General features: G+C 67.0%; 101 protein-coding genes, 7 tRNA genes, 5 pseudogenes and 1 other annotated feature (2 of these 114 only partly in view). Of the genes and pseudogenes, 47 read left to right on the top strand and 66 right to left on the bottom strand.

What is annotated here, in order from left to right; all coding sequences use genetic code 11:
- Window positions 1–924 carry the start of a DUF4011 domain-containing protein gene (locus C8271_RS11745; RefSeq protein ID WP_106507448.1) on the bottom strand. 3,834 nt of this gene lie to the left of the window's left edge, so 924 of the gene's 4,758 nt are visible here — the first part of the coding sequence; the start codon lies at window positions 922–924; the stop codon falls past the left edge of the window.
- A gap of 50 nt (window positions 925–974) precedes the next feature.
- Entirely contained in the window at window positions 975–1,790 is an 816-nt protein-coding gene (locus C8271_RS11750; RefSeq protein WP_245921120.1) for a DeoR/GlpR family DNA-binding transcription regulator, read from the bottom strand.
- A gap of 230 nt (window positions 1,791–2,020) precedes the next feature.
- Here C8271_RS11750 and C8271_RS11755 point away from each other — a divergent pair, with 230 nt between their 5' ends.
- Window positions 2,021–2,218 carry an antitoxin gene (locus tag C8271_RS11755; protein WP_106507450.1) on the top strand — a complete coding sequence of 66 codons (198 nt, stop codon included), beginning with the start codon at window positions 2,021–2,023 and terminating at the stop codon, window positions 2,216–2,218.
- Window positions 2,219–2,380: 162 nt separating this feature from the next.
- Here the strand turns inward: C8271_RS11755 and C8271_RS11760 are convergent, their stop codons facing one another.
- A complete protein-coding gene (locus tag C8271_RS11760; protein ID WP_106508050.1) occupies window positions 2,381–3,067 on the bottom strand; it encodes a copper resistance CopC family protein in 687 nt (228 codons plus the stop codon).
- 20 nt (window positions 3,068–3,087) lie between these two features.
- A complete protein-coding gene (locus tag C8271_RS11765) occupies window positions 3,088–4,533 on the bottom strand; it encodes a nitrilase-related carbon-nitrogen hydrolase (protein WP_106507451.1) in 1,446 nt (481 codons plus the stop codon).
- A 77-nt stretch (window positions 4,534–4,610) separates the two neighbouring features.
- On the opposite strand from C8271_RS11765, the gene C8271_RS11770 reads away from it, so the two are divergent.
- Window positions 4,611–4,686 (top strand) — tRNA-Arg (locus C8271_RS11770).
- A 218-nt stretch (window positions 4,687–4,904) separates the two neighbouring features.
- Here the strand turns inward: C8271_RS11770 and C8271_RS14225 are convergent.
- Window positions 4,905–5,062: pseudogene (locus C8271_RS14225) on the bottom strand (IS3 family transposase); the annotation flags it as partial.
- Window positions 5,063–5,220: 158 nt separating this feature from the next.
- Here C8271_RS14225 and C8271_RS11775 point away from each other — a divergent pair.
- The 3 genes from C8271_RS11775 (at window position 5,221) to C8271_RS11780 (ending at window position 10,914) form a co-directional block, all read left to right on the top strand.
- Window positions 5,221–7,962, top strand: a complete 2,742-nt coding sequence (locus C8271_RS11775) for a DNA methyltransferase (protein ID WP_106507452.1) — start codon at window positions 5,221–5,223, stop codon at window positions 7,960–7,962.
- Window positions 7,963–8,105: 143 nt separating this feature from the next.
- Entirely contained in the window at window positions 8,106–8,759 is a 654-nt protein-coding gene (locus C8271_RS13730) for a hypothetical protein (protein ID WP_212591346.1), read from the top strand.
- Between the two features lie 121 nt (window positions 8,760–8,880).
- The gene (locus C8271_RS11780; RefSeq protein WP_245921121.1) at window positions 8,881–10,914 is read left to right on the top strand and encodes an alpha/beta fold hydrolase; all 2,034 of its coding nucleotides are present in this window, start codon (window positions 8,881–8,883) and stop codon (window positions 10,912–10,914) included.
- A gap of 89 nt (window positions 10,915–11,003) precedes the next feature.
- Here C8271_RS11780 and C8271_RS13895 read toward each other — a convergent pair whose 3' ends face one another.
- The gene (locus C8271_RS13895) at window positions 11,004–11,144 is read right to left on the bottom strand and encodes a hypothetical protein (RefSeq protein WP_170957881.1); all 141 of its coding nucleotides are present in this window, start codon (window positions 11,142–11,144) and stop codon (window positions 11,004–11,006) included.
- Window positions 11,145–11,281: 137 nt separating this feature from the next.
- Between C8271_RS13895 and C8271_RS11785 the strand changes: the two genes are divergently transcribed.
- The gene (locus C8271_RS11785; protein WP_106507454.1) at window positions 11,282–12,850 is read left to right on the top strand and encodes an IS1634 family transposase; all 1,569 of its coding nucleotides are present in this window, start codon (window positions 11,282–11,284) and stop codon (window positions 12,848–12,850) included.
- Between the two features lie 76 nt (window positions 12,851–12,926).
- Here C8271_RS11785 and C8271_RS11790 read toward each other — a convergent pair whose 3' ends face one another.
- The 5 genes from C8271_RS11790 to C8271_RS11810 all read right to left on the bottom strand — a co-directional run bounded on the left by C8271_RS11790 (window position 12,927) and on the right by C8271_RS11810 (window position 17,686).
- On the bottom strand, window positions 12,927–13,334 hold the full coding sequence (locus C8271_RS11790; protein WP_138774571.1) for a hypothetical protein: 408 nt from the start codon (window positions 13,332–13,334) through the stop codon (window positions 12,927–12,929).
- Between the two features lie 80 nt (window positions 13,335–13,414).
- Entirely contained in the window at window positions 13,415–15,046 is a 1,632-nt protein-coding gene (locus C8271_RS11795; protein ID WP_170957882.1) for a peptide MFS transporter, read from the bottom strand.
- A 301-nt stretch (window positions 15,047–15,347) separates the two neighbouring features.
- Entirely contained in the window at window positions 15,348–16,199 is an 852-nt protein-coding gene (locus C8271_RS11800; protein WP_106507456.1) for a hypothetical protein, read from the bottom strand.
- Window positions 16,200–16,268: 69 nt separating this feature from the next.
- The gene (locus C8271_RS11805) at window positions 16,269–16,625 is read right to left on the bottom strand and encodes a hypothetical protein (RefSeq protein ID WP_170957883.1); all 357 of its coding nucleotides are present in this window, start codon (window positions 16,623–16,625) and stop codon (window positions 16,269–16,271) included.
- Between the two features lie 164 nt (window positions 16,626–16,789).
- Window positions 16,790–17,686, bottom strand: coding sequence for an amidase domain-containing protein (locus C8271_RS11810; RefSeq protein ID WP_170957884.1), 897 nt, complete (start codon window positions 17,684–17,686; stop codon window positions 16,790–16,792).
- A gap of 757 nt (window positions 17,687–18,443) precedes the next feature.
- Here C8271_RS11810 and C8271_RS11815 point away from each other — a divergent pair.
- Window positions 18,444–18,722, top strand: a pseudogene (locus C8271_RS11815) (helix-turn-helix domain-containing protein); the annotation flags it as partial.
- On the opposite strand, the pseudogene C8271_RS14525 reads toward C8271_RS11815, so the two are convergent.
- From C8271_RS14525 to C8271_RS11845, 4 genes and pseudogenes are all read right to left on the bottom strand, one after another.
- Window positions 18,711–20,044, bottom strand: a pseudogene (locus C8271_RS14525) (ISL3 family transposase). The pseudogenes C8271_RS11815 and C8271_RS14525 sit on opposite strands and share 12 nt — an antisense overlap.
- A 154-nt stretch (window positions 20,045–20,198) precedes the next feature.
- The gene (locus C8271_RS11835; RefSeq protein WP_106507461.1) at window positions 20,199–20,756 is read right to left on the bottom strand and encodes a hypothetical protein; all 558 of its coding nucleotides are present in this window, start codon (window positions 20,754–20,756) and stop codon (window positions 20,199–20,201) included.
- A 143-nt stretch (window positions 20,757–20,899) separates the two neighbouring features.
- On the bottom strand, window positions 20,900–21,259 hold the full coding sequence (locus tag C8271_RS11840; protein ID WP_106507462.1) for a hypothetical protein: 360 nt from the start codon (window positions 21,257–21,259) through the stop codon (window positions 20,900–20,902).
- Window positions 21,256–21,786 (bottom strand): hypothetical protein, encoded by a 531-nt coding sequence (locus tag C8271_RS11845; protein ID WP_106507463.1) that lies wholly within the window; start codon window positions 21,784–21,786, stop codon window positions 21,256–21,258. Before C8271_RS11845 ends, C8271_RS11840 begins: the two co-directional genes overlap by 4 nt.
- 131 nt (window positions 21,787–21,917) lie before the next feature.
- Between C8271_RS11845 and yedE the strand changes: the two genes are divergently transcribed.
- The 5 genes from yedE (at window position 21,918) to C8271_RS11870 (ending at window position 25,934) form a co-directional block, all read left to right on the top strand.
- A complete protein-coding gene (yedE, locus tag C8271_RS11850; RefSeq protein ID WP_170957885.1) occupies window positions 21,918–23,204 on the top strand; it encodes a selenium metabolism membrane protein YedE/FdhT in 1,287 nt (428 codons plus the stop codon).
- Window positions 23,201–23,620 (top strand): sulfurtransferase-like selenium metabolism protein YedF, encoded by a 420-nt coding sequence (yedF, locus tag C8271_RS11855; RefSeq protein ID WP_106507465.1) that lies wholly within the window; start codon window positions 23,201–23,203, stop codon window positions 23,618–23,620. Before yedE ends, yedF begins: the two co-directional genes overlap by 4 nt.
- A 205-nt stretch (window positions 23,621–23,825) precedes the next feature.
- The gene (locus tag C8271_RS11860) at window positions 23,826–24,695 is read left to right on the top strand and encodes an SGNH/GDSL hydrolase family protein (RefSeq protein ID WP_106507466.1); all 870 of its coding nucleotides are present in this window, start codon (window positions 23,826–23,828) and stop codon (window positions 24,693–24,695) included.
- Window positions 24,686–25,357 carry an S-layer homology domain-containing protein gene (locus tag C8271_RS11865; RefSeq protein ID WP_106507467.1) on the top strand — a complete coding sequence of 224 codons (672 nt, stop codon included), beginning with the start codon at window positions 24,686–24,688 and terminating at the stop codon, window positions 25,355–25,357. The genes C8271_RS11860 and C8271_RS11865 overlap by 10 nt, the downstream gene beginning before the upstream one ends.
- Before the next feature lie 361 nt (window positions 25,358–25,718).
- Window positions 25,719–25,934, top strand: coding sequence for a hypothetical protein (locus C8271_RS11870; RefSeq protein WP_106507468.1), 216 nt, complete (start codon window positions 25,719–25,721; stop codon window positions 25,932–25,934).
- 149 nt (window positions 25,935–26,083) lie between these two features.
- Here C8271_RS11870 and C8271_RS11875 read toward each other — a convergent pair.
- Both C8271_RS11875 and C8271_RS11880 read right to left on the bottom strand, forming a co-directional pair.
- Window positions 26,084–26,156, bottom strand: a tRNA-Lys gene (locus C8271_RS11875).
- Window positions 26,157–26,346: 190 nt separating this feature from the next.
- Window positions 26,347–31,542: a Rib/alpha-like domain-containing protein gene (locus C8271_RS11880; RefSeq protein ID WP_106507469.1), complete on the bottom strand. Its 5,196-nt coding sequence runs from the start codon at window positions 31,540–31,542 to the stop codon at window positions 26,347–26,349.
- A gap of 535 nt (window positions 31,543–32,077) precedes the next feature.
- On the opposite strand from C8271_RS11880, the gene C8271_RS11885 reads away from it, so the two are divergent.
- Window positions 32,078–32,764 (top strand): IMPACT family protein, encoded by a 687-nt coding sequence (locus C8271_RS11885; RefSeq protein ID WP_106507470.1) that lies wholly within the window; start codon window positions 32,078–32,080, stop codon window positions 32,762–32,764.
- A gap of 170 nt (window positions 32,765–32,934) precedes the next feature.
- Here the strand turns inward: C8271_RS11885 and C8271_RS11890 are convergent, their stop codons facing one another.
- On the bottom strand, window positions 32,935–33,216 hold the full coding sequence (locus C8271_RS11890; RefSeq protein ID WP_106507471.1) for a GlsB/YeaQ/YmgE family stress response membrane protein: 282 nt from the start codon (window positions 33,214–33,216) through the stop codon (window positions 32,935–32,937).
- A gap of 230 nt (window positions 33,217–33,446) precedes the next feature.
- Entirely contained in the window at window positions 33,447–34,415 is a 969-nt protein-coding gene (nrdF, locus tag C8271_RS11895) for a class 1b ribonucleoside-diphosphate reductase subunit beta (protein WP_106507472.1), read from the bottom strand.
- 353 nt (window positions 34,416–34,768) lie between these two features.
- Between nrdF and C8271_RS11900 the strand changes: the two genes are divergently transcribed.
- On the top strand, window positions 34,769–36,001 hold the full coding sequence (locus C8271_RS11900) for a DUF418 domain-containing protein (protein ID WP_245921122.1): 1,233 nt from the start codon (window positions 34,769–34,771) through the stop codon (window positions 35,999–36,001).
- A 111-nt stretch (window positions 36,002–36,112) separates the two neighbouring features.
- Here C8271_RS11900 and C8271_RS11905 read toward each other — a convergent pair whose 3' ends face one another.
- The 3 genes from C8271_RS11905 to C8271_RS11915 are packed head-to-tail and all read right to left on the bottom strand — an operon-like array spanning window position 36,113 to window position 39,631.
- On the bottom strand, window positions 36,113–36,454 hold the full coding sequence (locus C8271_RS11905; RefSeq protein WP_106507473.1) for a P-II family nitrogen regulator: 342 nt from the start codon (window positions 36,452–36,454) through the stop codon (window positions 36,113–36,115).
- Window positions 36,451–38,157, bottom strand: coding sequence for an amidohydrolase (locus C8271_RS11910; RefSeq protein ID WP_106507474.1), 1,707 nt, complete (start codon window positions 38,155–38,157; stop codon window positions 36,451–36,453). The genes C8271_RS11905 and C8271_RS11910 overlap by 4 nt, the downstream gene beginning before the upstream one ends.
- A 13-nt stretch (window positions 38,158–38,170) precedes the next feature.
- Window positions 38,171–39,631 carry a sodium/glutamate symporter gene (locus tag C8271_RS11915; RefSeq protein WP_170957886.1) on the bottom strand — a complete coding sequence of 487 codons (1,461 nt, stop codon included), beginning with the start codon at window positions 39,629–39,631 and terminating at the stop codon, window positions 38,171–38,173.
- Between the two features lie 205 nt (window positions 39,632–39,836).
- Here C8271_RS11915 and C8271_RS11920 point away from each other — a divergent pair, with 205 nt between their 5' ends.
- Both C8271_RS11920 and C8271_RS11925 read left to right on the top strand, forming a co-directional pair.
- Window positions 39,837–40,172: a PadR family transcriptional regulator gene (locus tag C8271_RS11920; protein ID WP_106507476.1), complete on the top strand. Its 336-nt coding sequence runs from the start codon at window positions 39,837–39,839 to the stop codon at window positions 40,170–40,172.
- Window positions 40,169–41,176 carry a permease prefix domain 1-containing protein gene (locus C8271_RS11925; protein ID WP_106507477.1) on the top strand — a complete coding sequence of 336 codons (1,008 nt, stop codon included), beginning with the start codon at window positions 40,169–40,171 and terminating at the stop codon, window positions 41,174–41,176. The genes C8271_RS11920 and C8271_RS11925 overlap by 4 nt, the downstream gene beginning before the upstream one ends.
- 139 nt (window positions 41,177–41,315) lie before the next feature.
- Here the strand turns inward: C8271_RS11925 and C8271_RS11930 are convergent, their stop codons facing one another.
- The gene (locus C8271_RS11930) at window positions 41,316–41,765 is read right to left on the bottom strand and encodes a hypothetical protein (protein ID WP_138774574.1); all 450 of its coding nucleotides are present in this window, start codon (window positions 41,763–41,765) and stop codon (window positions 41,316–41,318) included.
- An 82-nt stretch (window positions 41,766–41,847) separates the two neighbouring features.
- Here C8271_RS11930 and C8271_RS11935 point away from each other — a divergent pair, with 82 nt between their 5' ends.
- The 3 genes from C8271_RS11935 to C8271_RS11945 all read left to right on the top strand — a co-directional run bounded on the left by C8271_RS11935 (window position 41,848) and on the right by C8271_RS11945 (window position 43,971).
- Window positions 41,848–42,720 (top strand): WXG100 family type VII secretion target, encoded by an 873-nt coding sequence (locus C8271_RS11935; protein WP_106507479.1) that lies wholly within the window; start codon window positions 41,848–41,850, stop codon window positions 42,718–42,720.
- Between the two features lie 67 nt (window positions 42,721–42,787).
- On the top strand, window positions 42,788–43,288 hold the full coding sequence (locus tag C8271_RS11940) for a hypothetical protein (protein ID WP_106507480.1): 501 nt from the start codon (window positions 42,788–42,790) through the stop codon (window positions 43,286–43,288).
- Window positions 43,285–43,971 carry a hypothetical protein gene (locus tag C8271_RS11945; RefSeq protein ID WP_106507481.1) on the top strand — a complete coding sequence of 229 codons (687 nt, stop codon included), beginning with the start codon at window positions 43,285–43,287 and terminating at the stop codon, window positions 43,969–43,971. The genes C8271_RS11940 and C8271_RS11945 overlap by 4 nt, the downstream gene beginning before the upstream one ends.
- Here C8271_RS11945 and C8271_RS11950 read toward each other — a convergent pair whose 3' ends face one another.
- Window positions 43,972–44,787, bottom strand: a complete 816-nt coding sequence (locus tag C8271_RS11950; protein WP_106507482.1) for an anaerobic ribonucleoside-triphosphate reductase activating protein — start codon at window positions 44,785–44,787, stop codon at window positions 43,972–43,974.
- Window positions 44,784–46,661 (bottom strand): ribonucleoside triphosphate reductase, encoded by a 1,878-nt coding sequence (locus tag C8271_RS11955; RefSeq protein ID WP_106508053.1) that lies wholly within the window; start codon window positions 46,659–46,661, stop codon window positions 44,784–44,786. The genes C8271_RS11950 and C8271_RS11955 overlap by 4 nt, the downstream gene beginning before the upstream one ends.
- 188 nt (window positions 46,662–46,849) lie before the next feature.
- Between C8271_RS11955 and C8271_RS11960 the strand changes: the two genes are divergently transcribed.
- Complete coding sequence (locus C8271_RS11960; RefSeq protein ID WP_106507483.1) at window positions 46,850–47,389, top strand: nitrous oxide-stimulated promoter family protein; 540 nt, start codon at window positions 46,850–46,852, stop codon at window positions 47,387–47,389.
- 15 nt (window positions 47,390–47,404) lie between these two features.
- On the opposite strand, the gene C8271_RS11965 is transcribed toward C8271_RS11960, so the two are convergent.
- A complete protein-coding gene (locus C8271_RS11965; RefSeq protein WP_170957887.1) occupies window positions 47,405–48,859 on the bottom strand; it encodes a multidrug effflux MFS transporter in 1,455 nt (484 codons plus the stop codon).
- Window positions 48,860–49,021: 162 nt separating this feature from the next.
- Complete coding sequence (locus C8271_RS11970; protein WP_106507484.1) at window positions 49,022–49,801, bottom strand: DeoR/GlpR family DNA-binding transcription regulator; 780 nt, start codon at window positions 49,799–49,801, stop codon at window positions 49,022–49,024.
- 155 nt (window positions 49,802–49,956) lie between these two features.
- Between C8271_RS11970 and C8271_RS11975 the strand changes: the two genes are divergently transcribed.
- From C8271_RS11975 to C8271_RS12010, 8 genes are all read left to right on the top strand, one after another.
- Window positions 49,957–50,991 carry a carbohydrate ABC transporter permease gene (locus tag C8271_RS11975; protein WP_106507485.1) on the top strand — a complete coding sequence of 345 codons (1,035 nt, stop codon included), beginning with the start codon at window positions 49,957–49,959 and terminating at the stop codon, window positions 50,989–50,991.
- A complete protein-coding gene (locus tag C8271_RS11980) occupies window positions 50,988–51,842 on the top strand; it encodes a carbohydrate ABC transporter permease (protein WP_212591347.1) in 855 nt (284 codons plus the stop codon). The genes C8271_RS11975 and C8271_RS11980 overlap by 4 nt, the downstream gene beginning before the upstream one ends.
- Before the next feature lie 110 nt (window positions 51,843–51,952).
- Complete coding sequence (locus tag C8271_RS11985) at window positions 51,953–53,353, top strand: ABC transporter substrate-binding protein (protein WP_212591348.1); 1,401 nt, start codon at window positions 51,953–51,955, stop codon at window positions 53,351–53,353.
- A complete protein-coding gene (locus tag C8271_RS11990) occupies window positions 53,350–54,123 on the top strand; it encodes a glycerophosphodiester phosphodiesterase (protein WP_106507486.1) in 774 nt (257 codons plus the stop codon). Before C8271_RS11985 ends, C8271_RS11990 begins: the two co-directional genes overlap by 4 nt.
- A gap of 128 nt (window positions 54,124–54,251) precedes the next feature.
- Window positions 54,252–54,824, top strand: coding sequence for a DUF418 domain-containing protein (locus tag C8271_RS11995; RefSeq protein WP_106507487.1), 573 nt, complete (start codon window positions 54,252–54,254; stop codon window positions 54,822–54,824).
- Window positions 54,825–54,879: 55 nt separating this feature from the next.
- Window positions 54,880–55,371: a DUF418 domain-containing protein gene (locus C8271_RS12000; protein WP_170957888.1), complete on the top strand. Its 492-nt coding sequence runs from the start codon at window positions 54,880–54,882 to the stop codon at window positions 55,369–55,371.
- 114 nt (window positions 55,372–55,485) lie between these two features.
- Window positions 55,486–55,722: a DUF418 domain-containing protein gene (locus C8271_RS12005; RefSeq protein ID WP_245921125.1), complete on the top strand. Its 237-nt coding sequence runs from the start codon at window positions 55,486–55,488 to the stop codon at window positions 55,720–55,722.
- 187 nt (window positions 55,723–55,909) lie between these two features.
- The gene (locus C8271_RS12010) at window positions 55,910–56,644 is read left to right on the top strand and encodes an SDR family NAD(P)-dependent oxidoreductase (protein ID WP_106508057.1); all 735 of its coding nucleotides are present in this window, start codon (window positions 55,910–55,912) and stop codon (window positions 56,642–56,644) included.
- Window positions 56,645–56,793: 149 nt separating this feature from the next.
- Here C8271_RS12010 and nrdE read toward each other — a convergent pair whose 3' ends face one another.
- The 4 genes from nrdE to C8271_RS12030 all read right to left on the bottom strand — a co-directional run bounded on the left by nrdE (window position 56,794) and on the right by C8271_RS12030 (window position 61,786).
- On the bottom strand, window positions 56,794–58,926 hold the full coding sequence (gene nrdE / locus C8271_RS12015) for a class 1b ribonucleoside-diphosphate reductase subunit alpha (RefSeq protein WP_106508058.1): 2,133 nt from the start codon (window positions 58,924–58,926) through the stop codon (window positions 56,794–56,796).
- 5 nt (window positions 58,927–58,931) lie between these two features.
- Window positions 58,932–59,330, bottom strand: coding sequence for a class Ib ribonucleoside-diphosphate reductase assembly flavoprotein NrdI (nrdI, locus tag C8271_RS12020; RefSeq protein ID WP_106507490.1), 399 nt, complete (start codon window positions 59,328–59,330; stop codon window positions 58,932–58,934).
- A 20-nt stretch (window positions 59,331–59,350) separates the two neighbouring features.
- Entirely contained in the window at window positions 59,351–59,608 is a 258-nt protein-coding gene (gene nrdH, locus C8271_RS12025) for a glutaredoxin-like protein NrdH (RefSeq protein ID WP_170957889.1), read from the bottom strand.
- 519 nt (window positions 59,609–60,127) lie between these two features.
- Entirely contained in the window at window positions 60,128–61,786 is a 1,659-nt protein-coding gene (locus C8271_RS12030; protein WP_106507491.1) for a Gfo/Idh/MocA family oxidoreductase, read from the bottom strand.
- Between the two features lie 223 nt (window positions 61,787–62,009).
- Here C8271_RS12030 and C8271_RS12035 point away from each other — a divergent pair, with 223 nt between their 5' ends.
- Window positions 62,010–62,759, top strand: coding sequence for a lysophospholipid acyltransferase family protein (locus tag C8271_RS12035; RefSeq protein WP_425428195.1), 750 nt, complete (start codon window positions 62,010–62,012; stop codon window positions 62,757–62,759).
- Window positions 62,760–62,829: 70 nt separating this feature from the next.
- Window positions 62,830–63,213, top strand: coding sequence for a universal stress protein (locus tag C8271_RS12040; RefSeq protein WP_106507493.1), 384 nt, complete (start codon window positions 62,830–62,832; stop codon window positions 63,211–63,213).
- A gap of 335 nt (window positions 63,214–63,548) precedes the next feature.
- On the opposite strand, the gene C8271_RS12045 is transcribed toward C8271_RS12040, so the two are convergent.
- The 3 genes from C8271_RS12045 to C8271_RS12055 all read right to left on the bottom strand — a co-directional run bounded on the left by C8271_RS12045 (window position 63,549) and on the right by C8271_RS12055 (window position 66,188).
- Window positions 63,549–65,051 (bottom strand): catalase, encoded by a 1,503-nt coding sequence (locus C8271_RS12045; RefSeq protein WP_106507494.1) that lies wholly within the window; start codon window positions 65,049–65,051, stop codon window positions 63,549–63,551.
- Between the two features lie 76 nt (window positions 65,052–65,127).
- Window positions 65,128–65,586 (bottom strand): Fur family transcriptional regulator, encoded by a 459-nt coding sequence (locus tag C8271_RS12050; RefSeq protein ID WP_106507495.1) that lies wholly within the window; start codon window positions 65,584–65,586, stop codon window positions 65,128–65,130.
- A 302-nt stretch (window positions 65,587–65,888) separates the two neighbouring features.
- Window positions 65,889–66,188 (bottom strand): hypothetical protein, encoded by a 300-nt coding sequence (locus tag C8271_RS12055; protein ID WP_106507496.1) that lies wholly within the window; start codon window positions 66,186–66,188, stop codon window positions 65,889–65,891.
- A gap of 190 nt (window positions 66,189–66,378) precedes the next feature.
- Between C8271_RS12055 and C8271_RS12060 the strand changes: the two genes are divergently transcribed.
- The 4 genes from C8271_RS12060 (at window position 66,379) to C8271_RS12075 (ending at window position 70,422) form a co-directional block, all read left to right on the top strand.
- Window positions 66,379–67,569, top strand: coding sequence for a sensor histidine kinase (locus C8271_RS12060; RefSeq protein ID WP_138774575.1), 1,191 nt, complete (start codon window positions 66,379–66,381; stop codon window positions 67,567–67,569).
- A gap of 17 nt (window positions 67,570–67,586) precedes the next feature.
- Entirely contained in the window at window positions 67,587–68,273 is a 687-nt protein-coding gene (locus tag C8271_RS12065; RefSeq protein ID WP_106507498.1) for a response regulator transcription factor, read from the top strand.
- A 414-nt stretch (window positions 68,274–68,687) separates the two neighbouring features.
- Window positions 68,688–69,944 (top strand): S1 family peptidase, encoded by a 1,257-nt coding sequence (locus tag C8271_RS12070; protein ID WP_106507499.1) that lies wholly within the window; start codon window positions 68,688–68,690, stop codon window positions 69,942–69,944.
- A gap of 202 nt (window positions 69,945–70,146) precedes the next feature.
- Window positions 70,147–70,422, top strand: coding sequence for a family 10 glycosylhydrolase (locus tag C8271_RS12075; RefSeq protein WP_245921126.1), 276 nt, complete (start codon window positions 70,147–70,149; stop codon window positions 70,420–70,422).
- Here C8271_RS12075 and C8271_RS12080 read toward each other — a convergent pair.
- From C8271_RS12080 to C8271_RS13740, 9 genes and pseudogenes are all read right to left on the bottom strand, one after another.
- Window positions 70,356–71,150, bottom strand: a complete 795-nt coding sequence (locus tag C8271_RS12080) for a major capsid protein (protein ID WP_106507501.1) — start codon at window positions 71,148–71,150, stop codon at window positions 70,356–70,358. The two genes, C8271_RS12075 and C8271_RS12080, sit on opposite strands and share 67 nt — an antisense overlap.
- The gene (locus C8271_RS12085; protein WP_106507502.1) at window positions 71,150–71,512 is read right to left on the bottom strand and encodes a hypothetical protein; all 363 of its coding nucleotides are present in this window, start codon (window positions 71,510–71,512) and stop codon (window positions 71,150–71,152) included. The genes C8271_RS12080 and C8271_RS12085 overlap by 1 nt, the downstream gene beginning before the upstream one ends.
- 17 nt (window positions 71,513–71,529) lie before the next feature.
- A complete protein-coding gene (locus C8271_RS12090; protein ID WP_106507503.1) occupies window positions 71,530–72,072 on the bottom strand; it encodes a hypothetical protein in 543 nt (180 codons plus the stop codon).
- Window positions 72,073–72,265: 193 nt separating this feature from the next.
- Window positions 72,266–72,544, bottom strand: coding sequence for a hypothetical protein (locus C8271_RS12095; protein WP_106507504.1), 279 nt, complete (start codon window positions 72,542–72,544; stop codon window positions 72,266–72,268).
- Window positions 72,541–73,179 carry a hypothetical protein gene (locus C8271_RS13735; RefSeq protein ID WP_138774576.1) on the bottom strand — a complete coding sequence of 213 codons (639 nt, stop codon included), beginning with the start codon at window positions 73,177–73,179 and terminating at the stop codon, window positions 72,541–72,543. The genes C8271_RS12095 and C8271_RS13735 overlap by 4 nt, the downstream gene beginning before the upstream one ends.
- Before the next feature lie 90 nt (window positions 73,180–73,269).
- Window positions 73,270–73,944 (bottom strand): annotated as a pseudogene (locus C8271_RS14535) (VG15 protein); the annotation flags it as partial.
- Window positions 73,842–75,087: pseudogene (locus C8271_RS12105) on the bottom strand (IS3 family transposase). The pseudogenes C8271_RS12105 and C8271_RS14535, both read right to left, overlap by 103 nt.
- Window positions 74,717–74,818 (bottom strand) — a sequence feature (AL1L pseudoknot). It overlaps the preceding pseudogene by 102 nt.
- A 280-nt stretch (window positions 75,088–75,367) precedes the next feature.
- Entirely contained in the window at window positions 75,368–75,574 is a 207-nt protein-coding gene (locus tag C8271_RS12110) for a helix-turn-helix transcriptional regulator (protein ID WP_106507506.1), read from the bottom strand.
- Entirely contained in the window at window positions 75,556–75,741 is a 186-nt protein-coding gene (locus C8271_RS13740) for a hypothetical protein (protein WP_138774577.1), read from the bottom strand. Before C8271_RS13740 ends, C8271_RS12110 begins: the two co-directional genes overlap by 19 nt.
- Before the next feature lie 683 nt (window positions 75,742–76,424).
- On the opposite strand from C8271_RS13740, the gene C8271_RS12115 reads away from it, so the two are divergent.
- Window positions 76,425–77,588 (top strand): IS1249 family transposase, encoded by a 1,164-nt coding sequence (locus C8271_RS12115; protein ID WP_106507507.1) that lies wholly within the window; start codon window positions 76,425–76,427, stop codon window positions 77,586–77,588.
- Between the two features lie 144 nt (window positions 77,589–77,732).
- Here C8271_RS12115 and C8271_RS12120 read toward each other — a convergent pair.
- Window positions 77,733–77,808: transfer RNA gene (locus C8271_RS12120), tRNA-Thr, on the bottom strand.
- An 80-nt stretch (window positions 77,809–77,888) separates the two neighbouring features.
- On the bottom strand, window positions 77,889–79,580 hold the full coding sequence (locus C8271_RS12125) for an alpha/beta hydrolase (protein WP_106507508.1): 1,692 nt from the start codon (window positions 79,578–79,580) through the stop codon (window positions 77,889–77,891).
- Between the two features lie 177 nt (window positions 79,581–79,757).
- On the opposite strand from C8271_RS12125, the gene C8271_RS12130 reads away from it, so the two are divergent.
- Both C8271_RS12130 and C8271_RS12135 read left to right on the top strand, forming a co-directional pair.
- Window positions 79,758–80,894, top strand: coding sequence for a sensor histidine kinase (locus C8271_RS12130; protein WP_245921127.1), 1,137 nt, complete (start codon window positions 79,758–79,760; stop codon window positions 80,892–80,894).
- The gene (locus C8271_RS12135) at window positions 80,879–81,559 is read left to right on the top strand and encodes a response regulator (protein ID WP_106507510.1); all 681 of its coding nucleotides are present in this window, start codon (window positions 80,879–80,881) and stop codon (window positions 81,557–81,559) included. The genes C8271_RS12130 and C8271_RS12135 overlap by 16 nt, the downstream gene beginning before the upstream one ends.
- Before the next feature lie 86 nt (window positions 81,560–81,645).
- Here C8271_RS12135 and C8271_RS12140 read toward each other — a convergent pair whose 3' ends face one another.
- Complete coding sequence (locus C8271_RS12140; RefSeq protein ID WP_106507511.1) at window positions 81,646–82,008, bottom strand: metallopeptidase family protein; 363 nt, start codon at window positions 82,006–82,008, stop codon at window positions 81,646–81,648.
- A 207-nt stretch (window positions 82,009–82,215) separates the two neighbouring features.
- On the opposite strand from C8271_RS12140, the gene C8271_RS12145 reads away from it, so the two are divergent.
- From C8271_RS12145 to C8271_RS12155, 3 genes are all read left to right on the top strand, one after another.
- A tRNA-Glu gene (locus tag C8271_RS12145) sits at window positions 82,216–82,288 on the top strand.
- Between the two features lie 681 nt (window positions 82,289–82,969).
- Window positions 82,970–83,043 (top strand) — tRNA-Asp (locus C8271_RS12150).
- A 259-nt stretch (window positions 83,044–83,302) separates the two neighbouring features.
- Window positions 83,303–83,378: transfer RNA gene (locus tag C8271_RS12155), tRNA-Phe, on the top strand.
- 102 nt (window positions 83,379–83,480) lie between these two features.
- On the opposite strand, the gene C8271_RS12160 is transcribed toward C8271_RS12155, so the two are convergent.
- Complete coding sequence (locus tag C8271_RS12160; protein ID WP_106507512.1) at window positions 83,481–84,644, bottom strand: IS1249 family transposase; 1,164 nt, start codon at window positions 84,642–84,644, stop codon at window positions 83,481–83,483.
- 198 nt (window positions 84,645–84,842) lie between these two features.
- Here C8271_RS12160 and C8271_RS12165 point away from each other — a divergent pair, with 198 nt between their 5' ends.
- Window positions 84,843–86,513, top strand: a complete 1,671-nt coding sequence (locus C8271_RS12165) for a formate--tetrahydrofolate ligase (RefSeq protein ID WP_106507513.1) — start codon at window positions 84,843–84,845, stop codon at window positions 86,511–86,513.
- A gap of 101 nt (window positions 86,514–86,614) precedes the next feature.
- Here C8271_RS12165 and C8271_RS12170 read toward each other — a convergent pair whose 3' ends face one another.
- The 7 genes from C8271_RS12170 to C8271_RS12200 form a co-directional block, all read right to left on the bottom strand.
- On the bottom strand, window positions 86,615–87,043 hold the full coding sequence (locus tag C8271_RS12170) for a tetratricopeptide repeat protein (protein WP_106507514.1): 429 nt from the start codon (window positions 87,041–87,043) through the stop codon (window positions 86,615–86,617).
- A gap of 121 nt (window positions 87,044–87,164) precedes the next feature.
- A complete protein-coding gene (gene mnhG / locus C8271_RS12175; RefSeq protein ID WP_106507515.1) occupies window positions 87,165–87,803 on the bottom strand; it encodes a monovalent cation/H(+) antiporter subunit G in 639 nt (212 codons plus the stop codon).
- The gene (locus C8271_RS13745) at window positions 87,800–88,258 is read right to left on the bottom strand and encodes an MrpF/PhaF family protein (RefSeq protein WP_170957890.1); all 459 of its coding nucleotides are present in this window, start codon (window positions 88,256–88,258) and stop codon (window positions 87,800–87,802) included. Before C8271_RS13745 ends, mnhG begins: the two co-directional genes overlap by 4 nt.
- Window positions 88,255–88,791: a Na+/H+ antiporter subunit E gene (locus tag C8271_RS12185; RefSeq protein WP_106507516.1), complete on the bottom strand. Its 537-nt coding sequence runs from the start codon at window positions 88,789–88,791 to the stop codon at window positions 88,255–88,257. The genes C8271_RS13745 and C8271_RS12185 overlap by 4 nt, the downstream gene beginning before the upstream one ends.
- On the bottom strand, window positions 88,788–90,350 hold the full coding sequence (locus tag C8271_RS12190; RefSeq protein ID WP_106507517.1) for a Na+/H+ antiporter subunit D: 1,563 nt from the start codon (window positions 90,348–90,350) through the stop codon (window positions 88,788–88,790). The genes C8271_RS12185 and C8271_RS12190 overlap by 4 nt, the downstream gene beginning before the upstream one ends.
- Window positions 90,347–90,928: a Na(+)/H(+) antiporter subunit C gene (locus tag C8271_RS12195; protein ID WP_106507518.1), complete on the bottom strand. Its 582-nt coding sequence runs from the start codon at window positions 90,926–90,928 to the stop codon at window positions 90,347–90,349. Before C8271_RS12195 ends, C8271_RS12190 begins: the two co-directional genes overlap by 4 nt.
- Window positions 90,918–93,851, bottom strand: a complete 2,934-nt coding sequence (locus C8271_RS12200; protein ID WP_245921128.1) for a Na+/H+ antiporter subunit A — start codon at window positions 93,849–93,851, stop codon at window positions 90,918–90,920. The genes C8271_RS12195 and C8271_RS12200 overlap by 11 nt, the downstream gene beginning before the upstream one ends.
- 123 nt (window positions 93,852–93,974) lie before the next feature.
- Between C8271_RS12200 and C8271_RS12205 the strand changes: the two genes are divergently transcribed.
- A complete protein-coding gene (locus C8271_RS12205) occupies window positions 93,975–95,369 on the top strand; it encodes an MFS transporter (protein ID WP_106507520.1) in 1,395 nt (464 codons plus the stop codon).
- A 22-nt stretch (window positions 95,370–95,391) separates the two neighbouring features.
- Here C8271_RS12205 and C8271_RS12210 read toward each other — a convergent pair whose 3' ends face one another.
- Entirely contained in the window at window positions 95,392–96,258 is an 867-nt protein-coding gene (locus C8271_RS12210) for a hypothetical protein (RefSeq protein WP_106507521.1), read from the bottom strand.
- Window positions 96,258–96,851: a dCTP deaminase gene (gene dcd, locus C8271_RS12215; protein ID WP_106507522.1), complete on the bottom strand. Its 594-nt coding sequence runs from the start codon at window positions 96,849–96,851 to the stop codon at window positions 96,258–96,260. Before dcd ends, C8271_RS12210 begins: the two co-directional genes overlap by 1 nt.
- Window positions 96,852–97,000: 149 nt before the next feature.
- Here dcd and C8271_RS12220 point away from each other — a divergent pair.
- A tRNA-Gly gene (locus C8271_RS12220) sits at window positions 97,001–97,071 on the top strand.
- Between the two features lie 129 nt (window positions 97,072–97,200).
- Here C8271_RS12220 and C8271_RS12225 read toward each other — a convergent pair.
- Entirely contained in the window at window positions 97,201–97,746 is a 546-nt protein-coding gene (locus C8271_RS12225) for a DUF4282 domain-containing protein (RefSeq protein WP_170957891.1), read from the bottom strand.
- 162 nt (window positions 97,747–97,908) lie between these two features.
- On the opposite strand from C8271_RS12225, the gene C8271_RS12230 reads away from it, so the two are divergent.
- Window positions 97,909–98,484: a TetR/AcrR family transcriptional regulator gene (locus C8271_RS12230; RefSeq protein WP_106507524.1), complete on the top strand. Its 576-nt coding sequence runs from the start codon at window positions 97,909–97,911 to the stop codon at window positions 98,482–98,484.
- Window positions 98,485–98,540: 56 nt separating this feature from the next.
- Here the strand turns inward: C8271_RS12230 and C8271_RS12235 are convergent, their stop codons facing one another.
- The 9 genes from C8271_RS12235 to C8271_RS12275 form a co-directional block, all read right to left on the bottom strand.
- On the bottom strand, window positions 98,541–101,081 hold the full coding sequence (locus tag C8271_RS12235) for a sodium/proton-translocating pyrophosphatase (RefSeq protein ID WP_138774578.1): 2,541 nt from the start codon (window positions 101,079–101,081) through the stop codon (window positions 98,541–98,543).
- A gap of 160 nt (window positions 101,082–101,241) precedes the next feature.
- The gene (locus C8271_RS12240) at window positions 101,242–103,161 is read right to left on the bottom strand and encodes a thioredoxin-like domain-containing protein (RefSeq protein ID WP_106507525.1); all 1,920 of its coding nucleotides are present in this window, start codon (window positions 103,159–103,161) and stop codon (window positions 101,242–101,244) included.
- Window positions 103,162–103,263: 102 nt separating this feature from the next.
- Window positions 103,264–103,968 (bottom strand): HAD family hydrolase, encoded by a 705-nt coding sequence (locus C8271_RS12245; protein ID WP_106507526.1) that lies wholly within the window; start codon window positions 103,966–103,968, stop codon window positions 103,264–103,266.
- Window positions 103,965–104,693, bottom strand: coding sequence for an HAD family hydrolase (locus tag C8271_RS12250; RefSeq protein ID WP_106507527.1), 729 nt, complete (start codon window positions 104,691–104,693; stop codon window positions 103,965–103,967). Before C8271_RS12250 ends, C8271_RS12245 begins: the two co-directional genes overlap by 4 nt.
- A gap of 109 nt (window positions 104,694–104,802) precedes the next feature.
- Window positions 104,803–106,086, bottom strand: a complete 1,284-nt coding sequence (locus tag C8271_RS12255; protein WP_106507528.1) for an O-acetylhomoserine aminocarboxypropyltransferase/cysteine synthase family protein — start codon at window positions 106,084–106,086, stop codon at window positions 104,803–104,805.
- Window positions 106,087–106,256: 170 nt separating this feature from the next.
- Window positions 106,257–107,939, bottom strand: coding sequence for an ABC-F family ATP-binding cassette domain-containing protein (locus C8271_RS12260; protein WP_106507529.1), 1,683 nt, complete (start codon window positions 107,937–107,939; stop codon window positions 106,257–106,259).
- 293 nt (window positions 107,940–108,232) lie between these two features.
- Entirely contained in the window at window positions 108,233–109,114 is an 882-nt protein-coding gene (locus C8271_RS12265) for a MurR/RpiR family transcriptional regulator (RefSeq protein ID WP_245921129.1), read from the bottom strand.
- Window positions 109,115–109,174: 60 nt separating this feature from the next.
- Window positions 109,175–110,437 carry an anhydro-N-acetylmuramic acid kinase gene (locus C8271_RS12270; RefSeq protein ID WP_106507530.1) on the bottom strand — a complete coding sequence of 421 codons (1,263 nt, stop codon included), beginning with the start codon at window positions 110,435–110,437 and terminating at the stop codon, window positions 109,175–109,177.
- On the bottom strand, window positions 110,434–111,951 hold the full coding sequence (locus tag C8271_RS12275; protein WP_106507531.1) for a glycoside hydrolase family 3 N-terminal domain-containing protein: 1,518 nt from the start codon (window positions 111,949–111,951) through the stop codon (window positions 110,434–110,436). Before C8271_RS12275 ends, C8271_RS12270 begins: the two co-directional genes overlap by 4 nt.
- Window positions 111,952–112,144: 193 nt before the next feature.
- Here C8271_RS12275 and C8271_RS12280 point away from each other — a divergent pair, with 193 nt between their 5' ends.
- The 3 genes in view from C8271_RS12280 to C8271_RS12290 are tightly spaced (at most 24 nt apart) and all read left to right on the top strand, a layout consistent with a single transcriptional unit that may run on beyond the window.
- Window positions 112,145–113,218, top strand: a complete 1,074-nt coding sequence (locus C8271_RS12280) for an N-acetylglucosamine kinase (RefSeq protein WP_106507532.1) — start codon at window positions 112,145–112,147, stop codon at window positions 113,216–113,218.
- Between the two features lie 20 nt (window positions 113,219–113,238).
- Window positions 113,239–114,063, top strand: coding sequence for a DUF1345 domain-containing protein (locus tag C8271_RS12285; RefSeq protein WP_106507533.1), 825 nt, complete (start codon window positions 113,239–113,241; stop codon window positions 114,061–114,063).
- Window positions 114,064–114,087: 24 nt separating this feature from the next.
- Window positions 114,088–114,844 carry the 5' portion of a flavin-containing monooxygenase gene (locus tag C8271_RS12290; protein ID WP_245921130.1) on the top strand. Its footprint extends 665 nt past the window's final position, so only the first 757 of its 1,422 coding nucleotides appear in the window; the start codon lies at window positions 114,088–114,090; its stop codon lies off the right edge, out of view.

Raw genomic sequence — 114,844 nt, forward strand, 5'->3', positions numbered from 1 at the left:
GAAGCCGGGGAGCGGCTGCCCGAGGGCGCGGAAGGCGTCGAGCACGGGGTTCGGGTCGAAGCCGTGGGCGCTGTCCGTCGTGGCCAGCAGTGCCCGGGCGTCGACGGCCACACCGGCCTCGCGCAGGGCCCGCAGGAGTACGGGGTTGAGCTCTGAGGTGGCGTCGAGGTCGAGGTCGACGTCTTCGCGGGCGTTGCCGCGCAGGCGCAGCGTGATCGGGCGGATCAGTACCGGGGCATGGATCGGCTCCGACCCGTCGTCGGGCTCCCAGATCGCTTCACCGATACCCAGGTGACAGGTGGTCAGACCCACCTCCTCCGCGTACCGTTCGGCGGTTTCGCGGATCGTGCGGGCATGCGCTCGTGCGTCGGCGAGCGCGCCGACCTCGCGCACGAGCGAGGACAGTCGCGTCGGCCCGCGGCCAGCGAGCAGCTGCGCAAGGCCCGAGGGGTGGCAGTGGGTGAGGTCCAGCACGGCCGGGCCGGACCGCATCTGGGTGAGGAACGACGGTGTGCTCGCACCGCCGGTGATGTCGTGTGTCCAGGTGTCCAGGGCGTCGGCGACCACGTCTTCGCGGCTGAGCGGGGTGTGCTCGCGGGGGCGCGCGGGCAGATCGTCTTCGTCTTGGATGGGGGCGATGCCGGCGTCGGTGTCGTCTTCACGCGGTTCGACGGTGTAGTCGACGTCCGTGCTGTGCGGGCTGTGGTGCCGACCGGAGCGGGATATGTCGGTGTTCGGACGCTCGTAGCCTGCCGCGGCGGGGCGGTCAGCTCCGGCGGGGCCATCAGCATCGCGTGACGGGGCGGCGTTGCCGTTGGAGTCGGCTGCTGACGAGGTCTGCGCCGTGCCGATCGGGGCCTCGGGCTGCTGGGTCCCGTGGCTGTCCCGGTTCTCGCGTCGCGCGCGCCGAAAGATGCTCCACATGGTCCGTCACGCTACCGGTCATGCGGGTCGCGACCGGGGAGGCGTGCCGGTCAGACGGTGTGCAGTCGCACCTCATGCTCCCGCAGCACGTCACACAGGGCGGGGTCAGGAGTGCCCGAGAGCACCAGGTCGGTGAGGGCAGCAAGCGGGCAGATCCCGGCGAGCGCGCGCACTCCCACCTTGTCGGCTGTGGCAAGCCCCACCACGCGCCGCGCGTGGCCGATCATGACGCGGGTCACGGCTGCTTCGGCTTCGGAGTGGCAGGTGAGCCCGGCGTCGACGTCCACGCCGATGGTGCCCACGAACATGGTGTCCAGCCACAGGTCGCGCATGGTGGCGGTGGCGAGCGGCCCGGTGAGCTCGAATGAGTAGGGCTCGGCCACGCCCCCGAGCACCACGGTGCGCACGTTCGGTCGCAGCACAGCCTCGGTAGCGATGTTCAGGGCGGCACAGACGACGGTCAGGCCGGCGCGGCCGTCGTCGGTTTCCAGGTCGGCGCGGCCCACGATGCGACGCGCGGTGGAGGTGGTGGTGCGGCCGCCGTTGAAGCCGACGATCTGGCCGGGCGTCACCAAGGCCGCGGCTGCGGTGGCGACGCGTTCCCTATCCGCTGCGGCGGTGTCGGTGGAGCGCGGCACGGTGGCGAGGGAGTAGGCGACGTCGATTGCGACGATCCCGCCGTGGGTGCGGCGGGCGAGCTGCGCGCGCTCCATCTCCACGAAGTCGCGCCGCACCGTGGACTCGCTGATGCCCAGCTGCTGGGCCACGTCATGGACGCTGAGGCGCTTGGTGCTCTGCAAGAGGGTGAGCACGGTGTCCCAGCGGGCGGCCTTGTCGCGATGCTCGGGTGCGGATGTCGGATTCACGCGGCTCAGTATCGCGTAGTCGCGCGCGTACGGTGCACGATATGCGCAACCTTCGTCGCGCGATCATGACCGAATCGAGGCGCTCTATGCGCGATTGCGCGTGAATCGCTGCATGAATCTCGTCAGATTGTTTTCTCGTCGTAACCAGCTTGTGTCCCGCACCACGAGACCTCTACGTTGGTCTCGTACCGCCTCGACCGGGGCGGAGCCGACGACGAAAGGAGATCCTCATGGGTTTCGATGACGCACTGAACAAGGCCAAGGACGCTGCCGGCCAGCACTCGGACCAGGTCAACCAGGGCATCGACCGTGCCGCTGATGAGGCCAAGAACCGCGTGCCGGATCAGCACGACGGCAAGGTCGACCAGGCTGCTGACGCTGCTCGCGACCAGCTCGGCCTGAACAAGGACGACAAGGCCGGCAACTGACGTCCACCCCGACTCGCACGACGCCCCCGACACGCATGTGTCGGGGGCGTCGTTGATGCTGCTGGGTTAACGCTCCCAGGGCTGACGTGGTCAGTCGCGCTGATCCTCTGCGAGCGATCCTCGCACGTGTGAACGTCGGCGCATCCGGGCACTCCGGGCAGTTCAGCGCCGACGGGTCACGAACCACGCACCGCCCGCGGCGAGCACGGCCACGACAGCCACACCGCCGAGCAGAAGCGGCAGCGTGGATCCCTTCTCGGCGTCGTCGTTCGCCTGTTCCTGTGCAGCGGGCTCAGACGGTTCAGCGCAGCCACCGTCGGCGCCACCATCTGAGGATTCCGCTTCATCGGGCCCGCACTGCAGCTCGGGGTGATCGCTGCCGTTGTCGGAGGCATCCTGACCATCCGGCGCTGCGTCTGCCGGCCCGTCGACCCCGCCGTCGGATGCTGCGGCAGCATCTGTTCCCGTGACGGTCACGGTGAAGGTTCCCTCGATCGGGTGGCCGTCAGAGCTGACCACGCGCCACTGCACGGTGTACTCGCCGGCTGCGAGCGGTTCGGTGAGTTCGGCGGTGGCCACGGGCCCGTCGATGCTCGGGGTGATCTCTTGCGCGCTGTCACCGTTCGCATCGGTGATGCGCACGACGGGCGTGACGTCAAGGATGTCTGCGGAGTAGGTCAGAGTGATGGCGTCCGGGGAGCTGTCCAGCTGCGCCCCGTCGGCCGGATCGGAGCTGATCAGTGTGTCGTGGGCGTGCGCTGCGGGCAGCGATGCCAGCACGAGCACAGCAGCGGCGAGGGCGGCGAGCACGGGAAGCAGAGCAGCCCGGTAGCGGGTGAATGTGGGCATGGAGTCAGGGTAGGCCACGCTCAGAGTGCCCGTTGGTGCTCGAGCACCGGCAGGGCTCGTCGCACAGTGCGCACCAGGTCGAGGTCGAGATCGTGGATGAGCAGCCCTGGTGCACGGCCGAGCTCAGCGAGCACGCGGCCATCCGGGGCGATGACGGCGCTGCGGCCCACGCCGCGTGGGCCGTTGCCCGCGTGATCCGGTGGAGGAGCCTGGTCGGCGGCGAGCACGAATACGGTGGCATCCAGGGCGCGGGCCCGCAGCAGCAGGCGCAGTTGTTCCTCTTTGCCGGGGCCGTCGCCCCAGGCCAGGGGCAGCACGATCACGTCGGCACCCCGCTGGGCGAGGCGGATGATCTGGTCGGGGAAGCGTACGTCGTAGCAGGTGGCGATCCCGAGGCGCACACTGTCGACGTCCACATGCACGAGCTGGTCGCCGGGTGCGACGGTGTCGGATTCGCGGGATCCGAAGGCATCGAACAGGTGGATCTTGCGGTAATCCGCGGTTGCTTTTCCGCGCACGTGCACGGTGTTGTGCACGCGGCCATCGACGGCAGGGGTGAAGGATCCTGCGACGATCGTCAGATCGTGACGCTCGGCGAGTTCTTCCAGCAGTGTGATGAACGGACTGCTGTGGTCACGGGCGACTGCGCGCAGGGTGGTGCCGAAGGGGGTGAGGGTCGCTTCGGGCAGGACGAGCAGGCGGGCCCCGGCCGCAGCAGCCTGCTGTGCGGCGTGCTCAACCTCGGCCCGTGCTGCCGCGGTGTCCTCCGGCACGATGATCTGGGCGAGCGCGACGCGCAGCGTTGTGCGGGCCCGGGCGGCGGCGAGGTCGGCCGGGGTGTCAATGTCGAGGGACTCGCCGGGGCCCGCATCGTGCAGCACCGGCTCCGGCGCACACGAATAGAGCCGATACAGCCCCACGCCAGCCACTCCCCCGTGGCTGTCGCGCACGGCATCGAGACCGTCTCGTAGGAGGCTGAGCGGCCACGCGGCGGCGAGATACTGCGTGCGGCCGCCCTCATCGCGCAGTGCATGGATGCAGCCATCCTCAGCGCTGCGTTCCTGCAGGGTGCGCAGCGTTGCCGCGTCCAGGAACGGCATGTCACCGCCGAGCAGCAGCACGGTCGTCGTGGGCGGATGCGCCGGGAGGTCCTGCACGGCGCGTTCGACGGCGGCGAGCGGTCCACCGCCGGGGGGATCCTCCCGCACGAAACGCACTCCTCCATGCGTCGGCGTGGGGTCGTTCTCAGCGTCGGGGCCGACGACGATCCTCTCTCCGGCTGGCGCGGCGTCGAGCACGCGCTGCAGCACAGTGTCGGCACCGACGTGCAGGCGGGTCTTGTCGATCCCGCCCAGTCGCTCGGCCCGCCCACCGGCGAGGATCACAGAGACGACGGGGGCTGGCGCCTCACCTGTGGAATGTGCGTCGTCCCTGCTGCTGTGGTGCTGTGCGCTGTGATCGGCCATGGGCTGATCCTTCCATGGTGCCGTAGGATGGCGCGGTGCTCGACGCGGCCAGCTCACCGGCCCCGTCGCCGCCACCAGCCTTCGTAGCTCAGGGGATAGAGCACCGCTCTCCTAAAGCGGGTGTCGCAGGTTCGAATCCTGCCGGGGGCACCAGTGACGATGCAGGTCAGGACGCTTCGACGACTCCCTGAAGTCCCTTCGGAGCCTCGACACTACGCAGCTACTCCGCAGCGCTCCTGACACGCCCCTCCGCCAACCGGTCTGCAACGAGATCCAGGTCCTTGTCGAACAAGTCCGAGTAGACGTCCAGCGTCGTGCTGGGCTCGTCGGCGGCGTCGGCGGTAGGTCTTCTCGGTCCAGGTGATGATGGCGCCCCTGATCCGGCCGGAAACTACATCCTTGATGACGCACAGGTAGAGCCTGCCCTCGCCAGTCGGGTGCTCCGTGATATCGGTCAGCCAGATTTCGTGACATCGTCAACGGTGAAGGCGCGGTGCACGCGATCGTCATGGACCGCCGGTCCTGGACGCTTTGCGTGCGTGCCGCGTTCTTCCCGCAAGCGGAGAACCGCTGGTTGTCGCGGCAGCCCCTGTGGCTCCCTAGAACTAGGCTGAAGAGCGAGTCCCACGCTGTCAGAGACAGTAGGTCGCAGTCGACACGTTCCACTCACCTTCGAGGAGTTACTCCGTGCCTAAGCCCCTGGTCCTGTCCGACATCCGCGACCGCGCGGGAGCGTTCGTTGCCGACTGGCGCGATGCCGATGGCTACGAGCGCGGTGAGGCGCAGGAGTTCGTACGCGGACTCCTCGCGGTCTTCGGGATCAGTGGTCGCACCGCAGCGGTCTACGAGAAGCGTGCGCAGCGTGCTTCCACCGGCCACCGGGGGTACATCGATGCTCTGATCTCCGGCACCGCTCTTGTTGAGATGAAGTCTGCGGGGGAAGACCTCATCGCAGCGGAGGCGCAGGCTATCGACTACATCGAATCCCTCACGGAGCACGAGAGTCCCGACTTCGTGATCACCAGCGATTTCAAGCGTTTCCGGGTGCTCGACCTCAACGCAGAGCCAGGGCAGGACGGGGTTAACGAGTTTTCCCTGCTGGACCTTCCAGCGCACGTCGAAGACCTCATGTTCCTCGCGGGGTACAGGCAGGCCAAGTTCGGCTCCACTGAGCAAGAACAGGCATCGATCCACGCCGCACAGCTCATGGCAAAGCTCTGGGAGCACCTGGACAGCACGGGCTACGACGACCACCAGGCGTCCGTGTTCCTCATCCGCACCCTGTTCTGTCTCTACGCCGACGACGCAGGTCTCTGGGAGCGCGACCTGTTCTCCCGCTACATCGAGGAGCGTACGAGCGAGGACGGCTCAGACCTCGGTGCTCAGCTCTCGACGCTTTACCAGGCCCTCAACAAGCCCGAGGACAAGCGCTACGGTCGTAACGACGACCTCATCCAGGCCTTCCCCTATGTCAACGGTTCCGTGTTCGGAGAGGCCGTCGAGATCCCCTACTTTGACCGAGCCTCACGCGATCTGCTGCTCCAGGCCGCGTACTTCAACTGGTCCTCGATCTCCCCGGCCATCTTCGGTTCGCTCTTCCAGGCCGTGAAGGATAAGAAGGCCCGTCGAGCCCTGGGCGAGCACTACACGACCGAGACCAACATCCTGAAGCTCATTCGCCCCCTGTTCCTCGACGAACTGGAGGAGCGCTTCACGAAAGCACGATCCAAGAAAGCCGACCTGGAGCGCCTCCTGACGCAACTCGGGGGCCTCCAGTTCCTCGACCCCGCCTGTGGCTGCGGCAACTTCTTGATCATCGCCTACAGGGAGCTCAGGGCACTGGAGCTGCGCATCCACGAACGGCTCCAGGAGCTCGATCCCGCGCGCGCCCAGCTCTCCCTCGACGCGGAGTCCCGCGTCCACGTGAAGCTCTCGCAGTTCCACGGGATCGAGATCGAGGAGTGGCCCGCCACGATCGCACGCACCGCCATGTTCCTCGTCGAGCACCAGGCCAACCAGGCCGTGAACCTCACGCTCGGCCACTCCGTGCCGATGCTCCCTCTCCAGGACTCTGCACGCATCACAGTCGGAAATGCTCTGCGCACTGACTGGAGCGACGTCCTGCCCGCGAGCGCCGACGTCGTCGTGATGGGAAACCCGCCCTTCCTCGGCCACGCCACACGCACGCCGGAACAGGCCCAGGAACTCCGAGACGTCTGGCAGCGAAAGGACATCGGTCGCCTGGACTACGTCACCGGCTGGTACCGAAAGGCGCTCGACTTCTTCGGGGACGCCGCCGGGCGGTTCGCATTCGTCTCCACCAACTCGATCACCCAGGGTGAGCCAGTCCCCGCGCTCTTCGGACCGATCTTCGATGCAGGCTGGCGCATCCGGTTCGCACACCGCACCTTCGCATGGTCGAGCGAGGCACCAGGCGCAGCATCCGTGTACTGCACGATCATCGGCTTCGACAAAGAGAAGAAGCCAGCTCCCCGACTGTTCGCCTACGCCCGACCGAAGACAACACCCTCGGAGGTAGCTACCACCTCGATCAACGGGTACCTCGTCGATGGACCCAACGTGCTGGTCGAGCAACGCCGCGAGGTACTCGGTGATGGCCTTTGCCCGGCGGTCTTCGGGAACATGGCCCGTGATGGTGGGCACCTGATAGTAGAAGCCGACCAGTACGCAGAGGTCGCCGCCGATACCGTTGCATCGAAGTATCTCCGCCCGTTTGTCCAAGCTCGTGAGCTGATCCACAACACGCCCCGATGGTGTCTCTGGCTCGTCGACCTAGACCCTGCCGATATCGCTCGCTCCACGATCCTTAGAAGCCGCCTAGAGGCCGTTCGCGCTTTCCGTGAAGAGTCACGAGCCTCTTCAACCCAAGGCATGGCAACAACTCCGCATCTCTTCGGCCAAAGATCACAGCCTGCCTTGCCCTACGTGTGCATACCGCGACACTTCTCGGAAGAGCGACCTTTCGCCACGGTGGCCAGTTTCGGCCCAGAGGTGATTTGCGGCGATGCCAACTTCAAGGTGGAAGACCCTGAGGGTTTCCTCTTCGCGATCCTCTCAAGCTCGATGTTCATCACCTGGCAGAGGGTTGTAGGAGGTCGCCTCAAGAGTGACCTACGGTTCTCGAACACGCTCGTCTGGAACAACTTCCCCCTTCCCGAGGTCTCTGAGAAGCTCCGGGAACAGGTGATCAGCGGCGGTCGTGAGGTGCTCAAAGCACGTGCACTCCATCCGGAAAGGTCTCTCGCCCAGCACTATGCACCACTCGCTATGACTCCCGCCCTCTTGAAGGCCCACCGCACGCTTGACGCCGCTGTCGACAGGGCCTTCAGCGCAAGGCGGACGTGCACATCAGAGCAGGAGCGTCAGCAGATCCTGTTCGAGCGTTACGCAGAGCTGACCCAAGCATGAGTCCGAGCGCGGAGGACCCGCACGTGCGAGAAGCCGCGCTGAAGCGGCTTAGGCAGGCCGTGAAGCGCTCCGAGGCCGTCCTGAGCACTCGGCTAGCTCAGGACCCGCTCGCGCCCGAACTAGGCACGCTCTGGCACCTCACGATGCAGAAGAACACGACGACCGGGGCGACGAAAGTGGTAGCGCTACGGCGCGAAACGATTGATCGCCCGCTACTTGAACAGGCTGCAACGTACGCTCGAGTATTTACCCTCAAGAACGAGTCGATCTATGGACCTAAGGTCGCGCGAGCAATCACCTACTTCGCCGTCACCGAACAGCAGAAGTTCTTGAGCGAACAGCTCGGACGCATGTGGGAAGAACAGCCCTTCCCACGGACCTACATGATGAAGTCGGCAGGTGGCACACCCTTAACCCCGCCGGGCGGAATCAGCGACAGCAGCATCGGCGACCGGGTGCTGTACTCCGAGATCGTCCATGCGGACGATGCCTCCTCGACCTTGGAGCACGTGAGCGACGAAGACCGGGAGTGGGCACTCTCAAGCCTCGTTGGTGACTGGGTAGCACTCGTCGCACATCAACAGTGGCTGATCAGTTCTGTACGGCCTGACCTATGCCCTGCTCCAACGCCATGGGCAGGCGATCACAAGACGGTCTTCCGGCGACTCGGTGGCAGAGTCGATGAAGAGCACGAACCGACAGCTCCGCCCGAGCGGTCGCTACCTGAGGACGGGACACACCACGAGAGCTCCCAGAACTATCGCAACGGCCAATCCAACCCGGACGTCTGCAACTAGGAGATCGGCTCATGGAAACACTGTCGGTACTCGCCTTCGCCATCTCCATCGTTCCTGTTCCCAGGCCAGACCTCAACACCACGGAGTTCGCTCCCGCCACCCTCGCGGTAGCGTGGAACAGGTGACCACCACTGACACTGACCCCACCACCCCGTCCGCCCATTCCGAGCCGTTCACTGATTTCGCCGATCCGGAGGCGCTGCTGCGTCTGCCGCGCCTGACCTCCGTCACCGCCGCCGGCGAGCGCGTGATCGCCGCGATCCAGGAGGCTGACGAGCACGGCGCGAGAACCCCGTCGGCCCTGTGGGAACTGGACCCCGCTGGTATCGCACCCGCCCGGCGCCTGACCCGCTCGGAGAAGGGAGAGAACGGGCCGCGCCCGAGCCCGGATGGCGCCGTGCTGTTCACCTCATCCCGACCCGATCCTGCCGGCGGGTCCGTCGAAGACAAGACAGCGATCTGGCGCCTGCCCACAAGCGGCGAAGCTGAACTGGTCGCCGCCGCACCCGGCGGTCTTTCGCTGCTGGCCATCGCACAGGACGGCACGATGCTCGCCGCGACCTCGGTGCTGCCCGGCGGCACCCTCGACGACGATGCCGAGCGGCGCAGCGCCCGCAAAGATGCACGGCGCACCGCTATCTGGCACACCGGCATGCCGATCCGGCAGTGGGACCACGAGATCGGTGACGAGGAGCGGCACCTCGTGCTCATCTCCCCGGCCGGTGAACTCACCGACCTCACGCCGGGTGTAGGCACAGTGGCACTGGCCTCCGCGTCGGCCGACCTCTCCCCCGATGCACACATCGTCGCAACCTCTTGGACCCGCCGGGTCAGCGGCGGTGAGACCCGCAGCGACCTGGTAATGCTCGATGTCGCGACCGATGAGCGCACCGTGCTGCTCCGCGCCGACGACGAGGTGCAGTACTCCACCCCGTCCTTCTCCCCCGATGGGCAGCGGCTCGCACTGCTGTGCTCGACGCTGTCCACTCCGAGCGACACCAGCTACACCCGGTTGCAGATCCGCACTCTCGCCAGCGGGGAGATGATCACGGTAGACCTCGGCGACCTCACCCTCAGCGATCTCGAATGGTCAGACCCCACGACCCTGCTGGTGGCCGGGGACCTGCATTCCTCCGGTGCGGTCCTGATCGTCGATGCGGCCACGGGCAGCACCCGCACTCTCGCCTCGAACGGGGTGTTCAGCTCGCTCTCGGCAGCGGGCGATGGCACCGTCCTTGCGCTGCGCAGCGACGTGGGTACCCCGCCGCGACCAGTGCTGATCGGGGCCGACGGAACCATGACGGAGCTACCTGCGCCCGGTGCTATCGGCGCACTTCCAGGCACCCTCGAGTTCGTCAGCGCCGACGTGGACGGGATCGAGGTGGGCGGGTGGCTGTGCGTGCCCTCGGGCGCGAGCGCCACAGAACCTGCCCCGGTGATGCTGTGGATCCATGGTGGTCCGCACGGTTCCTACAACGCCTGGAGCTGGCGCTGGTGCCCGTGGCTGGCGGTCGAGCGCGGCTGGGCGGTGCTGATGCCGGATCCCGCCATGTCCACCGGGTACGGGGATGCGGGGCTGAACCGGGGCTGGCCGCGTCGGCCCGACATTGTCTTCCGCGAGTGCGAGACGCTGCTCGATGCGGTGCTCGAACGGGATGAGCTGGATGGGACGCGTACCGCGATGATGGGGGCGTCCTTCGGCGGGTTCATGGCGAACTGGATCGCTGGGCACACCGACCGTTTCGACGCGATCGTGTCCCATGCCGGGCTGTGGGCACTGCCGCAGCAGCACCGGACCACCGATGCGGCCGCCTCGAAGATGCGGGTGCACCGCCACGAGGACGAGGCCCCGGGCTGGTACCGGGCTTTCTCCCCGCACTACAGCATCACTGAGATCACCACTCCGATGCTCATCACGCACGGCAATCGCGACTATCGCGTCCCGGTCTCCGAAGCGCTGCGACTGTGGTGGGATCTGGTGTCGACCTGGGCGGGTGAGCCCGAGGATATGCCGCACCGCTTCCTCCAGTTGACCAGCGAGAATCACTGGGTGCTGACTCCGGCGAACGCGGTCGTGTGGAATCGGGCCGTGCTTGCCTTTTGCGAGCAGCACGCGCTGGATGGCCCGAGCGCGGACGAGGCGATCAGCTGGTGATGCGCCCGTCACCATGACCTTCACGGTGCCCCCAGCGCCGCGCTCGGGCACCACGTCGGCCGCTCCCCTGCCCGGGATCTCGCGCGCGGTCAGGCCGTCGTGCGCGTAACGAAGAACCAGATCAGCCCGATCATCAACAGCAGGAAGCCGAAGCCACCACCGAAGACGGCGAGCAGCAGGCCGCTCACGCTGGCGAAGACCCCGAGCACGTTGACGGGCGGGCCGATCATGATGGTGTCTCCATCGCAGTCCACCGTCCTGACTTGCACAGGTGAGTGCGGTTCGTGGTAGTTCCCGCGTTGTTGATGCTGGTCAACAGGGTTTCGGTCGTGGGGATGGGTCACTAATGGGGCGGTAGGATCGGGCGATGGCTCCGTTCTTGAGGAAGGTGAAGACTGCCTCCGGGGCGACGGCCGTCCAGATCGTCGCGAAGGAGGGACGTCGTAACCGGGTCCTCGAGCACCTCGGCTCAGCGCATTCCGAGGCGGAGCTGGCGGCTTTGATGCATCTGGGCCGCGAGCGGCTGCACGCAGGACAGCAGACGCTCGATCTCGAGCTGACCAGCGCTGCTGCCCCGAGTGCTGGCGTTTTGACGATGCAGCACCGACGCAGCCGATTCCTTCTGGAAGCTCTCGAGCTCGCCTGGCGCCGTCTCGGTTTCGATGTGGTCGACGACGAGGCGTTCTTCCAGCTCGTCCTGGCGAGATTGATCGAGCCGACGTCGATGAGCGATTCCCGGCGAGTCCTTCGCGAGGTCGGCATCGATCCCGTGCACCGCAATACGTTCCACGCCGCGCTGCGCCGGTGCGCGCAGTGCGACTATCGCGACGAGATCGTGAGGAAGTGTTTCGAGCACGTCTGGACCAGCGGTGATGTCTCGCTGGTGCTCTACGACGTCACCACGCTCTACTTCGAGGCCGAGAACGAAGACGCCCTACGCAAGGTCGGCTACTCCAAGGAACGCCGCGTGGACCCGCAGATCGTGGTCGGCCTGCTCGTGGACCGGGCCGGGTTCCCCCTGGAGATCGGCTGCTACGAGGGCAATCACGCCGAGACCCGCACGATCGTGCCGATGATCAAGCAGTTCCAGGAGCGTCACGGCTTGGCAGACATCGTCGTCGTCGCGGACGCCGGAATGCTCTCGATGGAGAACCTGAACGCGATCGACGAGGCAGGGCTGCGGTTCATCGTCGGCTCGCGGCCCAAGAAAGCGCCCGGTGACCTCGCCAATCATTTCCACTGGAACGGGGACGCGTTCACTGATGGTCAGCTGATCGACACCATCACCCCGCGCCACGGCAACACCAAGCCCGGCACCCAGCGGCGCCGTCGGGAGCCGGTCTGGGCGCGGGAGCAGCATCCCGGGCACTGGCGGGCGATCCGGTCCTACTCCCGCAAGCGCGACCTGCATGCCCAGCCCACCCCCACCCAGCAGGAGAACCGGGCGCGGGCCGTGATCGCGGGCGACGCGAACGTGAAAGGCACCCGGTTCGTGAAGACCACCGCTGCCGGCCGCATCCTCGATGAAACCTCTCTCGCGCAGGCCAGATCACTAGCGGGATTGAAGGGCTACGTCACCAACATCCCCGCACGGATCATGCCCGCCAGTGAGGTGCTCTCTAGCTACCACGACCTCTGGCACGTCGAGCAGTCATTCCGAATGAGCAAGACAGACCTCCAGGCCAGGCCCATGTTCCATCGGCAACGCGACGCGATCGAAGCGCACCTGACGATCGTGTTCACCGCGCTTGCGATCGCTCGCTATCTCCAGGCCAAGACTGGCTTCAGCATCCGCAGGATCATCCGGACCCTGAAGCCGCTGCTCGAAGTCCAGATCAACATCGGTGGACACCTCCATACCGCGGCCGATCCCCTCACCGACGACGCCCGCCACATCCTCCACGCCCTCCAGACCCCAGACGCCACGGGTCACTAAACCTGTGCAAGTCAGGGCTCACGCTGNGAAGTCCAGATCAACATCGGTGGACACCTCCATACCGCGGCCGATCCCCTCACCGACGACGCCCGCCACATCCTCCACGCCCTCCAGACCCCAGACGCCACGGGTCACTAAACCTGTGCAAGTCAGGGCTCACGCTGGCGAAGACCCCGAGCACGTTGACGGGCGGGCCGATCATGATGGTGTCTCCATCGCAGTCCACCGTGTACTCACCCGAAGCGGGGGCGGTGAACCCGTCGAACGACTCCCAGCTGCGGCCGTTCTTGTCGAAGCTGAAACTGCCATCCAGCTCAGGCTCGATGCCGGAGCCGTCCGGAGTGTCCACAGCGCACCGCGGCACCCGCGAGTCCTCTTCGTGGTAGGCAACGATCTGTTCGCCCTTTTCGGCGGTGAAGGCGCCCGTGCCGTAGATCAGCGTGACCTCGTTGAAGATCGATTCGCTCTTGACGAAACCGGTCACCGACATGGTCCCACCGATGCCGACAGCCAGCGCCAAGATGATCCCGTTACCGGAACCCTCGCGGAAAACACCGTGTCCGCTCAGCTGTCGAGTTCCGCAGCGCCGCGCCGTTCGGCCCGCTCGACGTCGTCCATCTTGGACTGGATCCAGGGGGCCAGGACGAACATGATGAGGGCGACCACGACGGTGACAACACCCAGGCCGTAGTAGTAAGTGCCGTCGCCCAGATCCTTGGTGAGGTTGATGACCACCGAGGTCAGGCCCATGCCCACCGCGGGCGCGAGGTACCACAGGGTCATGGTCTGGGAGGCGAAGTGCCGTGGGGCGAGCTTGGTGGTGACCGACAGACCCACCGGGTTCAGGAACAGCTCGGCCACGGTCTGGACGAGAAACACGGCAGCGAGGTACCAGAACGGTGCCCACGCGGATCCCGCGGTGCCGGTCCAGGTGGTGAAGCCGAAGCCCATCATCGCGGCAGACAGAGCGATAATCACCAGGGAGATCGCGAACTTGGTGGCGGTGTTGGGCCACTTTCCGATCCGCCGGGCGAATAGTGCACCGATGATCGGAGCCAGGATCAGCACGAACAGCGGGTTGAAGGACTGGTAGTGGGAGGCGCTCAGCTCGAACATCCCGAAGACGGAGCGGTCGGTGTGGTCAGCGGCGAAGGTTGCCATCTTCCCGGCGGCCTGCTCGAAGATGAGCACGAACAGCACGTTGCCGATCCACAGCGGGCCGAAGGCGGCCAGGTGGCTGCGCTCCTGAGCGGTGACCTTGGGGCTGCGCACCATGGTCAGGAAGTAGCCGGCGGCGGTGATCAGGGCGAACAGGAACAGCGACCAGGCGATCGCGTTGATCCAAGCGTCGTCGGCCGCGTCGCCGGCGAACACGACGTACCGGAAAATGCCGATCAGTGCAGCGGCGAGGGCGACGATACCCAGGCCGAGCAACCCCAGGCGCGCACCCTCACCCTTGGCCAGCGGGTTTGGGATCGTGTACGCGAACTCGCCGAGCTTCTTGCGGCCGTAGACGAAGGAGAACAGGGCCAGCGCCATGCCGACCGCGGCAGCGATGAAGGCGGTGTGGTAACCGAACGTGTCGGCGAGGATTCCAGTCAGCAGCGGCGCGACGAGGGAGCCGACGTTCACCGACATGTAGAAGTACTGGAAGCCCTGGTCACGGCGGGGATCGTCGGCGTCGTAGAGTCCGCCGACGACGGTGGCGAGGTTCGGTTTGATGAAGCCGGTGCCCACGGCGATCAGCACCAGGCCGATCCAGGAGGTGACCACGGCCGGGAGGGCGAGGATGACGTGTCCGGCCATGATGATCGAGCCGCCCACGAGGGTGGAGATCCAGGGGCCGAGGATCCGGTCGGCGAAGATGCCGCCAGGGATGGTCATGAGGAGGACGGCGGCGCCGTAGGCGGAGACGACGACCTGGCCGGTGGTGGTGGCGAGCCCCAGTCCGTCATTGGCGAGGGTGTCGGTGAGGAAGTAGAGGAGGATCGCCCTCATGCCGAACCAGGAGAAGCGCTCCCACATCTCCACCTGGAGCATCCAGGGCAGGCCGCCCGGGTGGCCGATGAAGGAGCGGTCCTCGATGGAGGGCCCGGTGCGCAGTTCCTTCGGGACGTACATGGAACGTTTCGCGTCGGAGGTGACCGTCGGTTCAGAGCCTAGAGCTTCAGCCTCCGGCGGGGTCATGCGAGACATCGGGGTTCCTTCCTGCGTGCGTCATCGGCTGCGGTGCCGAGGGCGTCGGTCCCCCTATCTCCTCACAGGCCGCACCGCGCTGTGGCGCGCGGACGTCCTCTCCGGCCACTAATTGCCCGGGATCTCATACAACAGCCCCAGCGGGACCCCAATGGTCCCGAACCAGCGCACCCCACGCCGAAGCATCGCCCGCCCCCGGACCTAGCGGTCGTCGGCGCCCCGTCACCACCTGTCGGCGTCCGTGCTACTGCTGCGAGCGATCGTTCTTTCGCTCGTCCGAAATCGCGAGCTGCGGCTTCCTTCAACGCTCCTTAAGCTCCTCGGGCATCGAGAAGGCGGCCAGCAGAGGCGGCGGGGAGACGTTCGGCAGGCCCGGCAGCACGCGGGCGAACAGCCAGCGGGAGAGGTGGCGGCGCATCGTCCTGCCCATACCGAGCGCGTCCTGCGGGAGGTCGGTCGACTGGATGAGCCGTCCGCGCCGCGTGTCCTGCCGGTGCGCCGGGGTCCCCTTGATGCGCGCCGACGCATAGGGCTCGCCGAGCCACAGCAGCCACAGGGGTCGCGGACTCAGGCCATGCCATCCGCCCTGCTGACGCAGCGTGCTCAGGGACTGCTCGCTCGCCTCTCTGCCGTACAGCGGGCGGTTCTTCTCGAAGGTGATGCCGCTGATCGGCTGTGCGTCGGCGCAGAACGCTCCGGTGGCGTCGGCGACCTCGGCGAGCAGACGTCGGGCGCGCGCCGGGTCGGCGGCGGCGTCGGTGGCACGCAGCGTGCACCGGGCGTGCCAGAAGCGGTGGGCGGTCACGCTGACCCCGACCTCGAGGCCGCTGGTGCCGACGATCTCGCGGACGATCCGCCGCACCTCTGCGACAGGGGGCTCGCCGCCGCCGGCCTCGAGCAGTCCGTACCAGGAGCAGTCGACGATGATCTCCGTCGCGCCCGGTTCGCCATCTCCCTCGGTCTCGTCGGCCTCCCCGGTGACGTCCTCGCCCAGGCCCTGCAGCGGCTCCTCGCGCCCGTCGGCATGCAGGAGCAGCCCTCCCTCGGGGTCGATGAGCACGCCGTCGTGATCCGCGGCCAGCGTTGCGGCAGCACGGATGATCCGGGTCAGCTCGTCGTCGGTGCCGGCCTCGACCTGGACCGTGGTCTCCACGAGAGCCTGGTCTGCACTGATCCCCTGCGCCGCGAGGTCCCAGGGTGCGGGCGCTGCCGCACCCCGAGTTCAGACGTCGTGCGGCGTCCCGATGTTGAGCGACCGGACGACGGGCGCTGGGTCGGCCGTGGCGCGACGCGTGCCCGCCCAGTCGACCACGTACTTCCCGTCCACGTTCTCGGTGGCGACCACCAGGATGATCTCCCCGGTCGCACCAGAGAAGAACGCGATGGGGTCGTCGATGGCGCTCTGCGACACCTGCGCGACGATGCCCGGAGTCGTCTCGGATGCCGCAGCGACCTTCGCGATAGCCGCCTTCTCGTCGGCGCCGTTCCGATCCCATCCTGAGTCCGAGGCGAGGGCCGCGCAGATCGTCGACTCCTTGTCGATGCGGAGCCCATCGATGAACTGCAGCGCGGCGGCCATCGGCGTCGACTCGCCCGACCCGCACCGCGCTTCGCTCGTGCCAGCGCAGCCCGTCAGCCCGACGGGGAGGAGTACGGCGGCTGTCGCGAGGAGCGCCGACGCGCGTCGCACGAACATGTGTTCGTCTCTCGGTGGTTTCGACGAACGCCAGATCGATGAGCGATTCATGTGAGATGAAACTGCCATTTGAAACCGCTTGCTCCTTCATTGTAGGACTTGCGAAATGCGCTAAACGGCTTGTCTCGAGTGCTCGACGAGTGATAAGTTAAAAGAGGAGTCGTCCCGGACCGGCCAGTGACTATCACCGAATGTACCCAAGTGGTAGTAGGGCGAACCTGCAGCACATTTCCGTTGTATAGTTGGGTGACATGGGACGCCGACTTTGATCGCCCGCTCCGCAAGGCGAATGTCCGGAATTTTCCTACATTAATCCACGGATGAGACTGATTTAATGAATTGTACCACCAGGCTCCGTCCGATTTCCATAATCCTGCGACGTCGGTCCAGCCGCCGGCGCGCATGCACTGCGAGACAAAATTTGTGCAATCGCCACCCACGCCCGAGAAGGTGCGGTAAGCCGTGTTGTAATTTTTCCAGTATTTCAGAGCATAGGCCGCTGCTTTCTTGCGGCCGTCAGAGCCCAGGGCGCGAGTCGCCATGATGCTGCCATCGGCCTCCTCGCGCGACATGTCATCAATGGTGAACTCGGGTACATTGAACTCCTCGGATGGTGCTGATTCGGCATCCAAGCGGGCAAGGTTATCGGTGAATGCGCCCTTCGTTATGTCAGCAACATAATCCCATGAACCAGGCTCCACTCGCAAAACCTTGGCGATGCTTCCATCCTCGGCGACGCGGATGAAGTAGTTAACGGACTCTGCCCAAACGTCCTGAGGGGACAGGATGCGTTCGACAAGATAGGTCAGCAACTGGAAGCGACCGCCATTAACCTCGGCGACATGCTGACACACAAATTTGACGCTTGTTCCCTGAATGGCTGCATCAAGTGTTTGGTCCAGATCTTGAGCAATTTGGGCATCGATCGAGAAAATGTCGGCCATCTCCTCCGATGCAATGTTGCTGAAAGCGACGCCGGAGGCACTAATCTGATGCGGAATACTGCGCATCGAATTTGCGAATCTGGCGCCGTCGGGTCGGTTGTGGAATATTTGCTCGTCCTGTGCGGAGACGAGTGACGTAAAGGCTGACGCTCGCTCCACGTCTGCACCGCTGGGGTCGATTAGAGGTGGCGCGCTCTTCCCGTTTCCCTCTTCCGGATTATCATTCTGATCCTCGGCGAGCGCGGCTGAGGGGTGGAGGATAGCGCTTACGGCCCCAGCTGCACATAACCCGGCCAAGATGTGTCGTCTACGAATCGAGTGGGGCATTTGGGCCTCCGAAAGAGTTGGAGATTTCAAAACTTAGGACATTAATGGGTCCAGCGAACATTAGGGTTCATGCGGAGAGGGTTAGGGTAGCTACGCTGCATTAATGCGAGTTTTCCTCCCCAAAGAGACCTGAAGGAGGTTTTTCGGCTAGTCTTTCGCGGAGCTGACCTGCTGATTCGGGACGCGTAAGGAAACTAGTGCAGAACAGTCCAAGCGGACGTTGAGGCGAACACTAGCTAAGATCACATCGGATGGCAAGGGGTGGATCTGGAGTGGTCGGCTGCTATCGGTCGATACCCGGGTAGGTGCTGGTTAGGTGTTGCGGGTCATGACGTTGTGGTCAGCGGGGTGTGGGGATGAAGGAACGGGTCCCTGACCGGCACGATTGGTGGCGCTGAAGCCGTCCATCTCGCAGGAGGAGACCCGTTCTATGACCCACCGTAATGCCCCGTTGACCGTGCTGGGAAGGCAGCGAGCTGCCGCGCAGGTGATCGAGCGGGGCCGGCCCATCGTGCATGTCGCTGCGGAGTTCCACATCGCCCGCTCGACCTTGTCGAAATGGGTCGGACGCTACCGCGCCAACGGCGAGGCCGGCTTGCAGGACCGCGCCAGCGCGCCAGCGAACCGCCCGACACGGCTCCCAGACTGGGTGGTCGAGCTGATCGAGCACTGGCGACGGACGAGGAAATGGGGCTCTTCAGAGTTGAGTGTGGGGTGAGGCGTCGAGGCCTCCGGTGATCAGGAGCATGCGGAGGCGGTAGTGCTCGACGTTGCGGAACCCGCGGGCGATGCGGCGGCCCAGTTCGATGATCCCGTTGATGGCCTCGGTACCGCCGTTGCTCGCGCCGTCGGTGTCGAAGTAGGCCAGAAACGCAGGCCGCCAGCGCCGCAAGGTCTTCCCGAGCCTGGCGATCTCCGGGATCGGGCAGGACGGCAGCTTCTCGATGAGCTGCTCGGCGAGGCGGCGTCCTGGACGGGCGTGGGCTGGTGGAACACGTCTCGGAGGTCCTGGGCGCAGTGGTAGGCGACCTCGACCGCAACATGATCGGGATGGGCGGCGAACGCGACGTCCAGGCGCGCTCGTTGGCGAGTGGTGAGACGTTCTCAGCCAGCGCGGAGGATATGACGGATGCCGTAGAGAGGGTCGCCCTTGCGGCCTCGGTGGCCGAGGGTCTCCTGCTGGATCCGGCGGCGGACGTCATCGACCGCCGCACCGGCGAGCCCCGCGATATGGAACGCGTCCAGCACGCAGGTGGCGTCCTCGAGCTGGTCATCGATCGCGTTCTTGTATCCCTGGAACGGGTCCAGCGTTGCGATCTCGACCCGCTTGCGGAACTCATCGTCGCGCTCGTCGAGCCAGTTGCGGTAGGCCTTGCCGGATCGGCCGGGGACGAGGTCAAGGAGCCTGGCAGTGGGGTGGAGCCCGCGAGTCAGATCGACCATCCCGATCAGCTCCTTCGGTCCGCGCCGACGCGGATCACGGTGATGGGGAGGCCCGGAGCGTATGTTCGTCCACGCCCAGGACCTGCACGTCCTCGAACCGGGAAGGGGCGTTCGCGGCCTCGATCAGGGCTGGCCGAACCTGGGACCAGAGCGTGTTCCACGTCGTGCCGAGCTGGCGGGCCAGGCCCTGGATCGTCGCCCCCTCGCGCCGGAGTTGGCCGATCGCCCAGCGGATCGCGCGCGTGCTCAGCAGGCCCCTCGGCGCGCAGACCCGGGGTCCTGCTCGACGAAGGTCCTCACCGCACAGACGCCCTCCAGACAGATCCAGCGACGCTTGCACCACCGAATCCGCACCGGACGACCCGCCCACAGAGCATCGATCACCTCGACCACCACCCGGCCATGACCGGTGGCGATGACCCCGCAGCCGGGGCATCCGGCCACTGGATCGCAGGACTCCACCTCGAGCACCAGCCCGGCCCGGACCTTCGAGACTGCCACCAGATGAAGGCCCGGGAAGTCCAGGAGAACGTCGCATCTCTCGCAGCGATCGAGCGCGTTGGGGCATGCGCAACCATGGTTGGGCACCGTCGAGGTCCCTGAGATCAGCGGGGATAGAAGTCCGCTCATCATCAAGGACCTCGACGTCTATCCCCAGCTACCCCGCATCACCGGCGCGCCCACACTCAACTCTGAAGAGCCACCAATGCAGGCGCAGACCGGCAGATGATCGACTTGCTGGTCAGGACTTCTTTCGGCCGACGAAGAACCAGATCAGTCCGATGAGGAACAGCAGCAGACCGAAGCCGCCACCGAAGACGGCGCTCAGGATGCCGCCAACGCCCGCGAGGATGCCGCCCACGCTCACCGGCGGTCCGACGGCGATGGTGTCCCCGGCGCAGTCGAACTGGTACTCGCCCGCGGTTTTTGCAGTGAAGGAGTCGAAGGACTCCCAGGTGCTGCCGTTGTAGGTGATGGAGTAGTTCACGGAGTTGCCCTCCCCCGCGGTACCGCCATCGGGAGGCAGCACCTGACAGGTGGGAACCTCTGCCCCCTCGGGACGGTAGACGACCACCAGCTCGTCGGCCTCAGCGGTGTAGCTGCCGGTGCCATCGACCGTGACCATGTCCTGTGCGGTGCTGCTGGCGCGCACGAGACCGAGCACACCCACGACTGCACCCGCCACAAAGGCGAGCACGGCGATCACGGCGCCGATGATCATGAGGATCTTCGGGCCGCCGCGTTTCCGGGGTGCCGGTGCGGCGGTGGATACGGGCTGGGATGCGCTGGGCGCGGTCATGGGGCCCCCTGGATACGGCTGACACGTTGCGCGCACAGCGTAACGGGCAGGGTCGTCATCCATCCGTCGACCCATGCAATCGCATCAGCGGGCCAGTTCGACCAAGCCGGACGAACGCATTGCCACCCCGCCGTGCGGGAGGATCAGCGGGACTCAAGGACCTCGGGCAGCGACCAAGCTGCCAGCAGAGGTGGCGGCAGGACGTTGGACGCATGGGGCAGCACAAGCGCGAACAGCCAGCGAGACAGGTGCCGACGCATCGGTTTCTTCGTGTGCAGCTCCTCCTGCGGCAGTGCTGTGGACTGCACGAGGCGCCCGCTTCCGGTCTGCTCGATATGGACCGGCTGGCCTTTGATGCGAACGTCCGCGTAGGGCTCCCCAAGCCATAGCAGCCACAGCGGGCGCGGGCTCAGGCCGTGCCACCCGCCGTCCTGGCGCAGCGTGCTCAGTGATTGGGCGGATGCTTCTGGCCCGTACCAGGACGTGGCCTTCTCGATCGTCACCCCGGTGAGGAGCTGCGCATGCGCGGCGAAGACGCGTATGGCGTCGGAGACGGTGCCGAGCAGACGTCGTCGGCGATGTCGCTAGCAGAGTGCTCCTCCCCCAGCTCCGTGAGGACGTGCTCCGTTCCATCAGCATGGATGAGGAGCCCATCTTCGGGGTCGATCAGCACACCGTTATGCTCGCGGGCGAGGTGGGCGGTGGCCCGGATGATCCGGTCGAACTCGTCATCCGTGCCCGTCTCGATCTGCACCGTGGTCTCCACGAGGGAAGCGTCGGTAGCGATACCGTGCGTACTCAGGTCCCAGGGCGAGGGCGCGGCGGGGCTGGGATCGCTGAATAGGGTGACGCAGTGCGGCACAGCACGACGACTCGGGGCATCGATAACCTCTGTCCCGCCAGGCAGACCAGCGCTGACGTTCGCCCCATCAACCCCGGTGATGGCGAGCCCGCCAACCTCCTCGAGCGCTCGGCTCTGGGCGGCACGGTCAATCGACCTCGGTGTGAGGATCGCCAGCTCGCTGCTCATGCGGGTGACGCTAGCAGTGCACGGTGGCGCCGAGGCACAGGCCGACGGGCTCCTCTGATACAGCGCCGAACGTTACGCAGACGAGACAGCAACCGTGCCCACACACCTCTCGCTAGTCGTAATATCGCCTGGTGAGCACCATAAAATCTGCTGAACCGCATCGGCACGTTGACACCCCGTTCCGTACCCGTGTGGGTGTCGCACCCGGCCCCGTCTTTGCCGCCCTTGGGCTGCTGTCGGCGCTCTATGTCGGTATCACCGGCACCGTGTGGGCGGTCACGGGCGAGTTCACGCGTCTGGGCGGTCATGTGGCGGAGGCCTTCGGCGGTGACGTGCAGTCGTGGAAATACTTCGCTGAGGTTGTGCCGCTCAAGGGCAGCCCGATTGACCGCACCGATGGCTGGATCGTCATCGCCATGCTGGCGGGCTCGGCGATCGCCGCGCTCATGGCGGGTGATTTCCGGTGGCGCGTGCCGCGTCTGCGCCGTCGTTTCGCGCAGGCCATCGTGGGCGGCATCGTGGCTGGGTTCGGAGCCCGTCTTGCTTTCGGTTGCAACCTTGCGGCCATGTTCACGGGTATCCCGCAGTTCTCGCTACACGCCTGGCTGTTCACGCTGATGACAGCTGTCGGCACGCTTGTGGGCGTCAAGCTCATTCAGATGCGCTGGTGGCGTGGGCCCACGCGTCTGATGCCGGGTGTCGCCCACCAGGTGACCGACGCGGCTGTGGAGGCGCGACGCCGACGCCGCCACCTCATCATCGCCCTGGTGATCCTCGCCGGGCTTGTTGCCGCTTCGGTGCTGTATGTCGCCACCGGTCGCGCGATGCTGGCTGTCGCGGTCGTGTTCGGCACCGCGTTCGGCGTGCTGATCCAGCGCGGTCAGATCTGTTTCACGGCCGCCTTCCGCGACCTGTGGATCACCGGTCGCACCAAGCTGGCCGACGCCCTTGTGCTCGGCCTGGCTGTCGCCACCGCCTCCACCTTCGTGGTGCTGCTGGTCACCGGGATGGAACCGCTGACGAAGCCCGCCGGCGTGGGCACCCTCATCGGCGGTTTCCTGTTCGGCATCGGCATCGTCATGGCGGGCGCCTGCGAGACCGGCATGATGTACCGCGCGATGGAGGGCCAGGTCGTGGCCTGGTTCGCTTTCGGCGGTAACGTGCTGGGCGCGACGATCCTCGCCTACGGCTGGGATCACTGGAACATTCACGCCACGCTCGTGGCTGACGCCCCGAAGATCAACCTGTTCACGCAGCTCGGGCCCTGGCCGGCGCTGGCGATCTCGCTGGGCCTGCTGGGAATCTGGTACCTCGCGATGGGGTCACGTCGCGGTGGACGCCGCGCTCGCCTCGAAGCTGCGTCCGCACCCGTGATGTTCGATGCGGCCGACGTCGACACCGAAAGGACCACCCGATGAACCAGCCCGATCCCTCCGCAGCCCACAGCACGACGCAGCAGGCGGCCACCCCTGGCGCAGCGACCGATGCTACTGATGCGACGCCCGCTGCCGGAACCGCCGAGTCGCTCCCGCTTATCGACTTCCAGGTCGATCTGCGTGGCGAGTCCTGCCCCTACCCGGTGATTCACACCCTCGAGGCCCTCGCCCAGATGCAGGAGGGGCAGACGGTCGAGATCGTCTCCGACTGCCCGCAGGCGTACCGCAACATCCCCGACGAGGCTGTGACCGTGGGCAGCCGCCTGCTCACCGAGCCGCTGCGCGACGGCGCCCAGATGTCGTTCTTCATCCAGAAGGGCCCGGACTTCGACCCGCGTGCTGCCGTGAAGAGCGCGAAGGCCGCACATAAGGCACGACGCAAGGCCGGAAACGCCTGAGTCCTGGCTGCCGACGAGGCTCGTCGGCTCGACTCAGTGCGAATGGCGAATGACAGGGGCAAGGACGCTTCGTGAGACCCGTTGGATATCGACGTCAAGGACACGTACTAACTTCCCTCCGAGATCAGCGTCCCTGACCTAAGGTGACACAAGGCACGGGATCGGTGCTTCGTTCATGCTCCGTTTCACCCGAGGAGGGTGGCACATGGCCACGGGTACGCCGGGCACTCGTCGGCTTCTGGCTCCCAGCCGCGATTTCCGTGGCCTCGCCACATGGGGAGCGAGCTCCATGACTGGCGAGCAGGGGCACCGCGGCGCTCCCACACCGAACCGCATCATCGATCATCTGGCCGCGACCATCCATCCGCAACCGCTGTACGCCACAGCGATCGGCGGTACCCACTCGACGCACAACCGCGTGCAAGTCGGGGTGGACAAGCCGAGGGTCACCTTCCATGGCGGCGTCTCGAGCGGAAAACGGACACGCTGCTCCGTTGGCCACCCGATGACTCCGTGGGGCTGGTTCCGGTGTCCGGGCACGATTAACGGCGTCAGCGGGGTGCTGAAAGCCGACGGGAAACACTTCTACTGGGAGCCGAAGAACGGGGCACCGACGAAGAACGGCACCTTCGTGTCCGCCCACCAGCGCATTATCGCGGACAAGCGCCACCTGGTCTGGTCTGGGAAGAACAACATCTCCTCGCGTGGCGGGCAGACCGTCATCGATGACGTCAGGGCGATCGTGAACACGCTGGGCGGAGCGAAACGCGTCATTGTGCTCGGGCAGTGGATCACCCCGCGTGACGACTCCACGAAGAAGAAGGCCACGAAGAAGGTGAACGACGCGCAACGCGCCCAGTTCGCACACAACTTTCTGGACGTGCAGGAGCTGCTGACGACATCCTGGGGACTTGGCTCACCGCCGGTGGTGCCCTTCGGTATCCGCCCCGTCGCGCGGACATCCGCGGTGCCCGCCAAGCTCGTGGCACCCGACGGCATCCACCTCAACGGCTGGGGGAATCGCGTGGTGACCTGGGCACTGATCGCCCGTATGCAGGAGCTGAGATGGCTGTGACACCCCCTATCGAGCGTCGGAACGCGCTGCGTGGGGCTGCGGTGGGCGCGACATTCCTGGGCGGACTGGCCTTCGCACCACCCCGACCAGCGTCCGCCACGACGTTCCGCGACATCTCGCGCTCACCTTTTCGCTCAGAGATCGAGTGGATGGCATCGCACGGCATTGCCCGCGGCTGGTCCGACGGCACGTTCCGGCCGCTCGAGCCGATCAAACGCGATGCGATGGCGGCCTTCATTCACCGCTTCGCGGGTGCCCCGGCACTGCCGGGATACCGGCGTGTTTTCACCGATGTGAGCACTCGCGACGTTTTTTGGCCCGAGATCGAGTGGATGAACGCGCAGAACATCGGCTGGGGCTGGGTCGACGGCACATTCCGGCCCTATCACGCGATCCAGCGCGACGCGATGGCTGCGTTCCTCCACCGGCTTCTGGATCAGCGACTGCGCCAACACGGTATGCGGATCGACGTCAACTCGGTACCGCTGTTCCGCGACGTGCCCCGCAACCACGTGTTTGCGCGCGAAATACGGTGGATGCGCGCCGCGGGAATCGCCACCGGCTGGAGCGACGGCACGTACCGGCCTCGGTTCCACGTCAACCGCGAAGGCATGGCAGCATTCCTGCACCGTGCTGCACAGCTCGCGGATCAGGTGCGCTGACCACTCGGAACTGTCGTCGGTTCGTACGGCTCGCTCCTTTCACCCTTCCGGCCACGGTCCGATAGGGCGTAAGAACCCTGTCAGGTCGCACATTGCGAAGAGTGACCACGTGGCATACGAGGAGTAAGCCCCCGAAACTCGCCGCGGTCCTCACCGTCTCTCCACCAACCAGCACCGGCCTGTCCGCCATCGGGTCAGGCACTCCGATGGGAGGCGCGGGATGCCGCTCTGGCGTTCGACGTTCTCCAGGAAGCGGAGGTACTGCAGTTGAAAACGACGCTCGGCCCAAGGCTCGACTCGTCTGTCAGACCCCCTCATCACAATGGCAATCGACGTAGTTGATCCAGAGAGGAGCCGCAAGATGCTTGAGCAGTCCGTCCCGTTCCACCCCGAGGGTCACCCGTTCGCCGGCTATCCCTTCTTCATCGAGGACGACATCGACAAGGAAAGCTGGGACGCACTGACTCAGGATGACCAGACCCGCTTCCTCCGCGCTGTGCCGTACATCCAGGAGAAGTACCCCGACGAGAAGCTCTCCGTCGGCATGATCGGCACGATCCTCGCCGTCGGCGGCTGATCGCCATGCAGACGAGCGTAGCGTGCCGACACATCCGTTACTGTCAGCGCTCGCTGAGCGCAGAACATACAGCCGCGTTGCTGTCAGCGTTGCTGTCAAACGGCGTTCTGACCACTCGTCCAGAACCGACAAACCGGCTCTGACCTGGGTGGGCCCCGTGGGGATCGAACCCACGACCCGCGGATTAAAAGTCCGCTGCTCTGCCAACTGAGCTAGAGGCCCGTGCCCCGATGGGGCCATGCAAGTCTAGCTGAATCCAGGCGGTCGTCGGGTACACGAATCGCTTCCCTGACGGCCACTTCCCCTTCTGTTTCCTCCCGCTGTTGAGTGCTTTGGATCCGCACAGGGAAGCGGCCCCCACCCGGAGGTGGGGGCCGCGCCCTGTCTACCGGTTTTCACCGGTCATGGGAGGTCAGCCCTCATGCTTGCCCTTGCGGCGGCGGGTCACCAGCGCAATACCAGCGGCCAGCAGAGCCGCGGCTGCGGTACCGATACCGGCGGCCTCGGTGCCTGTCCGGGCCAGCGGACCGCGCGACGGGGCGGGATCAGCCGGGGCCGGATCGGCAGGATCAGCCGGAGCCGGATCAGCCGGAGCCGGATCGGCAGGATCAGCCGGTGCCGGATCAGCCGGCGCCTCGGGCTCGACGATCTTCACGACCGCGGTGTCGATGACCTTGCCCTCGGGGTCCTTCACCGTCACAACAATCTCGTCACCCGGTTTAGCCTCGGGGGACGGGGTCACGACGATCGAGCCGTCATCCTGCAGGTCGGCCTTGCCGGGTCCCTCAGTCTCCACGGTGGAGCCCTCAGGAACGTCGCCGCCCGTGTTCGGGATAGTGACGTCCTTACCCGGGGTCGTGGTCGTGTCCTCCCAGTCGGGCTTCTCCGCCGGGGTATCGGTGTCGCTACCCTCGGTGAGCTCGACACTGATGACGTCGATGATGTTCCCCTCGGGGTCCTTCACATCGACACGAATCACGTCACCAGGCTTCGCACCCTCACCCGGAGTGACCGTAATGACACCGGTCTCCGGATCGATGGTCGCCGTACCCGGCCCCTCGGTCTCCACAGTGGAGCCCTCAGGCACCTCGCCACCCTCATTCGGGATCTCGACCGGGGTGTCCACCGGAGTGGTGGTGTTGCTCCAGTCGGGCTTCTCCGCCGGGGTATCGGTGTCGCTACCCTCGGTGAGCTCGACACTGATGACGTCGATGATGCTCCCCTCGGGGTCCTTCACATCGACACGAATCACGTCACCAGGCTTCGCACCCTCACCCGGAGTGACCGTAATGACACCGGTCTCCGGATCGATGGTCGCCGTACCCGGGCCCTCGGTCTCCACAGTGGAGCCCTCAGGCACCTCGCCACCCTCATTCGGGATCTCGACCGGGGTGTCCACCGGAGTGGTGGTGTTGCTCCAGTCGGGCTTCTCCGCCTGCGGCTCCTCGATGGTCACGGTCACCTTGTCGATGACGTTGCCCTCGGGGTCGGTGACGGTCACGACGATCGTGTCGCCAGGCTTGGCGCCCTCACCCGGAGTGACCGTAATGACACCGGTCTCCGGATCGATGGTCGCCGTACCCGGCCCCTCGGTCTCCACAGTGGAGCCCTCAGGCACGTCACCGCCGGTGTTAGGCAGCTCGACGGGCGTGTCGGCTGGCGTGGTCGTGTCGTGCCAGTCGGCCGGTGTCTTCGGATCGGTGACCACGATCTGGAATTCCTCGGTGACGGTCTCGCCATCGGGATTGGTAACCGTGACAACCACGTCGTACGCACCCGGGGTGGTAGGCGTGCCGTCGATGGTGCCGGACTCCGGATCGTAGGTCACGCCCTCGGGCAGACCGTCGACGGTGACATCACCGTTCTCGGCGTCGACCTGGACCGGCGCGATCGGGTCACCGACCACGACGGTCTGGTCGTCGATCGGGCCGACAGTCGGGTCCGGCTGCGTCACGGTCACCGGGACGTCGACGGTATCCGCGGAGCCGTCGGGGTAGGTCACCTCGACCGGGACGTTGATGACGTCACCGGGCTTCGCGTCCTCGGGGATCGTCACCGTGATGGAGCCGTCCTCGTGGATCACGGTGCCCTCGGGAGCACCGTCGCCGGGCTTGAAGGTCGTGCCCTCGGGTGCCGGATCAGACTCGCGCTCCGTGGTCGTCGGGTCATCGAACGTCGGGGCAGGCACCTTGACGTCCGTGCCCGGATCACCGTGGCCGCCGGTGTACACCGGGTCGTTCTCGTCGGTGATGGGCTTGGACGGCTCCTCCGGCTCTTCGTCCGCCGGCGGGTTGTTCGGATCCGTCTTGTCGTCGGTCGCATCCGGATCCGGCACGGTCTTGCCGTCCTCGTCGACGATGGTGTTGGTCTCCTCGCCGTCGGTGACGCCGTCACCATCGGTATCGGGGTTCAGGGGATCAGTGGGATCGCCCTTGCCGTCACCATCGTTGTCGAAGTCGTTGTGGTCACCACCGTTGACCTCGTCACCATCGTTGACGCCGTCACCATCGGTGTCCGGGTTCTTCGGATCAGTACCGTGATCCTTCTCCTCACCGTCGGTCAGACCATCACCATCGGTATCCGGGTTATTCGGATCCGTGCCGTCCTTGATCTCGTCGCCATCGTTGATGCCGTCGCCATCAGAGTCAGGATTCGTCGGATCGGTCGGATCAGGCTTCCCATCACCGTCCCAGTCCTCATTCGTAGACCCATCGACCTCGTCACCATCGTTGACGCCGTCACCATCGGTGTCCGGGTTGTTCGGATCGGTGCCGATCTCCTTCTCCTCGTCGTCGGTCAAGCCGTCGCCATCGGAGTCAGTCGGGATTCCGGGCTCAATCGGAGTGGCCGGGATGGAGCCGGGGTTCTTCGGATCCGAACCCTTCTCCTCCTCGACCGCGTCATCGATGCCGTCACCGTCATCGTCGTTATCAGTCTCATCCGGGGTGCCGTCGCTGTCAGTGTCCAGCAGGAACACAGCGGTGACCTTGTCGTCGGCAGCGGTGCTGCCATCGGGGTAGTTGGCGATCACGGGGATCTCGAGACGCTCAACGTCGGCACCGTTCGGGCCCATCGGAGCCACGGTCACGGAGATCTTGCCGGTGGCAGGGTCGATCTCGACAGTGTAGCCATCGGGAGCGGTCCAGGTCGGGTCGATCTCGAAGACGGTGCCTTCTGGATAGTCGTCGCCGCTGTTGGTCGGGGTGACACTGGTGGTCTTGCCAGCAGGGGCGATGGTCTCGGCATAGGCCGGGACCGGATCGATGACCTTGCGCAGGTTCACGAACATGTTCGCCGTGTTACCTGTGACCTCAACGGTTGCGCCGTCGGACAGTGCCTGACCGGCGTAGGTGCGGGTGTCGATGACGTAACCCTCGAGCGCATCCTCGCCCTGGACGTCCACCGTGTACGTGCCGGCGGGAACATCGGCGAGACCGAAGTTCTGCACCACCGGGTATCCGGAAGTACCGCGCCAGGTGGAGGCGTCACCGGAGGTGAACTTCTCGCCGGTCTCGGTGTTCGTCAGGGTGACGACCACCTTCTCCAGGCCCGGGATGACCTCGGTCAGCTCCGCGCCGCCGTCGGTGTTGTCGCCGTTGGATTCGACGATGGTGCCGTCCACGCGCACACCATGGGTGATCCGCTGGGTGTTACCGGCGGGGGCGTTCGGATCGTCGGCCTCGCCGTCGCCGTCCTCATCCGGATCCGGGAGAGCGCCATCGCCGTCGTCATCAGCAACGACGATGACCTTTGCGATCAGCGTCTCGGTCGAGCCATCCTCGTAGGAGACTGTGACCGGGACGTCAATCTCGTCACCGGGCTGCGCATCCTCGGACACGGGGACGACCAGTGAACCGTCCTCGTTCACAGTGACGCCGTCGGGAGTGTCGGGCGACTTGGAGAACGTGGTTCCCGCCGGAGTGTCGACCTGCTTCCCGGTCTCATCGGTGAAGGTCGGCGGTGCAACCTCGGCATTGGTTCCGGGAAGCGCCTCGGTGGGCTCGTAGGCACCGACGGGCGCGACCTTGACGATCATCGAGTCAGCAGACGTGACGTTGCCACCGGAGACGAGCTGAACGGTCAGGACGTCACCGTCTTTGACGAGGCCCGCATCGAAAAGCGCCTGAACATCGAGAGGCTGCACGTCCTTGAGCGAGGAGATCTCGTAGGTGATCGGGTTGCCGTTCGCATCATTGAGCGGCTTTCCGTTCACGAGCCAGGCGACCTCGTTGTTGAACGGCGGCAGGTACGAGCCGGTCAGCGAGACCTCAGCGGCAGGCTTCGTCGGCTTCCACGGCGATTCAAAAATGTCGTAGTTGGTGATGTCGATAGCAACGTCAGAACGAGGCACGACGGCGAAGTTGACGTTGTACCACATGGGACGGACAACGAGGTTCTGAGCTGGCGCCGTCTGCGGAGTCAGGGATACCTCGTTGTTCGGGCTCTGGAAGAGCTGCGCGGTGTATCCGGAGTAAGCGCTCTGGATCTCACCGTTCGGATCCATGACGAAACCGTAGATGTAGTTGTCGTTCGCGATGGCGCCGTCGGGGAAACGGAGGGTGTACTTGCCATCCTGATCGGTACGGCCGACCACCGTGGCGGAGATGTACTCCGGATGCTGCTCGAGGAGGTCACGCGTGGCAGCAACCTGCTCATCCTCTGGCAGATTGCGCACCTGCTGGTTGACAGCCTGCACACCCTCGGCTGTGAGCGCGGAGAAGACGACCTGGTAGTCAACCGCCTGCGGATCGTTGGCGTTGTCATTCGGGCCAGTGGCGCTGTTTGCGCGGTCACCGGCTCCTGTCTCCAACCAGACCTTACCGCTGATCGTGTTCGAGGCGCTGGTGTCGACGGCGGGGGACTTCAACGGCCCCTTGTCATCGACAATCCACTCCGACTGGGGACGGGTCATGTAGTCCTCGGCGTGTGAGCCAAGGAACAGAGCCGTCTTTTGCATATTGGTGCCGATCAGCGGGAACTGCCCCAGGTTGCTGCCGGTCACAGAATTCACGAAGCTGCCGGGGAAGAAACCGCCCGACTGCCGCAGAGGCTCTACCGTGGCACCGGTCTGCGGATCGACGAAGGGGTCGATCCAGAGGCGGTAGTACTGACCGTCGACTGCCCGGTACGTATGGACCGTGCCGTTCACATCGGTGAACCCCTCGCGCAGGTCGAAGGCATACTCTCCGGCCTTGGCGCCATCACCGTTAACATCCACACTGTCGTGGGTAACCGTCGAGTAGACCGGAGACACGGCACCGTCGGTGTCCATCCACTGCATGTACACAGTCGTCCCGGCAGGCACGCCGCGGTTAGCGTTAGAGAAGGTCGCGGTGGTGCCACCCGAGAGGATGTACGCGGCGCCACTCAGCGTGTTCTTGGCGTTGGTCGCATCCGTGGCACTGCCGATGTAGCCGTTCGCAACAGCATCAGCTTCGATCGGCGCATCAGCAGCCTGCGCTGCCGGCGTATCGAAGCTCATCACGGAAGCTCCGCCGAGAACAGCAGCGGCAAGAGCACCGCTGGCGAGGACGGCACTTCCCTTCTTCCAGAATCGACGTGACGGGCGAGCCCCCTTGTGGAGCCCGCCTCTCGCGGTAGTGGACATGTTTTCTCCTTGTGGGGAACGGACAATGGGGAAGCCGTAAGTACGGATGCCCAACGAAAGACATCAGGGCGAACATACCTCACCCCCCGAGCCGCCAGACGGCCGTTCAGTCGCACTGTGAGCTGGACCATGAGGCGCTCAGACGACTCCCAGGGTACTTTCACACAAAAGTCAACCATCTCCTCTGGTCACCGACGGGTAACCATCCCGGGGTGGCCGATGGTCACAGTTCGGAAACATTTTCTGGGCGGGCCCGAGGAAGCCACTAACCACCGGCGATCCACGACGCATCGGATCCTCATTGCAGGTCCCACGACGCGGTCCGACAGATCTAGAGCACCGGCGGTGAACCACTGTCTCGGTGCGGTGGGTCCTACCGTGCAGCCAGCGAAGAGGGAACACAGTGGCGGGCTTCACGCCCGCGCGCTCGGTGGCACAACACCATCCATTATCCGCTCGGTCCACAACAGACGCAGGCGCTCTTGTCTCGCCCATGCTCACCTCTGAAGAGCCCATGACACCTAGACTCGTCGCCATGCCTGCTCCCCTCACCCTCGCCCACGGTGTCGAGGCAGAGCTCACCGAACGCAAGTCACGCTTCATCACGCGATTGCATCCGATCGCGAGCACGCGGGAGGCCGACGAACTCATTCGCTCCGCCCGTTCTGAGCATCCCGACGCCCGCCATCACTGCACAGCGCTCGTGCTCTCCCCCACCCAGGACACCGGTCCCGTGCACCGTTCCAACGACGATGGCGAACCCTCTGGTACCGCGGGTATGCCCATGCTGCAGGCGATGCTCCACGCCAACCTCACCGAGGCCCTCGCCATCGTCATCCGCTACTTCGGCGGCGTGAAACTGGGCGCCGGCGGCCTCGCCCGCACGTACGGTCGCGCGGTCACCGAGGCCATCGCACACGCCGCAACAGCGGGAGCGCTTCGTCGCCGGGTAACCTTGGAGCGCTCCCGGGTCCGCATTGCGTTTGATCAGCTCGGCCCGGTGGAGAATCAGCTGCGCCTGTGGGCCGACGTCGGCGCCCTGCGTCACGTGCTCGAGACCAGCTATTCCGGATCTCACGCCGAGATGCGGATCGCCCACCCTTCCAAGGACGGCGAGGAGCTCGCCGCGCAGGTGGCTACCGCATCGAGCGGTCGAGCGGACCTCGAGCCGGACGGATCGGTCACGGTCGAGATCGACGCTGAGAGCCCACGCGGCACCTGAGGCCGCACCGCTTCTACCGCACCACCTCATCGGAACATCCGCGGACAACGGCCCACCGGAACATTCGAGCACAGCACAACGCCCCCGGATCCGAGATTCGGGGGCGTTGCGGCGCGGGACATACCCGCGAGCTCAGTGCTGATGCATCACCAGTGCACGCGCACAGCGCTTCAGTCGCGCTTGGCCAGGAAGCCGTACACCACCATCACGATGAGCGCACCAATGACGGCGAGCAGGATGGTGCCGATGCTCCAGGGGTTGTTCATGATGCCTGAGACACCGTCACCACCGAACAAGCCGCCGATGAAACCACCGACGATGGCGCCGACGACGCCGAGGATGATGGTCAGGCCCAAGCTCATGCCCTGCTTACCCGGCATGATGGCGCGGGCGATGAGGCCAATAATCGCGCCGATGATGATCCAGGAAATGATGGCCCAGAGGATTCCCATATGGCGTCTCCTTCACTCATGGATGAGGGCGCGAGCACATCACGCCCTCATCACGACAGACTGTCACACGAGTATTCGATCGGGTCGCTAGGCCGTTTTCAAGTCGTCAACCATCTGGTCCGGGCGGTTGCATGCACGACCCCGTTGTGCTGCGAGCCCGGCTTCACACTGCAGCCACCTCGCGTCATCGAATCACAGGAGGGTCACACCCCCTCAGGGCAGAATGATTCTCAGAAGTCCCAGTCGTCGTCCTCGGTATCCACGGCCTTGCCCATCACGTAGCTGGAGCCCGAGCCGGAGAAGAAGTCGTGGTTCTCGTCGGCGTTCGGCGACAGCGACGCGAGGATCGCCGGGTTCACCTCGGTGCTCTCACCCGGGAACAGGCCCTCGTATCCGAGGTTCATCAGCGCCTTGTTGGCGTTGTACCGCAGGAAGGTCTTGACCTCCTCGGTCCAGCCCACCGGGTCGTACAGATCCTCGGTGTACTCCTCCTCGTTGTCGTACAGCTCCATGAGCAGCGAGAAGGTGTAGTCCTTCAGCTCCTGCTGACGCTCCGGCGAGGCCTTCTCCATGGCCTTCTGGAACTTGTAGCCGATGTAGTAGCCGTGCACGGCCTCGTCGCGGATGATCAGGCGGATGATGTCTGCCGTGTTCGTGAGCTCGCCGTGGCTGGAGTAGTGCATCGGCAGGTAGAAGCCGGAGTAGAACAGGAAGGACTCCAGCAGCGTGGAGGCCACCTTCCGCTTCTCCGGGTCATCACCCTGGTAGTAGCTCATGATGATCTTCGCCTTCTTCTGCAGCGGCTCATTGAACTCGCTCCAGCGGAAGGCTTCGTCGATCTGCTTCGTGCTGCACAGCGTCGAGAAGATCTGGCTGTAAGACTTCGCGTGCACGGACTCCATGAACGCGATGTTGGTGTACACCGCCTCCTCATGCGGCGTGACCGCATCGGGGATCATCGCGACAGCGCCGACGGTGCCCTGCACGGTGTCCAGCAGAGTCAGACCGGTGAACACGCGCATGGTGAGAGTCTGCTCAAGCTCGCTCAGACGGCTCCAGGACTGAATGTCGTTGGACAGCGGCACCTTCTCCGGCAGCCAGAAGTTGCCGGTCAGCCGGTCCCAGACCTCCTGGTCCTTCGGGTCGGGGATGCGGTTCCAGTTGATGGCCTGGACAGTCGTCTTCAGGTGGTCGTTCACGCCTGCCTCGCTGGGGACTCGGGGGTGGATCGGTGCGGCCCAGTGTAGGCATCACCTCTGACGAACTCCCGAAGGCAATCGCGTGATTACAGGCCCATCCGACCACACGGACGCCTGCGCGCGTCATAGGATCGACTCATCCCTCCCCCGTTCCCGGCCCGGCGAGCTCGCTGCGTCGCATCACGCGCCGATACACACTGCGCATAAGAGCACCGGGCACCTGGGCCGACGAGAAGGTCACGATGTCCACCGCAGCACAGCCCACTCGACCGTCTGAGCCCACACCCCCTCGGCGGGTGCCGCGCCGCGGCCGGCGTCCAGCCCCGCTCACGCAGCAGGATGCGCGCGCAGCGATGGAGCGCCTGCACATCCCGGCTCGCTCCCTCGCCCCAGACCTCGCGCGCGGCCTCATGCTGCTGCTCATCTCCTGGGCCAATGTGTCCTGGTTCCTGTGGGGTCGCCCGACAACCGGTGGCCCGCACCTGGTGGCCGGCACCGATCTCGACAAAGCTGTTCGCTTCCTCATGCAGGTCATGGTCGACGGGCGTGCCTTCCCGCTGTACGCCTTTCTGTTCGGCTACGGGATGGTGCAGTTCCACCGCTCGCGCGTGGCCCGCGGCATCCCTGATGTGGACGTGCGGCACATGCTGTGGCGACGCCACTGGGCAATGGTGCTCGTGTTCGGTCTGCCGCATGCCGCCCTGCTGTTCGTCGGCGACATCCTGGCCACCTACGGCCTGGCGGGCCTGGCACTGACCTGGCTGTTCTTCCGCAGGCGCGACCGCACCGTGGCCGTGTGGATCACCGTGATGCTCGCCTTCATGACCGTCATGTCCGTCCTGTCGCTGATCAGCGGGATCATCGTTCTGCAGCAGCCCGCGCCCGAGCAGTCCGAGAACTTCATGGATCTCGCGCGCACCATGATGTACGGCAACGGCGACGGCTACCTGGTCTCCATCATCTGGCGACTCGTCGGCTGGGCGATGACCACGGCCACCAGTCTCTTCACCCTGGTGATACCTGCCTGGGTCATGCTGGGCTGGCTCGCAGCCCGACGCGGCATCCTGGACGATCCGGCCACACACCGAAGCCTGCTGATCAAGGCGGCGGCTATCCTCATCCCGATCGGTTGGCTGGGCGGCTTGCCCTCCGCCCTCGTAGGTATCGGGGCGCTACCGATCCCGGTGGAGAACTCCTGGATGTTCCAAAGCCTGGACCAGCTCACCGGGCTGTTCGGCGGCCTCGGCTATGCCGCGCTGTTCGGCCTGCTCGGTCTGCTGTGGCAAGCGACGCAGCCGACGCTGGTGCGGGCCATCGCCGCTGTCGGTAAGCGGTCACTCACGTTCTACCTGCTGCAGTCCGTGATCCATGCACCCCTGTTCGCCTCGTGGGGGCTCGGTCTGGGTGGCGACGTGAACACGGCAGGCGCCGTCGGTATCGCAACCCTCACCTGGATCGTGTCGGTCGGTATCGCGTGGCCGCTCGAAGCCCGCGGTGTGCGCGGCCCCGCCGAGTTGCTGCTGCGACGCCTCACCTATGGAAAGGCGAGGGTCACCCCTCCCACCGCACCTGACGCGACCGCGTGAAGACATAGAGGGCCCGTCGGCCCACACGAGGACCCAACCCTGCCCCGTCGGCCCATCGAGCTAGGAAGACTCAGCTCTCCATCTCGAAGGGCCCAGCGTGCGTCTCGGTGTTCAGCGCTCGGTGTCGGGCAGGTCCTTGGACTGCGAGGAGATCGTGTACGACTCGTCGATGGTGGTGACGAACACGCGACCGTCGCCAGGGCTTCCGGTCTCGCCGCTGCGCGCTGAGCCGATGATCAGGTCGACCACGTCGTCCTTGTGCTCGTCCTCCACCACCACGTACAGCATCGTCTTGGGGAGCTCCTCGTACACGGTCTCCCCCACACGGATGCCCTGTTGGCGACCACGGCCAATCACATCCCAGCGGGTCATCCCCACATGGCCCGCGTCGGCCAATGCGCTTTGCACATCCTGGACGACCTGCTGGCGAATAACAGCGGTGATCAGCTTCATGGTCTCTCTCCTGTAGTCGAGCTCGTGGCGCCCATCGGCGCGTTCTCGGGTGCCGGCACGTCCGCGCGATACACGGTTCGGCCGTCCTTGATCGTGCGCAGCACAGCGATGTCCGCGAGCTCCTCGGGCTGCACATCCAGCGGGCACCGGTCGAGGATCACCAGGTCGGCGCGCATCCCCGGCGCGATGCGCCCGAGGTTCTCCTGTTCGCCGTACTGCACGGCCGCGTCACGGGTGACGGCGCTGAGCGCCTCGAACACGCTGATCCGCTGTTCCCGGCCGAGCTCATATCCGCTGCGTGTGCGGCGGAGCACCGCGGTGCGCACGGTGCGCAGCATGTCCGGTTCCGTCACTGGTGCGTCCTGGTGCAGTGTCACCGGCACACCCAGATCCAATGCGCTGCGGGCCGGCGAGATACGCGATGCTCGCTCATCCCCCAGGTTCACGCGGTGCACGTCGCCCCACTCCTCCACATGTCCAGGGAAGAAGGACGCCGTCATCCCCAGGCGGGCCATGCGCTGGAGCTGGTCCTCGCGCACAGTCTGGGCGTGGATCATCACCGGGCGGCAGCGCCCCGCACCGGGATCCTCGGTGAGCACCTGGTCGTAGGCATCCAGGTACTGGTCTGCGGCCGCATCGCCATTGCAGTGCACGAGCAGCTGATGCCCGGACGCGGCCACGGCACGTACATGCTCGAGCACGTCCTCCGACGGCATCGCCGGGTACCCGCAGGCACAGGTCTGCTCTCCGGGAATCGGTTCGTACGGCGTGCTCATCCAGGCAGAGCGTCCCTGCGGGGCGCCGTCGAGGATCAGCTTGCAGCCGCCCAGTCGGACCCGCCGCCTCGGATCCAGGCCGACGAGCTGCGGGTGAGCTGCGATCTGGTCGAGCCCCTCACGAGGGGCGAGGGGGTAGACGACGATGTCGAGGTCGAGATCGCCGCGGGCTGCGAGCCGCGCATAGGCAGCCACATCGTCGGGTGTGGCGGCCCCTTCCTGCGCAGTGGTGATACCGCGCGCCAAGTAGGCGGCCTGCGCAGCGAGCACTGCCTGGTCGGCATCCACGCGCGCACCGGGTACGAGGCTCGGCCCCTGCCCCGGGGCGGCAAGGGCCTGCGCGATGAGGGCGATCGCTGGCATCTCCTCGACATACCCGTCGGGATCACCATTCGCCGCGCGACCGAACCTGCCGCCGGTCGGATCGGTCGTGGTCGCATCGATGCCGGCGGCGGCGAGCGCAGCAGAGTTCGCGGCCCCCAGATGCACGGAGCGGTGAAGCACGAACACGGGCGCATCAGTGGAGACCTGGTCGAGTTCCTCGCGCCGCGGGTGGCGCTGCTCAGCCAGCCGGTTGTGGTCGTATCGCACGCCGACGACGGGCGTGTCATCGCCTGCGGGGCGGGAGCGCGCTTCACTGCTGAGCGCGTCGATCATGTCGGAGACGTCGGTGCAGCCCGCGAGGTCCACGAGGGTGGTGAAGACGCCGTAGAGCATGAGGTGGCCGTGCGGGTCGATGAAGGACGGCATGAGGCAGGCACCGGCCAGGTCGATCTGCTCGCACGGCTGGCGCGGATCGATGTCGGTGCGCACCTCGGCATCGGTGCCGACGGCGACGATGCGTCCGTCGCGCAGCAGGACGGCCTGTGCGCGGGCATCCTCATGCTCCATGGTGAGCACGGTGCCGCCGTGGATCAGGGTCTGCATGGCGGTCCTTTCCTCAGGCTGGGTCGGTGTTGAGCTCGCCGGCCAGGCGCGCCTCGGAGTCGTCGTCGCTTGGGCGGTGCTTTGTCATCCAGCGGGTGCTGAAGGACCAGGTGCGTTGGCCGATGCTACGGGTGGCGAGCAGCAGCACGACGTACCCCACGAGCAGACCGCCGAGGGCGGCGAGCGTGAGATCACCGGACAGGCTCCCGGCGAAGAACGCGGAGATGGCGAGCATGGCTGGGATATAGGTCATCTCCGGCAGGTTCATCAGGCCCATCTCCGGCAGCGTGGCGGTGCGCATGCGTGGGTCGAGGATGCGCACCAGGGCCAGTCCGGTGGGGGTGGTGCCCATGGTGGTGCCGTACATGCCGATGGCGCGTTCGAAGTCGTGGTCGCTTCCGTAGCGCTGCCCGATGCCCATGGTGATCAGCAACGTGAGAACCGTGACGGCGAGGAACACGCCGAGGATCGGCACGATCCAGGCGGCCACCACCGCGGCTTGCACGGCCATGAAGGCGGAGACCACCAGGAGGTCGCTGGTGGCTCCTGCGATGTGGCCCTGCAGTTCATTGCTCAGCAGATGATCGAGCTTCAGCAGCCCCAGCGCCCAGCGCACGATGTACGCGCCGTACAGGCCATTGAGGAACATCAGCCCGCTGAGTGTGGTGCCCAGGAAGCCGGGCAACAGTGCGAACACCCAGGCAATGCCGTGGGCGAGCAGGTAGGCGACGCCCATCAGCGCCGCGTGGAAGGCGAGCGTCTCGATGCTGCCGGAGAAGGTGGTCACGCGCCCCATGGATTCGCGCTGCTCATCGCGCGGCAGCACGCCGCGGTGCACCGATTCGCTGAGCGGCACGGCAGCGTGTGCGAGCCCTCGACGAATGCCGAGTTTTGCCAGCGGCACACCCACGAGGAAGGCGGCGATGAACCCGGAGGCGGAGAAGGCAAGGGCCACGGGCACGGCATCAACCCAACCAGCCTTCTCGAAGATCACGCCGAAGGTGGCTGCCTGACCGGGTCCTTGGGCAAAGGCGAAGGCGGCGAGCAGCCCATACATGGGGTCCATGTCAGTGCCCACACCAGCCACTGCGATGGTGCCCACGGCCACGAGCGCCTGAGCGGTGAAGGCGATCGTCCAGGTGATACCCATGGCCCAGGCGCCGCGCAGCAGGCCCGATGACCGGGTCGGCGACTCCTCGTCGGAGTCGTCGGTGGCAGGGCTTTTCGGCGTCTTCGCCAGGCCGATGGAGATGAAGGCCAGGGTGAACAGCTGCGTGGTGATCACCGTGAACATCTCGGCGTCCATGCCGTCCACCAGGTTCTGCAGGCCCAGATTCATGGCCACGGCACCCAGCACCCCGGCGATCACAGTGGCTGGCACCAGGTTGTTGCGCAGCACCGGAATCCAGCGACGCAGAAGCATTCCCACCAGGCAGAAGACGCCGATGGTCGAGAGGGCAAAGAGGGCGGGCACGGTATCTCCAGGGTCGGGAAGCATCACCCTAGCCCAGATCTGTGCCGCCGATCACACTGCTCATCATCGGGCAGCTCCGGCCAGCCTGCACGGGACTCATTCCCCTTGCCGTACTACGGCACGCGTAGTACGTTAAAGGCACTACGGCAGGCAGATCAGCCTTCGCTCGCCCTGCCGCTACCGAACACCCGAAAGGAGGCAGCCCGTGATCAGTGCCGACGCGATCCGAGGTCACATCGACCTCATCGTGCTGTCGATCCTCCGCGAAGCCCCGTCGTACGCCTACGAACTCTCGCGGATCATCACCGCCACCGCCGATGGCGACTACACGATCAAACAGACCACCCTCTACACCGCGCTGAAACGCCTGGAATCCAGTGGCCTGCTCGACTCCTACGACGCCACCAGCGAGACAGGCAAACCCCGCACCTACTACCGCATCACCCCCGCCGGGCAAGAGCACACCGCTGCTCTTCGTACCGAATGGGACGCCACCCGCCGACTCGTCGACCGCTTCACCGAAGGACTGATTCAGCGATGACTGTCATCGACTCCTACCTCGAGACCATGTTCGCCCCCTACCCCGACACCCCGCGCATGCGCGAGGCCAAAGCCGAACTGCGCACCATGATGGAAGACGAGCACGCCGCGCTCACCGCCTCGGGAGTGCCGGAGACCGCCGCCTACGGCCAGGTGATCGCACAGTTCGGCAGCCTCGAAGAAGTCGCCGCCGAACTGGGCATCCAGCGCGAGCTGGGCGATGAAGCTTCCACGCCCGCCGAGAACGCGCCGCCGCCACTGGACCGGGAACGCGCCGAGGCCTACGTACGAAAAGTGAAAGACAAGCAGATCCTCACCGCCGTGTCGACGCCGCTGTTCGTGCTTGCTCCAGCTGCTTTGGTGTTCATACTGTGGATCTCGCAGTCCACCCGTGCGCTGACCGACGAGATCGCCGTCGGTATCGGCTTGGCCGCGCTCCTCGTCATCGTCGTGATCGGTGTTCTGCTCGGTATGCGTCGGGATGCTCTCATGCGCCCCTTCGCGGATATCGAAAGTGGCGAGTTCACCCTGACCGCTCCGGTGCGGCGCCACGCCGAGCAGCTCTGGGACACGCAGCGCACAGGGGCAGGTAAGGGTGCCGCCGTGGCCCTGTTCATCCTCTCGCCGCTGGCCGTCATCCTGCCGGCCCTTCTGAGCGGTGACGGCAACCTCACGCTCCTGGGCACCGTGGGCACGCTGCTGCTCGTCGCCATCGGGCTGTTCTGCTGGATCGCACCGAACGCGACGGAACGCGCAGCCGAGCACCTGCTCCAGGAGCACGAGGACCAGGATGACCTGATCAGCAGCGGCACCCACCCGGTGGTGCGCGTGATCGCCGCCGTGTGGTGGCCGATCACGGTCGCAGCCTTCCTCCTGTGGGGACTCGCCTTCGACGGCTGGCACCAAGCCTGGGTCCTGTTCCCCATCGCCGGCGTTCTCTACGGCGCACTGTGGGCAGTGAACGGGGCGCTCCGCACCGCCGACGACACGGCGCGGAGGGCCTGACCGGCATGTCACTGCGAACCGGGCTCGCCGCTCGCAGTGATCGCACTGCCGACCAGGGGGGAGTTGCCTCCGCCCACTGAGCCCGGTCCTCGCGACAGCGGGACCGGGCTCTATCACCCTGGCAAGCACTACCGGAGCGTCAGGCTCGCCGCGCGGCGCGCAGGCGCTCGCGCTCCGCTCGGCGTGCTGGCCGGAGCCACGAAGGGTAGAGCCAGAGCGGAATGATCCACCGATTCACGATGCTCATGAGAGCGACAATCCACAGCAGAATCTCCAGGCCCAGCGCCGCGAAGAGAACCGCCGAGGCCCACGCCTGGCCCGCGAACGGAATCAGCGGACAGATCGCGCCTGCCATGACCAGGCTCTGAGCAAGCATCGGCAACACCACGAGTACGGCTGGTTCACCCGCGGGATAACTCACGAAACTCTCGATCGGCCGCTGGCGCACCCAGAAGCGTGACGCGCCGGACGCACCCAAGCGCATCCAGAGCGCGAGCAGGCCGCCGATCGTTCCTAACACGACGAGCGCGATCCCGAGCACAAGGGCGATGATCATCTCCGACTCCATCCCACTATCGTTCCACCCCATGGGGACTCCTCCCCATAGCCGCCTTCTCGGGCCTGATCTACGCTCGCTCCATTCACGTTGAGAGACTGAAGGGGGCGACGGCATGTCGGGCTTCATGGGGATGGACACGAGCCAGGTTGACGATTTTGGCAATCTGCTGACCCAACGCCGCGAGACCGTCGACCAGCGCTTCCAGGATCTCAAGGGGACAGTCGACAGCATTGTCGGCTCACAGTGGATCGGACCCGACGCCGATTCTTTCCAGTCGCAATACCAGAGCGAGGTCATCACCAAGGTGACCGCGGCGGTCGATCGGATGCAGCAGCTGTTCGACGAGATCCGTCAGCACATCGAGGAGCAGGACACCACATCCACGGCGGACGACGCCGGCGGGCTGCTCGACGATGTGCTGGATGCCCTCGGTGGTGTCTTCAGTGCCGCTGGAGACTTCCTGAGCGAGGTCTGGAACAACTTCCTGGATCGACTCGGCATCAACGGCGTCGATGCCGCGGGCGGGATCATCTCCACGGTTCACAGCTTCGCGAAGCGATTCGGGGAGTTCGCCTTCGGCAAAGGATCGGTTCCGAAGATCATTCCCGTCGTGGGTGACATCTTCACTGGCGTCATGGCCGGTGTCGACCGCTGGAACAGCGAACCGGACCGACCGTTTTGGGAGCGCCTTGGCCGCGCTGCACTGGACGGCGGCGCAAATTTCGCCGGCTCGCTGCTCGGAAGCTACCTGGGCGGGAGCGCCGGCGCGGCCGCGGGCGGCGCTCTCGGCGGCCTGATCGGCGGTGGAGGTGGCGCTGTAGCTGGCGCGCCGGCTGGCGGCGTAGGCGCCGTTCCTGGTGCGGCCGCCGGTGGAGGTGGCGGCGCCGCCGTCGGCGCGGTCGTCGGAGGGATCGTCGGCGACGTCGCAGGCAGCTACATCTTTTCGACCGCTGCGGATTCCGTTATCGACGCGATCCTCGACTGATGAGCACTCTTCCGCTCCTACCGTGTGTGAGCTTCTGCCCACCTCTCAACCGCTCTAAGCTCCAACCATGACCACCTCCGCACGTCTCGCGCGCGTCGAGGACCCGACCGGCCTCACTCCCCCGATGACGCTCCATGTGCCCGAGAACTGGCAGGCTCCCGACGAGCTGATCCAGCCGGGACTCCTCGCAGTCTTCACCGATGGCCGCTCGCTGAGCCCCGCCGGCGAGACCAACATCGTGCTGATCTCTCAACAGCTTCCCGAAGACTTCGATCTACACACCTGGCAGGTCGAGGCACGAGCACGCCAGCTGGCGTCACTGCCTGACCTGCAAGTCCTCGACGACCGCGCGATTGACGCGGGCGGGGTTGAACGCTGGTATCGAGCGTCCGTGATGACCGATGCGAGCGGCTCAACGGTGCTCACGCGCCAATGGTCGCAGCTCCTAGGTAACCAGGGCGTGACTCTCACCCTGACAACACTTCCCACGATCGACGCGATGCACGCGGAGTTGTTCGACGACATCGCTGCATCCTGGGTTATCGAGGCTGCAGGAGGAGACCGATGACACTGCAGTACGACCCTGCAGATCCAATGGTGCTGCGAACCTCCTCGGAATCGACCGACGATGTCCTCGCCGCGCTGGCAGCCGGACACACCCCCGACGGCGGCGACGACCTCTCTCCCGACTTCTCGGCCGCGGTCCGCGATATCCTCGCGGACCCACGAGGGCAGATGACGCTCGAGGTCAGTGGCAATCCGCTCTACCAGCATCACAGTTTCACCCTGGCCCGAGCCGGTGTGCTGCGGCGCTCCCGAGCGAGCGAACGCACCAACGAGCTCGCGGTCTTCCCAACGACAGTTCTGCCGGGCGTCCTGCTCCGCCTCGCCCCCATGGTCCCGCTCGAACCCCTGGAGCCGAGCGTCCGCCTGACGGTGCCGGCTGACCTTCTCAGTCAGCTCTGGACCTCTGACTGGTCGGAACTGTCGGACGCCTGGAACCGCATACGCGAACTCACTCATGATCTCCCCGCTGCGGCTGACTCGGATGCGGACGCCTTACCGCTGCGTGCGGTCCGGGCCACCCGTGCTCCGAAGGACGGCCAGGGCGATGCGCGAACCTTCGTGGCTCTCGTGCTGCGCGGCCGCTACCTGATCGCAGAGCACAGCGGCCTTGGCACTTCGCTCGTCGGAACAGATCCGACGACCGTGGCTCGCGGATTCTTCTCCCTGCTCGTGTCTCAGCGCTGATCAGCTTCGGGCAGCCACCTCGACGCCGCGCATATCGCCGTGACCTGACGCCGCCTCAACTACGTCGGCGAAAAGGCCATGCCAATCCGCTTCCGCCTCGAGGGCTACGGCGAACTGCGTCTCGGCCCCGTCGGCCCGGGCGCGCTGCAGCACGAGCGCACGCCCGCCTAGCTCGGCCACCAGGTCGATGGCCGACGGCACCTGGTCACGCAATGCGGGCGTGACCGTCATCCGCAGCTCGTGGTCGACCCCGGAGGCGAGCAGCAGACCGAGCGAGGCGCGGGCCTTCTCATACGCTCCGGGGCGACCGGTGAGCGCCTCGTAGCCGGACGGTGCCGCCTTCACATCGAAGCCCACCCAATCGACCAGCGGGGCGGAGACCCGTCGGCCCGAACGATCCATCCCCAGCAGAGTGCGCAGCCGAGCCGGATACGCGCCGCCGGTATGCAGGCCGACGGCGAATCCCATCGCGCGGATGCGGCGCGCCGCGGGCACGATCGCGTGCTGCCCGGTGGCCTCTCCCCCGCTCAGCACCACGCCATCCAGCAGCCCCCGTCGGCGCTCCAGCAGCGCCGTGAGCTCGCCGAAGGGTACGGCGCCCGGTGCCGTGGGGTCGAGGATCGCCTGGTTGTGGCAGTACGTGCAGCGCCACGGGCACCCCTGGCAGAACACAGTGGCGACCAGCATGCCCGGCCAGTCCACGGTGGACAGCGGCACGAGACCGGCGATCGCGAGGCCCTCGGCCTGGACAGCGTGCGCCTCCTGAGCAGGTGATAGGCCGCGCCCGCTCCCGCGCCCGGGCAGCACGTCGGTCATGACGCCTCCACGAGCTCCCCCGCCGCCGCCTCCGTGAAGAAGCGCCGCTCGGCAAACTCGCCCTTCTTGCCGATGTTGAACGAGGAAACAGGCCGGAAGTACCCCATCACGCGGGTCCACACCTCGCAGTCCGATCCGCACTGCTCGCAGGTGTGATGCTCGCCGGAGAGATACCCGTGCACGGGGCATACCGAGAACGTCGGCGTGATGGTGAGGTACGGCAGATGGAAGCGCGTGAGCGAGCGACGCACCAGCTCGCGGCACGCCTGCGGTGAGCTCATCGCCTCGTTCATGTACAGATGCAGCACGGTGCCGCCGGTGTACTTGCTCTGCAGCTGCTCCTGCAGCTCGAGAGCCTCGAAAGGGTCCTCGGTGGCACCCACGGGGATCTGCGAGGAGTTCGTGTAGTACGGGTTCTCGCGTGTCCCCGCGGTGATGATGTCGGGGAAGCGTGCGAGGTCCTCCTTGGCGAAGCGGTACGTTGTGCCCTCCGCGGGGGTGGCCTCGAGGTTGTACAGGTTCCCCGTCTCCTCCTGGAACTCCACCATCCGCTCACGCACATGATCCAGGATCCGCAGACACATGGCCTGTCCCTCCGAGTCCATCAGATCGTGGGCGTCCCCCGTAAAGTTGCGGACCATCTCGTTCATGCCGTTCACGCCGATGGTGGAGAAATGGTTGCCCAGGTGCCCCATGTACCGCTTCGTGTACGGGTACAGGCCACCATCGATGAGGTCCTGCACCACGGCGCGACGCTTCTCCAGGATGTCGCGGCCCACCTCGAGCAGGCGGTCGAGCTCACGCACGAGCGCCTCCTCGTCCCCCGCGAACAGGTAGCCCAGCCGTGCCATGTTCACGGTGACCACGCCGATCGAACCGGTCAGCTCCGCGGAACCGAACAGTCCATTGCCGCGCTTGAGCAGCTCCCGCAGGTCCAGCTGCAGGCGGCAGCACATGGAGCGGATCATGCCGGGGTCAAGCTCGGAGTTGATGAAGTTCTGGAAGTAGGGCAGGCCGTATTTCGCTGTCATGCGGAACAGCCACTCGGTGTTCGGCGCATCCCAGTCGAAGTCTTTGGTGATGTTGTAGGTGGGGATCGGGAAGGTGAAGGCGCGCCCGTCGGCATCACCAGCAGTCATGACCTCCATGTAAGCGCGATTGATCATGTCCATCTCGGCTTGCAGCTCGCCGTAGGTGAAGTCGCACAGCTCCTCGCCGATCAGCGGCTGCTGGTCGCGCAGATCCTCCGGGCAGGTCCAGTCGAAGGTGAGGTTCGTGAAGGGGCACTGGGAGCCCCAGCGGCTGGGCACGTTGAGGTTGTAGATCAGCTCCTGCATGTTCTGCAGCACGTCCTCATACGCCATCGCGTCCTTGCGCACGAACGGCGCCATGTACGTGTCGAAGGAACTGAAGGCCTGGGCGCCAGCCCACTCGTTCTGGAGCGTGCCCAGGAAGTTCACGATCTGCCCGCAGGCCGACGAGAAATGCTTGGCGGGCGCCGACGCGATCGCGCCGGGCACCCCGTTGAAGCCCTCCTCCAGCAGGCGGCGCAGCGACCAGCCGGCGCAGTAGCCGGTGAGCATGTCGAGGTCGTGGATGTGGATATCGCCCTCGCGGTGTGCGCGACCGGCCTCGGCGCTGAACACCTCGTCGAGCCAGTAGGTCGCGATCATCTTGCCGGCGGCGTTCAGCACCAGGCCGCCGACGCTGTAGCCCTGGTTTGCATTCGCGTTGACCCGCCAATCGGCGCGGTCGACGTATTCGCGGACGGTCACGACGGGATCGATCAGCGTGGGGGCCGACGGGGCCTGCGCCGCAGCGGCCGGCGGACTCGGAACGGGCTCGGCAGAGTGGGAGGCTGGGTGCGACGGCATGCTGGCCATGAAGGGCTCCTGGGATCTCGTCTCTTCTCTCGTGCATCGGCACGCTAGGACGGTGCACCAGATCTTGTGGTGACAACACGCACGCAACACAAGATCTTGTGGCGACGGCGCGTCAGCATGGTGAGCAGCGGGGACGATCGTCCCGCCCGCCACGGGAACACCTGCCTAGATTCCAGAAGATGACAGCATCCCTCGCTCACGACGGATCCCGCGGCGTCGTGGCGCGTCCTCCGTCGCCTTCCTCGACGCAGACGGGCCGCGCCCGCCTCGCACGCCGCGGGCCGTCACCGCGCTTCCTGCGCGAGGTCGACGACCCCGCCGCCCGCCAGGACATCAGGACGCTGGCCCTGTTCGTGCGGATCTACTGCGACGGCCACCATGGTGGGCGCGAGCGGACGGTGCACCGCTCCGACGCCGAGACCGCCGGCGCCTACCCCGAGGGCTGCTCCCCCGTCCTGTGCGCGGAATGCTCGGAGCACCTGGCCTACGGCGAGGCGCGGCGCGTGTTCTGCACCCTGGATCCGAAGCCGTTCTGCGCGCACTGCAGCATCCACTGCTTCAAGGACTCCGAGCGGGCCTGGAACCGGCGGATGATGCGCTACTCCGGTCCGCGCTCACTGCTGCACGGCTACGCGCTCGACGGGGCGCGCCACCTCGCCGGGAGCATCCGGCTGCGACTGCGGACCGCCCGAGGACGGCTCCGGCCCGTCGGCCGCTGACCGGGAGCGCGCCGCTCAGGCGCGGGCGGCGGCGGGATGCTGCCCGTCGGTGAAGCGCCCGGCGACGATGAAGCACACGACGGACAGTGCGGCACCGACCACCGCGGTGATCGCCATCGGCAGCGCCGAATGGGTGCCAGCGACACCGACGAGCGGCGCGGCCAGCGAGGCCGCCACCGAGAACCCGAGGCCCAGCAGCGCGGATCCGGTGCCGGCCATGTCGGTGGCCTCCTGCGAGGCCAGCGCGCCGCCGTTGCCGAAGATCAGGCCCTGCGGGGCCACCAGCAGGAAGAAGCCGGGCAGGATCACCCAGGCCGGGGCGCCCAGGAGCACCACACCGATCAGCAGGTAGACCGCACCGAGGGTCACCGCCGTCAGGCCCGCCCGGATGATCTCGCGCGGATGCCGAGTGCGGGCCAGGTGCGCGGACAGGAAGGACATGGCCATCATGCCGGCGGAGTTGATCGCGAAGGACACCGAGTAGGCGGTGGAGCTGAAGCCCAGCATCTCCTGTACCACGAAGGAGGACGCGGACACGTACGCCATCAGGGCGAAGCCGGAGAACATGTTCACCAGCAGGTAGGCGACGAAGGGTGCGCGGCGCAGCAGCGAGCCGGTGTTGTGCAGGAAGACCCGGAAGCCGCCGGTGTGGCGGCGCGAGACGGGCAGCGACTCCGGGATCAGCGCGATGACGCCGATCAGCGAGATCACGGACATGCCGGCGATCACCCAGAACACCTCGCGCCACTGGCCCACCAGCAGGATCAGACCGCCCAGCAGCGGGGCGACGATCGGAGCAATGCCGCCGATGCCCTGCATGATGTTCATGATCCGGAACAGCTCGGGCCCGTCGGTGAGGTCGATGAGGACGGCGCGACCCAGCACCATGCCGAAGCCGCCGCCGATGCCCTGCAGGATGCGGAAGGCGATGAGCACCTGGACCGACGGAGCCAGGGCGCAGCCGATCGACCCGATCAGGCACAGCACGATGCCCAGCAGCAGCGGCATCCGTCGGCCCACACGATCCGAGATCGGGCCGGAGACGATCTGCCCGGCCGCGGTGCCCAGGAAGAACGCGGTGATCGTCAGCTGCAGGCGGGCCGCGGTGGTGGCGAGCTCGGTGGTGACGTCCGGGAAGGCCGGGATGTACATGTCGGTGGCGAGCGGGCCGATCGCGCTGAGCGTGGTCAGCACGACGACCATCATCGCGGTCACCTTGGAGCGGGTGCGGCACAGCTCGGACTCGGTGGGCCGATGCGCCAGGTCCTGGTCGACCTCGTCCTCGAGGACGGGCACACCGCCGGCCAGATGCGGGAAACCGTCGGTGACGGTCGGCGGCTCGAGGTGCCGCTGCGCGGCGTGCGGGTCCGACGGGGCGGCGTCAGCGGCCGACGGGTCGTGCGGGGAGGCGGCGGAGCGCGCCGGATCGTCGGCGTGGCCGTCAGGGGTAGTCGCATCGTAGGAGGTCATGGTCCTCGGGCTGGTCAGAGGCGGGGCGGGGATCACGACGTCATCGGCGCAGAGCACCGAGACTACGCCCGCGTGCACCGACCGCGCCACGCGATCCGCACCACGGGGACCTCCCCCGGAGGAGTCGGACTCTAGTGACGGATCCCCCGCGGGGGCGCACTGTCACACCCGGAGCACTGTCGGACCCGCTGCCTCGAATCGACGCGCCATCGAACGCGGCAGTTCTGCTCCGGTGACGATGTGTCCGATGTCAGCGAGCTCCGCGAAGCGGGCGAAGCTCACGACGCCGAACTTGAGGTGCTCGCATATGAGGATCCGGCGGCGCGATGCCCACATCGCAGCCTCCTTCACCCGTGCGACCTCCGGGTCCGGCGTCGTCAGCCCATGCTCGACGGAGACGCCGTTCGTCCCCATGATCGCCAGATCCACGAACAGCCCGGCGGTGGGACCGGTCCCGATCCCGCCGAGCGTCGCGAGGGTCTTCCTGCGCACCGCGCCGCCGACGACCACCACATCGTGAGCGGTGGCCTCCACGAGGGCCATAGCTGTCGGCAACGACGCGGTGACCACAGTCAGAACCCGGTCAACGGGGAGGTGTCGGACCATGAAACGCGGGATGACACCCTCATCGAGGTACAGGGTCGTCGCCTCGCCGATGAGGCTGGCCGCGACCTGTGCGATGCGCTGCTTCTGATCGGCGTCATTGACCTCGCGCACGGACATCGGATTCTCATGCCGACCGATCTCCGTCGGCACGAACACACCGTGCGAGCGTCGGATCTGACCTGCGTTCTCAAGCACCCTGAGGTCACGACGCAGGGTCTCCACCGAGACCTGCATCAACCGCGAGGCCACGGAGGTCTCCAGTCTCCCGCGCTCCCGCGCCAACCGCAGAAGACGCGTGCGGCGAGCCCGGACGCTCTCTCGTCCCACCGACTCCATGTCGCCACCGTATTCACCATCGACACCGCCCGCGACGAGCCGTCGAAACGGTCATAGAACGGTCATGCCCCCGTAACCTCCGGGCACGGCCCGGTCAGTGTTCCGCTCCTACCTTCGAGTCACGACCCCACCCGCACGACCCGAGAGGAGGCCCGATGACGAACGCGACACCCACCCTGCGCACGGCCCCCGACGCGGCGGCGGCCCGAGAGGAGGCTCCGCGCACCGGCAGTGCCGTCGACGGTCAGCTCCCCCTGGGCGAGCTGTCCGCGGACCTCCCCGACCACGCCGCCCGCCAGCCGACCTCGCGCAGCGCGCGCAGGCGCCGGCAGTATCTCGTCTTCGCACTGTTCGCCTTTCCCAACCTGGCGCTCCTCCTGGTCTTCTCCTACCTCCCGGTGGTGGCCAACATCGGCCTCAGCTTCACGCGGTGGGACATGATCGCTGCTGTCCCGGTCCCGGTCGGGCTCTCCAACTGGGAGGGCTTCTTCACCGACCCCCAGGTGCTCCGCGCGCTCCGGACCACCCTCATCTGGGTGGCCGTGACGGTCGGTGCGTCGATGCTGATCGGACTGGCGATGGCCGCGCTGTTCAACGCCCGGCCGCCGCTGGGGCGGCTGGCCTCCACCGTGTCCTTCACGCCCTACGTCCTCTCAGGTGCCGCGATCGGCGCCCTGTGGCTGTTCATCTTCGACCCGCGCTACGGGCTCATGCGACTCGCCTTCGATCTGATCGGGCAGGCCTCGCCGGCGTGGATGACATCGAGCACCTGGGCGCTGCCGGGCCTCCTCATCGTGGCCGTGTGGCAGAACGTCGGATTCGTCGCCCTGGTCTACCTCGCCGCCCTGCGCGGCATCCCGCAGGACGTCAAGGAGGCGGCCGCCCTCGACGGCGCGAACGCCATGGCCACCTTCCGCCATGTCGTGCTCCCCCTGCTCTCACCCACCACGTTCTTCCTGCTGATCACCCAGACCATCGGGGCGTTCCAGAGCTTCGACCTGATCGCGATGATGACCGGCGGCGGCCCCTCCCGGTCCACCACCACGCTCAGCTGGTTCATCTACGAACAGGGCTTCCAACGCTTCGACCTGGGCATGGCGGCGACCGCATCCGTGTTCATGTTCGTCCTCCTGATGGCCATCACCGCCCTGCAGTTCCTGTACGCCGAGCGAAAGGTGACCTACTCGTGAGCACTGCACCGCCCTTCGCGGGCCCCCTGCGACGCACCGGGCCGCGCTCCATCGCTCTCCTGCTCGCGGCGATGCTGGTCGCAGGACCGTTCCTGCTGCCGCTGTACTGGCTGCTGCGGTCCTCGGTGATGCCGAACGCCGAGATCTACGCCTGGCCTCCGAGGATGCTCCCCGTCCCCTCGCTCGAGAACCTCTCCGACGCGCTGGCGGCCGCACCCTTCGACGTCTACCTGCTCAACTCGCTGATCGTCACGGGCCTCGGTGCCGGCGGCAATCTGGTGATGGCCACCTTCACGGCCTACGCCTTCGCCTTCATCCCGTTCCCGGCGAAGAAGGCTCTGTTCATCCTCCTGATCGGCGCGCTGATGGTCCCCGGACACATCACCCTGGTCGTCAACTACCTCGTGATCAGCGAAATGGGCCTGGTCAACTCGTATCTGGGCCTCGTCCTCCCGGGCCTGTCCAACGCCTTCGGCACCTTCCTCCTGCGCCAGCACTTCCTGTCCATGCCCACCGAGGTCCTCGAGGCCGCGGAGCTGGACGGCGCCGGGCACCTGCGCAAGCTTCTCCGCTTCGTCGTGCCCATGTCTCTGCCCGCGATCGTGACCGTCGGCCTGATCTGCGTGATCGGCGAGTGGAACTCCTTCGTCTGGCCGCTGATCGTGATCACCTCCGACTCCATGCGCACGCTGCCCATCGGGCTGATGACCCTCAAGGACACCGAGGGGCTGACGAACTGGGGCCCGATCATGGCCGGCACCCTCATGGTCGCCCTGCCGATGCTGATCGTCTACCTCATGGGCCACCGCCAGATCATCTCCGGTCTGACCGGCGCCAGCATGCGTTCCTGACTCGCAGTCCCCACCCGAGCCCTGCTCGTCCGATCCCCGCTCAGCCCGCCTCACCCCGACTCACCCCGCCTCCGCCCGTCACCGGGCATACCGCACACCAAGGAGCCATCATGCCCACCATGCCCACGCCCTCCCGATCCCGGGCCGCCCACGGGCGCCCTTCGCCCCGCACGACCTTGCGCCCCTCGCGCCGTGCGCTGCTGACCGCCGGAACCCTCGGCGCTCCCCTGCTCGCCGCCGGCTGCTCGCGCGCCAATGGCGGGAACGCCTTCGGTCAGGTCGACGGGGACACCCCCGAGGAGTACCGCAAGCGCAGCCGCGTCGTCGCATGGAGCCCGTGGGGCGGCAAGCCCGGCGCGGCCTTCGCCGCCGCCGCGACGGCGTTCAACGAGTCTCAGCAGGACATCTACGTCGAGGTGCAGGCCTTCGACGGCTACGACGGCACCGAGACCAGGTTCGCCACCGCGCTGCAGGCTCGATCCATCCCCGACCTCATCGGGCTGGGCGACATGTCGTGGCAGCGCTTCTTCCTCAACGAGGTGCTGGAGCCTCTCGACGGATACTTCGGCGGCGACTTCACCGAGGACGTGTACAACCCGACGCTCCTCGAGGAAGGCCGTCTGAAGGACCAGATCTGGTGGGTGCCCCAGGGCCGGTCGACCCCGCTCTTCTACTACAACAAAGAGATCCTCCAGGCCGCCGGACTGCCTGATCGCGCCCCGGATACCTGGACCGAGTTCCGGGAGTGGGGCAAGGAGGTCAAGGGCCTCACCCACAACGGCGAGACCGTCTCGATGCGCGCTTACACCGCCGGCGACGACTGGTACATCCAGGGCCTCGTGTGGGCCTTCGGAGGCCAGCTGTCGGACGAGGAGCTCACGCTCACCCTCGAGGAGCAGCCGGTCCTGGACGCGCTCGCCTTCGACCGCGCCGTCCTGCACGAGGACAAGAGCTCCTACGTGGCCGCCGAGATGGCCCAGGACTTCACAGCCGGGCTGGCCGCGACGATCTGCTCGTCCACCGGCAGCCTCGGCGGCATCAGCGAGTCTGCGGAGTTCGACTTCGGGGCGGGATTCCTCCCCAAGGAGGTCGACACAGGGGTCCCCACCGGCGGTGGGGGCCTCGCCATCCCGCGACACGCCTCCGACGAGCGCAAGCAGGCCGCCTGGGAGTTCATGAAGTTCCTCGCGAGCCCGGAGCAGTCCACCTCGTGGGTGCTCGAGACCGGGTACCTCCCCAACACCGTCGCCGCCGAGACGTCCTCCGAGCTCGCGCAGCGGATCTCCGAGCAGCCTGCCTTCGGCGTCGCGATCGAGCAGCTCAAGATCGCCCGGCAGCCCGACTACATCCGCCGCTTCGTGCCGGCCACGGTGCCCGAGATGCGCACCGTGATCCAGCGGGTCAACGTCGACAACGAGGATCCTGCCGCCGTCGTCGCCGACGCCGCCCGCGCCATCGAGGACGTCGCAGGCCCGACCCGCGAGAAGTTCCAGGAGGTGATGGGCAAGTGACCGCGATCGCCCCAGCAGAGACGTTCCAGGGCTTCGAGCCGTTCACCGTGGTCTCCCATCGCGGTGACATGACGAACCGCCTGGAGAACACCCTCGACGCGTTCCAGCGTGCCGAAGAGCTCGGGTCCCCGGAGATGGAGCTCGACATCCACCCCACCGCGGACGGGCACATCGTCGTCCATCACGATGCGACGCTGGACCGCCTCGCTGCCGACGACGCGGGGCGGGGCCTCGGCCCGCTCAGGGCGATGACCCTCGACCGTCTGCGGCAGGTCGAGCTGCGCGGCGGACATCGCGTGCATACCTTCGCCGAGATCTGCGCGGGGACCCACGCGCGCCTCCAGGTGGAGATCAAGGACGCCGATGTCGTCCCACTGCTGACCGCCTACCTGCGAGAGCATCCGGACCATGCGTCGCGCATGATCATCACCAGCTTCGATGCCGACGCACTCGAAGCCGTGCACCGGGCCGTTCCGACCGTCCGCACGGGGATCATCGTGATGCGGTGCCCTGTCGACGCCGAGCACCCGGAGGGCCTCGGTGCCCTGCTCGAACGCACCGGATCCGTCGTGTTCCACTGCGGCTGGGAGGGGCTCACGCCCGAGGTCGTCGCCGAGCAGCACGTACAGGGGCGACGGGTCCACGTATGGCCCGTCCGCACCGAGGACGATCTGCGCCGAGCGCTCGCACTCGGCGCCGACGGGACGACGGTCGACGACCCGCAGGAGGCGTTGACGTGGCTCGCCCGACTCGTGCCCGCTGAGCCGTGACGGCGGGCTGATCACGGACGCGAGACCGGCCGCTCCCTCCGCACAGGGGATCAGGAGCGGCCGGTCGTGCGTCCGGGACCGCCCCAGTACGCTTAGGGCGACGACGAGAGGCACCGGCAGGGGAACCGATGACCAACGACGCCCAGCACACCACCGCACCACGGATCGACACCGCCTCGCGCCGCAGCGCGGATCGACCGCCTCGTGCTCTCGCACCGGACCTCGCCCGCGGGCTCATGCTCGCCCTCATCGCCCTGGCCAACGTCTCCTGGTTCGTGTGGGGCATGCCCACCACCGGCGCGAGCCCCCACCCCGAGGACGGGACCGTGCTGGATCGCCTGGCGCAGACCGTCATGATCATCGCCGCCGACGGCCGCAGCTACCCGCTGTTCGCCTTCCTGTTCGGCTACGGGATGGTCCAGTACTACCGGGCGCGTATCGACCGCGGGCTGACCCCGAGGACCGTCCGCATCCAGCTGCGCCGGCGCCACTGGGCGATGATCCTGCTCGGCCTGCTCCATGCGGCCCTGCTGTTCATGGGCGACATCCTCGGCGCCTACGGCTTGATCGGCCTGCTGCTGGTGTGGATCCTGTTCGACCGCTCCACCCGCACCCTGACGATCGTCGCGGCACTGTTCGCCTCGGCACTGCTCGCCTACGCGGTGTTCAGCCTCGCCGGGGCCATGGCGCTGCTGCTCTGACCCCCCTGAGACCCTGGAGGCGGCCGCCGGCGGCGCATCTCTCGACATGGACGCGATGAAACAGGCCTCGCACGGCTCGGCGAGCCCGCTCGGCGGTGTTCAGGCCCGCCTCATGAGCTGGATGTTCATCCTCAGCCAGCAGCTGATGATGCCCACGATCCACGTGGCGATCATCCTCGGCTGGATCGCCGCCCGGAACCGTCTGCTCGACGAGCCGTGGGATCGGCTGCCGCTGCTGCGGCGGATGGCCGTGCTCGGCATCGGCATCGGCTGGCTCGTGGCGGCGCCCTCGGCTATCGCCCACTGGGACGCGATCCACCTGCCCGACGGCCTGTTCTGGGCCTTCATGGGGCTGAGTTCGCTGACCGGGATCGCCGGCGGCATCGGCTACGTCAGCGCCTTCGCCCTGCTCGCGGCCCGGCTGGACCCGCGGCGCCTCGGAGCGCCGACAGCGGGCACAGCACCGCACTCCGTCGCGCAGCCCTCGACGCAGTCCCCCGCCGCTGCGAACCCACCGTCGGCCCCCACCGGGCAGTCGCCGGCGTAGGCGGCCCGCGCCTACGGCCGCCCCGCCCGCGAGATCCTCGGCGGGCCTCGGCCGCTAGGCTGGCTGCCACAGGCGATCACCGCCGTCGGCGCCCGTTCACTGACCTTCTACCTGGTGCAGTCCGTGGTGTGGGCGCTGGTGCTGTCGACGACGGGCCTCGGCATGGGCCACGGGCTCTCCCCGCTTCTCGCCTTCCTCCTGGCCCTGGCCGCTTGGGGACTGTGCCTTCCGCTGGCCATGGCGCTGCGGGCCCGCGACATGCGGGGACCGGCCGAGGCGCTGCTGCAGCGTCTGACCGTCGGCCGCGGTTCGGCGACAGGGCGCGTCGGCGCCACCCCCGTCGGCGCCTGACCCGGACCGACAGCCCGTGCACCGAGGGCGTGTGCTCAGTCCCGGACCGAGCCGCCCTCGGAGCGCCGAGCCGCAGCCGCGCCCCGTCGACCCCATGTCCACAGGTCAGAACCTCGGGCCCATCGCCCCGGCCAGTCGCGACGACCCCACACGTGGTGGCGATCACATCGACGCGAAGGAGCGTAGCATGACTGGACGACTCGACGGCAGGATCGCCCTGGTCACGGGGGCGGCATTAGGGATCGGCGAAGCGATCGCCACGAAGTTCGCCGCAGAGGGCGCGACGGTGATCGTCGCAGACATCTCCGAGCGGCGCGAGGAGGTCGCGCAGAGGATCGGCGCCACGGCGTACCCGCTGGACGTCAGCGATGACGAGGCGATCGACGCGCTCGAGAAGCACCTGCAGGAGACCTACAGCGGCCTCGACATCCTCGCGAACAACGTGGGCGTCAACGGCCCGGCGATGGACTCGCACGAGTACCCGCTGGAGGACTTCGACCGGGTGCTGCGGATCAACGTCCGGCAGATGTTCCGCATGATGCAGGTGGGCCTGCGGCTCATGCTGGCCAAGGGCGGCGGCTCGATCATCAACACCTCGTCGATCGGCTCGGTGCTGGCCACTCCGCAGGCGGTCGCCTACATCACCTCGAAGGGCGCGGTCACGATGATGACGAAGACCGCGGCGATCGAGTACGCCCAGCGCGGCATCCGCGTCAACGCGATCGGCCCGGGCGTGACCCGCACGCCGTGGCTGGACAGCCTGGGCGACGAGCTCAACGACTTCCTCAAGGGCCAGGTGCCGCAGGGCCGGATCGGCGAGGCGTCGGAGATGGCGAACGTCGCGGCATTCCTCGCCAGCGACGAGGCCTCCCACGTCACCGGCCAGCTCTGGATGATCGACGGCGGCCGCACCGCCGGCTGAGCGCGCCGCCGCTCGGACGCTCGAGCACAGCGAAGGGCCGCCGCTCCCCTGCTGGGGAACGGCGGCCCTCGCCTGTCTCGCCGTGCTCGACGCACCGGCGCCCGCTGGCGCCCGGTCCGTCGACCGACGGGCTCTGCCGACCGGAACCGTCAGAGCATGCAGCTCACACAGCCCTCGACCTCGGTGCCCTCAATCGCCATCTGGCGCAGGCGGATGTAGTACAGCGTCTTGATGCCCTTGCGCCAGGCGTAGATCTGCGCCTTGTTGACGTCACGGGTGGTGGCGGTGTCCGGGAAGAACAGCGTCAGTGACAGACCCTGGTCCACGTGCTTGGTGGCCTCGGCGTAGGTGTCGATGATCTTCTCGTAGCCGATCTCGTACGCGTCCTGGTAGTACTCCAGGTTGTCGTTCGTCATGAAGGGCGCCGGGTAGTAGACGCGGCCGATCTTGCCCTCCTTGCGGATCTCGATCTTGGAGACGATCGGGTGGATCGAGGAGGTGGAGTGGTTGATGTAGGAGATCGACCCGGTGGGCGGCACCGCCTGCAGGTACGCGTTGTACATGCCGTGCTGCTTGACCTGGTCGCGCAGCTCGCGCCAGTCGTTCTGCGTGGGCAGGTGGGCGTTTGCGTTCGCGAAGATCTCCCGCACACGCTCGGTGCGCGGCTCCCACACCTGATCGATGTACTTGTTGAAGTACTCACCGGTGCCGTAGGCAGACTTCTCGAACTCGTAGAAGGTCTCTCCGCGCTCCTTCGCGATGGTCATCGACGCCTTGATGGCGTGGTAGGTCACCGCGTAGAAGTACATGTTCGTGAAGTCCAGGCCCTCCTCGGATCCGTAGTGGATCGCCTCGCGCGCGAGGTAGCCGTGGAGGTTCATCTGACCCAGGCCGATCGCATGTGAGCGGCGGTTGCCTTCAGCGATCGTTGGCACCGACTCGATGTCCGAGGTGTCCGAGACGGCGGTCAGGCCGCGGATCGCGGTCTCGATCGTGTGCGCGAAGTCCGGGGAGTCCATCGCCTTGGCGATGTTCAGCGAGCCCAGGTTGCAGGAGATGTCGCGGCCGAGCTTCGCGTAGGAGAGGTCGACGTTCATCTCCGACGGGGTCGCGATCTGCAGGATCTCCGAGCACAGGTTGGAGTGGGTGACCTTGCCGGGGATCGGGTTCGCCCGGTTCACCGTGTCCTCGAACATGATGTACGGGTAGCCGGACTCGAACTGGATCTCCGCGAGGATCTGGAAGAACTCGCGTGCCTTGATCTTCTTCTTGGCGATGCGCGGGTTGTCCACCATCTCGCGGTAGCACTCGGAGACGTTGATATCGGCGAACGGCTTGCCGTACTCGCGCTCCACGTCGTACGGGGAGAAGAGGTACATCGGCTCGTTGTTCTTGGCGAGCTCGAAGGTGATGTCCGGGATCACCACACCCAGCGACAGCGTCTTGATGCGGATCTTCTCGTCGGCATTCTCACGCTTGGTGTCGAGGAAGCGCAGGATGTCCGGGTGGTGGGCGTGCAGGTACACGGCACCTGCACCCTGGCGCGCACCGAGCTGGTTGGCGTAGGAGAAGGAGTCCTCCAGCAGCTTCATGACGGGGATGACGCCACTGGACTGGTTCTCAATCTGCTTGATCGGGGCGCCGTACTCGCGCAGGTTGCTCAGCAGCAGTGCCACGCCGCCACCGCGCTTGGACAGCTGTAGTGCGGAGTTGATGGAGCGGCCGATGGACTCCATGTTGTCTTCGACGCGCAGCAGGAAGCAGGAGACGAGCTCGCCGCGCTGGGCCTTGCCGGCGTTGAGGAACGTCGGGGTGGCCGGCTGGAAGCGACCGTCGAGGATCTCGTCGACGAGGGAGCGGGCAAGCTTCTCATCGCCGCGGCCCAGCGTGAGGGCCACCATGACCACGCGGTCTTCGAAGCGCTCGAGGTAGCGCTTCCCGTCGAAGGTCTTCAGCGTGTACGAGGTGTAGTACTTGAAGGCTCCCAGGAAGGTGGGGAAGCGGAACTTCTTGGCGTACGCCTGCTCGGACAGCTCCTTGATGAAGGACGGCGTGTACTGGTCCAGCACGTCCTTCTCGTAGTACTCGTTCTCGACGAGGTACTCGAGCTTCTCCTCCAGCGAGTGGAAGAACACGGTGTTGGGGTTCACGTGCTGCAGGAAGTACTCGCGCGCGGCCAGCTGATCCTTCTCGAACTGGATCTTGCCGTCGGTGCTGTACAGGTTCAGCATCGCGTTGAGCGCGTGGTAGTCGAGCTGCTTGTGGTGCTCGACCGGGGGCATCTCGGTCACTGTCGCCAAAACTCTTCCAATCCGTCATGGACCCGCTGGACATCGCGCGGGGTTCCCAGGAGTTCGAACTTGTACATGTGGGGCACCTTGCATTTCGCGGAGATGATGTCTCCGGCCAGGCAGTAGGCGCTTCCGAAGTTGGTGTTCCCGCCGCTGATCACGCCGCGGATGTGTGCGCGGTTGCGTTCGTCGTTCAGGAACTTGATGACCTGTTTGGGCACGGCTCCGCGCCCGTTGCCCCCGCCGTAGGTGGGCACCATGAGGACGAAGTCCTCGTCCATGACCAGCGGTGCGTCCTTCGGGTACAGGGGGATGCGGTGGGCTTCAATCCCCAGCTTCTGCACGAAGCGGTGGGTGTTGCCCGAGACCGAGGAGAAGTAGACGAGGGCTCCCACGCCGACGCCTCCCGGCCTTATCAGATCGCGGCAGAGCGGCGCTGCTGGGCGCCGGCTGCCGTGATCGCCTTGATCTTGTCCGGACGGAAGCCGGACCAGTGGTCCTCATCCGTGATGACCACCGGGGCCTGGATGTAGCCCAGCGACTTCACGTGCGCGAGCGCCTCAGCGTCCTCGGTGATGTCGACGACGGAGTAGGCCACGCCGGCCTTGTTCAGGGCGCGCTTGGTGGCGTCGCACTGCACGCACATCGGCTTGGAGTACACGGTGATGTCCACGGGATGGCTGCCTTTCTGATGCGCCGCCGGGCGGCGCGCGGGAAGAGGTGTCTTGGGTTGTTCAGGGGTGCGGCGTTGGGGCCGCGGTCGCGGTGTGCCGAGCACGTCCTAGCGCGTCAGGCCGTTCTCTCCGCGACCTCGCCAACACTACACCTAGTGGTGCTCGGCCAGAAGCACCACAAGATGTACTGAACTACAACAATGTCATCCACATCGGGATGTTGACGTCCTGTGGACAGCTGGGGGCGGGCTGGGGACAGGCGGCACAGGACGCGGTCAGAGCGCTGGTCGTGCCTGTGGAGGAGTGCTGGGCGGTCATCCACGGGTGGTGGACAGAACCATTCCGAGGCCCGCTGCTGACTTCGCGCCGGCGCGGAACATGAGGTGTGTCATGGGCGCGTCGCGGCGCGTCTCGGCGTGTCGCGGAGCCGTGTCCGCACGGGTACCGATGTGAGACGGGGGTCGGGTCGTCGGCGTGTCGCGGATCCGTGTCCGCACGGGTGCCGAGGGAGTCGGGAGTCAGGCGCCCGGGGCGCGCTGCTCGTCACCCTCGGCCTGTTGTCCCGTGTCAGTCTTCGCGTCCATGTCGGCCCATGCATTCACATCAGCCTGCGGCCCCGCGGCGTTGTGTGCGTCCGCATTGGTCTGCGCATCAACATCAGCCTGCGGCTCCGCAGCGTCGACGCTCACCGTCATGGGGCCAACGCTCGCTGCATCAGGCTCCTGAAGGCCGACGGGTGATTCCGCCTCCTGCGTGTTCGCCGACGTCTCTGTCTGTCGCGAGTCTGCACCGGGGCCCTGCTCTGGCGGGGCCGACGCGGGTGCGGCCTCCACGGGCTCGGTCGGCTTCACGGTCGCCACGGGCTCAGCTGGCTCCACAGTCTCCGCGGGCTCGGCGGGGGGTACGGTCTCAACCGGCTTGGCGGGTTCTGCGTGCTCTGTGGGCTTCACAGCACCCGCGGGCTCGGCGGGCTCCACGGTCTCAACGGGCTCCGCCGACTCCTCCGAGTCCGATTCCGGCTCCGGCACCGGCACCGGCTCGGGCTCCGGGTCAAGGGTGCGGCCGTCGGCCTCGACGATCGATGCGAGCACCGAGCGCATCAACTCCACGCGACGCAGCTCGTCCGCCGGGCCCGCAAGCGGTTCTGTGCCCTTTTCCACGAACGCATGGAATGCCTGCCACATGGCTTCGGCGCTCCCCGTGTTCGCCGTGACCGTTTCCTCGATCACCGTGCCCGATTTCTTCTCCCGTGCGGTCAGCGTGGAACGGCTGTCGCCGTGAGAAGGCGCCTTGACGTCGGCGACCAGGCGCCGACGCGCCGAAAGCACCTCAACTGTCTCGACATATTCGGGGGCGAAGGGCAGGTAATGCCACATCAGGCGCACAGGGGCGCCGCCTGTGAGCTCGGCCAGCACCTCGATGGAGCCGGGGATGACGCCCTTGGGCCAGTGCCGCACGAAACGCACCTGACCGATCGGCCCATAGATCGCTTCGAGCATCGCCGCCTGGTGCGCGACACCGGTGAGCAGGCCTTTGACGTACAGATCACGGTCACGCTGGGTGGCCCCCTCACCGGTGCCCGCCTCCACAGCTGCCTGCATGTCCTTGCGGCGCTGCGTGCGGGTATCGCCGGGCAGGTCATAGGCGGAGGCTGTGACCTTGGCGTGCCCGAACAGTGGCTGCGCGGCGGGCATAAGCACGTCATGGCTGAGCAGACGCAGATCGCGTGGCGCGATGCGCTCGGCGATCTCCTCGACCACGGCGTCGTACTGCTGCGGGTACGCCATCATCACCAGGCGGCGTCCGGTCATGCGTTCGAAGTCGACGATGCGCGCGACCTCTTCAGCGGAGAACCCCAGGGGTGGCTCCACCAGTGCTGGGATGCCGCGGCGGAGCAGGGCGAGCAGGTCATCCACATGCAGCCCATCGGTCGACAGCACCACGGCGTCCACCTCGACGCGCTTGGCTCGCACAGCGGAGACCAGATCAGCGACGGTCTCGAAGCGCCGCTCCTCCTGCACACCCCAGTTCTGCGAGGACTCGCGCAGGCGCCGCGGGGAATGATCGACCACGGCTGACAGCGTGAAGCGGTCCCAGCGCCGACGCAGCACGGGCAGGTGGACGGACTGCGCCATCGTGCCGGCACCGATCACGGCAATGTTCAGGGTCTTCGGCATGATTGCGACTCCTTGAGTGGCTGCGGGGCGGCTGACCTGCGGGCCGTTCCACCCGGCCGAGGTCCGGGCGTGCCGTGCACTTGGGTTTGTACCACACAAGCCCGAGCCAGCATTGCCACGAGCCCTCAGGCACGTATCGGTGGGCCCGCAGATGCGTGAAGGTCAGCGTCCCACGAGGGTCTAGGGTGGACCCGGTGACCAGGCCGGACACAGGAGGATGTCGGTGACACGGTTCTACGACCGAGCCAAGGTGATTGTGGCTCCGCTGATGCGGGCCGTGTGGCGGCCCCGCGTGGTCGGGATGGAGAACGTGCCACGCTCGGGCGGTTTCATCGTCGCCAGCAACCATCTGGCGAACGTCGACAGCTTCCTCATCCCGATCGTGTTTCCGCGCCCCGTGCGGTTCGTGTCCAAGGACGACTTCTGGAAGATGCCTGGTCTGAAGGGCCGGATCATCCGCTGGTTCTTCAATGCTGTGGGCACTGTGCCTCTGGATCGCGAGGCGCTGGGCTCCGGCCGCGGGGCACTCGACGCAGGGCTCGCGATTCTGCGCGACGGCGAAGGCTTCGGCATCTACCCCGAGGGGACGCGGTCCAAGGACGGGCTGCTCCACGCCGGCAAGCAGGGCGCGGCCTGGCTCGCGATCGAGTCCGGCTGCCCCGTCGTGCCCGTCGGCCTGAAGGGTACGCAGCACATGTTCGATGGCGGCTGGTGGCCGGATCCAGGCATCGTGACGGTGCGCGTGGGCGAGCCCATGGATTTCTCTGACCTGGATGACACTCTTCCGAAGGGAGTGCGCCGACGCCTGATCACCGAGCAGATCATGGCCACGATCCAGTCGCTATCAGGGCAGGCGCGTGCGCAGGACGCTGGCCGTGAAGGACGCCGGGCCAGGCCTGCGCAGCAGCCGACAGGCCCCACCTCGACGGCCCAGCCATCAGGGACCGGCGAATCGGCCCAGCCTGAGCGCTGAGTGCACCGTAGGATTCTGCACATGTCCGACTCCGCCGCGTCGGCGGGGTGACCGCAGGAGGGAGGCAGACATGGCAGTGGTCGTCGGCTTCATTCCCACCGAGGTGGGATACCGCGCGCTGGAGATCGCTCGCACCGAGGCGGAGCGCCGCGGCGGCCCCCTCGTGGTGGTCAACGTGCTGCGCGATGGTGTCGAGCAGGATCCGCGCCACGCGGATAAGGATGATCTCGAGGCTGCATTGGAGCATCTGCGCCGCTCCCCCGTCCGGGTTCAGGTGCGCCAGGAGCACACCGAGGACGACATCGCCGATGTGCTGCTGCGGGTCGTTTCGGAAGAGCGGGCCGAGCTGCTCGTGATCGCCAACCGCAAGCGCGAGTCCCCAGGCCGCCACCTGCTGGGACTGACAGTGCAGAAGCTCATCCTGTCGGCGAACAGCGAAGTGCTCGTGGTCTGACCCGTCCGGCCGACTGGAGGACCCGGGCGGCGGATCTGAGCTGCCAGCCTGAGTCAGCGGCAAAACCCGATGACGTGAGGCGCTGGCTCGACCCGACGCTGTGGAGGGAGAGACGCGTCGCAGAGGTTCGCGGAGGCCGCGGCGGGCTCGACCCGACGGCATAGAGGGAGCCCGCCCCGCTTCTGCGGGACGGGCTCCGTTCGTATGCTCACCAGGCGCAACGCTCAGGCGAGACTATGCCTCGTTGTTGCACAGCCAGGCATCCTGCGAGCTGAGGCGCAATGCTCAGGCAGGGCGATGCCCCGCCTGAGCCCGCGCCTGAGCGCCGTTGTGGTTCAGGCGTCCTGGTCAGACACCGAACCGGGGAAATCATCGCCGGCGCCACCGCGGACAGCCTGCTCGATGCGCTCACCAATCTGCTGATCGACGTTCTTCCAGTACTGGAAGGCGCGCTCAAGCACCGGCTCCGAGACGCCCTCGAGTGCGCCGGCGACGGTGTCCACGAACTCGTCACGCTGCGCGTCGGAGAACACCTCGCGCACAAGGGTGCCGGCCTGGCCGAAGTCGTCATCCTCGGCGTGAAGGGTGTAGGCGGCGCGGACCATCTCGCCGTCGGCCTCCCAGCCGTTGTCGACCGGGCCCTGCTCCTCCTGGTAGGCGCGCCCCTTGGAGTTCGGCGCGTACACCGGTGCGTCACCGGTGTGGAAGAACTGCATCGCGCCCTCCTTGTCGTAGGAGTTGGTCGGCACGATCGGGCGGTTCACCGGCAGCTGATTGAAGTTGGTGCCCAGGCGGTTGCGCTGCGCATCCGGGTAGGAGAACACGCGGCCCAGCAGCATCTTGTCGGGCGAGACACCGGTGCCCGGCACCTGGTTCGAGGGGCTGAAGGCCGCCTGCTCGATCTGGGCGAAGTGGTTCACGGGGTTCTGGTTCAGCGTGAAGCGGCCCACCGGGATCAGCGGGTAGTCCTTCTTCGAGATCACCTTGGTGAGGTCGAAGATGTTGAATCGGTAGGTCTTGGCCTCCTCGTAGGGCACCACCTGCACGGAGACCTTCCAGCTGGGGAACTCGCCGCGGCCGATCGCCTCGAAGAGGTCCTCGCGGTGGGCGTCCGCGTTGGAGCCGGCCAGCTTCTCCGCTTCCTCGTTCGTCAGGTACTCCACGCCCTGCTCGGTGTGGAAGTGGTAGCGCACCCAGAACTTCTCACCGGCTTCGTTGACCCACATGTAGGTGTGGGAGCCGTAGCCGTTCATGTGGCGCCAGGTCTTCGGCAGGCCACGCTGGCCCATGAGGTAGGTGACCTGGTGGGCGGACTCCGGGGACAGGGTCCAGAAGTCCCACTGCATGTCGGCGCTGCGCAGGCCCGAGTCGGGCAGACGCTTCTGGGAGTGGATGAAGTCAGGGAACTTCATCGGGTCGCGCAGGAAGAAGACCGGCGTGTTGTTGCCGACGATGTCGAGGTTGCCGTCCTGCGTGTAGAACTTCAGGGCGAAGCCACGCACGTCACGCCAGGTATCAGGCGATCCGAGCTCACCGGCGACGGTGGAGAAGCGGGCCATCATCGGGGTCGTGGTGCCCTTCTGGAACACCTTCGCCTTGGTGTACTGGGAGACGTCCTCGGTGATCTCGAGCTCGCCGAAGGCCCCGGAGCCCTTCGCGTGCGGGCTGCGCTCCGGAATGCGCTCACGGTCGAAGCGGGCGAGCTTCTCCACGAGGGCGACGTCATGCAGCAGCAGCGGGCCGTTGGCGCCCAGGCTGAGCGAGTTCGCGTCGGACTCGCGCGGGGCGCCGGATTCTGTGGTGGAGGGTTTGCTGGGGTCGAAGGTGTACTCGGCCATCTCTTCTCCTTGACGGTGTCGGTTGGGTAGACGGAGTGAGCGGGGTGGTTGAGGGGGCGGCGCGGGCGAGCCCGGGTCAGGCAGCGGACTCCTTGCGTGCGCGGCAGTCGCTGCACACGACGCGGTAGACCACATCGGCGATCTCGATGTCGAATCCGTGGTCCTGTTCGGGGTGCAGGCATGGGGCGTGTCCCACGACGCAGGGGACGTCTTCGAGGCGACCGCAATGGCGGCAGATCAGGTGGTGGTGGTTGTCGTGCTCGTGGATCTCGTACAGCATGCTGCGCGATCCCACGCTCACGCGACGCAAGAGTTCTGCGTCCGTCAGGGCGTGGAGCACGTCGTAGACGGTCTGCCGCGACACGGCGCCGAGGCAGCTGCGAACTGCGCCGGCGATCGTCTCGGCATCCGTGTGCGGATGGGCGGCGACGACCTCGAGGGTCGCGACGCGCGGGGCAGTGACCCGCAGCCCGGCAGCGCGGAGCGCGGCAGCCGGATCGGCCAACTGCTCGCTGCGCGGTGGTGCTGTGGTCATACCGCGACCATGGGTCTTTATCTTGACTTATTCAAGAAGACGAAACTGTCGGAACTGTGGCGGCATCGCGGTTCACGGCTACTCAATCGCGGTTCACGGCTGCTCGTACGCACGACCCGCGGGTACTGCACCGCATGAGCCCGAGCCCTTGAACCGATCGAACCCCTCGGCTCCGCCGACGGGTCGGCGTGCATCTGCGGGCGCGCTTGCGCTCAGCGATCAACCACGCTCAGCGTCAGCGTGCGGGCGCTCAGCGGCTCACCGCGCGCATCCCCGCTGGTCGAGAAGTCAGCCCGCAGCACTCACTTTTTCTTCTTCTTGCACAGGTACGGCAGCTCCGGCGCGACCAGCGTGCAGATGAAGTCGCTCTCATGGCCGGCGACATCCATCTTGTCCCGCAGCTCGGATGACTGAGCCGGAGCGCTTTGGCCGCCGCCGGAGACCTGCACCTCCGACGATGGGGCACTGGCGGCGAAGGCTGCACACGGCGCGCACAGCACGGCACCGGCAGCAACGGCCGCTAGGGCGCCGCGCAGGCGGCGAGAGCCACCGGTGGCGTGGGGACGACGAGGGCGAGTAGTGGGTGCAACAGCGGTAATCACAGCGATCCTTTCGGTAGCTGGACGCCAGGGACGTCGATGGGCACACATCGCCGCAGGTGTTCCGGAACCCACGACCGCGGTCACGCTCCCCGCTTCACGCATCGTCTCCGCAGCAGCCTCACGAGGCCAGCGGTACCGCGGCGATGAACACGGCGAGCATCAACCCGCCCGGCCACACTACCCTGTGGTGGTGACTCGCATCACCGGTGTCCCACATGGTGTGGAGGACGGGGAGAACGCCCGGGCGGCGACGCACCCCGGCCCCACGCCGAAATCGGCCATGCGTCACGCGCTGCTGCCCGCCGCCATCGTGACCGTGGCGCTAGCTTTTGTCACCCTGCCCGCGGCCATCAACCAGAGCGTGCTCTCTGCAGCCACAGTGGTAGCTCTCGCTATCGCGGGCGGCCTATGCCTGCTGCATCCGGTCGGCGCTGGCGTACTGGCCGGGCTCGCGCTGACGCTGCCGCTCATCCACGAGCCGCCCTTCGTGGGGATCGCCATCTTCGTCTCACCCGCCTCCGTCGCCGCCTGCACCGCATCCTCCCGACTGCGGGCCGGGCTCGTGATCGGCGTGTGGCATATGACGGTGCTCAGCCTCAGTACGGTACTGAGCGGCGCCAGCCCGGCACAGACGATCAGCGAACTGCTGGTCTGGGCGGTTCTGCTCGGCCTCGCCGCGGGGGCAGGACTCTGGGTGCGCCATCTGGTTGACCGCGTTGCCGCGGAGCGCGCCCGCCGGTTGAGCGACCTCGCCGAGCAGCGCCATATGCTCGCCCGCGAACTTCACGACACCGCTGTGCGGGCCACCACCGAAGTCGTTCTGTTCGCGGAAACCGCGGCGCAGCGGCAGGATGTCGAACCCGATTCCCTGCGCGAATTCCAACGCATCTCCCGCACTGCACGCAGCGCCACCAGCGAGCTGCGGGCACTCATGGACAGCTTGCACTCTGCCGAGCAGCTGGACGTCTGTCTTGCTGACCTCCCTCTTGCTGCAGCGACATGGCCGGATCTTCTGGATAGGGCACGTGGCCAGCTGAACGCCCTGGGCTTCACGGTCCGTGTGAATGTAGAGGCTGAGGATCCTCTACCGAAGGATGTGCTGCGCACCATGTCGAGATGCCTGGACGAGATCCGAGCAAACGTGGTGCGCCATGGTGACCCGGCCGTGCCGGTGACGCTCATGTCCGAGTTGAGCGACGATACTGGTCCTCGTCGGTTGGAGCTCGTGGTGCTCAACGGGATCCGCGCCGACGAGGATGTCACGCTCAGCGGTGGCGCGGGCCTGGACGGCATTCGGGAACGACTCCAGCCCTTGGGCGGCACACTGGTGACTCGACATGAAGCCGCCGGCTTCCTCACCCAGATCTCAATTCCTTGCTGACTGTGAACGGAGAACCTGTGAGCATCCATGTGTTGATCTGCGATGACGACCCCATCGTGCGCGAGGCGCTCGCGGGATATGTCGACCGCGACCCCGGCCTGGAGGTCGTTGCTGTGGTGGACAACGCCGAGGACGCTCTCGAGCGCCTCACGGAGCCTGGCACGGATGTGGTACTCATGGACCTCGCGCTGCCGGGTATGGACGGGATCACTGCAACGCGCATCATCCGTACGCGTCGGCCCGACGTCGCTGTGCTGATGCTGACGACGTTCGGGACCGACGAGCAGGTCAAGGAGGCCATCGGAGCGGGAGCAGCCGGCTTCCTGCTGAAGTCCACCTCTGCGGCCGCGCTCGTGGCGGCTGTGCGCACGGCGGCGACGAGGGCAGGCACCGTGATCACGCCGGAGCTCGCGTCACATCTGGCGATCTCCGCCATGACTCCTGAGCAGGCGGAGAATTCAGGTCCACGTGCTGCAGATGCTGCTGAGAGCTTGGGGCTGACCGAGCGCGAAGCAGAAGTGCTCGAGCTGCTGTGCGCGGCGGAGTCAAATGCAGGCATCGCCTCAACGCTGAAGCTGTCCGAATCCACCGTGAAGTCCCACGTGTCCTCCTTGATGACGAAACTGAACTGCACCTCGCGACTGCAGATCGCCGTACGCGCCTTCGAACGGGGGCTCGTCACACCGCCGCGACCGTCGCTGTGAGCGGGGCCCCGGGCACTCATCCGGGTGCGCGCTGTGGCGGCTCGTAGACCTTCACATTCGACGCCGACCACAGCCACTCATCCGCGTGCGTGCTGTGGCGCATCGGCGTCACGACCGCAAAGAGCCTGCTCTCCCGAGATCGTGGAGGTTCCGTCGCGCCTCGGAGCCTGAACCGGTCCATCCGTCGGCTCTTTCACCCTTGGGTGCCCTACCGGTGAGTCACCGGAACTTTCGACCGACCACACCGGCACATGAGCATGAGGCAGGACTCACAGATCGGCACGTATGCAGGGTAACGATGCAGGTCAGGAGTCCATAGCGTGGGTATAACCCGCTGAGCCGACGATGGTTCAGCCTGGCAGATCCACGAGGCTTCGGCGGGTGACACTGATCCCGATCCCAAGGACATCCCCCATGAAGATCTCCCGCCTCCTCGTATCCGGCCCCGCTGCTGTGGCCGCTCTGACACTCTGTGCGGCGCCTGCTCTCGCCGCCCCGGGCGACCAGGACTCCGACTCGGCGGCCCCCCAGTCGGTCTCCACCCAGTTCTCCGATGAGGAAGTCGCCGTCATGGCGAAGAGCTCCGGCCGCACCATCCAGGAGCAGACCGCTCACCTCGATGAGCAGGAGACGCAGAACAACACGTACGCCGAGCTGTATGAGCAGGGCTACGACTACGACGGCGCCTACTTCGACGAGAACAACACCCTCGTGCTGCAGGCCGCCGCCGGCTCGGACGCGGCGGAAGCCGCCGAGGCCGCCGGCCTCGAGGTCGCCAGCCCGCAGTTCGGTGAGGAGCGTCTGGGCGAGATCGCCTCCGAGCTCACGGACGCTATCGGAGCCGACGGCAACATCGCCTCGATCTCCCCGAATGTTGTCGACGACACCGTGGTGGTGACCGTGGTGAACAGCGCGGGCGAGTCCACCGTCTCCGAACTCGCCGCCGGCTATGGCGATGCGGTGACCATCGAGCAGGGCGAGGCAAACATCATGCAGGCCAATGTGGCAGGCGGCGACAAGATGGACCTGGGCGGCGGTTACTGCTCCGCCGGGTTCGGCGCCAACGACGGGTCCCGCAACTACATGGTGTGGGCCGGGCACTGTGTGGAGCCCGTTGACCAGGTGCTTGCCGCCGACGGCAGCCTTGTGGGTACCACCGTGGACAGCAAGTTCACCTCTTACGACGGACTGCCTGACCGCGACATGGGCATCGTGGAGCTCGCTGACGGCGTCACCATGGACGGCACCGTGAACCAGCAGGGCCAGTACGAGGTTGAATTGGACGCTTCCCGCGGCGCCTGGAAGGCTCCGATCGGCACCGACACCTGCAAGTCCGGCGCCACCAGCGGCGTGACCTGCGGCCAGATCACCGGCTATGACGCGACCGTCACGTACTCCGACCGCCAGGGCCGGGTGCAGGCCCAGGTCAGCGGACTCGGCGAGGCCAGCATCTGCACTGCGCCCGGTGACTCCGGCGGCGCCTACGTCTCCGGCGGCTACGCCGTGGGCCTGACCTCGGGCGGCCCTGGTGACCAGGAGTGCGGCTTCAACGCTGGCTACGCTCCGGGCATGTCCTACTTCCAGCCCGTCACCGACGCTCTCGACGAGTACGGCCTGGAGTACGGCACCCTGGGCACCGGCGACACCGGCGAGGACGACCCCTGGTGGTGATCACCGGACTCCGACGCGGACGCTGAGCCTATCCCCCGCTCAGCACCGCCTCATAGGCACGACGGCCCCTCCTCGGAGGGGCCGTCGTCGTGCTCGGGGGGGGTGGCCGTCGGCCCGAGCCGGAGTGGGCGCCGCCACGCTCCCGGCACTTCCCTCCGAGGAATCCACAACGCACGAAGTTCTCTATCTTTCGATGGTAGGAATGTGCACCAGGACTCATCAGCACTCCGTCTGCCAGCTGCGCGGTATGTGGATCGCCACCGTTCTGGGCATCGACTGGCCGACGGCAGGCGCCCCGGTCGAACAGCAGAAACAGGAGTACCTGGCCCTGCTCGACGCCGCGGTCGACATGAAGCTCAACGCGATCGTCTCTCAAGTGCGCCCGACCGCGGACGTGTTCTGGCCCTCCCCCTATGAGCCGTGGTCGCTGTACATCATCGGCGAGCAGGGCAGGGACCCTGAAGTGCCCCAGGTTTGATGGAGACATCGAACAGCCGGAAGGCCACGCGCCGCCAGCTGCTGGTTGATCTCGGTGTCTGTAAGCATCGGAGCAGCCGTCGGCCCGAAGTAGGCACGGAGCTTCTCCGATCGCATGAGGACCGACTGGATCTTCCGCGACACGTACAGGACATCCGGGGTCACCCCGTTCTCTTCCTCGAACGCGGCCATCCACGTCTCGAGGTCCTGGATCGGGTCACCATCGGCGTCCCACAGGTTCGCGGCGGTGACGGTGAAGTCCGGACGGCGACCGAAGTCAGCGTTCTGGATGAATCCGTCCTCGTTGATCGCGAGCTTACCGGTCGCCAGAACCTCGCCACGGGCGAGGATGATCCGGTCGATGGTCGCCTTCGCGACCTTCTCTGCGAGCCGATCGGCGGCAGCCTCGACGGTCTCCGGTGCGTTCGCGCCGCGACGGATCAGCTGATCGTACTCACCGAACCGCTCCTTGATGGAGACGGCAGCGAGAGACGCCTGACGCTTCTCCAGACCGATGCCGCCACCGATCTTCGACTCCGCGTCGAAGGCACGGAACGAAGCAAGGTCATTGGAATTGGAGCCGACGGTCCACGCCGCGGTCAGACCGTCCACCGTCTCGTTCGGGAACAGGCCCGAGAGAGTGCCGGGAGCGGCGTCAAACTGGTCACCCTTCTCGCGGGCGAAACCCGTGATGGCCGCGGGGTCGATGAGATCAGTCATGAGCTTCATCAGGCAGCCACCTCCTTCGCGTTCAGGAAGATGAACGCGGACTGTGCCGGAGCCTTGAAGTCCTTCACCGGCAGCTTGTCGACGTTGATACGGCCGTGGTCGAGCAGCGCCACGGTCTCGTCACCGTCCTTGACGGACACGTCATTCAGGGTGAATCCGGCGAGGGTGCCACTGGTGAACGGCTTGTACAGGCCGCCGCCGCCAGCTTCGACCGGGGTGCCGGCCTTCACGACCCCGTCGGCCGCGTCAGAGAACTGTGCAGCATCCAGGGTGATGGTGCGGGCATTGGTGACACCGTGGCGGGAGTCCAGCCACGACAGGTCACCGCCGCCATACTTCTGCGAGGTGATGTTCAAAGACATCAGATGGTCCTTTCTTGTCAGATAGTCGTGTTGCGAGCGGCCTGCTTGGCGCGTGCCCGCTCCCGGCCGGCCTGCATCGAACTGGCATGCCGTTCCCCAGTGCCCGTGGCGGCCTTCGGCACGAACCCGCGGCGGGGCTCCTCCTGCCTCGGACCGGCCCAGGCCAGCAGTGCGTCTGCGGACGCCTCGAGCTCCTCGCGGGTCGTGCCGGTGAGGTTCCCTGCAGGGACGCCCTTGGCAGCGGCGACTTCGGCGACGAGGATCTGGTGCTGCATCGCCGTGATGCGGTCCGTGGCGGCGGCGAGGTCCTTCTCGGCCTTGTCTGCTCGCTCCGATGCCCGCTGGAGGTCGCTCTTGGCGGCGTCCTGCGCCTGATCGAACTGGGCGGCCTTGGCCTTCAGGTCCTCGTAGTCCGCGAACTGGTCACGGGTCTTGCGCTTCGCCTCGGCGACGAAGGCGTTGACCTGCTCCTGGGTGAAGGTCGCCGGTGTGCCGGTCGCCTCCGTGGAGCTGGCCTCGTCGCCGGTCGTGTTGGGCTGCTGGGCGTCGTTGGTGGGCATCGAGTGTGGTCCTTTCGTGTGGCCGACAGTCAGTGCCCGCTACCCCCGGGGAGTCGTGCTGTCGTTCACGACAAGCAGCCCCTGCACCAGACGGTGAAAGGGGCTCAAGGGGAGCGGTAGGTATAAGAAAAGCCCCGCGGAGGGGGCTTCGAGAAATTACAGGCGTGCCTCGACACGCGCGGCAACGTCGGCGTCAGGCGGTTGATGATGTCCGGTTCGGAACCTGACCGACAACTTCCATGGGTCCGAGCTTTCCGATGCGGGCGTGATGAGCGAGCATGATGTCGTAGATCACGCGACCTTCAGTCTTCGATACGACCAGGGTCCCGTCATGATCACGCCCCTGCTCGTCATGGAATCCAAGGACGTAGTAGTCCTCGTACTCTCCACCGTAGAGGTTCGGAATCAAGCCACGTCCCTGGAGCGCTTCGGCTGCGACACGGCGTGCCTCATCGAAAGTCGTGGCTGTCATCTTTCCTCCCCTCTCGCGATGCGTGCGACTTTTTCTGTCGGAGTAGCATCGTCGAGTCGCGTCCATTGAATGGTCCCGCGCTCCACGTCTGCGTCTTGATACCTCACATCGTACTGCTCGGCGATCAGCTGGGGGTCCGAAACGACGACCTTGCCATCGATTTTCTCCCAGATGACCGCATGCCGGGTGCCGCTGGTGAACTTCATTCTCAGCGGACCGGCTGCGCCGTCCGGGACCTGGTCTCCAATGACGCGAAGAGTGTCAGACAGTGTCGCATTCGGATCGGCTGGTTCGAGGGTGACACGCTTGTTGCCGCGTCGCCACATGCGGACCGTATCGGCAAGGTCGTAGTTCTTCGGCTGCCCAGGCCCAGCAGTAATGTCGTAGCCCATGCGGCGTAGCAGCGCGGCGTGTGTCGTGCGGATGCAGTTCGTGCTGTAAGCCACGAAGCTCTCGTGAGTGGTAGCGGCGCGAACCCCCGGATTCGCGCCGGTCAGGTACGACTTCTTGGTGGATTTCGCGCGCTTCCTGGAGACACCAGGAAGCTCAGGGACTCCAGTTGCGTGTTCGTCTCCGGAGGGCGGACGGAGCGTGGTCTTGTCCGGCCGGGTGATCGCGATGTGCTCCTTCCACATACCGAACTGATCAGGGACCGGTCCGTTCTCGTCCCACGTGACGGCGTACCACTCCGCGTTCAGCGAGTGGACAATCCCAGGCAGATCCTGGTCAGAGTGCGACTCGACGATGTGACACGAACAGCGGTCATGAAAGCTCAACCCTGCTGGCCGCGACCCGCGGTCACCCGACGTGGTCGAAGCAGTCTTCCGTGACGTGTAGACCGCGCCGCGAGAGGCGAGCATCAGACAGAAATCGCACGCATACGCGCCAGGAACCCGCGCCCATCGCGTACCAGCCTGGGCCGTCGCCTCATAGATCGTCTCCCGGCCGGGCTGCCGCACCAGCCGGGTGAGCGACCCGGCCAAACGCTGCTGCACCTGGGAGGCCGACAGCTGCCGCCCAGAGCGTGTCTGCAGAGCCCACGCTGTTGCCGCCATCACCTGATCCGCCGGCGCAGCGAGCCCCGGCTCCGGCTCCGGTAACAAATCCCACAGGCCAAGCGTCTCCCGGGACGTGCGCAACGCCTGATACGCGGTCGCAGCCGTCAACGGCCCGAAGTTCCCCGAAAGGACCTGCATCACCTCAGTCACCTGCGCGACGCTCGCCTCCGGGTACTGACGGTAAAACGCCAGCAACCGATCAACCGCAAGCGTGAAGCGCCCTGGGTTTTGTTCCGTGGTTAGACGGTCGCGGGCGCGGTCGCCGTGGAGTGAGTGTAGGACGCTTCGACGGTCGCTGGGGTGCGGTAGTCGAGAGCTTCGTGGAGCCGGGCCGTGTTCCACCAGTGGACCCAGCCCATCGTGGCAAGCTCGACCTCGCTGACCGACTCCCAGATCCGCTTGGAGTAGATCAGCTCCGCCTTGTAGAGGCCGTTCACCGTCTCTGCCAGCGCGTTATCGTAGCTATCGCCGACGGTGCCGACAGACGCTTTCACACCTGCGGCAAGAAGAGCGTCTGAGTAGGCGAGAGAGACGTATTGACTGCCCCGGTCGGAGTGGTGAATCAATCCGATTCCATTCCTGCTCGCCCCGGTGGAGAGGAGCGCGTGTTCCAGTGCGAGCAATGGCAGCTGCTGCGTGTGGAGGGTGGGCGCGACCGCCCAACCGACGATTCTCCGACTGAAGACATCGGTGATGAACGCGACGTAGCAGAATCCGGTGAGTATCCGGACATAGGTGGGGGCACCTCCCGCTTGCGGGGGAGTATCGGCAACCCAGAGCTGCTGCGGTCGGTCCGCAACGAACCTCCGTTCCACAAGGTCGGGACGCTGATCCTCTCCGGCCGTGGGGCGCGTGGTAATGGGCTTGCGACCTCGGCGAACGCCCTGGAGGCCTGCGATCTTCATCAGCCTCGCGACCTGGTCGCGGCCCATGTCCCATCCCGCGTGCCGCATGGCGTGCCACATCTTCCGCACCCGTAGACGCTGTAGTTCTCCTGGTGGACCCGCTGCACCTCCTCTATGAGGATCTCGTCCCGAACGCTGCGTGCGGAAGCCTTCCTGTTCTTGGAAGCACGGTATCCGCGGGAGGTGATGAACCCACACTCTGTCGCACGCAGGGTGCGGCAGATGGCCCAGGCCCCGAACTGCTCGCGATGCATATCGATGAACGCGATCATTTCGTCGTGGGGCGGTCGAGTTCCGCTGCGAAAAACGCCGAGGCGGCTTTCAGGATCTCGTTAGCGCGCCAGGCTTCGGCAAGCTCACGCTTGAGCCGACGATTCTCCTCCTCGAGCGGCTCCCCCGGGCCGGCTGGTTCGGTGGGGCCGTAGCGGTTGCACCAGATCCGCAGCGTCTCCTCGCCGACACCGAGCTGCGGGGAGACCGCACGAATCGATGCTGCACGGGGACCACCCTCGCGGGCCTGACGGTCGTAGACCATCCGCACGGCACGGTCACGCAGCTCTGGACTGAACTTCTTGGGCATACTCCGATTCTCCCTGCTGAGACTCGGAACAGAACCCAGGACGCTTCATGTCGACCGGTTCATATGATCCGCGCGCCAAGGTTGCAGCGGCGCTGGCGTCCTTGGCGGCCTGGCGCTCCGCCCGCTTCCCTGACTGCCCTCGTGTCGGCATGGTGATCACCTCTATGATTCATCGCCGCCCACCCGCGACAGGCTTCAAGCGTACTTAGTTCCTGGTCCAGCGGCTGGAGGTGGCGACCCTCGTCCTCATGCAGGCATGGTGGAGTCTGTTGCGCTGTACCTACTTCGCACTAGTACGTCCCCGGCCTGGTCGGTTCGCGTTCCACGCGTCGACGGTTTCGGGGAGCCAGCCCATGGTGCCGCGGCCCTCGAGCCCGATGATGACGTCTGGGTCGGGCAGCTTGTACCGGGCGAGCGTGGGGACTTTCACGCCGATCCTGGCGGCAAGGTCACTTCTGGACAGGTAGATCACTGGGCGCGACGCCACGCGACCACCACCGCAGTTGTATACACGGCGGCCGCAGCGGCCGTGAGTACAGACGCCGCGACAGTCAGGACGGTGGGGTCAGTGGCGGCGGACCAGACGGTGAGTCCTGTCGCGCCGATGATCAGCCAGATCGGGTCGATGATCTTGTTCTTCATGGTTCGGTGCATGGATGATGGGAGGGGCGGCCCCGGAGTTCTAGGTCTACTTCGGGGCCGCCGTCGCTCAGTCCTTGTCGCGCGGTCGCGTCACTTCGATGAGTTTCGCGATTGAGGCGATGAGGCCGGCGATCGCGGCGATGAGGGCCGCGACTCCTGTCATCTCTTCCATGCTTCCTCCTCTCTTCTGTTGTACCTCAACAATACATCAGTAATGATGTACAAGCAAGTGCGCAGACCACGAAGTGACTCACACAACTAGCTCCCCACCTGCCATCACGGCGGGCGGGGCGCTTCTTTGTTTCCCCATGTCCAGTTCGCGCCGATAAATCAACCCGACGCCACTAAAACAAGGCACCGCACGAGCGTCGATGCTGGTCAGGCCCTTCTTTAGGGGTGTCGCATTGTCGGGCGGGTAATCATAGGGCCCCCCAGATAGAGAAGGCCGGCCCTGGACTGAGCAGGCGCTCAGCGGAACCGGTCGTGTTCCCGCGAGTCTACTGGGGTCAGCCGCGCAGCCCGGACCACCCGACCGAGACAGCACGCCACGGTGCGCGGGGGAGGACGTAGCGAGGCGGCAGCGCGATTGGACACACGATTGGGGGTTATAGGCCAGATTGTGTGTATGGATCCGGCTAGTTCTCGGCCTTGACCTGGGGGTTTAGGGGTGTTGACATGCTTTGGAAGCATGTTGGGTGTCGCCTCCTGGTAATCGGCCTCGGTGTCGTGTATGTGATCAGTCCCTGGTCAAGAGCGGGAAGACCTCAGCGGGGCGGACGAGGTGGCGGTGTCGCTCCTGCGGCTCCAGCACCGTCCTGGACCGTCCCGACATCAGCCATCGAGCTGAGCTGGAGTGGTTCCATGCCTGGCTGCTGAAGGGCGAGAGGCCACCGGCCTGGGCCGGCAGCGATCGCACGCTCCGCCGCCGTCTGCGCTGGTGCTGGCGTATCGAGGTCCCGCCGCCACTGCCCACGGGCGAGCTCCACGACGTGGTCATGCTCGATGGCACCTACTTCCAGAACTGGTGCCTGCTGATCGCGACTAACGGTCATTACGTGCTGGACTGGCAGTGGTGCGACCGGGAGAAGAAGATCGCCTGGGCTCAGATCCTGCAGCGCTGGCCCGCACCACGTCTGGTCGTCACAGACGGTGGAACGGGACTGCACGCAGCCGTGCACGAGCACTGGCCCCAAGCACGCGTCCAACGCTGCTACTTCCACATCTTCCAGAACGTCCGCCGCTACACCACGCTTGCCCCACGCCTGGAGGCCGGGGGGCAGATCCTGGCACTGACCAGGGCGGTCATGAAGATTCAGAACATCGATCAGGCCGCTCTCTGGCTCGGTGCCTACGCGTCCTGGGAAGGACGCGGGAGCGAGTTCCTCCGCCAACGCACCTACGCACGAACCGGCACAGAACGCCCACGATCAGTGCCATTGGCGAAGCCGTGGTGGTACACGCACCGAGACCTCCGCAGTGTTCGTGGCTTGTTCCGCGGCCTGATCAAGCACGAGAACCTCTTCGCCTGGCTCGAACTCGCCCCCGACATCGACAAGCCGCTGCCCCGGACGACATCACCCCTGGAAGGCGCTCAGAACACGGCCGTCAAGGACCTCCTCAGACGCCACCGCGGAATGCCCGCGGACCACGCCAGACGAGCCGCGGAATGGCTCCTGGACTCCCTCACCGCAACCCCACGAGAGCCCTGGTCACTCGCACGCGAAGAGCACTGGAAACCGCCACCAGCGCGACCGGCGATCACTCCAGGCCCGGAGCCCGGCCCCACCCTCGGCACCAGCTTCTCCTGGGAAGACGGCAACGGAATCCAACACGGCTGGGCCGGCCGAACACACCCCTGACCCCGCCACGACACGCCCCGGCCATACACACATTTTGGCCAATAACCCCGCCCCGGCCATACACTCATTTTGGCCAATAACCCACGATTGGACACACCGAGGGCACAGAAAAGGGCCACTCCCCGAAGGAAAGTGGCCCTGACCTGGAGCCGCCTGCGGGAATCGAACCCGCGACCTATTCATTACGAGTGAATCGCTCTGCCGACTGAGCTAAGGCGGCGCCCCGCTGTTCGCGCAGCGGACCGCATCACTGTACGGGATGTCCGCTCACGCGGGCAAAGCGGCGGCGTGAGGGGCTCGTCACCCTGCCTGCTCGGCACCGCCCGGTGAGGAGCAGGTCAGGCCATTCTCCGGCACGGTGCCGTCCACCAAGTAGTCCTCAACAGCCTTCTCGATGCAGCCGCCAGAGCGGCCGTACGCGGTGTGGCCGCGCCCCTCGTAGGTGAGCAGCACACCCTGGTCGAGCTGCTGCGCCAAGGACTCCGACCAGGCGTACGGCGTCGCGGGATCACCGGTGGTACCGATCACGAGGATCGGCCCGGCGCCCTTCGCAGCGATCGGCGCTGGCTCACGCAGCGGCTTCACCGGCCACGGCTTGCAGTAGGCGGCGCTGTACCCGGCGTTCTCACCCATCAGCGGGTACTTCTGTGCGAGCTGTTCGGATTGCTGCTTCTGCCATTCCAGGTCCTCCACCCCGGGGTGGTCCAGACAGTTGATGGCGTTGATCGCGAACGCCCCGTTGCCGTTGAAGGTTCCGCCTTGCTCCCGCTCAGCGGACATATCGGACAGCTGCAGAAGCATGGAACCATCCCCCTGGGTAGCGTCGGCCAGACCAGAGCGGAGCATCTCCCAGATGCCGTCTTCGTACATCGCCATGACGAGAGCAGTGCTGGCGTGGGAGCCTGTCATGCGTCGGCCGTCCGGATCGTCGGTCTCCACGGGGTTGCGGTCCCAGGAGGTCAGCAGGTTCTCCAGCTGCTTCTTCGCTTCGGCCACATCGCCCTTGAACGGGCAGGCATCGTCGCCGCGGTTCAGGCAGTCCTGCAGGAAGTCCTCGATAGCGGCTTCGAAGCCCGCGGTCTGGCCAGCGGTGATCTGGTCCATGGTGAGCGCGGGATCCATGGCGCCGTCGAGCACGAAGCGTCCCACCCGCTCGGGATACAGATCGGCGTAGGTTGCTCCCAGGTACGTGCCGTATGAGAAGCCGACATAGTCGAGCGTGTCGGAATCCACGGCAGCGCGCAGCACATCCAGATCGCGCGCAGCGGAGTAGGTGTCGAGGTACGGCAGGAGATCTGCGTGCTTCTCACTGCAGCCATCGGCGATCTTCTGCATCCAATCAATAGTGGTCTGGAGGTTCTCGTCGGGCGTCGCATCGGGGTCACCCGGTCTGTTGTATTCGGCGTCGAACTCTTCATCGCTCACGCAGTGGATGCCGGAGGAACGCGAGACGCCGCGCGGATCGAAGCCCACCAGGTCAAAACTCGACGTGACCGGCTCACCGGCGATGTAGGTGGCGACGGTGCTGGCGAAGTCCACCCCTGACCCGCCGGGGCCGCCGGGGTTCAAGAACAGAGTGCCTTTCTTCTCTCCGGTGGCCGCCACCTTGGCGACGGCGATCTCAATATCACCGGCACCAGGGTCGTTCCACACGCGCGGCACTGTCACTGTGCCGCACTGACGGTCGGCTCCGGAATCATCGCCGCAGTCCGACCAGTCGATCGACTGCTCGTAGTAGGAAGCGTATGCGGGGTCCGTGGCCGGATCGGAGTCGAGATGCTGCGCCGCAGACTCGCCGAGCTCCGCAAGCGGCGGCGTCTTCGCCTCCTGGCCGTTGCTGCTGGCTCCGCCTGCGTCGCTGGAGCCCCCGTCGTCACTGCTGCCAGCACCACCGGTGGTGCCGCCGGTGCAGGAGCTCAGCACCAGCGTGACAGCCGCGGCGGCGCTAGCGAGGGCCGCAAGCGGCCGGGCGGATTGGACACGGGTGCGCATGGGAACTCCTGCAGGTCGGGATGGCGCAATCCTACGGCGCGGCTGTCCTCGTGAAGCGCTCTATGCGCAGGTGTGGCCGAAGGCCGCACGATGAGCCGACGAAGGTCCGACCCGCGTAGTTCGCTGGTCGACCTTTGACGGCGGTCCGCCGATCACTTCCGCATTACAGTGAGCCGGGTGACCGCCCCACCTGCCCCTCGCCGTCGGATCCCGCTGGAGATCCTCATGGTGGCGGCAGCACTGTTTGAAGGCGCGCTCGTCGTTCTCCCACTCGATGGCGGGGCGATTGACACGTCGCTGCTGCGCCCAGCACTCATCGGCATCGCGCTCACATGCGTGCTGCTGTTCCGCTTCCGCACGTGGCGCTGGCTGCTGCCGCTGGTGGGGGTCGCGAACGCTCTCGCGCCATCCCTGACTGTCGCGAGCGTGTGTTCGTTCGGCTTCGCAAATCGAGCGTCGGACCGCCGCATGGTGCTGCTGGTCAGCACGCTGGTCGGGCTCGCCATGTCGGTGCCGTTCTGGCGGCTCGGCGACCTTGCGAGCTCGAGCCTGGAGACCATGGGGAGCCTGATGGTGGCGGGAACCACCGGCGCACTGGGCATGTATACGGCGTCCTCGCGGCGCCTCACACAGGAGCTGGAGCAGCGCGCCCAGTTCGATGAGGACGGCCGCCTGCAGCTTCAGGAAGAGGCCCGCCGCGCCGAGCGCACCCGCATCGCCCGCGAGATGCACGACATCGTGGCGCACAAGATCTCACTGGTCGCGCTGCAGGCCGGCGCTCTCGAAGTGAACACGAACCTCGAACGCGAGCAGGTGGTCGAGGCCGCGGGACTGATCCGCTCGACCGCGACCACCGCCTTGTCCGAGCTGCGTGAGGTGCTCGGCGTCCTGCGCGGCGATGATGACGAGGCACCACTCGCGCCCCAACCCACCTGGAACGACGTGCGCGCGCTGGTGACGGCATCGCAAGAGGCAGGCGTGTCTGTTGAGCTGTTCGACTTCATCGACGCTCCCGTTCCTGACACGCTGGCCCGCACCACGTATCGGGTGGTGCAGGAAGGGCTCACGAACATTCACAAGCACGCCCGTCACACCCAGGCGCGTGTGGCACTCATCGGCGAGCCCGGCACGGAGCTGGTGATCGAGGTCAGTAATGTGCTTCCACAGGGGTTCACGACGGACCTGCCCGGCGCCCGCATGGGCCTGTCCGGCATCGAGGCGCGCGTCACGCATGCCGGTGGCACGATCACGTCAGGCCCCACGGACGATGGACGCTTCGAGGTGAAGGCGGTGATCCCATGGCCGGCGACGTAATCCGGGTGGGGCTAGTGGACGATGACTCGCTCGTGCGGGCAGGTCTCGCAATGATCCTGGGCGCCGACGCGAGGCTGGAGATCGTGGGGCAAGCCGACGACGGCTCCGGCGCAGTGCCGCTCGTGCAGAAGCATCGCCCCGACGTGCTGCTGATGGACGTGCGAATGCCGACGATGGACGGTCTGCGCGCCACGAAAGCAGTGGTGGAACTCCCGAACCCGCCGAAGATCATCATGCTCACCACGTTCGACATGGACGAGTACGTGTTCCAGGCGCTCGAGGCCGGTGCCAGCGGATTCCTCCTGAAGGACACACCGCCGCAGGATCTGATTCGCGCCGTCCATGTGGTGGCGGGAGGCGATGCGATGCTCTCCCCCGGCGTGACCCGTCGGATGCTCTCCCACTTCTCACACGCAAACCCGGGCACTCGGGCCCCGCAGCATCCAGGCTTAGATCAGCTGACCGATCGCGAGCGCGAGGTACTAGGCGCCGTCGGTGCAGGTCTGTCGAATGCACAGATCGGCACACGCTTGTTCATGAGCGAGGCGACGGTGAAGGCGCATGTGTCGAAGATTTTCGCGAAGCTGGACTGCACGAACCGTGTGCAGATCGCGATCATCGCGCACGAGGCCGGGTTAAGCGACATCGACGAGGCACCCGCCTGAGCACCGTTCGGCGCGACTGATCCGCCCGGATTGCCTGCGCCGTGTGAACCGCTTCTGCAGGTACGGCCCCGGTGAGGCGGACTGCGTCAGCCCCAGCCGAGCTCGTGCAGGCGATCATCGTCGATGCCGAACAGGTGGCCGAGCTCGTGCAGCACAGTCACCCGGATCTCCTCGATCAGCTCATCGCGGCTGGAGCACATCCGCTGCAGCGGCCCGCGGAAGATGAAGATCCGATCCGGTTCACCGAAGCCGTCGAACACGCTGCGCTCATCGAGAGGCACCCCCACGTACAGGCCCAGCAACTCCGGGTCCTCCGCGTCAGCTCCGGGCTCCTCCTCCACCAGGATCACCACGTTCGCCTCGGCGATCGTGCGCGCAATCCGTTCCGGAAGGGAATCCAGGGCGTCATCGACCGTATCCTCGAACTCGGCTCGGCTCAGCTGGATCACTGCCCCAGGATCGCACGACTGTGACCAGCGTCGCGCAGCTGCGACGCGACATCGAAGCGAAGGGCGCCGACGGGGCGGGCGGCCCTGCACGAGCACTCATATGGAGTCGGCACAGTGCCACCACAACGCCGCTACAGTGTCAGCTGGATCGCATCGGAGCGGTTCAGTGCGCACAGATCGCTAGAGGGGCGCTATCCTCCCGTGAGGGCCCCCATCGTCTAGAGGCCTAGGACACCGCCCTTTCACGGCGGCGACACGGGTTCGAATCCCGTTGGGGGTACGACGCTGGCCCGCGCAAACAGGCTCACTTGCCTTCGCAAGGCAACAGCTCCGGTACCACGGACGCAGAGAGACTCGTCCAGCATCATCAGACGGCCCCGCACTCACGACTCCGTCGTCGGCCGTAACAGGTTCCGGCCTATTTCCCGATTCGGTACCCCCCTGCCAGCGTAGGTTGATGTGGGTTACGCCCCACCCTCTGTGGGCAGACGGGGATTCGCAGGGAATCAGTTGAGCGCGAAATTGACAAGTGTGGAACCGACGAACCCACACAGGACGGCAATGAGGTGAGAGGCCCCCATTGTGGTGCCGATGATTGCCGCGACCCGGATTCCCGCGACGGACTGGGGTCGGTGCAGTCATGCGGCAACTCTACCGGCGGCCTGCGGCCGTTTCCGGGCATTCGCATCCACACTTCACCAGACCAACACTCAGCTCGCTGCCATCACTCGGCGCTGGCTGGGTGCGTACGTGCGCTCGCGGTAGTACCGGACACAGATCTGGCCCTGACACAGGTCACGGACCGATCGCGATGCCTCTTCGACCAGAGACGAACCCGTCGTGGGTACGACGCAGACCGTGATGCGGCAAGCATCACAGCGGTTCTGGTCATGACCACCGACAATCGTCCGGTAGAGTTATCCGAGTCGAAGCGCGCTGACGCCGCGGAGACCCGAAAGTTGGCCCTGTAGCTCAGTTGGTTAGAGTGCCGCCCTGTCACGGCGGAGGTCGCCGGTTCAAGCCCGGTCAGGGTCGCGACATGAAAGGCCCCGGATTCTCTCCGGGGCCTTCGCGCATATCCTCGCGTTGCACGCCAATGCCCCACCCCGGCAGCTGAGCACGTCACTCCTCCATGCGGGCCGACACCGCCGCCGCGCCACGGTCCCTGCGCTCATCTGGTGGGCGAAGCGTCCGCCGGAGCGCACTCCAGCGTGGTCTCGCTCTCACCCGTGCCCGCCGTCTCCGAGCATCGGCCTCGGCCTGCTACGCTGTTCTTCGGTCCTTCAGCGGCCACGGCTCTGTAGCTCAGTTGGTAGAGCGTTCGACTGAAAATCGAAAGGTCACCGGATCGACGCCGGTCGGAGCCACCACCGACAGCCCCCGCCCCGGCGGGGGCTTCGTCATGTCGGGCGCCACCATATGGCGGGTTATTGGCCAAAATGTGTGTATGGCCGGGGCGTGTCGTGGCGGGGTCAGGGGTGTGTTCGGCCGGCCCAGCCGTGTTGGATTCCGTTGCCGTCTTCCCAGGAGAAGCTGGTGCCGAGGGTGGGGCCGGGCTCCGGGCCTGGAGTGATCGCCGGTCGCGCTGGTGGCGGTTTCCAGTGCTCTTCGCGTGCGAGTGACCAGGGCTCTCGTGGGGTTGCGGTGAGGGAGTCCAGGAGCCATTCCGCGGCTCGTCTGGCGTGGTCCGCGGGCATTCCGCGGTGGCGTCTGAGGAGGTCCTTGACGGCCGTGTTCTGAGCGCCTTCCAGGGGTGATGTCGTCCGGGGCAGCGGCTTGTCGATGTCGGGGGCGAGTTCGAGCCAGGCGAAGAGGTTCTCGTGCTTGATCAGGCCGCGGAACAAGCCACGAACACTGCGGAGGTCTCGGTGCGTGTACCACCACGGCTTCGCCAATGGCACTGATCGTGGGCGTTCTGTGCCGGCTCGTGCGTAGGTGCGTTGGCGGAGGAACTCGTTCCAGCGTGCTTCCCAGGACGCGCAGGCACCGAGCCAGAGAGCGGCCTGATCGATGTTCTGAATCTTCATGAGCGCCCTGGTCAGTGCCAGGATCTGCCTCCCGGCCTCGAGGCGTGGGGCAAGCGTGGTGTAGCGGCGGACGTTCTGGAAGATGTGGAAGTAGCAGCGATGGACGCGTGCTTGGGGCCAGTGCTCGTGCACGGCTGCGTGCAGTCCCGTTCCACCGTCTGTGACGACCAGACGTGGTGCGGGCCAGCGCTGCAGGATCTGAGCCCAGGCGATCTTCTTCTCCCGGTCGCACCACTGCCAGTCCAGCACGTAATGACCGTTAGTCGCGATCAGCAGGCACCAGTTCTGGAAGTAGGTGCCATCGAGCATGACCACGTCGTGGAGCTCGCCCGTGGGCAGTGGCGGCGGGACCTCGATACGCCAGCACCAGCGCAGACGGCGGCGGAGCGTGCGATCGCTGCCGGCCCAGGCCGGTGGCCTCTCGCCCTTCAGCAGCCAGGCATGGAACCACTCCAGCTCAGCTCGATGGCTGATGTCGGGACGGTCCAGGACGGTGCTGGAGCCGCAGGAGCGACACCGCCACCTCGTCCGCCCCGCTGAGGTCTTCCCGCTCTTGACCAGGGACTGATCACATACACGACACCGAGGCCGATTACCAGGAGGCGACACCCAACATGCTTCCAAAGCATGTCAACACCCCTAAACCCCCAGGTCAAGGCCGAGAACTAGCCGGATCCATACACACAATCTGGCCTATAACCCCATATGGCCGGCCAGAGGATTCCCCGACCGCCCACCGGATCGTAGAGTGAGATGCACCGACCGGGCGCGCGCCCGGCCCCACAACTCCTCGGGAGGACGACATCGATGTCAGCTGAGAACCCGGATCTGAAGATCGCGCAGGCCGCCACACTCCAGCCGATCCAGGCGATTGCCGAGACCGCGGGGATTCCCGCTGAGGCACTGATCCCCTACGGCAATGTGAAAGCGAAGGTCGATCCGGCACAGATCCCCCCGCGCGGCGAAAACGGCAAGCTGGTGCTGGTCACCGCCATGTCCCCGACGCCCGCGGGGGAAGGCAAGTCCACCACCACGGTGGGTCTAGCCGATGCGCTCAGCCTGAAGGGGAAGCGCACCGTGGTGGCGCTGCGTGAACCCGCGCTCGGCCCGATCATGGGCATCAAGGGCGGCGCCACCGGCGGCGGCTACGCACAGGTCGTGCCGATGGAAGACATCAACCTGCACTTCACCGGCGACTTCCACGCCATCCAGATCGCCAACAACACCATTGCTGCGCTGGTCGACAACCACATCCATCAGGGCAGTCAGCTGGGCATCGACCCGCGGCGCATCCAGTTCAAGCGCGTCGTCGACGTCAACGACCGTGCACTGCGCAGCATCGTCATCGGACTGGGCGGTCCCACGCAAGGAACCCCGCGCGAGGATGGCTTCGACATCGTCGTCGCCTCGGAGGTAATGGCGATCCTGTGCCTCGCCACCGATCTGCAGGACCTGCAACGCCGCCTGGGCGAGATTGTCGTTGGCTTCACCTACAGCCGCGAGCCCGTCACGGTGCGGGATCTGAAAATCGAAGGCGCCATCACCATGCTGCTGAAGGACGCGCTGAAGCCGAACCTTGTGCAGACCCTGGGCGGCACCCCCGCGCTCGTGCATGGCGGCCCGTTCGCAAACATTGCGCACGGCTGCAACTCCCTGTCTGCCACGCGCCTGGCGCTCTCGCTGTCCGAGATCACCGTGACGGAGGCCGGGTTCGGATCCGACCTGGGCGCGGAGAAGTTCCTGGATATCAAGGCACGCTACGGCGATCTGCATCCCGACGCCGCCGTGGTGGTTGCCACCGTGCGCGCCCTGAAGATGCACGGCGGTGTGGCGAAGGATGATCTGGCCGCCGAAGACATCGACGCTGCCCTGCGCGGTACCGAGAACCTGCGCCGCCACGTGGAGAACATCCGCAAGTTCGGGCTCGAGCCCGTGATCGCCCTGAACCGCTTCCCCACCGATACCGAGGCGGAGATCGAGGCTGTGCTCGGCTGGGCGCGCGAGAACGGTTTCCGCGCGGCGCTGTCCGAGGTGTGGGCCAAGGGCGGCGAGGGCGGCCTCGCGATCGCCGAGCAGGTGCTCGAGGTGATCGACGCCGGCAATGACTTCCACCACCTGTACGACCCACAGGTTGGCGTTGAAGAAGCGCTGCGCACGATCGCCCGTGAGATCTACGGCGCCGACGACGTCCAATTCACCGACAAGGCCCCGATGCGCCTGCGCACCCTGAAGAAGCACGGCTGGGACACCCTGCCGGTGTGCGTGGCAAAGACCCAGTACTCCTTCAGCGACGACCCGAAGGCGCTCGGCGCCCCCACCGGGCATGTGCTACATGTGCGTGACCTGGTGCCGAAGCTCGGCTCCGGATTCGTTGTAGCCCTCACCGGCGACATCATGACGATGCCGGGCCTTCCCAAGGAGCCTGCGGCACTGCGGATGGGCGTGGACGACAACGGCAGCACCTATGGGCTGTTCTGAGCCACAGCCCTGCGCCTGCCTGACCGGGGTCGGGCCCGGTGCGTTCCCGCGGGAACGTGCCGGGCCCGTCCCGTCGGCGCAGGAACTGCCGGCTGGACGCGTCAGCTCTCCGGGCGGTCGATATTCGGCGCCTTGCTCGCGAGGAAATCGATGTACTTCGGGTCTTCGTCAGCGAAGATATCCGGGCCAGCGCCCATGTATGCGCGCATGAGTTCATCCGCGGCGCGCGGCATGTTCCCGAGCTCGAACTGTGCCTGGCCCAGACGCAAGTGGATAAACGGATTGCCGATGGCCCCCGGGCAGCGCATGCACGTGGTCAGCGCGGCGTGCGCGGTCGTGAAGTCGCCGCGCAGAACATGCGCATCGCCGATGCTGGCAAGCAGCCAGGTCGCCTGCGGCCACTGTGTTCTGGGCTCGGGAAGCAGGGCCCACGCTCGGTCGAAGAACTGCACAGCGCCGAGGTAATCCTCCTGGTCCATGCGGTCGTTGCCCTGTTCTGCCAAGGCGTCGACATCCTGTTCCCAGCTCATGGAGCCCCCTCTCATGGATTCGTGGGCCCAGTCTGGCACGGGAAAGGGTCACGGGCCCGGCTTCTGACCCGGGAGGTTCCGTGCCCGGCACCCGGCACCGGGACGATGCCGTGCTCGCCTATCACGCCTCTGGTCTGCGGGGCTTGCGTCCTCTCTGCTCACGCGCAGAGCGCTGCTGCGCATCGACGTCAGCGATCTCACCGGCTTCACGCTCGGTCTCGTCGGCGATGTCGACATCCAGGCCGTCATCGTCACCCGACTCCTGCTCCGGCTCATCCCAGTTCACCAGCGACAGATCAGACTCATCTGCCTCCGGGGCGACAACATTGCTCGGGAACATGTCCTCGGACTGGATGGCGATGGTGCCCTCCTCATCATCCTCGAACTCGTCGACAAAGCCATCTTCATCGTCGTCATCGTCGTCAGTCCCTGCCAGGCGCGGGCTGAGGTCGTCGAAGGCGTAGTCGCTTCCACGCACGAACCCGCGTCGGAACGCGGACCGGCCCACCATGGAGCTCGCTGCGGGCACGGTGATCATCTGGGCGAGCAGCACGAGCAGCAGCATTCCTGCGAGTGCCCAGGAGCCGACGGCGAGCGCGGTACCGCTGAGCACGAGCATCAGCCCGAGAGTCTGTGGCTTCGAGGTAGCGTGCATGCGGGCGAGCACGTTGTCGAACCGGTGCATACCGATCACCGCGACCACGGCGAGAAGAACCCCCAGGGACATCAGCACGGTGGCGATGACCTGAACGATCGTCATCGGTTCACCCCCTGATCGCCGTGCCCTTCACGGCGACGGTCCTCAGCGAGCGCCGTCCGCACCTCGTGGTCCGGCCGGATCGAGGAGAACTGCCCCGTCTCAGTGCTCGAATACGGCCGGTGCTCCCGCTTCCGCAGGGTGTCGCTGGTTCCGGGGCGAGATCGCCGCATCGGTGGCGGCGCGGACTCCCGCGCCACGAAACGCGCAACCGTGACCGTGGCGATGAAGGCGGTCCCGGTCAGGCCAAGCATCGCCGGTCCTGCCCAGGACGCTGCGGCATGCGCGGTGTACAGCGCCATGCCCAGCACGGCCATCACCACAAGCATGTCGGTCGCAACGGCACGATCCAGGATCGTCGGCCCCACGATCATCCGATACACGACGGGAAGGGCCGCGACGACGAGGATCACGCCGAGCACGACGAGGGCGAGAGTGAAGCCGTTCATCTCCATCATCGAAGCCCCGCCTCCTCGAGGATGTCCCGGCTGGCCAGAGCGCGCAGCAGCCGCTCCTCCTGGTCCCGCACCCGTTGCTTGGCTGCCTCGACCTGGTCCTCGGTGGCTGCGCCGATCACGTGCAGGAACAGGGTGCCGGTGGAGCGCTGCGCCTCCACCACGACGGAGCCGGGGATGAGGGTGGACAGGATGCCGGTGCCGGTGAGGAACAGATCTGAGCGTGACGCCATCTGCACGGCGATCACCGAGCTGAGTGGCTGCCCCGCGGGGCGGATCGCGTACCAGCCCACCTGGATCGAGGAGACCACGAGGTCATACAGGAAGCGCAGCAGGAAGCGGACGAACGCGATCGGATGCAGAGCAATCTCCCGGCCGGTGGACGGCATAGGGAACAGCCACACCACCAGCAGTGCCGCGATGAGGCCTCCGAGCACGTTCTTCACAGACAGACCGCCCCACAGCAGGCACCAGAATGCCACCAGACCCACCACGTTCAGCAGGCTGGGGCGCATCTCGGGACGTCGACGGCTCATCGCTCCACCACCTTGTGGCCTGCGTCGTCGATCCGATACACGAGATCGTCTGCGGCGGCATCACCCAGCACGGCGCCGACATATGGCGATCGTTTCAGCACGGCAAGAGCCGCCTCGTCGGAGTAGCGCAGCAGCGGCCCCGCGAGCAGTGACAGCGTGAGCGACATGCACACGAGAGCCGCGGTGGAACCGATCATGACCTTCGGGATCGGGGCGTCGTGGTCACGGACGTCGTCGTCGGGCTCCTGCCAGAAGGCACGGTTCCAGATCTTCGCGATCGCGTACAGGGTCAACAGGCTGGTGAGCACGCTGATGCCCACCAGGATCCAGGCGGCGGCCTGCCCGTGCTGGATGCCTGCCTCGATCAGCCCCACCTTGCCCAGGAAGCCGGACATGGGCGGGATGCCGGCGAGGTTCATCGCGGGGATGAAGAACAGCACGGCGATCACCGGTGCGAGCTTGGCCATGCCGCCCAGGCGCACCAGGTTTGTGGTCCCGCCGCGTTGTTCGATCAGCCCCGCGGCCAGGAACAGTGTGGACTGCACCGTGATGTGGTGGGCCACGTAGAAGATGGTGGCGGCCATGCCGAGCCGCGTGCTCATGCCGATGCCGAACAGCATGAAGCCCATGTGCGAGACGAGGGTGAAGGACAGCACACGTTTGAGGTCCGTCTGTGCGACCGCACCGAGGATGCCGACGAGCAGGCTGGCCGCAGCAGCGACCAGCAACAGGTTCTGGGTCTGCGAAGCGGGGAACAGCAGCGTCTCCAGACGCAGGATCGCGTAGATACCCACCTTGGTGAGCAGGCCCGCGAACACGGCGGTCACAGGGGCCGGTGCCGTCGGGTACGAGTCCGGCAGCCAGGCACTCAGCGGGAAGATCGCCGCTTTGATGCCGAAGGCCGTGATGAGGGTCAGCTCCAGCACCATCCGAGTGCTTGCCGGCAGGCCGTCCAGCCGGACGGCGAGCTCGGCCAGGTTCACGGTTCCCACGGCCGCATACACCCCGGCCAGTCCAGAGAGGAAGATCACCGAGGACAGCACGGAGACGATCACGTATGTGGTCGCGGCACGGATGCGGCTGGCAGAGCCGCCCAGCGTGAGCAGCACGTAGCTCGAGGCCAGCAGCACCTCGAAGCCCACGTACAGGTTGAACAGGTCGCCCGCGAGGAACGCCATCGACACCCCGGCCACAAGCGCGAGATACGTGGGGTGGTAGATCGCCACGGGTGTGCCGCGCCGCTGCTGGTCCAACGACTGCGCGCTGGAGTACACCAGCACCGCGAGCGTCACAGCCGACGAGATCATCAGCATCAGCGCGGTGAGGCGATCAGCGACCAGCACGATACCGGTCTGTGGGGTCCACGCACCGATCTGCAGCACGAGGATGTCCTGTGTGCTGACATAGGTGGCCAGCAGCAGTGAGACGGCGAAGATCGACGCCAAGGTGAGGATCGTCAGCCACAGCTGGGTGCGGGCGTGGTGGCGCAGAAGCAATGCGAAGGCGGCGCCACCCAGGGGCAGCAGCACGGGCAGCGCGAGCAGCATCTCCATGCTCATCGGCTCACCTCCCCGTCATCGCCCGCTGCGTCCGGCCCGTCGTCGGCCTCGGTGTCGTCCTGCGGCACATCCTCGGCGCCCGAGAGGTCCGAGCCGATCGTCTCGTGATCGTCTTCGTCCGGCTCCGGGCCGAGCATGCCCTGCGATTGCAGCAGCGCGCCGCGACGCGCCTCCTCGCTGAGCGGGAGGTCGCGGCTGGGTGCCTCGGTCCCGGGCCGACGCTGGGAACGGCGCAGCACGCGACGGTCTTCAACGTCGTCGGGCACTTCGTCGTGGCCGAACAGCTGCCACGCGCGGTACGCGAGCGCCATGCCGAACGCAGTGATCCCCAGGGAGATCACGATCGCGGTGAGCACCATGGCGAACGGCAGCGGATCGGACATCTCCGACGGGTCGCCGCTGCCCTCGAACGGAGCGATTCCCGGCGGCCCTGCCGCAACGATGAACAGCAGGTTCACGCCGTTGCCGCACAGCACGAAGCCCAGCACGATCCGGGACAGGGTGCGCTCAAGCAGCAGGTACACGCCGCTGGCGATGAGCACACCAGCGATCAGGAGCAGGGAGAGACTAACCGGCATCGCTCTCCTCCTCCTGCTGCTGATCGATCTGCGCCCCGAGAGAACGCAGGAAGTCGAGCATCACGCCCACCACCACCAGGTACACACCGACATCGAAGATCAGAGCGCTGGGCAGATGCACCTCACCCAGCAGCGGCACCTGGAACACCGGTGTGGCCGTGGTGAAGATCCCGCCGCCGAACGGGATCGGCAGCACCGCGGCCACCACCGCGATCGCCATACCTGAGCCGAGCACGGCCCCGGCCTGGACGGGCGCGGCCTCACTCAGCTCGTAACGCCCGCCGGCCAGGTAGCGCAGCACAAGCGCCAGGCCCGCCACAAGGCCACCGGCGAAGCCGCCGCCGGGCAGGTTGTGCCCAGCCATCAGCAGGTAGAGCGAGAACATCATCAGGAAGGGGAACAGCACCCGCGTGATGACCTCGAACAGCACCATGCGGCGCTCCGGGGCGAGTGTCAGCCCGGCCGACAGCCAGGTGCGCCACCGGTTGCCCTGGGCGACCTCTTCGGGGCGCACGTCGAAACGCAGGGCATTCTGCGGGATCGCCGGATCGGCTCGTCGGCGCCAGATCGATGCCGTGGGCTTCATGTCGCGCACACGGGAGATCTGCTGCTCACGCCGGGTGACGAAGATGAGCGATGCCACGCCCGTAGCGACCACCAACAGCACGCCGATCTCGCCCATGGTGTCCCACACGCGGGCATCCACCAGGGTCACGTTCACCACGTTGTGGCCGCCACCGATCGTGTAGGCGGGTTCGATCAGTCCGGGGCCCAGCGGTTCCACGTGTCGGGAGCTCGCGGCGATCAACGTCATCGAGCAGAGCGTCACCGCGGTACCGATCGCGATCGCCCAGCGCGCCACGAAGCCCAGCCGCAGCGGTCGTCGGGAAAAGTGCAGCGGCAGGCGGCGCAGCACGAGCACCAGCACCACGGTCATGGCGGTCTCCACCAGCACCTGGGTGGTGGCCACATCCGGTGCGCCCGCGAGCAGGAACAGGGCGGCGGCTACGTAGCCGGTGGCGGAGATGAGGAACACGGCGCGCAACCGCCGACGGGCGCGCGCCGCACCGATCGCCGCGAACACGGCCACCGGCAGCAGGGCCAGCTCCAGCGGCGAGTGGAACAGCACGAGATTCGGTGTGGTCTCACCGTTCAGCAACGCGAAGGGCGCCACCATCGCGATCAGCACCACGAGCATCGACGAGAGCGTGAACGGCAGCGAACCGCGCTGAAACAGTGGCGTCACCGCGGTGGCCAGGGCATCGGTGCCGCGCATGAGACGACGGAAGCTGCGTTCGGCGTCGAACCACTCCTGAACGGTTTCCCCACCCCAGGTGTTCGGCGACACCGCCTTCTGCAGACGTTCCACGGGACTCGCCAGCACGATCAGCAGTGCCCCCAACCCCAGCGTCACCGCGGACAGCAGCAGCGGAACCCCGAGGTGTGGGATCACAACAAGGTGGATGCCCTTCCCCGTCTCGGGCAGCACCGCGGAGAACGCCCGCAGGATCGACTCCAGCGGCCCCGCAAGCACGGCAAGCGCGACAGAGCCGATCGCCACCACAGCGGGCGGCAGCCAAAACAACACGGGGACAGACACCGGCGCGACCCGCGGCGCATCAACGGCAGGTCCGAATGCCCCGAGGACGAATCGCCACGAGTAGGCAACGGTGAGCACAGATCCAGCCACAAGGGCGATCAGCAGCACGCGCTGCGCTCCCCCGCCGTACCACAGCGCGGAGTACACCGCTTCCTTCGCGACGAACCCGTACAGCGGCGGCACAGCGGCCATCGACGCAGCGGAGACAGCGCCGATGAGCGACACCACCGGCGCTGCACGCCACACCCCATTGAGCACACGTAGGTCGCGTGTGCCGAACTTCTTGTCGACGATGCCTACCACCATGAACAGCGGTGCTTTGAACACCGAATGCGCGATCAGCATGGCCAGCGCTGCCAGCACAGCGTCGTGCGTAGCCAGCCCCGAGATCGCGGCGAGGAAGCCGAGCTGGGACACGGTGCCGTAGGCGAGCAGCAGCTTGATGTCGGTCTGCCGCAGCGCGCGCCACCCGCCCAACAGCATGGTGACAGCACCCACCACCGCAAGGACCACGGAAACGGTCTCCACGTGGGCGATCGCGGGCGCGAACCGCAGGATCAGGTAGATGCCGGCCTTCACCATCGCTGCGGCATGGAGATATGCGGAGACCGGCGTGGGTGCAGCCATTGCACCGGGCAGCCAGAAGTGGGTGGGGACGAGCGCCGACTTCGACATTGCTCCCGCCATCACCAGCAGCAGCCCCGTGAGCAGGTACGGGGAGCTCTCGGACCACATCGGGGAGGCGACGATGTCCGAAAGGTTCATCGACCCGGCACGGTACGCCAGCATCAGCAGGCCCACGAGCATAGCGAGTCCGCCCGCGGTGGTGGAGATGATCGCATTCATCGCCGCGCGCCGGGAGGCCTGTTTCTCGTTGTAGTGCCCGATGAGCAGGTAGGAGAAGATCGTGGTGAGCTCCCAGAAGGTGTAGAGCATCATCGCGTCTTCGGCGAGCACGAGCCCTACCATGGCGCCGGCGAAGGCGGTGAGAACACCGGCGAAGCGACCAAGACCCGGCTCAGTGTTCTTGAAGTACCTGGCGCAGTAGACGAGCACGAGAGCGCCGATCGCTGTCGCGATCATCGCCAGCACCCACGAGAGCGAGTCCAGTCGGAACCCGAGCGCTATGTCGAACTCGGGGATCCACTCCACACGTGCGTCGATCGGCGTGTGCACGAGGTCGCGGGGGTCGTGCGAGGCCAGCCAGACGGCGGATCCGGCCGGCACCAGCGCCAGCGGGTAGAAGGCGTTGCGACCCATCACTCGGACCAGCACCGGCGCCGCGAGCGCGGCGACGACGTGGGCGAGGAGGATCGTGAACACGCAGTCTCCGTCCATCGTCCGGGAAGAGTGGGGTGGCCTGGGCCGGGCGTCATTCTACGGGACGGTTCTGACAGGCCGACGGGCCGTCCATCCGGTGCGGAGCGCAGTCCGTAGAGTTGGCTCATGTCCACCGCCCCGGATGCATCCCGGTCCCCTGCCTCAGATTCAGCCGACGGTTCCGCGCTCGGCTCCGCTGCGGGCACCGCACGAGTGTCGCTGCGACGTCAGGTCACCGCCTTCGCCCTGTGGGACGGCGGCATGTCAGCGTTCAGCTCCGTGATCCTCACCTTTGTGTTCTCCACCTACATCACCAAGGCCGTCGCTGCCGAGGGCGTGGTGGGGAAGGCCGCGATCAAGGCTGCCCAGGACCACGGCGCTCAGGTCGTGAGCGGCTGGCAGACGGTCGGTGCTGTGGCCGTGGCGCTGCTCGCCCCGCTGCTGGGGAACCTCGCTGATTCCGGGGGCGGGCGCAATGCGCTGCTGCGCATCTTCACGATCGCCACCGTCGTCACGGTCGCGCTGATGCCGATGGTGGCACTGGACAGCGACGCACTGGTGCTGGGCGCTGTGCTGCTGGCGGTCGCGATCGTGTTCAGTGAGCTCGCCGGGGTGTTCGTGAACTCAGTGCTGCCGGAGATCTCCACGGAGGCGAATCGCGGCCGCATCTCCGGCACCGCCTGGGCCGTCGGCTACTGGGGGTCGATCCTCTGCCTGGGCCTGGTGCTCATTCTGTTCGTCATGCCGGGAACGGGACTGCTAGGTATCACCGATGAGAACGGCTGGAATCTGCGAGCGGTACCACTGTTCGTCGCAGCGTGGATCCTGGCAGGCACTCTCCCGCTGATGCTGTGGGCGCCGCGACATGCAGCCTCAGACCCCGGAGCGCGATGGAATCCGCTGCAGGGCTACATCACGATCATCCGCCGCGTGACCCGTGCGGTGCGCGATGAGCCGGTGATGCTGCAGTACCTGGTCGCGTCGGCGATCTACCGCGACGGTCTGGGCGCCGTGTTCTCCGTGGCCGGAATCCTGGCGGGCGTCGCATACGGCTTCTCCACCGTCGAGGTGATCCTGTTCGGCATCGTGGCGAACCTGGTGGCAGGCTTCGGGGTCTTCGTCGGTGGGCGGGCCGACGACCGGTTCGGGCCACGCCCCGTGATCATCGCGGGATGCCTGGGCATCATCGTGCTGGGCCTGCTGGTGTTCGCCTTCGGCTCACCACTCGTGTTCTGGATCGCGGGACTGGCGATCTGCCTGTTCGTCGGCCCCGTGCAGTCCGCATCGCGCAACCTGCTCACTCGCTTGTCTGCACCCGGCCGGGAGACAGAGAACTTCGGCCTATACGCCACCACGGGGCGCGCGCTCGGCTTCCTGGGGATGGGCGCGTTCACGCTGACGGTCGCGTGGCTCAACGACACGCGTTCCGGCATCCTCGGGATCATCGTGGTGATGGCGGTGGGCCTGCTGGCATTCGTGCCGATCCGTTTGGGAGCTGCCGGGCGCGCATCGGCGCGCTGAGCGCAGCGACCGGCCGACGAGTTCAGGCCAGCTGAGCCGGGTCGACCAGGAAGCCCTCCGGGTCGACCACGAAACCGCCGACGGTCTCGTGCACCAGCCCGACGATCTGCCCGATCCGTCGATACACGCGCACCCAGCGCTGAGCGGTTGCCTCGTCGGGCTGCTCCAGCTGCAGCTCTGCACGGTCTTCCGGCTCATACACAACCATGTAGTACACCGCCTCATCCGCCCAGGGAACATCCTGCAGCGCCACGGGCACCTCGCCGCGTCCCACATGCACGAGGATCCGGCCGCCCTCATCGAGGTCGATGCTGAGCCCATACGAGGAGATCGGCGCATCCGTCGGGTCGTCATCGAGCGTCGCCTCCGGCTCGAGCGGCGCGATGAGTTGCGCGAAGGACTCCGGGGCGAGCACATGCGGGCTCAGCACCGCCAGGTCCGGAATGCAGCAGGGGTGGGGCTCCAGGCGCACACCATCCTCCGTGACCACAGCGCCGAACAGTCGGCGCGCAAGGGACCACGCGAGGTCAAGTGCCTCCAGCTCGACACCTTCGGGCTGTCCGTCAGGGAATGCTCGGCCGTACCCGTGGGAATCAGGCTCGGCTTCGCGTGCACTGTCGCCCTGGCTCGCGTCGCCACGCTCACGCGGAGCCTCCAGGGTCCAGCGTCCTGCCCCGCGTCGGCTCTCATCCGCTACCAGACGCATGCCATCACCGATCGTGAGCACGCCACCGTCGAGCGCTGCCTCCGGGCGCACATTGCGGATCATCGTGAGCACATCCGCCGGGTCGGTGGTGCGCGGAAGCTGCAGCCGGTGCGCGGTCAGGGGCTGCGTCGTCGCATCGTCGGACTGCGTCGTGTCGTGGGACAGATCGGATGGGGCGCTCATCAGCTCTCCTCCTCCACCGGGATACGCGTGCGATGGAAGTTCAGGGCCGAACGCGACGGGGTGGGGCCGCGTTGACCCAGATAGCGGTTCAGGTTCCCGGCGGACCCGTACGGGCGCTCTGCCGGGCTGGACAGGCGGAAGAAGCACAGCTGCCCGACCTTCATTCCGGGCCAGAGCGCGACAGGCAGGGTGGCCATATTCGACAGCTCCAACGTGATGTGCCCGGTGAAGCCGGGATCGATGAAGCCCGCGGTGGAATGCGTGAGCAGGCCCAGACGGCCCAGCGAGCTCTTTCCCTCCAGGCGCGCAGCGACATCATCGGGCAGGGTGATGCGCTCATACGTCGAGGCCAGCACGAACTCCCCGGGGTGCAGCATGTAGGGCTCGTCGGGGTCCATCACGATCTCCCGCGTGAGCTCAGCCTGCTCCTGCGCAGGGTCGATCATCGCGTACTTGTGATTGTCGAACTGGCGGAAGAAGCGGTCGATGCGCACATCCACGGAGGCGGGCTGAACCATCTGCGGGTCGTACGGGTCCAGCTCGACCCGGCCCGCCTCGATCTGGTCTCGAATATCGCGATCGCTCAGCAGCACCCGCTCAGCCTATCCGCCCGGATGCGATCCTGCCCACGGCTCGCAGCAGGCGATGTGCCTCGCCACCGTCGGCGGGGTATGCTGATCGGCGTTCGTCGCCCACAGTGTGCGTTTCCTTTCGGCGAATGCACAGCTGAGGGCGGGGATTCGCGGGTGTAGTTCAATGGTAGAACTTCAGCTTCCCAAGCTGACAGCGCGGGTTCGATTCCCGTCACCCGCTCCGTTTGCGCTGGTCACGCCGCACTGTTGCGCCCTGACCGGGTGGCACTCCGGCCACGCAGTGCGATGGGCCCACCGTGCTGGGCAAAGCAGACCCATCGCGTTGCACAGATCCCGCCAGCAGCGGAGGTCAGGCGCGTCCTTCCAGGTGATCGCGAACAGCCTGCATGTCCTCTGCGGTGCGGATGTTCGCGAGCGACAGCTCGAGGAAGACACGCACAACGATGATCATCACGAGCACCGGGATCCACCCGAGCAGCAGGTGCGCCACTCCCATCATCGCGGGGAGGAACGCCACGGCCTCCGTCTGGTAATCACCGGACAGGATCGCGGCCATCGCAAAGTTGCCCAGGGCAGATCCCAGCCAGGCGATCACCCCCAGAGCGACGGTGAGGATGTAGAGGATCTTGGCCACGGTCGGGGTGGCGTAGCTGCGGAAGGAGAGGTCGATCAGGGCCTTGAGACCACCTTCCTTGCGGGTACCGCTCGGAGCCGCCGCAGCGCTGAAGGACCCAGAAGCTGTTCCTGTCGCTGCCGTGCCCGACGCAGCGCTGCTCGTTCCGTGGGAGGTGTGTGCCGAGTAGTCCGGGTAGTCCGCGCGGCTATCAGCGGAGGGAACGTCGGTGCCGGAGGATGGGGAGTAGGGAGTGGGCTGGGGAGCAGGGTTCTGAGTCATAGCGTCATTGTGCCAGTTGCCCCACATGTCAGGGCGAGGCGGCGACGCCCGCTGCTGACGCCGCGCTAGCCCACCGATGACCTCTCAGGCCGCGACTCACCGAGCACCGCGGTCGGGACCCTGGGCCCTCCGCCGGTTCTGTCACGGTGTAACAATGCCCGCATGCCCAAGATCATCGGCGCCTCGCTGGAGGAGCACCGTGAACGCACCCGGGAGAAGATCTTCGCCGCGCTCGGCGAGCTCCTGGGCACACACGAGTTCGACGAAATCACGTTCTCGTCGATCGCCAAGAGCGCCGGGGTTGGGCGCACCGCGATGTACAACCACTTCCCCGACAAGGACACGCTCCTGGTCGAGTACGCGATCCATGAGACCGACGGGTACATCCGCGCTCTTGAGGAGGGCATCTCCCACGCCCGCAGCCCCCGGGAGGCGGTGCTGCTCTACGTGCGTACCCAGCTGGAGCTGACGGTGTCGTTGCATATGCCGACGAATCTCTCGCGCCACCAACTCGCCCCGCAGACGGCGATGAAGATGCATGAGCACGTGCTGATGATCGACAAGGTGCTGCGGCGCATTCTTGACAGCGGTATCGCCAGCGGTGACTTCGCCGAGGATCTCGATGTCGATGCCGCGATACGCATCATCAACGCGCTGGTGGTCGGCAAGCGGATGCAGCGCGTCACCCGCTCCTCGCTGGAGGAGTTCGTGCTGCGCGGCCTGGGTGCTCAGGTCTGACCCACGACCTCAGTCGCCAACCACCTCAGTCGGCCGCCACCGTGACCCCGACCGTCTCAGTCCTCAGCGTGGCTATCGTCCTCGGCGTCGTCCTTCGGGTCCTGCGCGGCTGCTGAGCTTTTCGCGCCCCGTCGGCGCGAGCGCCCGCCGCGGCCCTTCCGGCGTGGCGCATCCTCGACCGGCAGAAGCACCTCCTCGACGTCGTCGTCCTGCGCATCCCAGGTCATCGCGTCCAGGGTCTGCTCGGGCAGGGGCTCATCCCGACCTCCGAACAGCGGCTGGCTGAGGTCCTCCTGCCCGTCTTCGAGGTCCACCTCGGGAGCGGTCGCCGTGATCACCCAGAAGACGCTCGCGACGATCAGTGCCACCACGGCAATGCCCCAGCGCAGCGCCGGATCCACGTCCCCGCCCCATACGATCGCGGTCGCCGCCGGGGTGATGAGGGCAGCACCGAACGCCACGACAAGCAGAAGCGGCAGCGCCACGGCAGCGACGCTCGACCGCAGAGCACCCACCAGCACCGCGGACGTGATCGCACCGGAATGCGCCCACGAGCCGGGGCCGCCGTAGCGGCCAGACGCGATGGAGGCGACAGCGCCCTCGGTCGCAGCCGACCCCAGCAGCATCCACAGCCCCAATCCGCCTGCTGTTGCCGCTGCCCCCAGGACGAGTCCGGGCAGCGACGACGCGCCGAGCCCGAACCCGGCGGCGACGGGCAGCAGCACAGCCACGACCACCGGGGTGACGCTCGCGCGGCGCAGCCCGTCGAACACATCGCGCAGATCAGCGCTGTCCCGGCCCTCCAGGCGCGCTGAGCGCGACTCCACCACGGCCAGAGCACCCGCGCGGCGCACCGCATCGAGCAGTGAGGCGCCCACAAGCAGCACGGTCACGGCACCGGTGAGCACACCGGCGATCACCGGCATCGCCATCGGTGTGAGGGCGTGCAGGGACCTGTCCTCCCAGACTGTGCCCGCGCGGGGCGCCAGCTGAATGGTGGTGACGATCGGCGCGATCACCGCGGTCGCGGCGATCACCGCGGTCAGCAGCATGATGCCGCGCGGCCCCGGGGATGCCTGGGCGACGACCTCGCGCAGCTCCCGCGGCGTGCCGGGCCGATCCGCGATACTCGGCGCCATCAGCGCAGCAGCATGTCCGGCGAGCACCACGAGGGCACCGAGGCCGGCATGGGCGAGCAGTGTGGAGGCCAGTTCCGGCACCCCGGCGCTGAGAACGCTCAGCACCACCACGATCAGGGCCACCAGGGACAGCCCGCCAGCGGCCAGCAGCGCCGAGGACCCGAGCGCGGCGGCACCGCCGAGCGCTCCACCGGTGCGGCTTGTGCGGGCGGCGCGAAGCACGGTGCCGCCGCGCCGCTCAGCGATCGTGGCCATCAGCATCACGGCGCCGAACGCGGCGAGTGCGCCCAGGCCCAGCGCCCCGCCGATCACCGCGGACGGGTTGATCGTGTGCAGGGTGATGACGTCGAGGAACGCACCGGCGTCACGCGAATCGTCGGTCGCGCTGATCCACTGCCCCATGTCCTTCGCGGCTTCTTCGATCTGTCCGGTCATCTCTGCGCGCGGCAGCGGCTTCTCTCCGGCGATGGCCGGGTCCGTGAAGTTCGCTTGGCCAGCCTGGGCGAAGCGCAGCGCCTTGTACTGGGAGGGCAGCCACAGCACGGCGCACGCCACCAGTGCGGCCGCACCGAGCATCGACGATACGACCCCGCCCAGAGTGAATGTGGCCGACTCGCGCCCCTCAGCGCCCACGTGCGGCACCACGGCGACGATGGCGGCGGTCAGCCAGGCCACGCCCAGGGCAAGCAGCGGCACAAGCACGGCCTCCGCGGCGATGACCTGCACTCCCAGCAGCACGGCAGCTCCCGCGAGCGCGGTCACCAGTGCCACGAGGTCGGCACCCAGTGCGGCACCGCGGCGGAACAGTCGGGCACTGAGCTCAAGCGGCGCCCCGAGGATCGAGGTGTCGTCGGCGTCTTCATCGTTCTCGTCCACGCCGACGAGCAGCACGGCGGCGGCGCCGACGGCATCGAGCGGAGCCGCGGTGGCGCGCAGGGCGAGCGCGGAGAGGGCGGCGCCCGCGGCCATGGCCAGCAGGGCGATACCCGAGGCGGTCTGCAGGAACCAGATCACCACGACGATCGGCAGCACCGCCCAGGACAGTGCGCTCACCACCGCGAGGGCACCGAGCCGCTGTGTGGCGCGCCCCCGTTCGGCGGCCTCGACGCCGAGCGCCGCCACCAGGATCATCATGCCGCGCCATGCGGCGAGGGGGGCCAGCAACAGCCCGGCCAGCAACATGCCCGAGCGCAGGATCCGATCGTCCGTCGAGCCGGGTACCAAGAAGAGCAGCGCCACGGCCGGGACCCCGACCCACAGGATCACCGAGCCCGCGGATCCGAGCAGGGCGCCGAGGCGCCGCCCCAGCGCGGGGTCGACGCCGTCGGCGTTCTCATTGCGAGCCATGCGCTGCGGCACGATGAATCCAGCGACGATGCCTGCGAGGGACAGGACGCCGAGCACGAGCAGGATGATGGCGATGTCATCGCCCAGCCGGTAGTCAGTGATCAGATCCACGGTCTCTTCCCATGGTGAGATGGCTGGCACGAGGGCCAGAAGGTCAGAATGACGGGCACAGAGCCAGGGGTCACGATGGCTGGCGCGCGGCCTGAGGTCAAGCGTGGCCGCGCTGGCTCACGGGGCTCGCGAGCTCGCACCGGCGCCTGGCCCGCTGGTCTCAGGACAGCAGGGACAGGTCCAGCGCGGTGGGGGCTCCGTCGACGATGCGGATCGGCACACCCCAGTCCTGCTGATGCATGTGGCAGGCGGGGAACTCGACCGACGGGTCCGCGTCGCACGAGGCGGCGCGGGCACTGACGTGCAGCACACCCTCGGTGTGCGCGGGATCCAGGTGCACGGTGCGTTCGAGCGCGGTATCGGTGCCGCCGCCGTCGCGGATCATGCCGGACGGGGTGGTGGAGATCGTCACCTGGGTGGAGGGGCCGAGCGAGTCGTCGAGCTTGTGTCCCTCCGGCGGGGTGAACAGCACACGGACGGTCAATGGGCCGCGGCCGATCTCGGTGACGGGGCGTTCTGAGCGCAGGGAGCCTTCGTCGATGCGACGCTCTGCAGCCTTCGCCACAGGCACCCAGGTGACCCGGTGCCTGCCGGACTCGACGACGAGCAGCTGCCCGATGCCGTCGATCGGTGGGCCGATGGTCGCGTCGGAGGGTTCGGCGAGATCTGTCGCGACGGTGACAACGTCGGCCTGTCCGTTCTCGCCGTGTTCGTCGATCAGGCGGATCGCCCCGTTGTATGTATCGGCCACAGCGATGCGTCCATCCGGCAAGGCGGTCACACCCAGGGGATGCTGGAGGCGGGCTGTTTCGGCGGGGCCGTCGACGTGACCGAAGTCGAACAGGCCGGTACCCACCAGGGTGGTGACCTGCATGGCCGACGGATCAATCACGCGCACAGCGGAGGTCTCCGAATCCGCGACGACAAGGCGGCCGTCCTCGAGTTCGTCGATACCGGAGGGCTGCGCCCACCAGGAGCGCACCAGTGGACCGTCCACGAGGCCCTCCTGTGTGGTGCCCGCGAGAACGGCGAGAGTCCGACCCGCCGGGTCAAAGGTCCAGATCTGATGGATCCCGGCCATGGTGATGACGGCACAGTTCAGGGCATGCGACCAGGTGAGGTCCCACGGGGTGGAGAGGTCGAAGCCCAGCGGATCACCGCCGCCGACGGGAAGCGGCGCGCCCTGCATCCACTGGGCGCCCGAGCCCGCAACGGTGGTGACCTCGGTGGCGGTGCGTGCACGCAGCAGACGGTCACGCCCGATTCGTACACCGCGTAGGCGATGGTTCGCGGTATCAGCGACGAGCAGGTCGTAGCCGACGGCGTCGGCGACCTCCGCGGGCAGGGCGAGCAGGCCGTTGGGTTCGGCGAACTGCGCCTCGGCGCCATCGCCGTCGGCATGGCCCCGCTGCCCCGCACCGATCACCTCATCAACGGTCACCGCGTCGTGCTCGAACACGACCAGACGGTGGTGGCCGGGGTCTGAGACGACGAGTCGGCCGTCCGGCAGCACAACGGCTTTGGAGGGGAAGCTCAGCGTGGAGGTGGGCTGCTCCTCGAGGACGGTCGGGGCGTCGCCACGCCGCAGGGAGCCGTCAGCCTCGGCTTCGGCCACCAGTCGGCCGACGAGCGCGTCGAGATTCGCAGCATGGCCCTCACCGGAGAGGCTGCCGGCGATACGGCCGTGCGTATCGATCACGATCAGGGTGGGCCAGGCGCGCGCGCCGTACTCACTCCAGGTGGACAGCTGTGGATCATCGAGCACCGGGTGGGTCACGCCGTAGCGGCCGATGTTCGCGGCGAGCGCTTCGGGGTCCTTCTCGAACTCGAACTTCGGGGAATGCACGCCGATGACCACAAGCTCCTGGGAGTACTTCTCCTCGAGCGGTCGCAGCTCATCGAGCACATGCAGGCAGTTCACGCAGCAGAACGTCCAGAAATCCAACAGCACGATCTTGCCGCGCAGATCCTCGAGCCGCAGGTCGGCTCCGCCGGTGTTGAACCAGCCGCGGCCACGCAGCTCCGAGGCGCGGGGGCGGTCGTTCCAGGGTGCGGCGGTGTCGTGTTCGGCGGCAGTCATAAGGTCAGTCAACACCGCCGGGGCGGGAGGGGCCAAACACCGCGACACAGAACGCACCACGCGCAGGGCCCGACTATGGTGCAGCCACCGCGGGAATCGCAGTCACCAGGTGCTGATCCATTCGTGCAGAGCCGGGTCCTCGAGGCTGTCGATCACGAGGTCCGCCTCGGGCGCTGGATCACCGGGGGCGGGCACGGCGATCAGCCGCAACCCTGCGTCGCGAGCGGCACGCGCACCGGTGGCGGAGTCCTCGAAGGCGAGCGCGTCACGGGGGTCGACGCCCAGGGCGCGCGCTGCTGCGGCATACATGTCCGGAGCGGGCTTGGGTCGCTCGACGGTGTCGGATGCCTGCAGCACGGTGATGTGCTCACGCAGCCCACCCACCGTGAGTTTGTGCTCCAGCGCCGTGAGCCACGAGTTGGAGGCGCAGCCAACGCCCACGCGCTCAGCGACCGCGCGAAGTGTCGTCAATGCTCCTGGCATGGTGCGCACGCCGTCTGTGAGCAGCTCATCGAACACCTCGTGGAGCCGACGGTCCACGATCTGCACGTCCGTGCCGGAGCGTTCGGCGAACAGGGCGGCGGCGGTCTCCAGAGCGGAGCCGTGCAAGGCTCGGCGGTCGTCGTCCCTGATGCGGGCACCGACCTCTTGGATCACACGCCGCTGCGTCTCCTCCCACACCGACTCGGTGTCCAGCAGCAGACCGTCGCAGTCGAAGACGACGGCGCGCGGCGTCCAGTCCCCGAACGCTGCGGCGATCCGTGAGGCGGTGCTGTTGCTGCCGGGATCGCGTTGCGGCTGCGTCATCGGGTGCGGGTCCAGCTCTCGACCCAGCGGTGCAGCTCGGGGTCGGTGAGGTCCGTCAGGCGGTGATGCGAGCGCGGGTCCTGACCGGGAATGACGGGCACGGAGATCAGCTGGAGTCCTGCGGCCAGAGCGGATTCCGCTCCTGTTTCAGAGTCTTCGATCGCCAGGCAGTCGGCGGGGTCGGCGCCGAGCAGCTCGGCGCCACGCCGATACATGTCGGGGGCGGGTTTGGGCTGTGCGACGTCCTCGATCGCAACGGTGTGGTCTGCCACGTCGTCGATGCCGAGGGAATGGACCTTCTTGTCGAGCAGGTCGCGGGGTGAGTTGGAGGCGATGGCAACGGGCTTGCGCTCGGCGATCGCGCGGAGGATCTCCAGGGCGCCGGGCAGCGGGGTGAGCGGGCGGTCGAGATCGGCGCGGTGCTGGGCGAGCAGCTCGCCGACGACGACCTCCGGGTCCTTACCGACGATCCGTGCGATCGCGGCGACGACGGTCTGGGCGCTGCGGCCGGTGATCTCGCGGCGGGTGTGCTCATCGATGGTGGCGCCATGGGACTGCAGGTAGGTGTCCTGTGCCTGAACCCATTGCTGTTCGGTGTCCACCAGGGTGCCGTCGAGGTCGACGACGACAGCGGCGGGCTCCCAGCTCGGCGGCCAAGGTGTCAGTTTCGAGGCGGTGGGCAGGTGATCGCGTGACGGGGTGGGATCCGTGATGGTCTCGCTCATGATGGCTCCAGCGTAGCCACGCCGTGTCCTGCCCTGCAGCACGCCGCGTCGGTGCCCCGCGGAGGTCGAGGCGCCGACGCGGCGTGTCGGGTGGGCCGGCGGACGCTGCTCAGGCAGCGGCGGCGAGGCCCTTCTCCAGATCGGCGAGGATGTCGTCGATGTGTTCAAGGCCAACGCTCAGGCGCACGAAGCCCGGCCCGGCGCCCGCCGCCACCAGCTCGTCGGCGGTGAGCTGGGAGTGGGTGGTGGAGGCGGGGTGGATCACGAGGCTGCGCACGTCACCGATATTCGCCACGTGCGAGTGCAGCTCGAGTGCTTCGACGAACTTCTTGCCGGCGTCGATGCCGCCGGGCAGCTCGAAGCCGAGCACGCTGCCGGCTCCGCGCGGGAGGTAGGTGTCGGCCAGCTGCTTGTACGGGGAGGAGCTGAGCGATGCCCAGGTGACCGAGGCGACGCGCTCGTCGGCTTCGAGGAACTCGGCGACGGCACGCGCGTTGTCGACGTGCCGCTCGATGCGCAGCGGGAGGGTCTCCAGGCCCTGGCCGATGAGGAAGGCGTTGAACGGGGAGATCGCCGGCCCCAGGTCACGCAGCAGGTTGGTGCGGGCGCGGGTGGCGAACGGCGCCGGGACCTGCGTGAACACGAGACCGTTGTAGGACTCGTCAGGCTGGGTGAACTGCGGGAACTTCTCGGGATGGGCGGAGAAGTCGAAGCTGTCACCGTCGACGATCACACCGGCGATGGAGGTGCCGTGCCCGCCGAGGAATTTGGTGGCGGAGTGCACCACGACGTCGGCGCCGTGTTCGAGTGGACGCAGCAGGTAGGGGGTGGCGATCGTGTTGTCGACGATCAGTGGCACACCGACCTCGTGGGCGACATCGGCGATGCGGCGGATGTCGAGGATGTCGTGCTTGGGGTTGGGGATGGTCTCGCCGAAGAACGCACGGGTGGTGTCGTCGGCGGCGGCGCGCCAGGACTCGGGGTCGGCGGGGTTCTCAACCCAGCGCGGGGTGATCCCGACTGTCGAGAGGGTGTGCTTGAACAGGTTGAAGGTGCCGCCGTACAGGCTCGGGGAGACCACGACGGAGTCGCCGGCACCGGCCACGTTGAGGATCGCGAGAGTGATGGCGGCCTGCCCGGAGGCGAGTAGCAGACCTGCCGCCCCGCCTTCGAGGGCCGCGATCCGGGACTCCACGGTGGACTGCGTGGGGTTCGTGATGCGGGTGTAGATGTTCCCCGCCTCGGTGAGGGCGAAGCGGTCGGCTGCCGACTGCGTGGAGGGGAAGGCGAAGCTGGTGGTCTGGTGGATCGGCAGGGCCAGCGATCCGGCGGCCGGGTCAGGCTCCTGGCCGGCGTGGATCGCGAGGGTCTCGAAATGCTGCGGGGTGGTCATGGCATCCTCCGGGTCGGCGGTCTGAGTTCGGACCGACAGCGGCCGGTCACCGCCCGGTGGGCGCTCGGCCGGGGCGGTGATGCCACTGTTGCCGACGGGCCCGCGATGCGGGGAGCTTCATGAACGACTATGACCGCCGACGGCGTCATCCACCGTGGGCGGCGGCCTCATCATTCGTCCGGGCTGACCTCCTCCTGCATGGGGGCGAGCGCGAGGGTACGCCCCGTCCAGCGGCGTCGGAGCCACCTGTCGTGAGAGGCGATCAGGACCGTGCCGGGCCAGTCGGCGAGTGCCGCCTCGAGCCGGGTCGCGGTGACCAGGGCCAGATGGTTCGTGGGTTCGTCGAGAACAAGAAGGTCGGGTGGGTCGAGCAGGATCGCGGCGAGCATGACGCGGCGCAGCTGTCCACGGGACAGAACGGTCAGCGGCCGGGTCAGGTCACGCGGGTGCACGAGCCCGAACAGCTCGGGCACCGCTGCCTCGTCCTCGATACCGGTGGCGCGGCGCAGATGCTCGCCGACGGTGATGTCCGCTGGAGCCTCGTCGTCCTGCAGCAGGTGGCCGATGCGCAGGTTCGCGGGGCGGTTCACGGTGCCGCTGCTCGGCTCGAGTCGTCCCACGAGCACATCGAGCAGGGTCGACTTGCCGCTGCCGTTCACGCCAGTGACCAGCAGATGCTCGCCGTTGGTGAGCGCAAGGGAGGTGGGGGCGAGACGCCCGTCAACGCCAACCTCGACGGCTGAGATCAGCACCTGGCCCGTGCCCTTGCGCGGCGCCGCGGGCATAGCGGTGAAGTGCAGGTCGGCCGGGGGCTTGCGGATCTGTTCGCGTTCGAGCCGTTCGAGGCGCTGTGTCGCCTCCCGAACGCTGCGGGCGACACGCACGGCGGCCTTGTCGGAGTAGAACTTGCGGGCCCCGCGGATCTCGGAGTGCTTCTCCGAGATCCTCCCCTGCCGGTGCGCGGCAACCTCGATCGCCCGCAGCTCGTTCAGCTCGTCCTGCTCCCGCGCGAACTGCTGCTCCCAGCGGTCGCGCTCGTCGAAGCGGGCCATCAGGTAGTCGGAGAAGGTGCCGGTGTAGGCGCGGGCACCGCCCGGCTCGCGGTGCAGAGGGGTGGGTGCCGGGTCGAGGTCGATCTGGGCAAGGGTCGCCTCGTCGAGGAAGGCACGGTCGTGACTGGCCAGCAGCACGGGGCCGGGATGCTCGGCGAGCAGCCGAGCGAGGAAGGCAGCGCCGGCGTCGTCGAGATGGTTGGTGGGCTCGTCGAGCAGCGGCGTGGGGGGGCGGGAGATCAGCAGGTGGGCGAGGGCGGGGCGGGCGCGCTGCCCGCCGCTGATCTCGCCGAGGATGCGCTCGCGGGGCAGGTCCGCGAGGGCAAGCCCGGCCAAGACCTCCTCGGCGCGGTGCTCGGCCGTCCAGACGTCGGCGAGGGTGGCCTCCTCCAGGAGTTCGTCGTAGCGGCGGGCGGCCTGCGGGTCCTCCGGGGCGTCGGCGAGGGCCTCTGCGGCGGCGGCCAGCTCGGCCTCGAGCCGACGGGCCCGGGACAGGGCGTCCTCGAGCAGTCGCTGGAGGGTCCAGTCGGCGGGGCGCGGCAGCTCCTGGTGGAGGAGGCCGACGGGGCCCGGCAGGTCGAGCGTGCCGCCGTCGGCCTCGAGCTCGCCAGCGAGGATGCGCAGCAGGGTGGTCTTGCCGCAGCCGTTCTCGCCGAGCAGTCCGGTCGGCCGGCCGGCGGGGACCACGAGGGAGACGTCGGTGAGGACGCGACGATCCGGGTAGGAGAAGGAGACGCCGTCGGCGCGCAGATGCAGGTGGGCGGCCGCGGTCGAGGCGTGGGAGGTGGCAGTGGCGGTCATCGATCAGCTCCGGGAGTGTGCGTGGGGCCGCGCCGGGGCCTCGGAGTAGGGCTCGACGAGGCGCGGGCGCAGGCAGGGCGACGGGGCCGATCAGTTCCACATGCCCTCGACCGTACCAGGGCCGACGACTGCCGGTCCATTCGATTCCCGGACGGCGGTCGACCGGTCCTGCATCGGCCACCCGTCTGGCCGACGCACAACGGGTCGTCACAGAGGGGGTCGGTGTGACACGACCTCATCGATCAGCCGATTCGGCTCCCCTTCGTGCACGACGGGGGCGGAGCCGCGGCGGCTCACTCGGTGCGGCGGGATTCCACGGCGGCGCGGGTGCGGGCCAGCGCGTCTCTGCCGAGGTCCGGAAGCTTCCGGACTGTTGCCATGAACAGGCAATCCACCACCGTGAGCTGGGCGATGCGGGAGGCGGTCGCACCGGAGCGCACCTCCGACTCGGAAGCGGCGGTCACCAGCACGTGATCGCAGGCCCGTGCGAGAACGCTGCGCGGCGCCTCGGTGACGGCAACGGTGAGGGCACCGGATCGGGCCGCGACCACGGCGAGGTCGAGCGTCTCTGCGGTGCGCCCGGAATGCGAGAAGGCGATGCACAGGTCGTCGGGACGCAGCAGGGCGGCGGCAGGCAGGCCGTGATGGATGTCGAGATAGGCGACGGCGGGCAGGCCCACGCGGAACAGTTTCTGCTGCAGGTCCTGAGCGGGCAGGGCGGAGGCTCCGACGCCGACCAGCAGGATGCGTCGGGCGGTCACCGCGTGCTGGGCGACGGCGTCGAGCACCGCCGTGTCGAGCATGCCCACGGTGTCGTGGGCGGCGCGGGCGTCCGCTGCGGCGATCTTCGCGATCACCACCGAGAGATCGTCGGCCGGGTCGATATCGGTGGCGTAGACCTCGGCGGGTGCACCGGCGCGCTGGGCCGTCTCCTCATGGAGGGCGAAACGGAACTGGCGATACCCGGTGTATCCGATCTCCTTGGTGAAGCGCACCACGGTCGCCTCGGAGCAGTCGGCGTGGGCGGCGACGTCGGCGATCGTCATGGCGGCGACTGCGGCGGGCTCGGCGAGCACAACATCGGCAATGCGGCCGAGCGCGGGCTGCAGGCCGGTGCGGTGAGCGCGAATCCGAGCGGTGACGGTGCCTTCCACGGCGGGGACCTGCTGGTTCACGATGCGTTCCTTCCGTGCTCTGTGAGCCGGCCCGACGGGCCCTGGCTGGTGTTGGCCATGTCAGCGTTCCTGCGCGGATACGGATGGGGTGAGCCGGAGTCGGGTGATCGGGCCCGCCCCGTCGGGCCGAGGAGCGCCGACGGGCGGCGTGAGCACGCCGAGCACCTGGGCGGCGCGGGCGCCCGTGGCAGGGCGGCCGTCACGGCCGACGGGGACGCCCGGCAGCCCCTGGATCGACATCCACCCGATCAGGGCGACGAGCACGGCCTCCTTCGCGTCGGCATCGAGACCGAGCCGGGCGGTGGTGTCCCACACGGTGTCGGGAAGCAGCGCCGCCAGACGCTCGCACAACAGCGGGTTGTGGGCGCCACCGCCGGAGAGGAGAACACGCCCCGGCCGATGCGGCGCGAGCACATCGGCGATGGTGCTCGCGGTGAGTTCGACCAGTGTGGCGAGCAGATCCGGAAGATCAGGCAGGGCGATCCCGGACCGTGCCGCGACGGCGGCGACATAGCCCGGGGTGAAATGCTCACGACCGGTGGAACGCGGCAGTGGCAGAGCGTAGAACGGGTCCTCGCGCAGGGCAGCCAGCAGCCCGGGGTCGACGGTGCCGGTGCGGGCGCGCGCTGCATCCCGATCACAGGGCTGGCCCGTTGCTGTACGGACGGCAGCATCGAGCAGTGCGTTGCCGGGGCCGGTGTCACCGATGGCGTGAATAGTCCCGTCGTCCTCGAGCACGGTGACATTGCCGATACCGCCGATGTTCAGCAGCGCGGTGCGGCCCGGCAGGTCGGCGCGGCCCGCGACGAGCAGGGAATCCAGCAGAGGGACGAGCGGGGCGCCCTGGCCTCCGGCGGCGACGTCGGCGGTGCGCAGGTCAGCGAGCACGGGTGTGCCTGTGGCGGCGTGGATCCGGGCAGGATCACCGATCTGCAGCGTGGAGGTGACCGTGCCGTCCGGGCCTGCGCCGTGGAACAGGGTCTGGCCGTGGCTGGCGACAAGGTCGACGCGCACGCCGTCGGCCGAGAGCTGCTGCAGCTCCACCGCGGCAGCCCTCCCGAAGGCGGCGCCGCACCGGGCATGCAGCTCGGACAGCGCCGCGGCATCGAGCTCACCGGGCGGCATGGCATCGAGCAGCTGGGCCCGATCCTGCTCTGACCAGGCATGTTCGCTCGTACGCAGGAGCTGTGCATGCAGCAGCGTCGGATCGCTCAGATCCCGGCGGAAGCGCACGGCCGCGGTGTCGATGCCGTCCACGCTCGTGCCGGACATCAGGCCCAGGATGGTCAGCGCACTGTCCCGGGCCGGGGGTTCGGTGCTCACCGGTCGCCGCCGGCGAGCAGGGCGTCGATGGCGGCGCGCATCATGGTGCGGCCGGCACCGTGGGCCAGGACGAGGCGGTCGTGGCGTGGTGCGGCGTCCGGGACACCCAGGTGGACAACGATCGCGTCCGGTCGCACAGCGAGCACCCGCGCCAGCTGCTCCTGCTCCGCCGCATCGCTGCGGGCCAACCGTGTGGTGACCAGGATCTGCGGGGCGCGCAATGCAGTGGTGAGGTCTTCCCCGCCGGCTGCTTCGTAGGCATCGATGCCGCGCTCATGCAGCGCGGCCAGCAGCCGGCCGCGGCGCGCCGAAGACAGCGCCACTCCCCCGCCACGCACGTCGATCACGCACGTCTGATCCAGCGTGAGGCGGGCATGCCGCACCTGGACTGCACGCAGGGCCGCCCCGGCGCCCAGCGATTCGGCGTGGGCGAGCGCCTGGTCGAGGTCGGGGGTGGGCAGCCAGCGTCGGCGCGAGCGGATGGAACGCAGCAGCACGCGGGTGCGTGAGGCTCGCTGGGCGAGGGTGTCGGCGCTGATCCGTCCGGACTGGAGGGCCGCCACGAGGGCGTCGTGCGCCTGCGTGACCATCTGGGCGCTGTCACGGCGGATCGAGGTTCCCAGGCACAGCAGGTCTGCTCCGGCCTCGACCGCGCGAACCACGGCCTCGGTGTAGCCGGGGTCCTCGGAGACGGCCGCCATGTCGAGGGCGTCGGTGATGACGAGCCCGTGGAATCCGCCGAGGCTGATCTCCTCGAGCAGGTCCCGGGACCAGCCCGAAATGGTGGCGGGGCCCTCGCCGAAGGTCGGTACCAGGACGTGCGCGGTCATCACGGCATCCATCCAGGGGGCGAGGGTCCAGGGCGCGAGATGGTCGCGGCGGAACGTCGCCTCCGGCAGGTCGATCCGCGGCAGTGCGGTGTGAGAGTCGACGCTGGTGGCGCCGTGGCCGGGGAAGTGCTTGCCGCACACGGCGATGCCTTCGTCTCGCAGCCCGGAGGCCATCGCGCGGGCGTGCCGGGCCACGAGGTCGGGTTCGTCGCCGTAGGCGCGGGTGCCGATAACCGGGTTCGCCGGATCGGTGGAGACGTCCAGCACGGGCGCGAGGTCAAGGTCGATGTCGCAGGCGGCGAGGATGTCACCGAGCGCGCAGCCCATGCGGCGGGTGAGGTCCACGTCATCCAGGGTTCCGAGCGCCCATGCGGTGGGCAGGGAGGAACCGGTGGCCGACTGCAGGCGGGTGACGTCACCGCCCTCTTCGTCGATCGCGATCACGCAGTCAGCGGCGATCTCGTGGATGCTGCGGGCGAGGTCGCGGGCGGTTGGGGCATCCGGCGTGTTGTAGCCGAAGAAGATCACGCTGCCAACGCCTTCGGCGAGGATCTCGCGTTCGAAATCGGTCAACTCGGTGCCGGAGACCGGCGCCATGAGCAGGCTGAGAATGTCGCGGTTCCAGTCCGTGCGGGTCGGGGTGCTGGAGTTCGAGGTACCGGGGGTCGGGGTGGCATTCGTCATCGGCGCATCACCTTTCGCGGCACCGACGGTGAGGCTGTGGCGGCGAGCACACGACGTCGTGCGATCATGAGAGCTCCTTGGGGGAGGCAAGCGTCATCAGTGGCCTCTCTGCACGGCACCCGATCGACGCCGGAGTAAAATTTCCTCGTCGCGGACGAGATGGTGAAGAAACTACCACACACGGGGGTTCCGAGTGAGGCCGACCACTCCTGCTGAGCGCAGCGATCGCACGCACACTGTCTCGCTGCGCGTCGTCATCGGCGCTGACATCGGCGGGACGAGCACTCGCATCGCCCTGGTCCCCGTGGAGCAGCGCACGGGGGCCGACGCCGAGACCGTCGGCCCGAGCCTCGACGGGGCCGTCATCACCCGGGGGCCCGGTGCGAATCTGCGCTCCTCCGGCCCCGCCGCCGTGGCCGGCATCGCGGCGCCTGTGCGCGAGGCACTGACGGTCGCGGGCGAGACGTTCGACCGCCCGCTCGATGTCTGTGCCGTGTTCGCCGGCATGTCCGGAGCGGGAGCCGCCCGCCATGGCGAGATCCTCGATGCCCTCCGCCAGGCCCTCACCCCACTGGGCATCGCTGCCGACCGCATCGACGTGGGCCCGGATCTGCTCACCGCCTTCCTCGCCGGCGATGTGGGTGATGACGGGGTGCTGCTGCTGGCTGGCACCGGTGCCGTGGCGGTGCGTTTCACCGGACGCGAGATCACCGAGCGACGCGATGGCATGGGCTGGATGCTGGGTGACATCGGCTCCGCCGTGTGGCTCGGACGCCGCACCCTCGAAGCGGTGGCCGCCGATATCGACGACCGCGGGCCGCGGACCGAGCTCACCGAGCGCCTAGCCGATGCATTGGATCTCGATCTGCGCGACGGCATCCTGCCGCCCTCCCCCACCGGCGATGTGCGTCAGGACCTCATCCGCGCCCTCGACGAGATCGTGCCCGTCGGCTCCCCCGCGGCGATGGGCCGCTTCGCCCCGCTGCCCGGCCAGATCCCCGACGACCCCGTGGCACGGCAGATCCTCGATGCCGCGATCCGTCATCTCAGCTCCGCGGTGCAGCGTCTGGATCCTGACCGCGAGCTGCCCGTGGTGCTCGCCGGGTCCGTGCTCACATCCCCCGGCCCGATCCACGATGAACTCTTGGCCGGGCTTCAGACCGATGGCCGCACCACCGCCATCGCCGCCGACGGACTCGCAGGCGCTGTTCGTCTCGCGCATGAGGCGGCGCTCGAGGACCCCACCGCGGACGCGCGGCACGGGTGAGCAGATCAGGTACGAGTCAGATGACGCACCCAGCCTCCGCCGTCCTGAGTGCGGCGACGCGCTGCCCGCGGCGTCTGTGCCGACGCTGGCGGCGCCGCCTGAGCGGTCTGCGCACCGGAGCGTGCAGCTGGCGCGACCTGCTGCTGTCGGAGAACCTGCGCTTTTCGATGTCGCTGCTGCTGGCCTGCGTGTTCTGGATGGTGGTCCCGACACTGCGACTCGAGCTCAACTGGGTCACAGCCGACAACGCCCGGGAGAGAGCCTTGCTGCTGGCGTTGACATTCGTGGTCATCGTCAGCGCGTACACCGCACTGTTCGCCCTCTTCACGCTGGCGGCGGCGCATGGGCAGCCGCGCGCACGACTGCTGGCGCTCGCTCGACTGCCTCATGCCCGACGGCACGTGTTCGCCTACCGCGCGTGGGCATCCCGCGCCGGCGCCCGCACCGAAGTGATCAACATGATGGTCACCGCCATCGTCGCGATCGCTGTGCTGATCGCCAGGCCGCAGGGGGTGCCGGTCACGATTCTTCTGATCATTGCGGTCGGCTCCATGGCAGCGACCTGGTTCAGCACCGTGGTGACCTACGCGCTGGAGTACGCGGCCGCCGATGCAGTCGACGGCGGGTTCTCGCTGCCTGGGACGACAGTGTCCGAGCGAGGACTGCCGGAGTACCTGTACGCCGCGGTCCTCGTGCAGACCTCATCGGGGCCCACCGATCTCGTGCCGCAGACCGCCCGGGCTCGCCGTCTGGTGCGCGACCATGCTCTGCTGGCCCATATCACCAGCACGGTCATCATCGCCGTGGGTGTCTCGTTGGTGATCTCGGTGCTGACCACCACCTGATCCGCACCACCTAGGATGGACCTCGTGCCGTCGCGCACCCCTGACCCGCATCACCCGGAAGGCTCCACGATGTCCGAGCTCGACCATCAGGTCCCTACCCGCGAGAAGGTGCTCGTGGTCGGCGCCGGTCCGGCCGGTCTGGCCGCGGCTGCCGCGCTGCAGGCGCTCGAGGTCCCCTTCGACCTGGTCGATCGCGCCGAACATGTCGGCGGGATCTGGAACTCGCAGCGGGAGGACTCCCCCATCTGGTCCACCATGGAGATGATCTCCTCCCGCGCGTTCACGCAGTACGAGGACATGCTCCAGCCGGTGTCGTTCCCGGAGTTCCTGCGCGGCGAGCAGATGGCGAAGTATCTGCGCGCCTACGCCGCACGCTACAACCTGACCGAGCACTTCCGGCCGGGTGTGGAGGTGCGAAGCGCGCATCCGTTCTCGGAGGGTGTGTGGCAGGTGGAGCTGTCCACCGGCGAGATCACCATCTATCGAGCGATCATCGCAGCGCATGGCACGAGTGAGCGCCCCTACCTGCCGGACTGGGTCCAGCAGGCGCCCGCGAGCACACGGGTGATCCACGCGAAGGACTGGACCAGCGCCGACGGCCTCGAGGGCCAGCGCGTGCTGGTCGTGGGCTCCGGGCAGTCCGCCGCAGATATCGCCGTGGACGCCGCCCGCCGCGCTCTCGAGGTGCGCTGGTCGGTGCGTACGGGCCACTGGGTGGTGCCGCGCCGGATCGGACCGGTGGCGGGCGACGTGGCCGCCGCACGGGAGCCGGAGCTGCTGG

This window comes from Brachybacterium timonense (assembly GCF_900258505.1).
Taxonomy (GTDB): domain Bacteria; phylum Actinomycetota; class Actinomycetes; order Actinomycetales; family Dermabacteraceae; genus Brachybacterium; species Brachybacterium timonense.

Coding starts and splice junctions, on each gene's coding strand:
- C8271_RS11970 (WP_106507484.1), bottom strand. CDS start 49,801: ATGGAGTCGGTGGGACGAGAGAGCGTCCGGGCTCGCCGCACGCGTCTT.
- C8271_RS11935 (WP_106507479.1), top strand. CDS start 41,848: ATGTCGGGCTTCATGGGGATGGACACGAGCCAGGTTGACGATTTTGGC.
- C8271_RS11955 (WP_106508053.1), bottom strand. CDS start 46,661: ATGCCGTCGCACCCAGCCTCCCACTCTGCCGAGCCCGTTCCGAGTCCG.
- C8271_RS12125 (WP_106507508.1), bottom strand. CDS start 79,580: ATGCGCACCCGTGTCCAATCCGCCCGGCCGCTTGCGGCCCTCGCTAGC.
- C8271_RS11890 (WP_106507471.1), bottom strand. CDS start 33,216: ATGGGAATCCTCTGGGCCATCATTTCCTGGATCATCATCGGCGCGATT.
- C8271_RS12205 (WP_106507520.1), top strand. CDS start 93,975: ATGTCCACCGCCCCGGATGCATCCCGGTCCCCTGCCTCAGATTCAGCC.
- C8271_RS12230 (WP_106507524.1), top strand. CDS start 97,909: ATGCCCAAGATCATCGGCGCCTCGCTGGAGGAGCACCGTGAACGCACC.
- C8271_RS12285 (WP_106507533.1), top strand. CDS start 113,239: ATGACGCACCCAGCCTCCGCCGTCCTGAGTGCGGCGACGCGCTGCCCG.
- C8271_RS12240 (WP_106507525.1), bottom strand. CDS start 103,161: ATGACTGCCGCCGAACACGACACCGCCGCACCCTGGAACGACCGCCCC.
- C8271_RS13895 (WP_170957881.1), bottom strand. CDS start 11,144: ATGATCGGCCCGCCCGTCAACGTGCTCGGGGTCTTCGCCAGCGTGAGC.
- C8271_RS12095 (WP_106507504.1), bottom strand. CDS start 72,544: ATGACAGCCACGACTTTCGATGAGGCACGCCGTGTCGCAGCCGAAGCG.
- C8271_RS12080 (WP_106507501.1), bottom strand. CDS start 71,150: ATGAAGCTCATGACTGATCTCATCGACCCCGCGGCCATCACGGGTTTC.
- C8271_RS11960 (WP_106507483.1), top strand. CDS start 46,850: ATGACAGCATCCCTCGCTCACGACGGATCCCGCGGCGTCGTGGCGCGT.
- C8271_RS11760 (WP_106508050.1), bottom strand. CDS start 3,067: ATGCCCACATTCACCCGCTACCGGGCTGCTCTGCTTCCCGTGCTCGCC.
- C8271_RS12135 (WP_106507510.1), top strand. CDS start 80,879: ATGGCCGGCGACGTAATCCGGGTGGGGCTAGTGGACGATGACTCGCTC.
- C8271_RS13745 (WP_170957890.1), bottom strand. CDS start 88,258: ATGATGGAGATGAACGGCTTCACTCTCGCCCTCGTCGTGCTCGGCGTG.
- C8271_RS11860 (WP_106507466.1), top strand. CDS start 23,826: ATGGCCACGGGTACGCCGGGCACTCGTCGGCTTCTGGCTCCCAGCCGC.
- C8271_RS11905 (WP_106507473.1), bottom strand. CDS start 36,454: ATGAAGCTGATCACCGCTGTTATTCGCCAGCAGGTCGTCCAGGATGTG.
- C8271_RS11965 (WP_170957887.1), bottom strand. CDS start 48,859: ATGACCTCCTACGATGCGACTACCCCTGACGGCCACGCCGACGATCCG.
- C8271_RS11995 (WP_106507487.1), top strand. CDS start 54,252: ATGACCAACGACGCCCAGCACACCACCGCACCACGGATCGACACCGCC.
- C8271_RS12250 (WP_106507527.1), bottom strand. CDS start 104,693: ATGAGCGAGACCATCACGGATCCCACCCCGTCACGCGATCACCTGCCC.
- C8271_RS12245 (WP_106507526.1), bottom strand. CDS start 103,968: ATGACGCAGCCGCAACGCGATCCCGGCAGCAACAGCACCGCCTCACGG.
- C8271_RS12045 (WP_106507494.1), bottom strand. CDS start 65,051: ATGGCCGAGTACACCTTCGACCCCAGCAAACCCTCCACCACAGAATCC.
- C8271_RS12165 (WP_106507513.1), top strand. CDS start 84,843: ATGTCAGCTGAGAACCCGGATCTGAAGATCGCGCAGGCCGCCACACTC.
- C8271_RS13730 (WP_212591346.1), top strand. CDS start 8,106: ATGCAGAAGAACACGACGACCGGGGCGACGAAAGTGGTAGCGCTACGG.
- C8271_RS12070 (WP_106507499.1), top strand. CDS start 68,688: ATGAAGATCTCCCGCCTCCTCGTATCCGGCCCCGCTGCTGTGGCCGCT.
- mnhG (WP_106507515.1), bottom strand. CDS start 87,803: ATGACGATCGTTCAGGTCATCGCCACCGTGCTGATGTCCCTGGGGGTT.
- C8271_RS11900 (WP_245921122.1), top strand. CDS start 34,769: ATGGAGCGCCTGCACATCCCGGCTCGCTCCCTCGCCCCAGACCTCGCG.
- C8271_RS13740 (WP_138774577.1), bottom strand. CDS start 75,741: ATGCACCGAACCATGAAGAACAAGATCATCGACCCGATCTGGCTGATC.
- C8271_RS11785 (WP_106507454.1), top strand. CDS start 11,282: ATGGCTCCGTTCTTGAGGAAGGTGAAGACTGCCTCCGGGGCGACGGCC.
- C8271_RS11795 (WP_170957882.1), bottom strand. CDS start 15,046: ATGTCTCGCATGACCCCGCCGGAGGCTGAAGCTCTAGGCTCTGAACCG.
- C8271_RS12075 (WP_245921126.1), top strand. CDS start 70,147: ATGTGCACCAGGACTCATCAGCACTCCGTCTGCCAGCTGCGCGGTATG.
- C8271_RS11945 (WP_106507481.1), top strand. CDS start 43,285: ATGACACTGCAGTACGACCCTGCAGATCCAATGGTGCTGCGAACCTCC.
- C8271_RS12050 (WP_106507495.1), bottom strand. CDS start 65,586: ATGACCACAGCACCACCGCGCAGCGAGCAGTTGGCCGATCCGGCTGCC.
- C8271_RS11985 (WP_212591348.1), top strand. CDS start 51,953: ATGCCCACCATGCCCACGCCCTCCCGATCCCGGGCCGCCCACGGGCGC.
- C8271_RS11765 (WP_106507451.1), bottom strand. CDS start 4,533: ATGGCCGATCACAGCGCACAGCACCACAGCAGCAGGGACGACGCACAT.
- C8271_RS11940 (WP_106507480.1), top strand. CDS start 42,788: ATGACCACCTCCGCACGTCTCGCGCGCGTCGAGGACCCGACCGGCCTC.
- C8271_RS11975 (WP_106507485.1), top strand. CDS start 49,957: ATGACGAACGCGACACCCACCCTGCGCACGGCCCCCGACGCGGCGGCG.
- C8271_RS11885 (WP_106507470.1), top strand. CDS start 32,078: ATGCCTGCTCCCCTCACCCTCGCCCACGGTGTCGAGGCAGAGCTCACC.
- C8271_RS11880 (WP_106507469.1), bottom strand. CDS start 31,542: ATGTCCACTACCGCGAGAGGCGGGCTCCACAAGGGGGCTCGCCCGTCA.
- C8271_RS11835 (WP_106507461.1), bottom strand. CDS start 20,756: ATGACCGCGCCCAGCGCATCCCAGCCCGTATCCACCGCCGCACCGGCA.
- C8271_RS12225 (WP_170957891.1), bottom strand. CDS start 97,746: ATGACTCAGAACCCTGCTCCCCAGCCCACTCCCTACTCCCCATCCTCC.
- C8271_RS11865 (WP_106507467.1), top strand. CDS start 24,686: ATGGCTGTGACACCCCCTATCGAGCGTCGGAACGCGCTGCGTGGGGCT.
- C8271_RS12190 (WP_106507517.1), bottom strand. CDS start 90,350: ATGAGCATGGAGATGCTGCTCGCGCTGCCCGTGCTGCTGCCCCTGGGT.
- C8271_RS11950 (WP_106507482.1), bottom strand. CDS start 44,787: ATGACCGACGTGCTGCCCGGGCGCGGGAGCGGGCGCGGCCTATCACCT.
- C8271_RS13735 (WP_138774576.1), bottom strand. CDS start 73,179: ATGTGGAAGGAGCACATCGCGATCACCCGGCCGGACAAGACCACGCTC.
- C8271_RS12000 (WP_170957888.1), top strand. CDS start 54,880: ATGAAACAGGCCTCGCACGGCTCGGCGAGCCCGCTCGGCGGTGTTCAG.
- C8271_RS12085 (WP_106507502.1), bottom strand. CDS start 71,512: ATGTCTTTGAACATCACCTCGCAGAAGTATGGCGGCGGTGACCTGTCG.
- yedF (WP_106507465.1), top strand. CDS start 23,201: ATGAACCAGCCCGATCCCTCCGCAGCCCACAGCACGACGCAGCAGGCG.
- C8271_RS12255 (WP_106507528.1), bottom strand. CDS start 106,086: ATGACCACCCCGCAGCATTTCGAGACCCTCGCGATCCACGCCGGCCAG.
- C8271_RS12275 (WP_106507531.1), bottom strand. CDS start 111,951: ATGACGAATGCCACCCCGACCCCCGGTACCTCGAACTCCAGCACCCCG.
- C8271_RS11755 (WP_106507450.1), top strand. CDS start 2,021: ATGGGTTTCGATGACGCACTGAACAAGGCCAAGGACGCTGCCGGCCAG.
- C8271_RS11805 (WP_170957883.1), bottom strand. CDS start 16,625: ATGGCCGCCGCGCTGCAGTTCATCGATGGGCTCCGCATCGACAAGGAG.
- C8271_RS11845 (WP_106507463.1), bottom strand. CDS start 21,786: ATGAGCAGCGAGCTGGCGATCCTCACACCGAGGTCGATTGACCGTGCC.
- C8271_RS11810 (WP_170957884.1), bottom strand. CDS start 17,686: ATGGCCGACATTTTCTCGATCGATGCCCAAATTGCTCAAGATCTGGAC.
- C8271_RS12170 (WP_106507514.1), bottom strand. CDS start 87,043: ATGAGCTGGGAACAGGATGTCGACGCCTTGGCAGAACAGGGCAACGAC.
- C8271_RS12090 (WP_106507503.1), bottom strand. CDS start 72,072: ATGCCCACCAACGACGCCCAGCAGCCCAACACGACCGGCGACGAGGCC.
- C8271_RS12210 (WP_106507521.1), bottom strand. CDS start 96,258: ATGAGCGCCCCATCCGATCTGTCCCACGACACGACGCAGTCCGACGAT.
- C8271_RS12010 (WP_106508057.1), top strand. CDS start 55,910: ATGACTGGACGACTCGACGGCAGGATCGCCCTGGTCACGGGGGCGGCA.
- C8271_RS12260 (WP_106507529.1), bottom strand. CDS start 107,939: ATGACCGCCACTGCCACCTCCCACGCCTCGACCGCGGCCGCCCACCTG.
- C8271_RS12030 (WP_106507491.1), bottom strand. CDS start 61,786: ATGCCGAAGACCCTGAACATTGCCGTGATCGGTGCCGGCACGATGGCG.
- C8271_RS11925 (WP_106507477.1), top strand. CDS start 40,169: ATGACTGTCATCGACTCCTACCTCGAGACCATGTTCGCCCCCTACCCC.
- nrdE (WP_106508058.1), bottom strand. CDS start 58,926: ATGCCCCCGGTCGAGCACCACAAGCAGCTCGACTACCACGCGCTCAAC.
- C8271_RS12185 (WP_106507516.1), bottom strand. CDS start 88,791: ATGAGCCGTCGACGTCCCGAGATGCGCCCCAGCCTGCTGAACGTGGTG.
- C8271_RS11930 (WP_138774574.1), bottom strand. CDS start 41,765: ATGGGGTGGAACGATAGTGGGATGGAGTCGGAGATGATCATCGCCCTT.
- C8271_RS11910 (WP_106507474.1), bottom strand. CDS start 38,157: ATGCAGACCCTGATCCACGGCGGCACCGTGCTCACCATGGAGCATGAG.
- C8271_RS11870 (WP_106507468.1), top strand. CDS start 25,719: ATGCTTGAGCAGTCCGTCCCGTTCCACCCCGAGGGTCACCCGTTCGCC.
- C8271_RS12040 (WP_106507493.1), top strand. CDS start 62,830: ATGGCAGTGGTCGTCGGCTTCATTCCCACCGAGGTGGGATACCGCGCG.
- C8271_RS12195 (WP_106507518.1), bottom strand. CDS start 90,928: ATGCCGGTTAGTCTCTCCCTGCTCCTGATCGCTGGTGTGCTCATCGCC.